Annotated in this window: 97 protein-coding genes, 2 tRNA genes, 1 CRISPR repeat array and 1 riboswitch (1 of these 101 running past the window's edge); of the genes, 48 read left to right on the plus strand and 51 right to left on the minus strand. The window is 50.1% G+C overall.

The features are described 5' to 3' along the window. Positions 1-255 precede the first annotated feature (255 nt). From speA to BUB59_RS03610, 4 genes are all read right to left on the minus strand, one after another. On the minus strand, positions 256-2,157 hold the full coding sequence (speA, locus tag BUB59_RS03600; protein WP_073225719.1) for a biosynthetic arginine decarboxylase: 1,902 nt from the start codon (positions 2,155-2,157) through the stop codon (positions 256-258). A gap of 18 nt (positions 2,158-2,175) precedes the next feature. Continuing rightward, a complete protein-coding gene (locus BUB59_RS03605; RefSeq protein ID WP_073225721.1) occupies positions 2,176-3,450 on the minus strand; it encodes a saccharopine dehydrogenase family protein in 1,275 nt (424 codons plus the stop codon). Positions 3,451-3,699: 249 nt separating this feature from the next. Then, on the minus strand, positions 3,700-3,867 hold the full coding sequence (locus BUB59_RS15320; protein ID WP_159433321.1) for a hypothetical protein: 168 nt from the start codon (positions 3,865-3,867) through the stop codon (positions 3,700-3,702). A gap of 12 nt (positions 3,868-3,879) precedes the next feature. Beyond that, the gene (locus BUB59_RS03610) at positions 3,880-4,086 is read right to left on the minus strand and encodes a hypothetical protein (protein WP_073225723.1); all 207 of its coding nucleotides are present in this window, start codon (positions 4,084-4,086) and stop codon (positions 3,880-3,882) included. Positions 4,087-4,407: 321 nt separating this feature from the next. On the opposite strand from BUB59_RS03610, the gene BUB59_RS03615 reads away from it, so the two are divergent. From BUB59_RS03615 to BUB59_RS03650, 8 genes are all read left to right on the plus strand, one after another. Beyond that, positions 4,408-6,696 (plus strand): CRISPR-associated helicase/endonuclease Cas3, encoded by a 2,289-nt coding sequence (locus BUB59_RS03615; RefSeq protein WP_073226065.1) that lies wholly within the window; start codon positions 4,408-4,410, stop codon positions 6,694-6,696. 34 nt (positions 6,697-6,730) lie between these two features. Beyond that, positions 6,731-7,447, plus strand: coding sequence for a type I-C CRISPR-associated protein Cas5c (gene cas5c, locus BUB59_RS03620; RefSeq protein WP_073225725.1), 717 nt, complete (start codon positions 6,731-6,733; stop codon positions 7,445-7,447). Then, complete coding sequence (cas8c, locus tag BUB59_RS03625; RefSeq protein WP_073225727.1) at positions 7,444-9,204, plus strand: type I-C CRISPR-associated protein Cas8c/Csd1; 1,761 nt, start codon at positions 7,444-7,446, stop codon at positions 9,202-9,204. The genes cas5c and cas8c overlap by 4 nt, the downstream gene beginning before the upstream one ends. Before the next feature lie 12 nt (positions 9,205-9,216). Beyond that, a complete protein-coding gene (gene cas7c, locus BUB59_RS03630; protein WP_073225729.1) occupies positions 9,217-10,086 on the plus strand; it encodes a type I-C CRISPR-associated protein Cas7/Csd2 in 870 nt (289 codons plus the stop codon). Between the two features lie 65 nt (positions 10,087-10,151). Then, entirely contained in the window at positions 10,152-10,811 is a 660-nt protein-coding gene (gene cas4, locus BUB59_RS03635; RefSeq protein ID WP_143160212.1) for a CRISPR-associated protein Cas4, read from the plus strand. Next, the gene (gene cas1c / locus BUB59_RS03640) at positions 10,808-11,842 is read left to right on the plus strand and encodes a type I-C CRISPR-associated endonuclease Cas1c (protein ID WP_073225732.1); all 1,035 of its coding nucleotides are present in this window, start codon (positions 10,808-10,810) and stop codon (positions 11,840-11,842) included. The genes cas4 and cas1c overlap by 4 nt, the downstream gene beginning before the upstream one ends. A 2-nt stretch (positions 11,843-11,844) precedes the next feature. Next, positions 11,845-12,135: a CRISPR-associated endonuclease Cas2 gene (gene cas2 / locus BUB59_RS03645; protein ID WP_073225734.1), complete on the plus strand. Its 291-nt coding sequence runs from the start codon at positions 11,845-11,847 to the stop codon at positions 12,133-12,135. A 179-nt stretch (positions 12,136-12,314) separates the two neighbouring features. Beyond that, positions 12,315-16,023: a CRISPR direct-repeat array (repeat unit 32 nt; unit sequence ATCGCACCCCGCGTGGGTGCGTGAATTGAAAC). A 103-nt stretch (positions 16,024-16,126) separates the two neighbouring features. Further along, the gene (locus tag BUB59_RS03650) at positions 16,127-16,399 is read left to right on the plus strand and encodes a hypothetical protein (RefSeq protein WP_073225735.1); all 273 of its coding nucleotides are present in this window, start codon (positions 16,127-16,129) and stop codon (positions 16,397-16,399) included. A gap of 470 nt (positions 16,400-16,869) precedes the next feature. Here BUB59_RS03650 and BUB59_RS03660 read toward each other — a convergent pair whose 3' ends face one another. Further along, a complete protein-coding gene (locus tag BUB59_RS03660) occupies positions 16,870-18,303 on the minus strand; it encodes a glycogen synthase (protein ID WP_073225739.1) in 1,434 nt (477 codons plus the stop codon). A gap of 140 nt (positions 18,304-18,443) precedes the next feature. On the opposite strand from BUB59_RS03660, the gene BUB59_RS03665 reads away from it, so the two are divergent. Further along, positions 18,444-19,502 (plus strand): hypothetical protein, encoded by a 1,059-nt coding sequence (locus tag BUB59_RS03665; protein WP_073225741.1) that lies wholly within the window; start codon positions 18,444-18,446, stop codon positions 19,500-19,502. Between the two features lie 133 nt (positions 19,503-19,635). Here BUB59_RS03665 and opgC read toward each other — a convergent pair whose 3' ends face one another. Further along, entirely contained in the window at positions 19,636-20,670 is a 1,035-nt protein-coding gene (gene opgC, locus BUB59_RS03670) for an OpgC domain-containing protein (RefSeq protein WP_073225743.1), read from the minus strand. Between the two features lie 12 nt (positions 20,671-20,682). Beyond that, on the minus strand, positions 20,683-21,816 hold the full coding sequence (locus BUB59_RS03675; protein ID WP_073225745.1) for a hypothetical protein: 1,134 nt from the start codon (positions 21,814-21,816) through the stop codon (positions 20,683-20,685). 114 nt (positions 21,817-21,930) lie between these two features. Between BUB59_RS03675 and BUB59_RS03680 the strand changes: the two genes are divergently transcribed. The 4 genes from BUB59_RS03680 to BUB59_RS03695 are packed head-to-tail and all read left to right on the plus strand — an operon-like array spanning position 21,931 to position 26,446. Then, on the plus strand, positions 21,931-22,569 hold the full coding sequence (locus BUB59_RS03680; RefSeq protein WP_234979919.1) for a LolA family protein: 639 nt from the start codon (positions 21,931-21,933) through the stop codon (positions 22,567-22,569). A gap of 8 nt (positions 22,570-22,577) precedes the next feature. Then, positions 22,578-24,197, plus strand: a complete 1,620-nt coding sequence (locus tag BUB59_RS03685) for a hypothetical protein (protein ID WP_073225747.1) — start codon at positions 22,578-22,580, stop codon at positions 24,195-24,197. Continuing rightward, complete coding sequence (locus BUB59_RS03690) at positions 24,197-25,249, plus strand: PorV/PorQ family protein (RefSeq protein WP_234979920.1); 1,053 nt, start codon at positions 24,197-24,199, stop codon at positions 25,247-25,249. The genes BUB59_RS03685 and BUB59_RS03690 overlap by 1 nt, the downstream gene beginning before the upstream one ends. A gap of 9 nt (positions 25,250-25,258) precedes the next feature. Then, positions 25,259-26,446, plus strand: a complete 1,188-nt coding sequence (locus BUB59_RS03695; RefSeq protein ID WP_073225749.1) for a DNA replication/repair protein RecF — start codon at positions 25,259-25,261, stop codon at positions 26,444-26,446. A gap of 249 nt (positions 26,447-26,695) precedes the next feature. Here the strand turns inward: BUB59_RS03695 and mscL are convergent, their stop codons facing one another. After that, a complete protein-coding gene (mscL, locus tag BUB59_RS03700) occupies positions 26,696-27,142 on the minus strand; it encodes a large-conductance mechanosensitive channel protein MscL (protein WP_073225750.1) in 447 nt (148 codons plus the stop codon). Between the two features lie 82 nt (positions 27,143-27,224). Between mscL and BUB59_RS03705 the strand changes: the two genes are divergently transcribed. Further along, entirely contained in the window at positions 27,225-28,094 is an 870-nt protein-coding gene (locus BUB59_RS03705; protein ID WP_073225752.1) for a DMT family transporter, read from the plus strand. Between the two features lie 22 nt (positions 28,095-28,116). Beyond that, positions 28,117-28,665, plus strand: a complete 549-nt coding sequence (gene coaE / locus BUB59_RS03710; protein WP_073225753.1) for a dephospho-CoA kinase — start codon at positions 28,117-28,119, stop codon at positions 28,663-28,665. On the opposite strand, the gene BUB59_RS03715 is transcribed toward coaE, so the two are convergent. Beyond that, a complete protein-coding gene (locus tag BUB59_RS03715) occupies positions 28,662-30,551 on the minus strand; it encodes a glycoside hydrolase family 9 protein (protein ID WP_073225755.1) in 1,890 nt (629 codons plus the stop codon). The two genes, coaE and BUB59_RS03715, sit on opposite strands and share 4 nt — an antisense overlap. Before the next feature lie 173 nt (positions 30,552-30,724). Between BUB59_RS03715 and BUB59_RS15325 the strand changes: the two genes are divergently transcribed. Both BUB59_RS15325 and BUB59_RS03720 read left to right on the plus strand, forming a co-directional pair. Beyond that, positions 30,725-30,895: a hypothetical protein gene (locus BUB59_RS15325; protein ID WP_159433322.1), complete on the plus strand. Its 171-nt coding sequence runs from the start codon at positions 30,725-30,727 to the stop codon at positions 30,893-30,895. A gap of 3 nt (positions 30,896-30,898) precedes the next feature. Further along, entirely contained in the window at positions 30,899-32,407 is a 1,509-nt protein-coding gene (locus tag BUB59_RS03720; RefSeq protein WP_073225757.1) for a Na+/H+ antiporter NhaC family protein, read from the plus strand. A 20-nt stretch (positions 32,408-32,427) separates the two neighbouring features. Here BUB59_RS03720 and BUB59_RS03725 read toward each other — a convergent pair whose 3' ends face one another. Continuing rightward, positions 32,428-33,342: a DMT family transporter gene (locus tag BUB59_RS03725; RefSeq protein WP_073226074.1), complete on the minus strand. Its 915-nt coding sequence runs from the start codon at positions 33,340-33,342 to the stop codon at positions 32,428-32,430. Between the two features lie 333 nt (positions 33,343-33,675). Here BUB59_RS03725 and trpS point away from each other — a divergent pair, with 333 nt between their 5' ends. The 10 genes from trpS (at position 33,676) to BUB59_RS03775 (ending at position 44,497) form a co-directional block, all read left to right on the plus strand. After that, on the plus strand, positions 33,676-34,671 hold the full coding sequence (trpS, locus tag BUB59_RS03730; RefSeq protein ID WP_073226077.1) for a tryptophan--tRNA ligase: 996 nt from the start codon (positions 33,676-33,678) through the stop codon (positions 34,669-34,671). A gap of 190 nt (positions 34,672-34,861) precedes the next feature. Beyond that, positions 34,862-35,803 (plus strand): YfhO family protein, encoded by a 942-nt coding sequence (locus BUB59_RS03735; RefSeq protein ID WP_143160213.1) that lies wholly within the window; start codon positions 34,862-34,864, stop codon positions 35,801-35,803. Positions 35,804-35,823: 20 nt separating this feature from the next. Then, positions 35,824-36,615, plus strand: a complete 792-nt coding sequence (locus BUB59_RS03740) for a hypothetical protein (protein ID WP_073225761.1) — start codon at positions 35,824-35,826, stop codon at positions 36,613-36,615. Between the two features lie 107 nt (positions 36,616-36,722). Then, positions 36,723-37,091, plus strand: coding sequence for a 30S ribosomal protein S6 (rpsF, locus tag BUB59_RS03745; RefSeq protein ID WP_073155629.1), 369 nt, complete (start codon positions 36,723-36,725; stop codon positions 37,089-37,091). Continuing rightward, positions 37,091-37,342 (plus strand): 30S ribosomal protein S18, encoded by a 252-nt coding sequence (rpsR, locus tag BUB59_RS03750; protein WP_073155632.1) that lies wholly within the window; start codon positions 37,091-37,093, stop codon positions 37,340-37,342. Before rpsF ends, rpsR begins: the two co-directional genes overlap by 1 nt. Before the next feature lie 17 nt (positions 37,343-37,359). Further along, a complete protein-coding gene (gene rplI / locus BUB59_RS03755; RefSeq protein ID WP_073225763.1) occupies positions 37,360-37,809 on the plus strand; it encodes a 50S ribosomal protein L9 in 450 nt (149 codons plus the stop codon). Positions 37,810-37,901: 92 nt separating this feature from the next. After that, entirely contained in the window at positions 37,902-39,494 is a 1,593-nt protein-coding gene (locus tag BUB59_RS03760) for a DUF5683 domain-containing protein (RefSeq protein ID WP_073225765.1), read from the plus strand. Next, the gene (locus tag BUB59_RS03765; protein ID WP_073225767.1) at positions 39,494-40,204 is read left to right on the plus strand and encodes a hypothetical protein; all 711 of its coding nucleotides are present in this window, start codon (positions 39,494-39,496) and stop codon (positions 40,202-40,204) included. Before BUB59_RS03760 ends, BUB59_RS03765 begins: the two co-directional genes overlap by 1 nt. 57 nt (positions 40,205-40,261) lie before the next feature. Continuing rightward, positions 40,262-41,425 carry an efflux RND transporter periplasmic adaptor subunit gene (locus tag BUB59_RS03770; protein ID WP_073226080.1) on the plus strand — a complete coding sequence of 388 codons (1,164 nt, stop codon included), beginning with the start codon at positions 40,262-40,264 and terminating at the stop codon, positions 41,423-41,425. A 12-nt stretch (positions 41,426-41,437) separates the two neighbouring features. After that, entirely contained in the window at positions 41,438-44,497 is a 3,060-nt protein-coding gene (locus tag BUB59_RS03775) for an efflux RND transporter permease subunit (RefSeq protein WP_073225768.1), read from the plus strand. A 454-nt stretch (positions 44,498-44,951) separates the two neighbouring features. Here the strand turns inward: BUB59_RS03775 and BUB59_RS03780 are convergent, their stop codons facing one another. Next, entirely contained in the window at positions 44,952-45,233 is a 282-nt protein-coding gene (locus BUB59_RS03780) for an FtsB family cell division protein (protein ID WP_073225770.1), read from the minus strand. A gap of 1 nt (position 45,234) precedes the next feature. Further along, the gene (gene dprA / locus BUB59_RS03785) at positions 45,235-46,233 is read right to left on the minus strand and encodes a DNA-processing protein DprA (protein WP_234979921.1); all 999 of its coding nucleotides are present in this window, start codon (positions 46,231-46,233) and stop codon (positions 45,235-45,237) included. Here dprA and mazG point away from each other — a divergent pair, their 5' ends adjacent. After that, complete coding sequence (gene mazG / locus BUB59_RS03790) at positions 46,234-47,052, plus strand: nucleoside triphosphate pyrophosphohydrolase (RefSeq protein WP_073225772.1); 819 nt, start codon at positions 46,234-46,236, stop codon at positions 47,050-47,052. It begins immediately after the preceding gene. 459 nt (positions 47,053-47,511) lie between these two features. Here mazG and fusA read toward each other — a convergent pair whose 3' ends face one another. From fusA to purU, 11 genes are all read right to left on the minus strand, one after another. Beyond that, a complete protein-coding gene (gene fusA, locus BUB59_RS03795; RefSeq protein WP_073225774.1) occupies positions 47,512-49,641 on the minus strand; it encodes an elongation factor G in 2,130 nt (709 codons plus the stop codon). Positions 49,642-49,720: 79 nt separating this feature from the next. Next, complete coding sequence (locus BUB59_RS03800; RefSeq protein WP_073225775.1) at positions 49,721-51,178, minus strand: hypothetical protein; 1,458 nt, start codon at positions 51,176-51,178, stop codon at positions 49,721-49,723. Next, positions 51,165-51,836, minus strand: a complete 672-nt coding sequence (locus BUB59_RS03805) for an EcsC family protein (protein WP_369806265.1) — start codon at positions 51,834-51,836, stop codon at positions 51,165-51,167. Before BUB59_RS03805 ends, BUB59_RS03800 begins: the two co-directional genes overlap by 14 nt. 29 nt (positions 51,837-51,865) lie before the next feature. Then, entirely contained in the window at positions 51,866-52,201 is a 336-nt protein-coding gene (locus tag BUB59_RS03810) for a hypothetical protein (RefSeq protein WP_073225779.1), read from the minus strand. Next, positions 52,201-52,962 (minus strand): type I methionyl aminopeptidase, encoded by a 762-nt coding sequence (map, locus tag BUB59_RS03815; RefSeq protein WP_073225781.1) that lies wholly within the window; start codon positions 52,960-52,962, stop codon positions 52,201-52,203. Before map ends, BUB59_RS03810 begins: the two co-directional genes overlap by 1 nt. Positions 52,963-53,056: 94 nt before the next feature. Further along, complete coding sequence (locus BUB59_RS03820; RefSeq protein WP_073225783.1) at positions 53,057-54,448, minus strand: DEAD/DEAH box helicase; 1,392 nt, start codon at positions 54,446-54,448, stop codon at positions 53,057-53,059. 47 nt (positions 54,449-54,495) lie between these two features. Next, the gene (locus BUB59_RS03825; protein ID WP_073225784.1) at positions 54,496-55,761 is read right to left on the minus strand and encodes a hypothetical protein; all 1,266 of its coding nucleotides are present in this window, start codon (positions 55,759-55,761) and stop codon (positions 54,496-54,498) included. Then, positions 55,761-56,450 carry a hypothetical protein gene (locus BUB59_RS03830; protein ID WP_073225786.1) on the minus strand — a complete coding sequence of 230 codons (690 nt, stop codon included), beginning with the start codon at positions 56,448-56,450 and terminating at the stop codon, positions 55,761-55,763. The genes BUB59_RS03825 and BUB59_RS03830 overlap by 1 nt, the downstream gene beginning before the upstream one ends. Positions 56,451-56,456: 6 nt before the next feature. Beyond that, entirely contained in the window at positions 56,457-57,128 is a 672-nt protein-coding gene (gene pyrE, locus BUB59_RS03835; protein WP_073225787.1) for an orotate phosphoribosyltransferase, read from the minus strand. Positions 57,129-57,152: 24 nt separating this feature from the next. Next, on the minus strand, positions 57,153-57,632 hold the full coding sequence (locus BUB59_RS03840; protein WP_073225789.1) for a hypothetical protein: 480 nt from the start codon (positions 57,630-57,632) through the stop codon (positions 57,153-57,155). 8 nt (positions 57,633-57,640) lie between these two features. Next, entirely contained in the window at positions 57,641-58,486 is an 846-nt protein-coding gene (purU, locus tag BUB59_RS03845) for a formyltetrahydrofolate deformylase (RefSeq protein WP_073225790.1), read from the minus strand. 174 nt (positions 58,487-58,660) lie between these two features. On the opposite strand from purU, the gene BUB59_RS03850 reads away from it, so the two are divergent. Continuing rightward, positions 58,661-59,782: a fibrobacter succinogenes major paralogous domain-containing protein gene (locus BUB59_RS03850; RefSeq protein ID WP_073225792.1), complete on the plus strand. Its 1,122-nt coding sequence runs from the start codon at positions 58,661-58,663 to the stop codon at positions 59,780-59,782. Here BUB59_RS03850 and BUB59_RS15330 read toward each other — a convergent pair. The 10 genes from BUB59_RS15330 to miaB all read right to left on the minus strand — a co-directional run bounded on the left by BUB59_RS15330 (position 59,779) and on the right by miaB (position 66,948). Continuing rightward, positions 59,779-59,928, minus strand: coding sequence for a hypothetical protein (locus BUB59_RS15330; protein ID WP_159433323.1), 150 nt, complete (start codon positions 59,926-59,928; stop codon positions 59,779-59,781). The genes BUB59_RS03850 and BUB59_RS15330 overlap by 4 nt on opposite strands. A 213-nt stretch (positions 59,929-60,141) precedes the next feature. Continuing rightward, positions 60,142-61,854 carry an arginine--tRNA ligase gene (gene argS / locus BUB59_RS03855; protein WP_073225794.1) on the minus strand — a complete coding sequence of 571 codons (1,713 nt, stop codon included), beginning with the start codon at positions 61,852-61,854 and terminating at the stop codon, positions 60,142-60,144. Next, positions 61,841-62,254, minus strand: coding sequence for a ribosome silencing factor (gene rsfS, locus BUB59_RS03860; RefSeq protein ID WP_073225795.1), 414 nt, complete (start codon positions 62,252-62,254; stop codon positions 61,841-61,843). Before rsfS ends, argS begins: the two co-directional genes overlap by 14 nt. A 1-nt stretch (position 62,255) precedes the next feature. Next, positions 62,256-62,648, minus strand: a complete 393-nt coding sequence (locus BUB59_RS03865) for a LytR C-terminal domain-containing protein (protein WP_073225797.1) — start codon at positions 62,646-62,648, stop codon at positions 62,256-62,258. After that, on the minus strand, positions 62,649-63,242 hold the full coding sequence (locus tag BUB59_RS03870) for a hypothetical protein (protein ID WP_073226086.1): 594 nt from the start codon (positions 63,240-63,242) through the stop codon (positions 62,649-62,651). 87 nt (positions 63,243-63,329) lie between these two features. After that, positions 63,330-63,677 carry an aspartate 1-decarboxylase gene (gene panD / locus BUB59_RS03875; RefSeq protein WP_073225799.1) on the minus strand — a complete coding sequence of 116 codons (348 nt, stop codon included), beginning with the start codon at positions 63,675-63,677 and terminating at the stop codon, positions 63,330-63,332. Between the two features lie 16 nt (positions 63,678-63,693). Next, positions 63,694-64,467, minus strand: coding sequence for a hypothetical protein (locus BUB59_RS03880; protein ID WP_073225801.1), 774 nt, complete (start codon positions 64,465-64,467; stop codon positions 63,694-63,696). A gap of 20 nt (positions 64,468-64,487) precedes the next feature. After that, positions 64,488-64,571 (minus strand) — tRNA-Leu (locus BUB59_RS03885). A 76-nt stretch (positions 64,572-64,647) separates the two neighbouring features. Continuing rightward, positions 64,648-65,568, minus strand: coding sequence for an SPOR domain-containing protein (locus BUB59_RS03890; RefSeq protein ID WP_234979922.1), 921 nt, complete (start codon positions 65,566-65,568; stop codon positions 64,648-64,650). Between the two features lie 54 nt (positions 65,569-65,622). Beyond that, positions 65,623-66,948 carry a tRNA (N6-isopentenyl adenosine(37)-C2)-methylthiotransferase MiaB gene (gene miaB, locus BUB59_RS03895; protein ID WP_073225805.1) on the minus strand — a complete coding sequence of 442 codons (1,326 nt, stop codon included), beginning with the start codon at positions 66,946-66,948 and terminating at the stop codon, positions 65,623-65,625. Between the two features lie 123 nt (positions 66,949-67,071). Between miaB and BUB59_RS03900 the strand changes: the two genes are divergently transcribed. The 3 genes from BUB59_RS03900 to BUB59_RS03910 all read left to right on the plus strand — a co-directional run bounded on the left by BUB59_RS03900 (position 67,072) and on the right by BUB59_RS03910 (position 71,151). Beyond that, complete coding sequence (locus tag BUB59_RS03900; RefSeq protein WP_234979923.1) at positions 67,072-69,726, plus strand: TIGR02171 family lipoprotein; 2,655 nt, start codon at positions 67,072-67,074, stop codon at positions 69,724-69,726. Between the two features lie 91 nt (positions 69,727-69,817). Further along, positions 69,818-70,132, plus strand: coding sequence for a killer suppression protein HigA (locus tag BUB59_RS03905; protein WP_083540166.1), 315 nt, complete (start codon positions 69,818-69,820; stop codon positions 70,130-70,132). An 11-nt stretch (positions 70,133-70,143) separates the two neighbouring features. Further along, positions 70,144-71,151: a HigA family addiction module antitoxin gene (locus BUB59_RS03910; RefSeq protein ID WP_073225811.1), complete on the plus strand. Its 1,008-nt coding sequence runs from the start codon at positions 70,144-70,146 to the stop codon at positions 71,149-71,151. On the opposite strand, the gene BUB59_RS03915 is transcribed toward BUB59_RS03910, so the two are convergent. After that, the gene (locus tag BUB59_RS03915) at positions 71,141-72,049 is read right to left on the minus strand and encodes an HAD family hydrolase (protein WP_073225813.1); all 909 of its coding nucleotides are present in this window, start codon (positions 72,047-72,049) and stop codon (positions 71,141-71,143) included. The genes BUB59_RS03910 and BUB59_RS03915 overlap by 11 nt on opposite strands. Positions 72,050-72,085: 36 nt before the next feature. Between BUB59_RS03915 and BUB59_RS03920 the strand changes: the two genes are divergently transcribed. Together BUB59_RS03920 and BUB59_RS03925 are read left to right on the plus strand one after the other, a co-directional pair. Then, a complete protein-coding gene (locus BUB59_RS03920; protein WP_073225815.1) occupies positions 72,086-72,805 on the plus strand; it encodes a hypothetical protein in 720 nt (239 codons plus the stop codon). 88 nt (positions 72,806-72,893) lie between these two features. Next, positions 72,894-72,967, plus strand: a tRNA-Pro gene (locus BUB59_RS03925). A 189-nt stretch (positions 72,968-73,156) separates the two neighbouring features. Here the strand turns inward: BUB59_RS03925 and BUB59_RS03930 are convergent. Beyond that, positions 73,157-74,866, minus strand: coding sequence for a sensor domain-containing diguanylate cyclase (locus BUB59_RS03930; protein ID WP_234979924.1), 1,710 nt, complete (start codon positions 74,864-74,866; stop codon positions 73,157-73,159). 77 nt (positions 74,867-74,943) lie between these two features. Beyond that, positions 74,944-76,458 (minus strand): extracellular solute-binding protein, encoded by a 1,515-nt coding sequence (locus tag BUB59_RS03935; RefSeq protein ID WP_073225818.1) that lies wholly within the window; start codon positions 76,456-76,458, stop codon positions 74,944-74,946. Positions 76,459-76,733: 275 nt separating this feature from the next. Here BUB59_RS03935 and BUB59_RS03940 point away from each other — a divergent pair, with 275 nt between their 5' ends. Beyond that, the gene (locus BUB59_RS03940; protein WP_073225820.1) at positions 76,734-77,171 is read left to right on the plus strand and encodes a DUF3332 family protein; all 438 of its coding nucleotides are present in this window, start codon (positions 76,734-76,736) and stop codon (positions 77,169-77,171) included. A gap of 404 nt (positions 77,172-77,575) precedes the next feature. Here BUB59_RS03940 and BUB59_RS03945 read toward each other — a convergent pair whose 3' ends face one another. Then, positions 77,576-78,748 carry a sugar transferase gene (locus BUB59_RS03945; RefSeq protein WP_073225822.1) on the minus strand — a complete coding sequence of 391 codons (1,173 nt, stop codon included), beginning with the start codon at positions 78,746-78,748 and terminating at the stop codon, positions 77,576-77,578. A gap of 220 nt (positions 78,749-78,968) precedes the next feature. Between BUB59_RS03945 and BUB59_RS03950 the strand changes: the two genes are divergently transcribed. From BUB59_RS03950 to BUB59_RS03975, 6 genes are all read left to right on the plus strand, one after another. After that, entirely contained in the window at positions 78,969-80,258 is a 1,290-nt protein-coding gene (locus BUB59_RS03950; protein WP_073225825.1) for a homoserine dehydrogenase, read from the plus strand. A gap of 59 nt (positions 80,259-80,317) precedes the next feature. Next, positions 80,318-81,769: a sugar transferase gene (locus BUB59_RS03955; protein ID WP_073225828.1), complete on the plus strand. Its 1,452-nt coding sequence runs from the start codon at positions 80,318-80,320 to the stop codon at positions 81,767-81,769. A 64-nt stretch (positions 81,770-81,833) separates the two neighbouring features. Beyond that, positions 81,834-82,697, plus strand: a complete 864-nt coding sequence (nadC, locus tag BUB59_RS03960; RefSeq protein ID WP_073225831.1) for a carboxylating nicotinate-nucleotide diphosphorylase — start codon at positions 81,834-81,836, stop codon at positions 82,695-82,697. Between the two features lie 23 nt (positions 82,698-82,720). Beyond that, positions 82,721-83,542, plus strand: coding sequence for a type III pantothenate kinase (locus BUB59_RS03965; RefSeq protein WP_073225833.1), 822 nt, complete (start codon positions 82,721-82,723; stop codon positions 83,540-83,542). Positions 83,543-83,742: 200 nt separating this feature from the next. After that, complete coding sequence (locus BUB59_RS03970) at positions 83,743-84,597, plus strand: GGDEF domain-containing protein (RefSeq protein ID WP_234979925.1); 855 nt, start codon at positions 83,743-83,745, stop codon at positions 84,595-84,597. A gap of 33 nt (positions 84,598-84,630) precedes the next feature. Beyond that, positions 84,631-85,563, plus strand: coding sequence for a UDP-glucuronic acid decarboxylase family protein (locus BUB59_RS03975; RefSeq protein WP_073225839.1), 933 nt, complete (start codon positions 84,631-84,633; stop codon positions 85,561-85,563). Positions 85,564-85,603: 40 nt separating this feature from the next. Here BUB59_RS03975 and nth read toward each other — a convergent pair whose 3' ends face one another. The 11 genes from nth to BUB59_RS04025 all read right to left on the minus strand — a co-directional run bounded on the left by nth (position 85,604) and on the right by BUB59_RS04025 (position 99,598). Next, on the minus strand, positions 85,604-86,233 hold the full coding sequence (gene nth, locus BUB59_RS03980; protein ID WP_073225842.1) for an endonuclease III: 630 nt from the start codon (positions 86,231-86,233) through the stop codon (positions 85,604-85,606). Continuing rightward, on the minus strand, positions 86,230-87,015 hold the full coding sequence (gene cysE, locus BUB59_RS03985) for a serine O-acetyltransferase (protein WP_073225845.1): 786 nt from the start codon (positions 87,013-87,015) through the stop codon (positions 86,230-86,232). The genes nth and cysE overlap by 4 nt, the downstream gene beginning before the upstream one ends. Then, positions 87,012-87,512: a hypothetical protein gene (locus BUB59_RS03990; RefSeq protein ID WP_073225847.1), complete on the minus strand. Its 501-nt coding sequence runs from the start codon at positions 87,510-87,512 to the stop codon at positions 87,012-87,014. The genes cysE and BUB59_RS03990 overlap by 4 nt, the downstream gene beginning before the upstream one ends. 24 nt (positions 87,513-87,536) lie before the next feature. Further along, positions 87,537-88,061, minus strand: coding sequence for a hypoxanthine phosphoribosyltransferase (gene hpt / locus BUB59_RS03995; RefSeq protein ID WP_073225850.1), 525 nt, complete (start codon positions 88,059-88,061; stop codon positions 87,537-87,539). Beyond that, the gene (locus tag BUB59_RS04000) at positions 88,062-90,494 is read right to left on the minus strand and encodes a DUF3536 domain-containing protein (RefSeq protein ID WP_073225853.1); all 2,433 of its coding nucleotides are present in this window, start codon (positions 90,492-90,494) and stop codon (positions 88,062-88,064) included. It abuts the gene before it with no gap. Positions 90,495-90,610: 116 nt separating this feature from the next. Further along, positions 90,611-92,509, minus strand: a complete 1,899-nt coding sequence (locus tag BUB59_RS04005; RefSeq protein ID WP_083540157.1) for a glycosyl hydrolase — start codon at positions 92,507-92,509, stop codon at positions 90,611-90,613. 35 nt (positions 92,510-92,544) lie between these two features. Next, positions 92,545-92,829, minus strand: a complete 285-nt coding sequence (locus tag BUB59_RS15575) for a hypothetical protein (RefSeq protein ID WP_234979926.1) — start codon at positions 92,827-92,829, stop codon at positions 92,545-92,547. Between the two features lie 3 nt (positions 92,830-92,832). Beyond that, positions 92,833-94,221, minus strand: a complete 1,389-nt coding sequence (locus tag BUB59_RS04010) for a glycosyl hydrolase (RefSeq protein WP_234979927.1) — start codon at positions 94,219-94,221, stop codon at positions 92,833-92,835. Between the two features lie 158 nt (positions 94,222-94,379). Then, positions 94,380-96,290 (minus strand): cellulase family glycosylhydrolase, encoded by a 1,911-nt coding sequence (locus BUB59_RS04015; RefSeq protein ID WP_073225860.1) that lies wholly within the window; start codon positions 96,288-96,290, stop codon positions 94,380-94,382. A gap of 200 nt (positions 96,291-96,490) precedes the next feature. Beyond that, a complete protein-coding gene (locus tag BUB59_RS04020; RefSeq protein WP_073225864.1) occupies positions 96,491-98,425 on the minus strand; it encodes a glycosyl hydrolase in 1,935 nt (644 codons plus the stop codon). Between the two features lie 192 nt (positions 98,426-98,617). Further along, the gene (locus BUB59_RS04025; protein WP_073225867.1) at positions 98,618-99,598 is read right to left on the minus strand and encodes an aldose 1-epimerase; all 981 of its coding nucleotides are present in this window, start codon (positions 99,596-99,598) and stop codon (positions 98,618-98,620) included. A gap of 138 nt (positions 99,599-99,736) precedes the next feature. Between BUB59_RS04025 and mnmE the strand changes: the two genes are divergently transcribed. Both mnmE and BUB59_RS04035 read left to right on the plus strand, forming a co-directional pair. Continuing rightward, positions 99,737-101,194, plus strand: a complete 1,458-nt coding sequence (mnmE, locus tag BUB59_RS04030; RefSeq protein ID WP_073225870.1) for a tRNA uridine-5-carboxymethylaminomethyl(34) synthesis GTPase MnmE — start codon at positions 99,737-99,739, stop codon at positions 101,192-101,194. Beyond that, positions 101,184-102,065: a GRP family sugar transporter gene (locus BUB59_RS04035; RefSeq protein WP_073225874.1), complete on the plus strand. Its 882-nt coding sequence runs from the start codon at positions 101,184-101,186 to the stop codon at positions 102,063-102,065. Before mnmE ends, BUB59_RS04035 begins: the two co-directional genes overlap by 11 nt. Before the next feature lie 19 nt (positions 102,066-102,084). Here BUB59_RS04035 and BUB59_RS04040 read toward each other — a convergent pair whose 3' ends face one another. Further along, positions 102,085-104,538 (minus strand): M6 family metalloprotease domain-containing protein, encoded by a 2,454-nt coding sequence (locus tag BUB59_RS04040; protein ID WP_073225876.1) that lies wholly within the window; start codon positions 104,536-104,538, stop codon positions 102,085-102,087. A gap of 105 nt (positions 104,539-104,643) precedes the next feature. Further along, positions 104,644-106,767: a glycoside hydrolase family 9 protein gene (locus BUB59_RS04045; protein WP_073225879.1), complete on the minus strand. Its 2,124-nt coding sequence runs from the start codon at positions 106,765-106,767 to the stop codon at positions 104,644-104,646. A gap of 411 nt (positions 106,768-107,178) precedes the next feature. Here BUB59_RS04045 and BUB59_RS04050 point away from each other — a divergent pair, with 411 nt between their 5' ends. Then, positions 107,179-108,120: an aldolase catalytic domain-containing protein gene (locus BUB59_RS04050; RefSeq protein ID WP_073225882.1), complete on the plus strand. Its 942-nt coding sequence runs from the start codon at positions 107,179-107,181 to the stop codon at positions 108,118-108,120. A gap of 727 nt (positions 108,121-108,847) precedes the next feature. On the opposite strand, the gene BUB59_RS04055 is transcribed toward BUB59_RS04050, so the two are convergent. Beyond that, positions 108,848-110,227, minus strand: a complete 1,380-nt coding sequence (locus BUB59_RS04055) for an efflux RND transporter periplasmic adaptor subunit (RefSeq protein ID WP_073225884.1) — start codon at positions 110,225-110,227, stop codon at positions 108,848-108,850. A 179-nt stretch (positions 110,228-110,406) separates the two neighbouring features. Here BUB59_RS04055 and BUB59_RS04060 point away from each other — a divergent pair, with 179 nt between their 5' ends. The 4 genes from BUB59_RS04060 to BUB59_RS04075 form a co-directional block, all read left to right on the plus strand. Continuing rightward, on the plus strand, positions 110,407-111,321 hold the full coding sequence (locus tag BUB59_RS04060) for a cation diffusion facilitator family transporter (RefSeq protein WP_073226089.1): 915 nt from the start codon (positions 110,407-110,409) through the stop codon (positions 111,319-111,321). A 69-nt stretch (positions 111,322-111,390) separates the two neighbouring features. After that, a riboswitch (TPP riboswitch) is annotated at positions 111,391-111,492 on the plus strand. Between the two features lie 30 nt (positions 111,493-111,522). After that, positions 111,523-113,193, plus strand: a complete 1,671-nt coding sequence (gene thiC, locus BUB59_RS04065) for a phosphomethylpyrimidine synthase ThiC (protein ID WP_073226093.1) — start codon at positions 111,523-111,525, stop codon at positions 113,191-113,193. A 99-nt stretch (positions 113,194-113,292) separates the two neighbouring features. Further along, positions 113,293-114,126 (plus strand): aldo/keto reductase family protein, encoded by an 834-nt coding sequence (locus BUB59_RS04070; protein WP_073225887.1) that lies wholly within the window; start codon positions 113,293-113,295, stop codon positions 114,124-114,126. Positions 114,127-114,230: 104 nt separating this feature from the next. Continuing rightward, positions 114,231-115,343, plus strand: partial view of a M16 family metallopeptidase gene (locus BUB59_RS04075; RefSeq protein WP_083540159.1) — the 5' portion only. 495 nt of this gene lie beyond the right edge of the window; the window shows 1,113 of its 1,608 coding nt (coding positions 1-1,113); it begins with the start codon at positions 114,231-114,233; the stop codon falls past the right edge of the window.

Raw genomic sequence — 115,343 nt, forward strand, 5'->3', positions numbered from 1 at the left:
GATGAATGGATGGAAGATAAAGCTTACTTAACCGAGAAGGAGATGGGAAAATCCGCTTTTTGCGCATGAATTTACAGAAAAGGACTTGCCTAATCAGAGCCGTGAAGCAATCGCTTAATGATTTGTTTAATTTCCATCAATTCTAATATAATCCATTTGGACTGAAAATAAAGAAAGTCCCGTCATAAGACGGGACTTTCCATATTCTAAAATGGAATGGCAATCATCATGTCATTCCGAGCGAAGTCGAGGAACCTACTGCTCCAAATAGGTATATCCGTAAAGACCGGAACGGTAGATGTTCAGGAATTCCTTACCTTCCTTCACGGTAATCTTTCCTTCCTTCACGGAACCGGTCACCCAGTTTTCCATGGTCTTCACGAGAGCCTTGTCGCTGAAGTTCACGTAGTCCAGCACGTCTTCCACGGATTCACCGTCGATGACCTTATCGATCTCGTAGCCGCCCTTATTGTCGCAAACAATATGGACTGCGTTGGTGTCGCCGAAGAGGTTGTGCAAGTCACCGAGAATTTCCTGATAGGCACCCACCAGGTAAACTGCGATGTAGTAAGGTTCGTCCTTCTTCAGCTTGTGCAGCGGAAGAGTGCGGCTCACATCGCCACCGCGAACGAACATGCCAATCTTACCATCAGAGTCGCAAGTCACGTCCTGAATGGTAGTTTCAACCGTAGGTTCTTCGTTCAAACGCTGGATAGGCATCACCGGGAAAATCTGGTCAATAGCCCAGCTGTCCGGCAGGCTCTGGAACAAGCTGAAGTTACCGAAGTACTTTTCAGCCAGCAGGCGGGGCAGTTCTTCCAGTTCATAAGGCGGATGGCGCAGGTCGCTTGCAATCTGGTTCACTTCACGAGCGATGCTCCAGAACAGACGTTCAGACATAGCGCGGGTGGGCAGGTCGTAATCGCCTACCTTGAAGCCACTCAGCACGTCGTCGTTCAGCTGCATGGCATCATGCCAGCTTTCCAGCAGGTTCTTGGGGGTAAGACCCTTATAGATGCTGTACAAGTCCTTCAGTGCGTCCGGTGCATCTGCGGCGATTTCATGTTCTTCTTCGTCGAAGAATGCCTGGCCAGCAGTTTCCAGAATGTTGAACACCAGCACGGAGTGATGAGCGGTCAACGCACGGCCGGATTCTGCAATCACGTTGGGGTGAGGCAGATTTGCATCGCGACAGGCTTCGTACAAAGCGTACACAACGTCGTTGGCGTATTCCTGGATAGAGTAGTTTACGGAACTTGCGTTGGAACTGCGGGTTCCATCGTAGTCCACACCAAGGCCACCGCCAACGTCCACAAATTCAAGGCCCATGCCCATCTTGCGAATCTGCACGTAGAACTGAGACACTTCGCGAAGGCCGCTCTTGATGTGGCGAATGTTGGTAATCTGGCTACCCAGGTGGAAATGGATCAGCTTCAGGCAGTCTTCCATTCCTTCTTCCTTGATGTAGTCCAAGGCTTCCAGGAGCTCAGAACTGTTGAGACCGAACTTGCTGTGGTATCCACCGGATTCTTCCCACTTGCCGCTACCGGAGCTAGCCAGCTTAATGCGAACACCAATGTTGGGGCGAATGCCGATTCTGCGAGACAGTTCCACCACCAGGTGGAGCTCGTTCATCTTTTCAACCACGATGAAGATCTTCTTGCCCATCTTCTGTGCAAGGAGAGCCAGTTCGATAAAGTCTTCGTCCTTGTAGCCGTTACAGATAATCAGGGCGTCCGGATTATCCATGTTGGCAAGTACTGCGTGAAGTTCCGGCTTGGAACCTGCTTCCAGACCGATGTTGAACTTCTTGCCATGACGGACCACTTCTTCAAGCACGGCGCGCTGCTGGTTCACCTTGATGGGGAACATGCCGTAGTAAGTGCCTTCGAAGCCATATTCCTTGCGGGCGTTGTTAAAGCATTCGTTCAGCTTTTCAATGCGGCTGTCCAGAATATCCGGAAAACGCAGGAGCATGGGGGTAGAAACGTCGCGGATAGACAGTTCCTGCACCAGGTCGTAAAGGTCAATTTCTGCACCCTTGTCCTTCATGGGAGCGACGGTTGCATGACCCTTGTCGTTGATGTCAAAATAGTTGACGCCCCAACCACGAACGTTGTACAAATCGCGGGAGTCGTCGATACGCCATTTCTTCATTTCGCAAATCCTTGGGGATTAGTCGACCAGGGTCGGGTTAAAGTCTTCCTGCCAAGGCAGGCCGTACTTGTTCAGTGCGTCCATGTAAGGATCCGGATCGAATTCTTCCACAGTATGAACGCCCGGGGTGGTCCACTTGCCGGTAAGCATCATCAATGCACCGCACATTGCCGGAACGCCGGTGGTGTAGGCGATAGCCTGGCTGCCCAATTCCTTGTAGCATTTCTGGTGGTCGCAAACGTTGAACAGGTAGTAAGTCTTGGGCTTGCCATCCTTGGTGCCCTTGAAGATACAACCGATGTTGGTCTTACCCACAGTGCGGGGGCCAAGGCTTGCCGGATCCGGAAGGAGAGCCTTCAGGAACTGGATAGGAACGATTTCCTGACCGTTGAACATGATAGGATCGGTACGCAGCATGCCCACGTCTTCCAGGCAGCGCATGTGGTCCAGATAGCTCTGGCCGAAGGTCATGAAGAAGCGGATGCGCTTTACGCCCGGAATGTTCTTGGCGAGAGATTCAATTTCTTCGTGGTGCAAGAGGTACATGTCCTTCTGGCCCACAGACTTGAAGTTGTATTCGCGCTTGATGCTCATGGCCGGGATTTCAACCCAGTGGCCCTTGCCGTTTTCGTCGGTATCCCAGTAGGAACCCGGAGCGGAAACTTCGCGGAGGTTGATTTCGGGGTTGAAGTTGGTGGCGAACTTGTAGCCGTGATCGCCGCCGTTGCAGTCCAGAATATCGATTTCTTCGATGGTGTCGAACTGGTGCTTCAGAGCGTAGGCGCAGTATGCCTGGGTAACACCCGGATCAAAGCCAGAACCCAACAGAGCGGTAAGGCCCTTTTCTTCAAACTTCTTGGCGTATGCCCACTGCCAGCTGTAATCGAAGTAGGCGCTGAATCCTGCTTCCTTGCAGCGCTTGTCGTAAACCTTGCGCCATTCCGGATCGTCGATGTTTTCCGGTTCGTAGTTGGCGGTATCCATGTAGTTCACGCCGCATTCAAGGCATGCGTCCATGATGGCAAGATCCTGGTAGGGAAGTGCGATGTTCATGACCAAGTCCGGCTGATATTCCTTAATCAGCTTCACCACGTTTTCGGCCTTGTCGGCGTCAACGGCAGCGGTGGTAATCACCGTCTTGGAATTAGGGCGGATCTGTTCGGCCAGCTTTTCGCAGTTTTCGCGGTGGCGACTTGCGATGCAGATTTCAGAGAAAACTTCGCTGACGGTGCAGCACTTCTTGATAGCGACGGTGGCAACGGCACCACAACCGATAATCAGAGCTCTTGCCATTTTTTTGTCTTTCCTTTTTGAAAAAATGAACGGTCAGGGGTGGCGACCCCTGAAAGAAAAAATAAGTAAGAGTAAATATAGAAAGCGGGGAAGGACAGACTCTAGAATGGTTTTGAAAAGTAGAGTGAATTACAATAAATCTTTTGTTCAATAGACGTTTTTGATTAGTGTGCGTTTGTGCATGTTGGGGATGCCTGGAAACAAAAAGGATCCGTCGTTAAGACGGATCCATCAATACTACCTGAAAGACTACTTGGTGACATGTTTCTTGATATTTTCCACACATTCATACAAGTGCCTTGCACGAGCATAATGTTCGCCACCTTCGCCATTTCTAGCCTTTGCCCACTCGCGATCAGCCTGTCTCTGCTTCAATGCGAGTAAACGTTCTTTCCCTGCTTCTGTCATTTGAGACATTCTGAAACTCCATTAGAAGTACTTGCTATTGTCAACCATGTTACGAAGGCGGTCGCTTTCATCCCTTGCTTTTTGTCTTTGGGAATCGGAAAGAGTCCTGCCGTTGTAGGTGCCTGTTCTTGCAGCACGGTCGTAAACCTGCGATCTACGATCTGCTTCTCGCACGCAACCTCTTACAATACCTTCACCAATGCTTTTTGCGATATCAAAGAAACCCATAGTTTATCTCCTTGCTTAGATTTTTGATGACTCTAGTAATCTATGCCCATTTGTATCGAGTATAATTTTTTTTTGAAAAAGTCCTAGTACAATCAGGAATACTAATTTCAACATAAGACTCGTTTTTTGCCTAAGATTTCGCTTGCAAATCGGTCTTGAAAAAATGTTTCCAAAGTAGCAACAATAAAGAAAATCTTTATTGTACAAAAGGTGTGTCCCAGAATGCTCGATGAGAATTCATTAGTAATAATTTGTCGGGAAAAATACAGTTTTTTTGACAATGTCATTAAATGACGTGTGAATGAGGCTATATTACCTATTATGAATCCAATTGCTCACATTCGTCCTTTAGAAGATGGTTCTTTCCTTGAACAGCCCTTATTTGGCCCTAATGGCCATTTAGATGGTGTTGCTGAACTTGCTGAACAGTTTGCCACCTCGTTTGGGGCACAACAATTTGCAAAATTGGCTGGTTTTTGGCATGATTTGGGAAAATACAAGAAAGATTTCCAGAATTATATTCGTCAATCGTCCGGTTATCAAAATGATGTGGCTAATGAAGGCGGTTCCGGAAAAGTGGACCATACTGCCGCAGGGGCAATGTTTGCAGTTGAAAAAAATCCTGTTTGGGGGCAATTACTTTCCTATTTAATTGCAGGGCATCATACTGGCTTGCCAGACTATTTTAAAGATAAAGCGGAAGGTAGTTGCTTACAAGATCGCTTGCAAAACAAAGAACATTTAGAATTAGCAAAGCAGGGGTCTATACCGCCCGAACTTTTGGACTTGGATTTTAGCAATCATCCAGAAAAAGATGTTTGCATAAAGAAAGATAATGGTCAACTAGATGATAAGCAACTTCATTTATGGTTGCGAATGCTTTATTCTTGTTTGGTTGATGCGGATTTCCTTGATACTGAAAGATTCATGTCGCCAGATATGAACGAAAATCGAGGTAATTCATTATCTTTAATTGAATTGCGAAAAAAATACGATGAGTTTATGGCCGAGAAAACTAAAAATTCGGCCAGAACTCCAATTAACGAAATTCGCTCACAAATATTAAGGGATTGCAGAAATTCCGCACAAGAAAAACCGGGCTTCTTTTCTTTGACAGTTCCTACAGGAGGTGGGAAAACATTGGCTTCCATGGGATTTGCCTTGGACCATGCAATTAAATATGGTTTTAGTCGTATAATCGTTGCGATTCCTTTTACCAGTATTATTGAGCAAACTGCCGATGTATTGAGGTCTGTTTTTGGCGAAGATGCGGTCTTGGAACACCATTCCAATTTGGATCCAGAAAAGGAAACTGTAAAATCTAGGCTGGCTACTGAAAATTGGGATGCACCCATAATTGTTACAACTAATGTGCAATTATTCCAGTCTCTGTTCGCTGCAAAATCAAGTTCTTGCAGAAAACTTCATAATATCGTTGGCTCTGTTATAATTCTTGACGAAGCTCAGACTTTGCCTCCGGATTATTTAAAGCCGATTCTCTCTGTAATGGAGGGCTTGGTTGACTACTTTAAAACGTCTATCGTTCTTTGTACTGCTACTCAGCCTGCGTTGGAGGGGCATATTGGAAGTATGCAACGAGGATCTGAAGGGGGATTTGAGGGAATAGAAAAGAATAAAGTTCGAGAGATAATGACAGATGCATCTTTGTCCGAAAAAATGTCTCGAACAAATGTGTCCTATATAGGAACAATTGACGAGTGGTCTAATCTTGCCGAAAAACTAATGACACATGACCAGGTCCTTTGTATCGTTAATACGCGTAAGGACTGTAGAGAGCTACATAGTCTTATGCCTGAAGGAACCATTCATCTTTCGGCATTGATGTGTGGTGAACATAGAAGTAAAGTTATTGCAGATATCAAGAAAAAATTGAAAAATGGAGAATCTGTGAGAGTTGTCAGTACGCAGCTTGTTGAGGCTGGCGTTGATATCGATTTCCCGGTTGTGTATAGGGCAACGGCTGGTTTGGATTCTATTGCTCAGGCTGCTGGACGGTGTAATCGAGAAGGACTGCGCGATAAGGGTGAAGTTTATGTATTTAGCCCTGCGAAGAAAACTCCATTAGGTTTGTTGAGGTATGGTGAGGATTCTTTTAGCGATATGATTGTCTCCACATTTTCGGACAATCGCATTGAATTGCTTCCGGAGCAATTTAGGAAATACTTTGAAAAATTCTTCCATCGAGTCATTTCGTTTGACAAGAACGACATTATGGGGTATCTTGCAAAAGATGCCGCTAGACTCAAGATTCAATTTCGTTCAGCTGCAGAAGAATTCAGTTTAATTGACGATCGAGGTCAAAAAAATATCATCGTTTGGTATTCCGGTAAATACGATAGTAGAAAACTTTTGAATCAAATTGCGGCTTGTGGACCAAGAAGAGATTCAATGAGACGTCTTCAGCGTTTTTCAGTGAATATTCCCGAAAAGTTATGGCTTGAGTATCAAAAGGCAGGCTATATCAGTAAGGTAAAAACGAATAATGGAGAACTTGATATGTGGTGTCAGGCAGTTCCTGAGTTGTATGATGAAAAATTTGGACTTTCCTTGAATGGACCAAAATTTCAGGGTGATGAATTTATTTGTTAAAATGAGTGTATATTGATAAAAAAAGAAGGTTTTAATGGAACATTTTATGAAAGAGTTTTGTTTGGAAGTGTGGGGCGATTATGCTTGTTTTACACGTCCGGAAATGAAGGTTGAACGAGTTAGTTATGATGTGATAACGCCTTCTGCCGCTAGAGCTATTTTTTCCTGCATTTTTTGGAAACCTGCAATTTTATGGCATATTACCAAGATTGAAGTTTTGAATCCTATAGAATGGGTTTCTGTGCGTAGAAATGAATTAGGCGCAGTTGCTTCTCCTAAAACAAAGGAATTATTTATTGAAGAAAATCGCCAGCAAAGGGCCGGACTTTTCTTAAAGAATGTTCGCTATCGAATTTATGCTAAGCAGGAGTTTATTCCTCAAAATAAAAGGCCTCAAACAAGAGCATTGCCGGAGAATCTTGTAGATAAGGACGAGATAGAATTACTTCGCAAGGATGAAAATCCAGGAAAGTACAACGCAATGTTTGAGAGAAGGGCGAAAAAGGGCCAATGCTTTAATCAACCTTACTTTGGGTGTCGAGAATTTTCCTGTCATTTTAGGCTTATTGAAAATATTGACGAAGAAATAAAGAATAAACCCTCTATAAACGAGACTCGCGATTTGGGATTCATGTTGTATGATATGGATTACTCAAATGAAAAGGATATTAAGCCCACTTTCTTTAGAGCAAAAATAGAAAATGGCGTAATAAATGTTCCTGCATGGAAAAGTGAGGAGATTCGTAAATGATTTTACAAGCTCTCTATGATTATTACCAACGCAAAAGTAGCGATCCTGAAAGTGGAATTGCCCCAGAAGGTTTTGAATGGAAAGAAATCCCATTCATTGTTGTGATTGACTACAATGGAAATTTTATTCGACTAGAAGATACTCGGACTATAGAAGGAAAGATAAAAAGAGCTAAGTCATTTTTAGTTCCAGCATCTGTATCTAGATCTGCAGGCATTAAGCCAAATTTTCTTTGGGATAATGCAACCTATACATTAGGGGTTCCGGGAACAAAAAAGGCCGACAAGAAAGCTGCAGCAAAACTTGCTGCTTTTATTGACGTACTTGAAAAATCAACGCTAAAGGATACAAAAGAAATTGTTGCTTTGGTAAAGTTTTTAAAATCTGATCCCATACAAAAGATTTCAGAATTATTGAAGGAAAATGAGGCTTGGCTGGAAGTTCAAGAAGTAGTACCTAATGTTACATTTTCCTTTAATGGTGAATCTGAAAAGGAACCCGTCTGTTCTAGGTTCAATGATGTTATAAAAGATTATCTAAAAGAAACGCCTTCAACAGAAAATGTTGGCACTTGCTTGATAACGGGTGATAATAAACCTTTGGCAAGGCTCCATACACTGATATCGGGCTTTCCTGGGGCGCAATCTGCAGGAGCAGGGATTGTATCTTTTAATAATAAAAGTTTTTGTTCTTACGGAAAAGACCAAAGCTTTAATGCTCCTGTGTCGGAATCCGCGATGTTTGCCTATACCACAGCATTGAAAATGATGTTGGCCAAAGACTCTAAAAATAAATTGCGTATTGGCGAAACTTCCGTTATTTTTTGGTCTGATAAAAAGACCGAGTTCGAGGAAAATTTCCCGTTTTTCTTTGGCTATGAAAAAGATAATCCAGATGCAGATATTCGTGCGGTAAAACAATTGTACGATTCTGTTTATACAGGAGTGTCAGTGCCAAATTCAGATGCAAAATTCTTTGTACTGGGGTTATCTCCTAATGCAGCAAGACTTTCTGTTCGTTTTTGGCACGCAGGGTGCATCAGTGATTTTTCGTCAAAAATCAAACAGCACTTTGATGATCTAGAAATTATTCGAGGTCCTAAAGATGAAGGGAAATATGCACTATTTTGGTTACTGAGTGCAATTTCGCTTGAAGGGAAAACTGATAATTTGCCTCCAATTTTGGTAGGGCGATTAATGGATGCCATTTTTAAAGGTTCTCCTTATCCGGAACTTTTACTAAACCAAACATTATCTAGGATTCGAGCTGATCGGAATATTTCAAGGATTCGAGCTGATCGGAATATTTCAAGGATTCGAGCGGGAATATTAAAGGCTTATTTGAAACGCAAACAAAGAATTTATAACAATGAAGAGAAGGAGATAACAGTGGCTTTAGATACAACAAATACGAATGAAGGTTACCTTTTGGGTCGTCTTTTTGCAGTACTTGAAAAATTGCAGGAAGATGCTCAACCTGGAATCAATACAACCATTAAGGATCGCTATTATGGCGCAGCATCCTCAACGCCGATTACAGTTTTTCCGCAGTTGCTTAAGTTGAAGGTTCATCATTTGGCCAAACTTGACAACCAAGGCCTCAAAGTGAATTTTGAAAAGAGAATTGGTGAGATTATGGAACTGCTACCACCCTCTATGCCATCTCATATGAATTTAGAAGATCAAGCAAAATTTGCAGTTGGTTACTATCATCAACGCCAAGATTTTTTTAAGAAAAAAGAAACTGAAAATAACTAAGAGGAATGAAATATGGAAAAAGAAACTATCAAACATCGCTATGATTTTGTGTTGCTTTTCGATGTGAAAGATGGCAACCCCAATGGAGATCCTGATGCAGGTAATTTGCCTCGCGTAGATGCCGAAACAGGCATGGGACTCGTAACAGACGTTTGCTTGAAGCGAAAGGTTCGCAATTTTGTACAGATTGCAAAGCAAGGCTCTGCAGGTTTCGATATCTTCATTAAAGAAAAGGCTGTATTGAACAACGCAATCGATGCCTCTCATGAAACTGATGCGGTCAAAAATGCCAGTAAAGACAAGAAAACGGATGCTGCACGCCAAGTAATGTGCGATGCATATTATGATATCCGTACATTCGGCGCCGTGTTAAGTACAGGGAAAAATGCGGGGCAGGTTCGTGGCCCTGTTCAAATGACTTTTGGTCGTTCTGTTGATCCAGTGGTTACTTTAGAACATAGTATTACTCGAATGGCGGTAGCCACTGAAAAAGAAGCGGAAAAGCAGAATGGTGACAATAGAACCATGGGCCGAAAGTTTACTGTTCCCTACGGTCTTTATGTTTCCCATGGTTTTGTGTCTGCAAATTTTGCTGCACAAACAGGCTTCACTGACGAAGACTTAACTCTTTTCTGGGAAGCTCTTGAAAAGATGTTCTGGGAAGACCATTCCGCTGCTCGAGGCGAAATGAATGTCCGTGGACTTTATGTCTTTGAACATGAATCTGCATTAGGCAATGCTCCTGCCGATGCTCTTTTTGCAAAAATTAAGATTTCCAAAAAGGATGATTCAGCACCGGCACGTTCCTTCGACGATTATGTGGTAGAAGTTGATGATTCTTCTCTGCCTAATGGTGTTACTTTGACAAAGAAAGTTGGTTAAGCTTGTAAACGGAAGATTAAAGTGGAGAAGGAATTTTCCTTCTCCACTTTTTTATGGAGATGAGTATGCCGTATACCGATGAAGATTGCATCGCCATATCAGGTTTACAACATTTGGCCTTTTGCAAAAGACAATGGGGGCTTATTCATTTAGACCAGGAATGGGCAGAAAATTTCTTAACTGCAGAAGGTCGGGTAATGCACGAACGAGTGGATTCGGGATATCAAGAATTTCGTCGAGGTGTACGTCAGTATTCTGACCTCCATATACGGAATTTAGAGCTTGGATTGTATGGCAGAATGGATGTTCTTGAAGTTGAAAAAACTGACGGTCCGAGTATTGATATTCCGTGGATAAATCTTTCGGGTAATTGGAAATTGAGGCCTGTTGAATTCAAACACGGAAAACCTAAAAATCATGACGCCGACTTAATTCAGTTGTGCGCACAGGCTTTGTGTATTGAAGAAATGACTGGGATTCCTATTACTGAGGGTTCCATTTATTACTGTGAAATTCGACGAAGAACGGAATATTCTTTTTCTGAAGATATCCGAAGTAGAACCATTGAATTAACAAACGAAGCCCATTCTTTGATCAAATCTGGAAAACTTCCGACTGCCGAGAAAAATCATAATTGCAAGTCATGCTCACTTATTGAGTTTTGCCAGCCAAGAGTAAATCAGTCTGCTAGAATGGAAAAATATTATCAGGAGTTATTTGGATGAAACTTGTAAAAAATACACTGTATGTAACTCTTGAGGGGGCTTGGGTTCATAAGGAAGGCGAGGCTGTGACCATTCATAAGGAACATTCTAAAGTAGCTCAATTTCCATTACATCAAATAGGGGAAATTGTGTGTTTTGGTTTTGGTATCGGGGTGTCTCCCAATTTGACAGAACATTGTGCATCAAAAGGAGTAACGATTACTTATGTAGATGGGCGGGGTAAATTCCTGGCACGAATGCAAGGACCTGTTCACGGAAATGTTCTACTTCGTCGCTCTCAATATCGAATTGCTGATAATCCAGAGATGTCTCTGTCAATTGCTAAATGTTGCATTGCAGCAAAGATTCAGAATCAAAGAAATGTGTTGCTAAGACATTTAAGAAATCATCCTAATTGCGATGGCGAAATGGAATTGAAGAGTTCTATTTCTGCAATGGAGCATTCTTTAACTACTGTAAAGAATGTTAGCGAAGCAGGAACCTTACGAGGGATTGAAGGTGATGCTGCGGACCGCTATTTTAGTGTTTTCAATTATTTGATATTGAACAAGGATTCTGAATTCGTTTTTAAATCAAGAAACAGAAGACCTCCAATGGACCGGATAAATGCGATGCTTTCCTATGCATATTCTATTCTCGCTCTTGATATTCGGTCTGCGTTAGAATGTGTCGGGCTTGATCCTTATGTGGGATTTTTACATGTAGATAGGCCGGGAAGGCCTAGTCTAGCACTAGATTTGATGGAGGAATTTAGAGCCCCCATAGCAGATCGACTTGTTCTTAGCTTGGTTAATTTGAAACAGGTTAATTCAAAAGGATTTAAGGTACAGCCTAATGGTGAAGTAGAAATGAATGATGAAACGAGAAAGACTCTTCTTGCTGCATGGCAAAAAAGAAAAACAGAAGAATTATACCATCCATTACTTGAGGAATCTATGCAAACCGGCATGCTGTATGTAGAACAAGCTCGCCTTTTAGCGAAATGTGTTCGTGGTGACATTGAATACTATCCTGCTTATTTATGGAGGTAAAAATGCTAGTACTTGTGACATACGACGTTTCTACGGTAACTGCTGCTGGCAAACGAAGACTTAATCAAGTTGCAAAGGCTTGTAAAGACTTTGGGAATCGTGCACAAAATTCTGTTTTTGAATGCGAAGTTGATCCTGCGCAATGGTGTGTATTAAAAGATCGCTTGCTAAAAATCGTGGATTTGAATCAGGATAGCTTAAGGTTTTACTATCTTGGCAGTAACTGGGAGCGAAAGGTTGAACACCTTGGCGTAAAAGAACCGCCAGATATGCATGATTTATTGGTGATATAAGGCTATCGCTAACCTATAATCCCACTAAAAAGCCTAGAATGTTAGCGATTTTCGAAAACGCGATTTTTGAAAGTATTTTGATAATTTGTATTTTTTGAGTGTTGACCATTATCTTATTTTGGATGGTTAGCGAAAAGACCTTTGGAAGCCTTATAAATACAGGGGTTCTGCCGGTCCCTATCGCACCCCGCGTGGGTGCGTGAATTGAAACATCCAACTGCATCTTGATTGCCTGGGTTTCCTATCGCACCCCGCGTGGGTGCGTGAATTGAAACAAAATCAAGATCATACGTTCCATCTTCAAGGCATCGCACCCCGCGTGGGTGCGTGAATTGAAACGTATAGTTTACAAAACCACCGTCAACGCCGAAATCGCACCCCGCGTGGGTGCGTGAATTGAAACCAATGGACTTGGACAGATTTATTTGCTCAAACATCGCACCCCGCGTGGGTGCGTGAATTGAAACCGTTTCGGGAAGCGAGTCTAGCTGTGATATTGATCGCACCCCGCGTGGGTGCGTGAATTGAAACTGGCCATGAGGCGAATGTACAAGAACCTCGCCTATCGCACCCCGCGTGGGTGCGTGAATTGAAACAAGAATACCAAGGAGGCGGTTTTTGGCTTCTACATCGCACCCCGCGTGGGTGCGTGAATTGAAACGAGAATTGTATGTGGAAGGCGCAACACCCTCGTATCGCACCCCGCGTGGGTGCGTGAATTGAAACACCATCACGAACGAACGGTGCGAGCGTCTTAGATCGCACCCCGCGTGGGTGCGTGAATTGAAACTTTCAAGGATTTCTTCCAGACGGTCCAAGGACATCGCACCCCGCGTGGGTGCGTGAATTGAAACACGAACCCAGTCGCATAGACAGGCGGCTTATGATCGCACCCCGCGTGGGTGCGTGAATTGAAACTACATCCGTCCTTTTGATGCAGACTACGCGATTATCGCACCCCGCGTGGGTGCGTGAATTGAAACAGCATCCTGGTAGCGTTCCTGCTGCTTAATTTATCGCACCCCGCGTGGGTGCGTGAATTGAAACTAAACTGGGCTTCTTTTGCACTTGTTGCTCCAGTATCGCACCCCGCGTGGGTGCGTGAATTGAAACAGAAGGTGAACGGCGAAAAGATTGAATCCTTGACATCGCACCCCGCGTGGGTGCGTGAATTGAAACACAGGATTGTAAGGTGTTTTGCAAGAATGACCATCGCACCCCGCGTGGGTGCGTGAATTGAAACGTATAGTTTACAAAACCACCGTCAACGCCGAAATCGCACCCCGCGTGGGTGCGTGAATTGAAACTTTTCCCAAGCATCGGCTGCTTCGCGGGTAATATCGCACCCCGCGTGGGTGCGTGAATTGAAACGATGTGGCAAGGTCCGCTCGTTCCGCTTCAGCAATCGCACCCCGCGTGGGTGCGTGAATTGAAACCATCGTATTCGCAGTCCGCAGCAGTATCACCAGATCGCACCCCGCGTGGGTGCGTGAATTGAAACAACAAGGTACGGCGTTCGCTCATTGCGCCAACATCGCACCCCGCGTGGGTGCGTGAATTGAAACAAGTATGTTTTTGGAATAAGCAGCATCGTGGTATCGCACCCCGCGTGGGTGCGTGAATTGAAACCGTATTTGGCGACCAATTCCGCAGCATGGAACATCGCACCCCGCGTGGGTGCGTGAATTGAAACCTGCATCTTCTCGGATGCGGCATCCATTTCTTTATCGCACCCCGCGTGGGTGCGTGAATTGAAACCCAGACTCTCGGCGATATTGACCGCAAGTTGTCATCGCACCCCGCGTGGGTGCGTGAATTGAAACAACGACATTTCCCTGAACATCGAAAAGGAGGACATCGCACCCCGCGTGGGTGCGTGAATTGAAACCTGTTGGACCCGCTGAAGGAAACCCAGGCAATCATCGCACCCCGCGTGGGTGCGTGAATTGAAACGTGTCGCCAATCTTCGGGATGAAGGGGTTTACATCGCACCCCGCGTGGGTGCGTGAATTGAAACTAGGAAGCAAATCTTTTACAAACTTCCCAACAATCGCACCCCGCGTGGGTGCGTGAATTGAAACCAGAAACAGAAAAAGTATGACTACCTGCAGAAAATCGCACCCCGCGTGGGTGCGTGAATTGAAACGTAACGGAAAGAACTCATTATACGGCTCCTGCAATCGCACCCCGCGTGGGTGCGTGAATTGAAACTTGACATCTCTAATTCCTTTTTCGTGGCATTCAATCGCACCCCGCGTGGGTGCGTGAATTGAAACTTTGTAAATAATTGTAAACTATTTTTTACAATAATCGCACCCCGCGTGGGTGCGTGAATTGAAACCAACGCCCTGGCGAACGTGTCTACAGCCGACCTATCGCACCCCGCGTGGGTGCGTGAATTGAAACTTTTTGCTGAAGGCAAGGAAAGCGAAGCCAAGATCGCACCCCGCGTGGGTGCGTGAATTGAAACAGTTCGATTAAGGAGGTACCGAGATGGCTGATTATCGCACCCCGCGTGGGTGCGTGAATTGAAACCAAACGAATCCACGCGGCAGAAGACCTTTAAGCATCGCACCCCGCGTGGGTGCGTGAATTGAAACTGTTGAAATCGCGCTCAATGGTACTACCGTTAATCGCACCCCGCGTGGGTGCGTGAATTGAAACATTTCCGTCTCCCTTATGCGTTGAACTGTTCCAATCGCACCCCGCGTGGGTGCGTGAATTGAAACCATACGTTTGAAATACCGCCAGCAATAGATTCATCGCACCCCGCGTGGGTGCGTGAATTGAAACCTTGGATAGCTTGCGGTCGTCCGTGATGGCTCATCGCACCCCGCGTGGGTGCGTGAATTGAAACCCCACCATGAGGGAATTCAAGAAGCCCACCAAATCGCACCCCGCGTGGGTGCGTGAATTGAAACAACATCGTCCGTACTCTTTGTCGGTGCAACATATCGCACCCCGCGTGGGTGCGTGAATTGAAACCAATTTCACAAAACGGCTGTCGTAGTTTTCCTATCGCACCCCGCGTGGGTGCGTGAATTGAAACTACCGTTATTCCCGCAGCTTCGAGCGCGTCAAATCGCACCCCGCGTGGGTGCGTGAATTGAAACTGTCTTTGATGGTTTCGGGGAACGTGAAGCCGCATCGCACCCCGCGTGGGTGCGTGAATTGAAACTGGACGCGATAGCAGAGGCTGAAGCGAAGGCTAAATCGCACCCCGCGTGGGTGCGTGAATTGAAACCTTGCCCCTTGGTGGTTAGCTATTGACGTAAACAATCGCACCCCGCGTGGGTGCGTGAATTGAAACGTATAGTTGAGGTAACGTCAGTAAGAATAGAGATCGCACCCCGCGTGGGTGCGTGAATTGAAACAGAAACAGTTTGATGCAGTCATCAACGAAATGATCGCACCCCGCGTGGGTGCGTGAATTGAAACCCTGAATATACTTTCTTTTTGATCCGGTGTCAATCGCACCCCGCGTGGGTGCGTGAATTGAAACATTTACTTCCATTATACGACCTCCTTCTTGAAATCGCACCCCGCGTGGGTGCGTGAATTGAAACAAGGCATCATTCTCCCAACCAAGCTGACTCCACATCGCACCCCGCGTGGGTGCGTGAATTGAAACATCGAGAAGGCCGGGAAGCCCTACGCCACTTGATCGCACCCCGCGTGGGTGCGTGAATTGAAACATATACCTTAGGTACATTAGAGAGACTCCAAAATCGCCCCCCGCGAGGGTGCGTGAGTTGAAACATGCAGTTCCGTCAGCTATAGAATGGCGATACTATCGCACCCCTCGCGGGTGCGTGAATTGAAACGAAATCCAGCAGGAAATCGACCGTGAAATCCTATCGCACCTCTCGCGGGTGCGTGAGTAAGTAATATTTGTGGTGAACCTTTGAATACAAGTTTAATTTGTAAATAGAACTGTATTAGGTTGTTTTTTCTTGTCTACCGAAAAGTTATATTAGCAGCAAGTTCGATAATGATGTACCCGTTCCTGACGTTAGATGATAATTCAGAAATCGTCCATTCCGAGATGATGAAGGATGGTCGTGTTAAGGTGTACATTGAAAAGCCTGATGAGAAGGACTGCTTCCATCATGCCTCTTGTTACCTGCCCCAATACACATGGGAAGATATATCCGGTTTTTCAGATAGCGAAATAGATCGATACAAAAAGGTGATCGAGTCTACAGCTCATCTTATTCTGGAATTTTCTCAAAAGGGCGGGTTCGATAATGCCAAAAATATTTAGAATCCCTTGATAAACTAAAATTTTTACTATATTACCCCTCACGTTGCAAAACGTACGGGACTGTAGCTCAGTTGGTTAGAGCAGCGGACTCATTGTAATTGTGACACCAGTCCGAAAGGGCTGGTTGCAAACGGGAAGAATTCGGTGAACCCTGACGGGTGGAGACACTACAAGGCAACGCCGAGCCGAGCCAGAGGTACACTTCTGGAAGGTGTAGAGACTAGCGGAGCAGTTTAGCCTGCTTAATGACCGCAATAAGTATCCCGCGCCTAAACTGATCCTTGTGGTTGGCATGGCGAAGACATAGTCCACGGAGGTGCGTAAGCATCACAAACGTAAACCCGCGGGTCCTGGGTTCAAGTCCCAGCGGTCCCAGTGAAAAAAGACAGGTCGTAAGGCCTGTCTTTTTCATATGTAAAGGGAGGGTTTTTCCCCTCCCTCTAGACTCCTTTCCCTTCATTCAGGAAACGTTAGATTCCCAGTTCGCCGAGAATCAGCAAATACTTGGAGACGGTTCTGCACCATTCGTAGTGGAAGCCGCTGTAGGCGTTGACTACGCACTTGTCCCAGTCGGCCACTTCGGTCTTGAACACGTTCTCGGTGTCCTTGGTGCGGCGAAGCATCTGGTCGGGAGCGTTGGCGTCGTCTACCAGGAAGGCGTTTGCTTCGCCGGCAGTTTCCAGACCGTAGTCCGTGAGCATAGTTGCTACACCTACGGTGCGGCCGGTCAGAGGGATGGTTCCCGCTGCCATTGCCTTGAGGATAATGGAAGAGGACGGTTCGCGGAGGTTTGCTGCGAACAGCAGGTCGGAACCAGCCAGCATGTCGCGGAGCACGATGTTGCTGTCGACAGTGTCGTCTTCCAGGTCGTGGATGGCCATGACCGTAGGATACTGGTTGGAAAAATTCTTGTAGTAATCCCAGTCGGGGTCCTTGGAGGAGATGCCCACGATAATGAAGATGTCGAGACGGGCGATGTCGGAAAGGACCGTTGCCAGGGTTTCGGAGGTGTTGCCTGCTTCGGAATCCAGGTGGACGTACATGACGAGCTTCTGGTCAAGGTTCTGACCCAGCTTTTCCTGGAGGGCGTGCTTGGCCCTGCGCTTGGCTTCCTTGATGGGGAGGCAATCCTGGTCGTTGAAGTCCCAGACCTGGTAGCTCACGCCGAACTGTACGCCGATCAGCTTGTCGGCGTTGCGGTTGAGGAAGCCGCTCAGACCACCGGGGAGGTTGGTGTTGAGCATGGCGTCGCGGTAACCGGGAGACGGGAACAGGACCTTGGTTGCATACAGGATGCCGGCCTTCAGAAGGCTGACCTTGCCCCAGAATTCATAACCATCCATGTTGTAGTTTTCGCGGCTAAGACCGATTTTCTCGATCTCGCTGGAAGCTACGTGGAAATCGTAAGTGATGTTATGGATGTTGAAGAAGAACGGAATCTCGCCGGCGTAACCTGCATAGGTGGTTCGGGACAGAGCGCCTACCAAAGCGCCGCCCCATTCGTGGCCCATGATTGCCTGGCACTTGAATTCGGTAGCTTCGGCGTAGGCCAAAGCGGCGGATGCCAGGAACGCAAAGCGCAGGTGGTTGTCGGAATAGGGAATTTCGTCAGGGGGACCGTATACATCCGGTCTGTCGAAAAATTCTTCGTTATAGATGTAAGTGTGGAGGGGGTCCTTGTCGGAAACGTAGATCTCGTAGGACTTGCCCTGGAGCTTTTCTACACCGGTATAGATGCAGTGGTAGCTCTCAAGATCGACCATCAGACTCTTGTAGAGGGGCGAACAGGTCAGTACCTTGACGCCGCTGCTTGCGAAAGCATCGGTCATGCGGTTAACCGCTGTGGCCAGGGGGCTGGTATGTTTCCAGTTACCTGCTTCAGGGCTTACGGCCAGGATGTTCATACCTAAAAAGAGTCTCCAAATAAAAATTTACTTACATCTGTAAGGTTGACATAAATTTATTTATTTATTTTTAAAACGGAATGGCTAAATGATCTTTTTTGAGGACAAACAGCCGAAACTTCTGATAAGGAACTAAAAAAATGAAAAAAATCTTTATTGCCTCCCTGGCTGCAGCCGTTGCTTTCACAATGGTTGGCTGTAAGGGCAAGAACGAGAAGCGCGGCGACGAACATCTTGAAGCAGGTCGCTTTGCTAACGCCATCAAGTCCTACGTGGAAGCAGCCAAGAAGGGCGACGTTTCCGACGAATACTACGACAATTTTGCTAAGGCCCTTATCGGCGGTGCAGAAAAGGAACTGAAGGCTGACATCAATAGCGAAAAGGCAGAAGGTTACTTCGACAAGTTTACTGAAATCGTGGACAAGGTCCAGAATACCGAAGTTGTCCAGTCCTATGTGAACCTGGTTGCTGACCAGGGCAAGAAGCAGTCCGGCGAAGAAGGCGTTGATTTCGCTACCGTCGTGAACGCATTTGCAAAGCTCGACTCCGCAGCATCTCTCGCCAAGCGTCGCGGCCTCTCCGAAGCTAACGTCAAGTCTCTCCGCACCGAAGCTGAAAATGCTTACGTTGCCAAGAACCTCGACGCAGCCAAGTCTGAATCTGACCCTGTGGTTGCTGAATACCAGCTCCTGAAGCTTGCTGAAATCGCTCCGTCCAACGACGCTGTCCAGACCGCTCTGAACAAGAACCGCAAACTCACTCGCGGTTACTTCCTGATCTTCGGCGAACAGATCGGTGAACCGGTCAGCCGCCGCATCGACAAGTGGGGCTACGTCATGGCTATGCCGACCCTCAAGCTCAGCGCAACTTCTCTCTCTGGCGAAATCCAGTTCTGGGCATCTACCGGTAACAACACCGAACTTGACCCGACTCAGATCAAGCTGGTTTCCGCAGACGGCCAGGAAGTCTTTGCAACCACTACTGGTGGCTGGTGCGAAAAGGAAGAACTGGTAGGCCCGAAGAACGACCAGAAGATCGAAAAGAAGAAGAAGAACTTCAAGAAGGGCGAAAAGGGCAAGCTGATGAACGAATTCCAGTGCTCTGCCAACATAGCTTTCTCCTTCCCGAAGAGCTTCACTCCCGACTACATCGAATACAAGGATGAATTCGGTATCGGCCGTAAATTCCTCGGAAAGTAGTTTCTCTGGATAACAGAGCGTACTTGAAAGTGGCTTAAAGATATTTAGGGTCCTCGGCGTTAGCCGGGGACTTTTTGCTTTATGTGTCTTGCTGACGGATGTCAGCATCGGCGGACCCATCTGGACTCAAGGTCTAGTGTTTGGGTTCCCTAAGTTTGGCGATGACCCACAGTAAAATGCAGGTGACTACTGGTGCGATGACGTTCCAGGGGGCACTGTACCTTATGCTGCCTGGGGTAGAGAACCACAGGAGCAGGAACACGATGTGGGAGGAATAAACGTCCAGGCTATGCTTGCCGATAACGTTGGTAAACTTGAAGTCCAGAGCCGCGGGCCACTTCCGGACGATGGCGCCAATAAGCATCATGAACGTGAAGAAGTCTGCGAAGCGCAAGGCTCCCAGATGTTCTCTGCTGGTAAGTGCCTCACCCGGCGTGGGGAGCGGCAATGCCCCGCGGGACCACAGCAGACAGAAGGTGAACGCAAACACCAAAGGCAAGGTCAGCTTGCCTATTACGCGGGTGGAACTCTCGTCGGTGCGTTTCCACCAGGCGGCTACCGCAGCCCCCGTGAAATACACCAGCTGCCAGCTGAAGGGGTCGAACACCCCGTGGTGTGTCCAGCTGGGAAAGATTCCGTTTACGGTATCCCGAATTCCAAATTGCGAGGCGAGCCAAAGCCCTAGGGATGGCAGCCACAGCAGGAATACCTGCCACTTGTTCTTCGCCCTCGTAAAGAAGGGAAACAGGAGGCTTCCTACCAGCATGAGGATGACATACAGCGGCAGAATGTCCATCCATTCCGGAGTGTGGACCAGGCTTAAACTTAAGGGAATCGCTTCCAGCGGGTGGTTGTAGATGGGCTGAAAGAGATAGCGTATTCTAGGGAGCAAAAAGAACCCTAGCGTACCCATCAGGACGAGTGTGGAGAGATGGTAGATCCAGATTCTCAGGGCGCGCTTGCGCATCCAGCTCTGGGTAGGGTCCTTGGCTTGTTTGCTGGTGGCCGCATACATCCCCACAAAACCGGACAAGAAAAAAAAGCCTTCGGCCGCACTGAAGAAGCCGAAGCACTGATAAAGGTATTGGGAAATCGGCTTGCCAAAATGATCCAGGGTCATCTGCAGGAGCAAAAGGCCCCGGATGGAATCTAGCGCGCGGATTCTCACGAGTATTTAAGGTTAGAAGCTAGCCTTTACGCTCATACCCAGAGCGAAGTTCTTGTCAACAAAGGGACCGTAGTCGTCTTCGTTGAAGTTGTAGCCGAACCAGAACACAGCTTCGGTCTTCATGGTGGGGTACAGGTAGAAGTTCATGCCCAGGTAGTGATAGTCGTCGTTGTGAACTTCGGTATCATGGTCATGATATTCGTAGGCGACACCCATGGTGAACTTCTTGTGCAGATTGAAGCTGGGTTCGATAGCGAACAGCATCTGGTCTTCGGTGAAGAGCTGGGGATCGGTATCGTAGTCAGAATCGGTAATGGCGTAGAAGAAGGTGGCGCCCAGGTTAAACACACCGTAGTTCATGCTGGGTTCCAGCAAGAAGGAGTGAACACCGTTGCCCTTGTACGGGTGGAGGCCCCACACGGCGTAGATGCCGTAGTTGAACATTTCGAAGCTCTTGGAGTAGTCTACTTCCAGACCCAGCACGTAGGTATAAGTACGAGCGGCGTTGGAACCGAAGAACCAGTCCACGCTGGGGGTCAGGATCAAGTGCTCGTCCGGACGGTTCAGCATGGGCAGGGAGTAAGTGGCATACATTGCCAGAGTAGAGTCGTTATCTTCGGAAGCACCCATGTAGAACTTACCGCTACCGTACTTTTCGTTGCCGAATTCAGCACCGAAACCGCGGAGAGATTCGTCGCGGACAATGACTGCATTCTTGGACGGATCGCGCCAGAAGTAGTAGTTGAAGGTACCTGCGTTATAGGTCATGTCACCGAAAATCAAGGTCACGTCGTGAGAAACGTCCCAACGGAGCTGTGCACCGTCGAAGTTGAAACCGGTGTAGCGGTTGTCGCTGTCGCTAATGGCTGCGGAATGTGCGAAACCATGACGGATTTCGGAAGCTTCCAGATCACCGTTTGCGTTTACAAAGCTGCTGTGGGTGTTGGCGTTCACGACTACATGGATGTTTTCGTCGAGATTTGCCTGCAGGGACAGGTCAATGTCCTGATTGGCTGCGTTCAGCGGGCTAAAGTCTTTATCAAAATAGCTACCATAGTCCAGGTTTACGTCACCGTGGACTTCGATGTCGGCAGCGAAGGTAAAACCTGCAGCAGTCAGTGCCAGGGGCAAAAGCAGTTTGCGCATAATTATTCCAGTGGTTTAAAAATTTCTTGCGATAAAATAGAAATATCTGAAAAAAAAGACCAAACCTAATGCGGAAAAGTCCTTGTCTTTGGTACTTTTGTAAATTTGGGGAATATGAAGATGCTCAGATTGCTCCCGTATTTTCTGTTTGTGCTGGCCGTTTTTGCCCAGTCCGCTTTTGCCTTGTCCGCTGACGAGGCCATGAAGAAATCTCAGGCTTGGTTCAAGTCCGGCAAGGCTTGGAATCTTGATTTCAGGGTCCAGGTGTTTTATGCGGATTCTCCGGACATTGCTTCCGAACAGGGGAGCCTGCTGGTTGCCGAAGGGGACAAGTTCAAGTTGGATATGGCTGGCATTCGTTTCTATAGCGATGGCGAATCCCTGTGGCAGCATAATGTGGAACAGAAGCAGGTGCTGATCAAGGCTGTGGAAGACTTGTCCAGCCAGCTTCATCCTTCTGAACTTCTCTTTAAGTATCTGAACTGCAAGGCCACTTCCATGACTACAGGCTCCTTCGGGGGCAAGACTCTCTGGGTGTTGAAGCTGGATCCTTCCAAGTATGCAGGGCAGTTCAGCCAGATGGAAGTGTGGCTTTCCCAGAAGGACTTTTCCCCGGTACGCCTGTTTACGGTGGATCCTGCAGGGAACAGCTCCTGGTATAATATCGTGAATTTGAAAGTGTTGAAGACCTTCTCCAATGACGATTTCAAGTACAAGTCCCAGAAGGACGTTGACGAAATCGACATGCGCTAGGAATCCTTATGAAGAAAAGTCTCCTTAAGAAAGTAGTCTGCAGTGTTGCTGTTTGCGCGGGCTTGTCCTCTGCGGCGGAAACCTTGTTCAGTAACTACGCCCTGAATGTCAACGAAACTGGTTCTACGGGTTCCTTGTGGGTGTTTTCCCGCGGGGACACTTATAGCGGTGCGACCCTGCTGGAGCTGACTGTCGGTTCTACGGGGAACGCCCAGGTGGTAAAAAGCACCCAGGTGCAGGTCAGCGATTCCGTGACTGCGGTACAGGATGGAATTTTTAGCGACGTGCTGGCCGAACACCGCCGTACGCCTGCGGTTTATGCAGGTAAGCTGGGTTATGTTCTCCCCATGTTCAAGATGGACGATGACGAACGCTATCGCCAACCGGGTGGCTTCCTCTCCATTCGCGGGGCCAGTGAAGACGATGTGTACGAAATGCCCATCGATGTTCCTGCCGCATTGGAAGATCTGGACTCCGCCATGTATACTGCTGTAGGCGGCTTTGCCTACGATTCATCTGCAAAACAACTGTGGATGGCCCGCGGTGCCGCTGGCATTCGCCTGCATGATTTCTCCAGCAGCAAGGCGAAGACTGCGGATTATGTCCTTAATGAAACTACATCCACCATGGATTCCCTGAAGTCCAAGTACAAGTGGAGCGAAAAGGAAAACCCGTTTATTTTTGATGTGAAGCGTCATCCCGAGACGGGCGATCTCTGGCTTGCAACAAGCAAGGGCGTGTGGACCTACGGTAAGGACGGTTCCGTGAAGAAGGCTTCTGCGACCTTGAACGATTCTGCCCGAGTGACTGGAATCTGGATGGGTGGCGAACCCTTGCAGATTATTGCGGAAACTTCCGTGAAGGGGAAGGAATCTAGCTTGCGTGGGACCCTCTATCGTATGTATGACGGGGAGAAGGATTTCAGTAAGGTGGCATTCCTGGATACCGCTGGAAATTCCCAGAAGAAAGACGTGTATGACGATGGCGACTTTACGGTAAGCGGTGTTGCCTTTATCGGTAACGTGGCCTATGTGGCCGTGGGCACTTCCGGTGCTTCTGTCAGCGGTTACTTTAAGCTGGAAAAGAATGGCGTTCGTGCCTGGGATATGAATGATGACGGAAAGAACCAGTGGCTTTATGGTTACGAAACTGGCGCTACGGATAGAGACGTTGTGATCACGTCTATTTGTTCTTTTCCCTTGGAAAAAAATAGAACTGGCTTAGCCATCTCTACGTATGGTAATGGCATTTCCGTTTCTGCGGATTCCGGTGCAACCTGGACTACAGTCTTGAACCGTCATAAGCTGGGGGGTAACCTTGGTTCTGTTCGTATGGTTCCTTCTGTGATTACCGCCGGCGACCAGGCTCTGGTCTCTTATAAGGTGGGTAAGGATTCCAAGATTACCATCGATGTGTTCAGCTACGACATGAGAAAGATTCGCACGATTGTCAAGAGTGCCCATCGCGATGCAGATGCTTCTCGCAGTACCAATCCTAAGGAAGACTTCTGGGATGGTTATGACGAATATGGAAGGCCTTGTACCATGGGCGTTTACTACGTCCGCGTAAAGGATAATCACGGCCATATTGGCTGGGGTAAGGTCATGACTTTGGGAGGGCATAAGTAATGATGAATTACGAGTTGCGAATGACGAAGGTCTTGCTGACGTTTGCTCTGTTGTTGGTTTGTGCGGTGCCGGTTTTTGCAAAACAGAAGGCTACTTTGGGTAGTTTCGATGGTTTTGTGGAACGTATGGCTGCGGGTACTCGCGAATTGGGTCGTGGTAATACCGGCTCTGCAGATACGGCTTCTATGCCGGCTGCCTACTGGAACCCGGCAATCCTTGGCTTTAGGGAAAATTTCTCCTATACCTTGAATGCTGAAAAGCGCGATCTGGATCGTGCTGGTGGCTCTCTGGGTATTGAATCCAAGGTGGGGAAGCGTATGGGCGTGGGCTTTGCCATGCTTTATCGTGGTGACCTTGCTTTTGACGTGATTGATGATGACGACCAGACCATGGGAACGGCATCTCCCTACTTTACCATGATGTATCTGGGCTTTGCCTATCGTGCTACCCGTCGCGATGCATTCGGCTTGTCTCTTTCCATGAGTTATGACAATCTGGATATTGCTGAATATTTCGACGGCGTGGAACTGGTAGATGATTATCGCAGTCCCGTAACCTTGAATTTGAGCTGGCTCAGACAGTGGAATGAAAAGTGGTCCTCTTCTGTAGTCATCCGTAACATCAGCTTTGGTGAAAATCTTTCTGCCAAGTGGTCCAAGAATACCAGCACTGATAACTCCGTGGCAAGTACGGATGGCGTTCGTCCCAAGGTCCTGCAGATTGGTTTGGGTTATCGCACTCGCATTATGGGCAAGCCTGTTTATGCCTGGATGGAAGCCATTGACTATCAGGTGGCGGATACCTTGCTGGCATTTGATCCGGATCTTCACGTATGGACTGGACGTGTGGGCTTTGAAAGTGAACTGATTCCTAACGGTACATTGCGCGTGGGTATGGACGACTTGAACTTCACCGTAGGTGCTGGCTACAAGTTTGAAATTCGCATCGGCAAGAAGAAGTACCCGTTTGATGTGAACTACGCCTTGATTTATGAATCCGAGGCTGGTCTCTGGACGCCTCTTAGCTTTGGCCTTCGCGGGAACATTCCCTAACGTAGTTTCGTGATCGAAAGCATTTTCATAGATGGCCTCCGCAGTTTAACCGGGTTCGAGAAACAATTCGGTCCCGGTATTACCGTGGTGTATGGTCCTAACGGTTGCGGGAAAACGTCCCTGCTGGAAGGGATCTACCTGCTGTCTCAGGGCTTTTCTTTCCGTGCGAAAGACCTGAAGGAACTGATTCGATGGAATACCAACGAACTGATTCTGCGAGGGACTTTTACCGATGGAGATCGCCAGAGGAATCGCGCCATCAGGGTGCATCGTCGCGGCAATGACGTTCGTGAAAATGGGGAAAACCTGAAGTCCCCTACAGGCTTTTTCGGGAACTGTCCCGCGGTGATTATGCAGCCGTCGGATATCGAACTTTTGAGGGGGGCGCCTGAAGTGCGCCGCCACTGGCTGGATGAGATTCTTTGCTTCCGTTCTCCTGCCAATGCTTCTGTATTGAGACGCTATAAGCGGGTGCTTCAGCAGCGTAACCAGTGGCTCCGTCAGTACAAGAAAGAGGGTTCTGCCGTAGGTGGGGAGGAACTGTTCAAAGTTTTGACCATACAGCTGGTAGAACAGGGCGCCAAACTGTGGGCCGCCCGCTTAAATTTATCTCAGGAAATTTCCCCCATTATTACCAGCTATTACCGTAAGTTGTCTGGAGGTGTGGATGAAATTACCTGCGCCTACAAGAGCTCTATTCTGAAAGAATTGGACGCTATGGACGGTGCGGAATTTCTGGATGACGAAGGCTTGGAGGTCGCTGCCGCAGGGAATATGGCTGCCGATGTGACTGGGGATTATTCCGCAGAAAACGTGGTGGATGAAGAAAGCCTTCGGGTGGCATTCCAGAGAAAGCTGGATGGCCTTGAATTCGTGGAGAAAATGCAGGGCATGACCATGTCCGGGCCTCATAAGGATGATTTAGCCCTGTGTATCGGAGGCTACGAGATGCGCTCCGTAGGTTCTCAGGGGCAGTGCCGTTCCGCTGCGGTGGCCATGAGGTTTGCTGCAGTGGATGTTGCTACCCGCTATGTGGAAAAACCTATTTTGCTGCTGGATGATATCTTCGCCGAGCTGGACGTGAATCGTCGTGACGCCGTTGCCACTCTCATCCGCGAAAAGCAATGTCAGGTGGTAATCGCTACCCCGCAGAAAGAAGACCTGCCCTTTACAGCAGACGATACTATTGAGATGTAGGGGATTCCATCCCCTAGACCCCTGGTTGAAAATACTGCGGCTTCACAAGTGCGGAGCACTTGTTTACCTTGTCTTTTCAACTGAGGGACTGATGTCCCTCAGACACCCTTAACATGATGATGTTTCAATCTGGTAGCCAGAGGGTTGACATATGGTGTTATAGGGGGCGCGCTGCCCTTTAACGAATAAAAAAATCCGTGGCCTTGATGACCACGGACTCTTTAAACTTTGCTCAGTTTAATCCGGAGATTACTTTTTGAGAAGGTCGCGGATTTCGGTGAGGAGCTTTTCTTCTGCGGACGGTTCAGGAGGAGCCGGCGGTGCAGGAGGTTCAGCAGGCTTTTCTTCAGCCTTCTTCATGTTCTGGAGAGCGCCCAGGAACTTCTTCATGACGATGAAGACCACAATGGCCACGATGAGGAAGTCAACGATGCCGCCGATGAAGTTACCATACGGAACGGTCACGCCACCGATTTCAGTGGTGAGTGCCTTGAGGCCTTCGCCAGCATCCTTGCCACCGGCCATAGCGATAACGCCAGTAACGCACGGCATCACGATGTCGTTCACGAAAGAGGTTACGATCTTACCGAATGCACCACCGATGATAACACCGATAGCCATGTCGACGATATTGCCCTTAAATGCGAAGGCCTTGAATTCTTCGAGAAGGGAAGTTGCTTTACCTTTGATACCCATGTGGGGCTCCTTATGTTGAGATTGGCTTAAAAATAGTTTAAACCTTGGGGTTTGCAAGTGGGATTTCTAAATTGTGTGCGCTATGTCATGGTTAATTCTTGCCCTTGCTTCCGCCTTCTTTCTAGGCTGTTATGATTTGGCGAAGAAAAAGTCTGTGCAGGGGAATGCGGTTCGCCCCGTTTTGTTCCTCTGCAGTGCTTTTTACGCCCTTTTGATGCTCCCCGTATTGTTGACGGGCCATTGCGAAAGTCTGCCTCTCCAGAGTCACATTTACCTGATTGGTAAGGCTGCCATCGTGGGCGGTAGCTGGATTTTGACTTACAATGCCCTGGCTCACTTGCCCTTGTCCATTGCGACGACTATCCGCGCTTTGGCGCCTGTGTTCACCATCTTTATTGCGGTGACCTTCATGGGGGAACGTCCCTTTGCCTTGCAGTGGGCCGGCGTTGCCGTGTGTATTTGCAGCTACATCTGCCTAAGTATGGCGGGCCGCAAGGAAATGGGTCACTTTTTCAGCAATGGCTGGGTGATTTGCATGGTGCTGGGGACCATTCTTGCCTCCTGTAGTGGGGTGTATGACAAGTTTATTTTGCAGCGTATGAATTTTGAACCCCTGACGGTTCAGGTCTGGTTTGCCATTTACATGACTTTGTGGCAGTTTGCTGTCTGTGCCATTACCTGGTTCCCTAAACGGAAAACTACCACTCCGTTCCAGTTCCGCTGGAGTTTTGTGCTGGTCGCGGTTTTGTTGCTGGTTGCGGACCGCTGCTATTTCCTGTCCGTCAGCGACAAGGATGCTCTCATTTCACTGGTAACGGTGTTCCGACGTTCTAGCGTGCTGATCAGCTTTGTTGCAGGATTGCTATTCTTTAAGGAACGTAAGAGCCCGCTGAAGTGGGTTGCACTCTTTGGCATTATTACAGGCCTTTGCATGATTGCCTTAGGCAAATAAGGGCGAAGGCTCCGGAGTTTGAATGATTGGAATTACGGGACAGATTGGTGCTGGAAAGTCCTATGTGGGACACCTCCTGCGAAAGCGGGGGATTCGCGTCATTGACGCGGATCTGGCGGTCCACCAGCTGTATCGTGACAATCAGGAATTGCGAGAAGCGGTGGCTCGAGAGTTTGGGCCTGATTCCTTGACGGCGTCCGGAGTGAACCGTAAATTTTTTGCGGATCTGATCTTTAGGGATGCAAGCGCCAGAGTGAAACTGGAAAATCTGGTTTATCCAGTCCTGACGGAGTACGTCCTGACAGAAGCGCCTGACTTTGTGGAAGCCGCCCTATTTGAAAATGTCCCGAGGATGGTGGAACGTCTGGACGAAATCTGGGTGGTGACTGCCCCCGCGGAAATCCGCCTGCAGCGTCTCATGGAAAACCGCAACTTCTCTCAGGAAGACGCACTTCGCCGCATGTCCCTTCAAAAAGAAAAGGACGCCGAGAATTTCTGGCGTCAACTTTTCCCGGGAAAGACCCTCAGGTTTATTTCTAATGCAGGTGATGTTCCTCCGGAACTTCCCTAGTGAATTTGCTTGCCGTTTACGTTCAAGTAGCTCTTCACGCCGTTCTTGGTAAATTCTAGCTGAACCTTATTGCCACGTACAATCAAGCGCTTGTTGTCTGCAGGAGCGACACGCAGTGCGCGCTTTGCCACAATGGGAGTAAGTTCGTAGTTTACCACAGGTTTTTCCGTAATGTCGTAAGAAGTGCTGGTGGCCGCAATTGCCTGGATGCTATTGATGGCGTAGGCAAAGGGGGCATTCCAGTTGATAGCTACTTCATTAGTTGCATAGCTGCAGGAGTTGTCGTAGTAGGAACGTGCCACAGCATCGGGATTGTTGTAGGCTTTTGCACAGTCGGTAGCACTTGCGTTAGCACCGCCTGCTACCATGCCGGGAACCGGAGCCTCAATGCTGTCGGACTGGCTGGGACGATGATGGGGATTCATGGTGGGGTTCACGCCATAGCCTGTGAGATAGGACTTGTCAATGGGATTGCGACCCAGAATGTAGTCCACAATGCTGTTTGCTGCGTTCAGGTACTTTTCTTCCTTGGTGAGAATGTAGGCGTGGAGAAGGATCACAGCCTTGTTGGAAGCAACGCCGTTGGAACCCCAGTAGAAATCGCCCTTGTCCAATGCAACACCGTAGCCGTTGTTTTCCAGGGTGGCGATGAACTTGTTGGCGCTGTTGATAACGAGAGTCTTTGCGGAATCCACTTGGTTTGCGTCGAAAATATCCGGATTGGTTGCGATGTTGTATACGCCCAGCATGTAGCTGTCCTGCCAACTGGGAATACGGACATTTGCGGTACGGATGGTGGTTTTCTTTAGCAGGGCTTCAAATTTCGGGTCCTTGCTTACGCGGTAGATTTCGGTCTGTGCCCAGAAGCGGGTGGTTGCTGGCCTGGAGCCTGTGTAGGAGCCGGTGCTTACATCGGAGGGCTGTTCGTAAACTTCGCCAGAATGGTCGTCTGCCCACATATAGGCTCGCTGGGCGGCGTCGATGCACTTCTGGGAGAATTCCGGATCGTAGGGCTGGTAGATCTCGGAGGCCAGAGCCATCACTGCGGCGAAGTTCAGGGTGGCTTCTTCTGCCTTGCCGATGACGTAGCGCTGAGTGGAGGATGCCTTCAGTGGGGTAACGGTGCCCACGAACTTCAGGGTGGTGAGCTTGTGGAAAACGCCACCGTCAGAATCCTGCATGGTCAGCATCCAGTCCAGATTCCACTTGATTTCGTCAAGAAGGTCGGGAATTTCGTTTTTGCTTTCGGGAATGTTTAGGGAAGTCTTCTTGAAGTATTCCTTGTTGTGCTGGTATAGCTGGAGAAGTGTATAGGTGGTAATGCCGGAGTTTACGATGTACTTGCCGTAGTCACCTGCGTCGTACCAGCCCTTGGGACTTGCAATCTTGGGTTCTACCATACGGTCGTGACCGGTGGATTTGTGGTATGCCACAGCCGTATCCGGGTGTCCCGCTTCGCGAGCCCACTGGCCTGCAAATTCTTCGGTCAGTTCCATGGAGGCTCGCTGGTAATAGAAGAACTTCAGGGATGCCTTTGCGGCTCCTTCCAGAGCGTCATCTGCAATATGGATAGGATGGCCAATCTTTTCGTCACCGACGTAAGCCTGGTAAGTGCCGGCGGTTTTCAGTTCAGAAAAATCAACCAGAGAGGCTGCGGTGTCACCTGCGGGAATCCAGGTTTCTGCCTTGGGTGCAGTAACCGTAAGAGCCACCGTGCCGGATTCATCCTTAAACAAAATGTCCTTGCCTTCCACGTCAACAACAGCCATCTGCTTTTGACCGTTGGTGAGGAAGCCGACTTGATTCTGGTAAGCGGTTGCCGCATACAGGGAAGTTGCGAAACCGGAGGCAATCATGGCGCCAGCGATGAACGTTGTGATTTTCATAAACCCATCCTTGTGATTTTGTTTTTATCAAAATTATTTTTCGGCAGTTGAAATAGGATAGGGTCGGTGTGTACAAAATGTTTTCCGCAGGAACCATTTTGTATACGTCTGTGTCCGAAGTTTTTTATTAGATTATTGATGAGGAATTTTTTTTCGGTTTTCAGGAGGTTGAAATGACTGAAAAGAAGATGAACAATGTGAGAGCGGTGATGGCTCTCAACGACTTGAAAGTGTACGCAAGTTCTCATTCCCTGGATGCCTTGGATTATGCCATTGCCGTTCTTGAAAAGCTGGAAGAAGAAGGCATCAAGCAGCCTCTAGTCAGCTTGGAAAAGGAGAAGTAGTTCATGGACCAGTGGATTTTTGCGACGGGAACTTTCTGGGCTTTGGTGCCTCCCATTGTAGCGATTGCCCTTGCCCTCATTACCAAGGAAGTTTATTCCTCCCTCTTTGCGGGTGTGGTCATTGGGGCCTTCTTTATTTGCCACGGTAGCTTTGGCAGTTTCCTGGATGCCATTTTCAAGGATGGCGTCATCGCCAAGGTTTCTGACCCGTGGAATGTAGGCATTCTAGTGTTTCTTGTAATCCTCGGGACTATGGTTGCTCTCATGAATCGCGTGGGCGGTTCCGCGGCTTTTGGCGAGTGGGCCAAGAAGCGTATCAAGACAAAGACGGGCGCCCAGATTGCGACCATCTGCTTGGGCATCATGATTTTTATCGATGACTACTTTAACTGCCTTACGGTGGGTAGCGTCATGCGCCCCATTACGGACAAGTATAAGGTGAGTCATGAAAAGCTGGCTTACCTGATTGACTCTACTGCAGCGCCTGTTTGCATTATTGCTCCCATCAGTTCCTGGGCCGCAGCGGTTTCCGGATTTGTGGAAGGGGAGGATGGCCTTGGACTTTTTGTGAAGGCCATACCCTTCAATTTCTACGCCCTGTTTACCTTGCTGGCTATTTTCCTGGTGGTGTTCTGGAAGATTGATTTTGGCCCCATGAAAAATTATGAAACTGCTGAGGAAATCATCCAGGCAAAGATGGACGAAGCCCATATTCCCGAAGGTCGCGGTAAGGTCATCGACCTGGTTCTGCCCATTATCCTCTTGATCGTGTTCTGCACCATTGGCATGATTTATACTGGTGGTTTCTTTGCCAGCGGTGCTGACGCCAAGGGCTTTGTAGACGCATTTGCAAATAGCAATGCTTCCGTAGGTCTTGTGATTGGATCTTTCGCCGCATTATTATTGACGCTTGTACTTTATGTGTCCCGCGGGGTCCTTCGTTTTGGCAAGTGCATGGAATGTCTTCCTGCAGGTTTCAAGGCCATGGTGCCCGCTATCCTCATTCTTTCCCTGGCCTGGACTCTGAAGGGCGTTACCGATACCCTCGGGGCAAAAGAATTCGTGGCTGGTGTTGTTAGCGGGGGCGCCGCAAGCTTCATGAACTTCATGCCGGCTATTATCTTCGTGATTGCCGCCTTCCTGGCTTTTGCAACGGGAACTTCCTGGGGAACCTTCGGGATTCTTATCCCCATTGTGGTGGCTGCTTTTAGCGGTGTGGATTACAACCTCATGATTATTTCCATCTCTGCCTGTATGGCAGGTGCCGTTTGCGGTGACCACTGCTCTCCCATTTCGGACACTACCATTATGGCGAGCGCTGGCGCACAATGTGAACATGTGAACCATGTCAATACCCAGCTGCCTTACGTACTTTATGTCGCAAGCATTTCCTTCGTGACGTATATTATCGCAGGCTTTAGCCGTAGTGCGGTTCTCTCCCTGCTGGTAGGTGCCGCACTGACCGCAGGTGGTCTTTTCTTCCTCAAGAAGAAGATGGCCAAGAAGGCTTAACTTGCCTGGCTTAAGGCGGGTTATTTCTTTCCCAGCTTAATCTGGGAGAGGATTACCGCAATGAACATCAGGACGCAGCCCACGCCTTCCTGGAAACTCAGGCGCTCGTTTAATACGGCCCAACCGCCCAGGACAGCAAATACAGATTCAAGGCTCATGAGTAGGGATGCTACCGTGGGCCTTATCTTATTTTGGGCCACAATCTGCAGGGTGAATGCCACCCCGCTGGAAAGTACTGCGGCGTACAGCAGAGGAATCCATGCGTTCCAGTGAGTGTAGATTTCAACGGCGTTCATTAGCCCCGCAGTAGATAACTTCAAGTCCACAAAGAGCATGGGGATGGAACTGACCACGCAGGCTACCAGGCACTGGATGGCCGAAAGTCGGACGTTGTCCACCTCCTGGCAGAAACGATCTGTGATCAAAATCTGGATGGCGAAACTCAGGGCGCACAACAACAGCACTCCATCGGCCGCTTGAATGGAAAATCCATCCTTGATGCAAAGCAGGTACAGGCCCGCCAGTGTCAAGAGAACGCAGAACCAGATTTTTCCCGTAATCTTTTTCCCTAGGAAAACGCTGAGGACCGGCACTAGAATAATGTAACAGGTGGTGAGGAATCCGGATTTTCCGGCGGAGCACCCCAGAAAAAGTCCTAATTGCTGGAAATTGGTTCCAAAACCCAGAGCTAGGCCGCAAAAAATACCTGCTTTCCAGAGATTCTTCGTTTGGAGGACGTTTTGGGGCTTTTTCGGGCTTTTTCCTGCAAAATCGAGGATTTTCGCCAGTCCGAACAGCAAAAATGTGGCTAAAAAGTTCCTGACAAAGGTGAAAACGAAGGGCCCCGCGCTATTGCCTTCGGCTTGTGCCACGAAGGTGGTTCCCCAGATAAAGGCTGCCAAAACCAATAAAAGGCTGTATCCGATGTTTGCCATAACGGCCCGTATATATAGAAAAATCAGGAAAAACATGACCAATATCACATTCTCAACACTTCTCAACGCAAAGATGCGTTTTACTTCTTACAATGGTACTCTGGCGGTGTAAGCAAGGTATTTTAATGAAAAATGGTTGAAACCCTCAATGAGGAAGGAAGCTAAAATGAAATCTCACGAAGTATTCATTGTAAAGCAGATCGTTGCATTCCTGGCTGTTGCCGTGGTTCTCGGTTTCCTTTACGGCTAGTAATCATCCATAAACTTCATTACGAGAGAGAAAGGTCGGCGCGGCTCTATGCCGTGTCGGCTTTTTTTATTAAATTTGGCACCATGAAAAAGATTTCTCTTACCGGTATCAAGCCGACGGGCACCCCCCACCTCGGCAACTATGTGGGCGCAATCCGCCCGGCTCTCGAACTTGCAAAGACCTACGATGCAGTTTACTTCATTGCTGACTATCATGCATTGACCACCGTGCAGAACGGCGCCGAAATGCGTTCCAACATCTATAAGGTGGCTGCAACTTGGCTGGCTCTGGGCCTGAACCCGGAAGAAACCCTGTTCTACAAGCAGAGCGACATTCCCGAAATCTTTGAATTGAGCTGGGCTCTCAGCTGCTTTACCCCCAAGGGCTTCATGAACCGCGCCCACGCCTACAAGGACAAGGTTGCAAAGAACGAAGCCGCCGGCGAAGACGTTGACGCCAACGTGAACATGGGTCTTTACTGCTATCCCTGCTTGATGGATGCCGACATTTTGATGTTCAACGCAGACATCGTCCCCGTGGGTAAGGACCAGAAGCAGCATGTGGAATTTGCCCGCGATATCGCCATCAAGTTCAACAAGCATTTTGGCCAGGACGTGTTCACCGTTCCTGAACCGGTTTTCCAGGAATCCACCGGCGTGATCCCGGGCTTGGATGGCCGCAAGATGAGTAAGTCTTACGACAACTACATTGACATCTTCCTGGATTCCAAGGCTCTCAAGAAGCGCCTGGGCAAGATCGTGACCAACTCCCAGGGCATCGAAGAACCCAAGGATCCGGATACATGCAACGTGTTCAAGCTGTACAAGCTTTTCGCAACTCCCGAACAGTGCGACGCACTGGCTGCCCGCTACCGTGCAGGTGGCCTGGGTTGGGGCCACGCCAAGCAGGAACTGCAGAACGTTCTTGAAGAACACCTGGGCGCCGCCCGCGACAAGTACTTCGACCTTCTGGCCCACACCGAAGAAATCGACAAGATTCTCGCCTACGGTAAGGAAAAGGCCAGAGTCAAGTCCAAGGCCATGATGGAAAAGGTCCGCGAACTGTTGGGTACTTATTAATACCGTTCGTTCAGTACGTTGAGAGAAGAACCTCCTGTTCTTCACTCACTCTCGCCTCCGCTGTCGATTAATATCGGCGGCTTCGGCTCACGGTGAATGTTTTAATGTACTTTTCAGAAGCCCCCGGCACACCGCCGAGGGCTTTTGTGTATATTGATGAAAATGATGGTTGAATATGTGTAATTATTTCTTGGCATTATTTGAAGGTGACGGCGGAATCATGTTTCTGTTGTCTAGTTTAATTGTTTCACTTCCGTGGCTGCTGGGCTATCTGTTTTCTGCACTTCATTCAAAAGGTCTTAAAAAGCCGCTTTGGTTGACATTGTGGATTTTAACGGCTGTGGTTGTGTTGATTATAGCGGGAATCGCGGTGCTTATATCCATTGTTGGCGGACTTCATCCTGGTGGATCTAACGCGACGAATGGATGTGTGTTGGCGATTGTATTTTTGGCTGTTTACCTGCTTTGCTCTTTGCTTGGACGAAAATTTATCCCGAGTAAAAAGAACCATTGGCTGCTGATTATTCTTTTATTTCTTGGCGTTGATTTTGGTATTAGGTACTCCTTGTGGCTTCTCAATGCTGTACCATATGGAGAAATTAATGAAAGTGCGTTGACTCAACAAACTTTGGAATACGGTGCCGGTTTTGATTATGAAATAGCGATTACGTCTAAAGTAGACGGATCTTGTGGAGCCCGCCTTTTACGAATTCGAGTGAAGGGTGATTCAGCTTACTATCAGGTGATTCATGATGAGGGTCGATTTGGACTCTATGTATATGCTGGTGGATGGATGAATAAAATAGATAGAATGCGCGGGGCTAACGATTCAAACCTTTGGATTCTATTAGACTCTCATAAAACTTCTGCCGTAAAAAAGTTGAAAAAGCGTATGGCTTCATATGAGCAAGAAAAAACTTTGATGATGACTTGGGCTGAATATTGTAAAGCCTTTATGCTCGATGATTTTCAAGAGGGGAATCGAAAAACTTTAGTTTTTTGTAATACTGAAAAAGTGCATGTTTATGATGCTTTTTCCATTGAAAAATTAGCAGAAGGACTTTGGCCAACTGATGCTACTAATGAGAATCAGAGAGCCGATGGAAAGAGAACCTGTAACGACGATGATTAATTGTTATAATTATCCTTGAAATGAAGTGGATCCTGTTTGTATTGCTATTTGCGCTGAGCGCGTTCGCTGCGGAGGTGGTGGATAGTTCTAAGGCACAGCCTAATATTCCTCTCCCTAGGCAGACTGCCTATACGGGCAAGGGTCTTTCCGTGGGCATTGGTGCTGGCGCATACAAGCCTACGGAAGATTGTGATTGTGTGGGCAACTGGCAGGGACAGCTAGAGTATTTTTATACGCCAAATATTACTGCGGGTATTGACGTTCGCTTTCTGGGTGGAAATTTGGACTCCGACGTAATGATCATGTATCAGCGCTATCGCATAAACCTTCGTGTCCATAAGGCCTTTGAATCACTGGACTTGTACCTCGAGCCGATTTTTGGTCTGGAAAATACGGACATTTCCGAGTTTAGGGAACAGGTTAAGGCTCATAAGAGCAGTATACGCCAGGATGGTTGGTTTACTCCCATGTTCCCTGTGGATACTACGGACGCGGACTCCGCTCGTGGGGAATGTGAAAAAATGTTCTCCCTGGATGGTTTTTCCCTGGGTATTGGTGCTGGAGCTGGTTATCGCCTTACAGAATTGTGGGGACTTACTGGCAGCGTGCTCCTGGAGTACAATTTTTCCCGTGCAATCCAGCTGACCTTGACCCCTGGTGTGGCCCTGGATTTACAGCGAATTTGGCCCTGGGCAAAGAAAAATCTCCGTTCTACCTGGCTTTCCCTAGAGTTTGGAACCCAGCGATTTTTCAATCGTGGGGTGGAAGAATGGGCTGCTTTTGGCTTCCTAGGCTTCCAGATTGGCGTATAGCCTTTGACAAACACCCCTCTTTTACTATATTTGGGTCACCGATTTTAATCGGAACCCTCCCGGGGCCAATGTTGGTAACCTGGGCGAAAGACCAAAGGGATCTCACTATGAGACAGTATGAAACTATGGTGATCATCGACGCTATGATCTCTGACGACGCCATCAAGGCTGAAATCGAGACCATCGCCGCTGCAATCACTAAGGGCGGCGAAATTGTTCGTCGTGACGATTGGGGCAAGCGCAAGCTCGCTTATTCTATCAACAAGCGCCAGCACGGCTTCTATGTGATCTTCTACTACAAGGCAGAAGTTGCAACTGTTGCCGCTATGGAAGCAGCTCTCAAGCTGAATGAAAACGTTCTCCGTTGGATGACCCTCGCTGATTATCCGATGTCCGAAATCGTTTACAACGCAGACATGGCTCAGTCTACCGAAGAAATCGTTCCGGTTGACGCAGAAGAAGGGGAGGCTGAATAATGGCTTTTGAAGATAAGAAGCAGGCAACCCGTATCCGTCGCAAGAAGACTTGCTGGTTCACCGAAAACAATGTTCAGTTCATTGACTATAAGGACGAAAAGACTCTTCGTCGCTTCATCTCTGAACGTGGCAAGATCATTCCTCGCCGTATTTCTGGCACCTCTGCTAAGTACCAGCGTATGCTGAACGAAGCAATCAAGCGTGCACGTCAGATGGCTATCCTTCCGTTTGTCTCTGACAGCATGCGCTAATAAGGAGGAACTAGACTATGGAAATTATTCTTAAGGCTAATGTACCTCACCTCGGTAAGATGCTCGACGTTGTGAAGGTTAAGAATGGTTATGCAAATAACTACCTCTTCCCTCGCAAGCTCGCAGTACGTGCTACCAAGGAAGCAATCGCTGAAATCGAAAACAACCGCGCTGCCGTTGAAGCTGCCTTCCAGAAGGAACTGGCTGCTGCAGGTGACGTAGCTGCTAAGCTTTCTCAGATTTCTGTGAACATGGAACGCCGCGTTGTTGAAGGCGAACGTCTGTACGGTTCTGTATCCGCATCCGACATCGCTGAAGCAATCACCAAGCAGGGTGTTAAGATCACTCGCGCTCAGGTTGAACTGGCTGAACCCATCAAGCAGGTTGGCGTCTACACCGTGACCATCAAGGTCTTCGGCGACGTTGAAGCTCAGGTCAAGGTTTGGGTTACTAAGGAACAGGCATAAGCCGACTCTTTTAGCTAACTAAAAGCTTTGGAACCGCTCCCTTTCGGGGGAGCGGTTCATTTTTTATAGGGCTATTTTTCTATTTTTAGGGTATGCGCAAGTTTACGTTTATTAATGCGATGGCCCTCGTGGCTGGTTTGTTTGTGTCCAATTCCTTCGCTCAACCGAGGGATCTTTTTGCTGAGTTTGAAGCGGAAGAAACCGCAGCTGAACAGGCTAAGGCTGATTCCGTGAAGGCTGCCGAAGCAAAGGCCGCCGCCGAGAAGAAAGCTGCCGAAGAAAAGGCCGCTGCAGAAAAAGCGGAAGCGGAACGTCTAGCAGCTGAAAAGAAGGCCGCAGAGGAAAAGAAGTTGGCTGAAGAAAAGGCCGCTGCGGATAAGAAGGCTGCCGAAGAAAAGGCTGCCGCAGAGCAGAAGGCTGAAGAAAAGCGTCAGGAAGAAATGTACAGGGCTGCCGCAGAAGAAAAGCGCCGCAATATGGAAATGGCTGCCCAGCAGGCTCAGGCCGCTGCTGCTGATAGTGCAAAGAGCGTGGATGATCCTGCCGCCGTTGCTTCTGAAAACAAGTACGGCAACATGGAAGAAGCCTATAATGCTGCCATGCAGGAATACGCTGAAAAGGCTCGCATCCAAGAAGACCTGGATGCTATCGCCCGTGACTCTGCCGCTGTGGCTCAGATGATTGCTGACTCTGTGGCTGCCGCAGAAAAGGCAAAGGCAGACTCCATCGCGGCTGCAACTTCCAGTAGTTCTGTGGCAGTTGCCTCTAGCAGTTCCATGAGCCGTCGTGACCTTCTTGGCCCGGTTAAGGTGTCCAAGGTGAATGGTATTGACGAAATGAAGGGCCGTTACAAGAGCCCGCGTAAGGCTTTGTTCATGTCCCTCGTCATTCCTGGCTCTGGTCAGATGTACGTGGGCGGTTCCAATTTCACTTATGCCCGCGGTGGCGTTTACCTGGCGTTGGAAGCTGCCCTCTGGAGCGGTTGGTATTACTTCTCTGTCTACAAGTACAACGACCAGATGAAGAAGTACAAGAAATTCGCCAAGAATCATTATTCTATCGGCCGTTACGAAAGCAAGATGCGTGACCTGTACCATCAGGACGCAGTGAACTATGCCGACGAATTCCGTAGCCGCTACTTGGGTACTCGAGAGACCTTCTGCGATGGCATTTATGATAAGGCAAATGAACGCGGTTGCTACAGCAAGGATAAACTGTATGCCAATGACGATCAGTTTAAGGATGACTTTGTGAGAAATCCTGTGAGCCTGGGAGACGAAATGGATAACGTCAAGTTCGACGACGCCTCCGCTGTTTATCAGTTGCTCTCTGACAATGCTTACGTGCTGGGTTGGGATGACGTCACCGATGAAACCGTTGCCACTAACCTGGGCCTGAAAGATCCTAATTCCGCAACGGAAGTGCTGGGCTCTTCCGATAACATGAAGAAGTATCGTTCTCTCCGTAGCAAGGCCAACGACTATGCAGACATGCAGGCTTGGTTCTTTGGCGGTTTGATTCTGAACCACATTGTCTCTGCTGTGGACGCTGCTCTTTCCGCAAGCTCTTTCAACAAGACCTTGTATCAGGAAGACCTGTCCTGGTATGACCATCTTCATTTTGACAGCGGCATTCAGCTGTTCAATGGCTTTGGCGTAAACGTTCAGGCTAGCTGGGGATTTTAATGAAGATTCTTTGCGTCCTGTTGCTTGCCGCCGCAACCGCCTTTTCCCAGGTGGTGATTTCCGTTGACGAAACGGTGAGCAAGAACCGCGATAAGAGCCTGGCTCTTGCCGTTGGCGCATCTGCCTTGCTTCCCGGTATGGGTGAGCTGTACCTAGGTGAAAAGAACCTTGTGCGTCCTTTCGTCTGGACGGATGTTGCTCTTTGGGTGACCACTTTTGGTTCCTACTTTATTGGCGAACGCTATATTACGTCTGCCCATGACTACGCTGTTCGACATGCTGGCCTCACCACCAATAGCAAGAAAACTTCCATGCTGAACAAGGTGGGGGACTATCGTAGTCGTGGCGGTGTTGCTGGGCAGAATTCCTCTCCGGATATGGATGAGGATTACAACCAGGCCATGATCCGTTCCGGCAAGAAGATCGATGAAGAACTTGATGCCAGTATTCAGTGGGACTGGGGTAGTTCCGATAATCCCGAGACTACAGAACATATGGAAGAGTACAAGAGTCGCTTGCGTCATTATCGCGTGAGCCGCATCGTATTCCAGGCAAGCGCAGGTGCACTTGTGCTGAACCGCGTAATCTCCATGTTGGATGCCGTTCGAATTTATCGCAAGACTTCTTCTAGAGCTTTTTCCGAAAGAATTCAGTTTGTTCCTGAGTTCTATGGGGATGGCAGTGGCGTCTTGATGAACGTGAAATTCTAGAGGGTAAGGATCAATTTCACGCAACAGAAACATTTTTTAAGCATCTAAATGAGTGATATGAAAACCATTAAAGAAAAAAGATTTTTGTCCCTTTTAGTTGCTGTAGCGGTGTCCGTTGCGATGGTTGCCTGCGGTGGTGATGATGCCCCCGGAGCAAAGGTCCCGGCCTTTAAGGCTCCTTCCAGTAAGGATGCCCCGAAGGGTGCAAGCGCTGGTAAGGGTGGACCTGGCGGTCCCAGTGGTCGAGGCAATAAAACATATGCTGTAGAAGGCTATATCGCCAAAATCCACGAGGCAAATCAAAGTTTTCAGACCATGGCAACTCTCGACGCCATGAATAGCGTAGAACTGACTGCTGCTGCTAGCGGCCGTCTGGTGAAGCTTTTCGCTAAGGATGGCGCCAACGTTCAGAAGGGAGCTCTCCTGGCAAAGATTGACGATTCTGAACTGAGGGCTCAGCTGAAACAGGCTGAATCCAGCCAGCAGCTTGCAAAGCAGAAGATGGAACGTACTCAGGGGCTGGTAGAAAAGAATGCTGCCACCCAGACGGATCTGGAAGCTGCCGATGCTAATTTAAAGTCTGCGGATGCAAGCGTGGAACTGATCAAGGCCCAGATTGCAAAGACCGAAGTTCGCGCTCCCTTTAGCGGAAAACTGGGCTTTGTCAATGTTTCTGTAGGCGCCTGGATGACTACAGGTACTTCCATTGCAACGCTAAGTGAAGTGAAAAAATTGAAGGCCAAGTTTGCTTTACCGCAGCGCTATGCGTCTAATCTTAAGATTGGCGATATGATCGACCTGCGTGATGAAGAACGCGGCATTAACAAAGCTGGTAAGGTTAAGGCTTTGGATGCAACCATGTCTGAAAGCAGCCGTACTCGCCAGATTATGGTGGAAGTGGATAATTCCAAGGGCGAACTGATTGCGGGTAGCTATGCTAAGGTTAGCGTCAATCTTTCTACGGGTCTTACTCAGGCTATTCCTGTTCCTGCAGAAGCTTTGACTTTGGATAAGGACGGCGCCTTCGTCTATGTAGTTCGCGATGGCAAGGCTGTGCAGACTTACGTACAGACTGGCCTCCGTACGCCCATTGCAGTGGACGTTCATTCCGGCCTTACGGAAGGCGACACGGTGGTGACCTCTGGCCTCATCAGCATGCGTAATGGCGCTGGTGTTCGCATTAAAGAAATTCGCAACAATACAGATTACGAGATTGAATAAGGAAGGTGGACTATGAGTGTAGCAAACCTTTCTGTACGCCGTCCAGTATTGATGACGGTGATGGCTCTTGTCATCATCTTGCTGGGTGCCTTTGGCGCAAGCAACCTGGGTGTCCGCGAATATCCTAACGTAGATTCTCCCATTATTCAGGTCCGTACTTCCTACTCCGGCGCAAATGCTGCGGTGGTGGAAGCGGAAGTGACTGAAGTTCTGGAAGCGTCCATCAACAGCGCTTCTGGTATTAAGGCGCTGACTTCTACTAGCTCTGATGGCTACTCCTACATTAGCGTTGAATTCGAGACAGGCACGGACCTTGAGGCGGCTGCCAACGATATCCGTGACCGCGTGAGCCGTGTTCGCCGTAAGCTGCCCGATGATGTGGACGAGCCTACGGTTTACAAGAACGACTCCGACAACGACCCCATTATTATTGCAAGCTTGATTAGCGAAACCCATGACGCCATGGAAGTTTCCGAAATCGCCCGCAACCAGGTGAAGGAACGTCTGCAGACAATTCCTGGCGTTTCCGAAGTGAACCTGTGGGGCGAAAAGCAGCCTACGGTACGTTTGTGGATTGATCCCATCCGTATGCAGGCTCTTGGCGTTTCTGGAAGCGAGATGAGTGCCGCCCTGAAGAAGGGAAACCTGGAATTGCCCGCAGGCTCTATCGAAGGTAGCGAAAGTACGCTTTCTATCCGTACTTTGGGCCGCGTCATTGACCCCAAGGAATTCGGAAACATTGTGGTGAAGACTGCTGCGGACGGCACCGTGATTCATGTGTCTGACGTAGCCAAGATTCATTACGAACCTAAGGATCCACGCACGGGCTTTAAGCGTAACGGCAAGAACACGGTAGCTATTGCTTTGATGGCTCAGCCCGGCAGTAACCATGTGGAAATCGCCGACGAATACTACAAGCGTGTGGCGGACATTCGCCGCAACTTGCCCGAAGGCGTGGAACTGCTGGAAGGCCGCGATACTTCCATCAACATCCGCGCATCCATCAAGGAAGTGGTGGAGACCATCTTTATCGCGTTCCTCCTGGTTATTGGAATTATCTTTGCGTTCCTCCGTCAGGGCCGTACCACCATTATCCCTATGGTGGTTGTGCCGGTGGCTGTAATTGGTAGCTTCTTTGTGCTTTACCTTTGCGGTTTCAGTATTAACGTTTTGACATTGCTTGCAATGGTGCTGGCTATCGGCCTTGTGGTGGATGATGCCATTGTGATTGTGGAAAACATTTACGACAAGATTGAAAAGGGCATGACTCCCAAGCAGGCTGCAATCGCCGGCACCAACGAAATCTTCTTTGCGGTCATAGCGACCTCTGTGGTGTTGATGGCGGTGTTCGTTCCTGTGCTTGCCATGGGCGGTACCACGGGTCTTCTTTTCCGCGAATTCGTTGCGGTGATGATCGGTACGGTTTTCCTTTCTACCCTGTGCGCACTGACTCTTTCTCCCATGCTTTGTTCTAAATTCCTGAAGCATCAGAAGAAGGGCCGTTTCTACACTTGGACAGAACCTTTCTTTGATGGTCTGAATCGCGGTTATGCGTTCTTGCTGGGTGGGTTCCTGAAGTTGCGCTGGTTACTGTTCCCCATTGTGGCTGGTCTTTTGTTTGCGGCCTACTTCTGCTTCAACAACATGAGTAGCGAAATGGCTCCTACGGAAGACTCCGGCGCAATCATGGTGAACGTCAGTATGCCCGAAGGTGTTTCCCTCACTCGTACACGCCGTATGGCCGAGGCCTTCGTTGAAGAAGCTTCCGCATTGATGGATACTAGCGAATATAAGGAAATTCAGTCGGGTGCCCGCAGCGCAGGTTCTTCCATGATTCGAATTTCATTAAGTGACGACAAGGAAAAACGTCGCCCTCAGAGTGAAATTGCTCGCGCCATCCAGGTGCTGGGTAGCGAATATCCGGATTTGCGTGTGATGGTGTTTGAACCTCAGAGCATTAGTACACAGCGCGGTGGCTTGCCGGTTCAGTTTGTGCTGCAGGCGGGTTCCATTGAAACCTTGCGCACCTTGGTTCCTAAGTTTATGGAAGAGGCCGGCAAGAGTCCTGTGTTCAGCGTGGTGAATACAAATTTGCGCTTTACCAAGCCGGAACTCCACATTGAAATTCTCCGAGACAAGGCTGCGGAAGAAGGCGTGTCTGTGAATGATATTGCCCAGGCTATCCAGCTTTCCATCAGTGATCAGACTTATGGTGAATTCTACAAGGATGGCCGCCAGTACGATATTCTCGGTGCTGTTGGTTACCAGTACCGCGCTACGCCTCAGAGCTTGTCTTTGCTGACGGTGAAGAACAGCAAGGGTGAATCTGTAAGTGTGGACAACTTCATTACCTACAAGGAACAGTCTGCATCGCCGTCGCTACCGCGATACAACCGCTTTAGCGCTGCGACAATTCAGGCGGGTTTGGTTCCCGGAAAGACTATTGGCGATGGCGTGGAAGAAATGCGCCGCATTGCCCACAATGTGCTGAAGGATTACCCGAATGTGAGCACCGCTTTGAGCGGATCCTCCAAGGAATTCGAGGAAAGTTCCTCCGGCCTGTACATTGTGTTCTTGCTGGCCTTGGCCCTTGTGTTCCTGGTGCTGGCGGGTCAGTTTGAAAGCTTCCGCGCTCCCTTGGTAATCTTCTTTACGGTTCCGCTGGCATTGGCAGGCGCTCTGGCTTGTTTATTCCTTACGGGTCAGACCTTGAACATCTTCAGTGAAATCGCCTTGATTCTTTTGATTGCGTTGGTGACGAAGAACGGCATCTTGATTGTGGAATTTGCAAATCAGATTGCGGCTGCTACGGGATGTTCCAAGCTTGAAGCGGCTAGGCAAGCTGCAGAACGCCGCTTCCGCCCAATCCTCATGACCAGCCTTTCTACGGTGTTGGGCGCTGTGCCCCTGATCCTCACGGGCACCCCTAGCCGCATCGCAATGGGTGTGGCCATTGCCGGCGGCCTTACGTTCGCCACCTTCATGACACTCTTTATCGTGCCTGCAGCTTACAGCTACTTCGCAGGGAAAGTGGAGAAAACTGGACATACCGACGCCAGCAAGATGGCTTGATGTTCTGGCCTGCTATCGCTCCGGGCTGGTTGTGTTTTGTCTGCTGCGATTCCGGACAGGGTGTTCGTCGCTCCTCCGCTCAGCCCCAAAGGGGCTTCACCCGGCAGAGCCGGAGTCGTCGCTCGTAAACACCCTATCCTCCATCTCCGCAGACGTGTGTTGGTTCCCGATGGAACGTATTGTAGTTTCAGGATGTTTCGTTTCGGGACGCTTCGGGATAGTTCCTGCGGCCATCCCGAGATTTAGGGAATGGAGGGAAGGACAAAAGAAATGCCGCGCAACGAACGCGACAAAACGACTGACCCGATGTTTTATAGGAAACGACCCTCGACGCGGTAGTGGAGGGGAGTGACGTTGGGATCAACCGACTCCGCGGAGCGGGTGACTGGAGCGCAGCGTAAGGAGCGGAGGGCGAGACCAATGCCACCCCCGGAACGAAAGCGGAGTACTCAAGCTACTTGACGAATTGGAAGACCCGTTCCCCTTTGCGGCTCATTCCGTACTTGACTCTTAGTTGTTCCTCGATATACAGCGAATCGTTTCTTAATCTCTGGATGGTGAGATTGCGTTCGTCGATGATCTTCTGGAGGGAATCGATGGTGGTCTGGTAGCTGGTGATTTCGCGGGTGAGTCTGCGCTGCTGCGTGATGCTATTCTTCCCGAATACTAGAGAGAAGACTACCACGATGGTAGCCAGCGTCAGTACCAGAAGAGGAATGAAGAAACGCTTGCTCAATCTAATTGCTCCCACTGAAATAGAATTGATAATTGTCCCGAGTTTCGACTAGACCTGCGATCTCGAGCTCTGTTAATATAGCTAAAATATTGCCAGCCTTAAAGTTACAATCTTTCTGAATTTCCGAAAAAGTCTTCCGGAATCCCTGGAACTGCTTAAAAAGCTGGATTGCCTCCTGAGATAGGTCGCATCCCACCTGGGAGAGGCCAGAAAGGCTTGCTGTAGCCTCTGCAGCGCATTTCCCGTTCAAGGACTGCACCTTGGGTATTCCTGCCGCCAGAGGCAGGCTCTCGGGCCTGAAAATGGGTGTGGCCTTCCCTTGGTCCAGGTAAAGGTTGGGCCCGCTGGCGGCCTCGCTATCGAAGTCTCCCGGAACGGCCAGAAGTAGCTTCCCCTCCTGGAGGCAATAGTCGGCGGTAATCAGGGCGCCGCCCTTGGTCTTGCTCTGGACAAGGACGATGGCCCGACTCATTCCGCTGATGATGCGGTTTCTTGCAGGGAAGGTCCCGCGATAGCTGGGAAAGTCCCCCGGGTATTCTGTAACGATGGCGCCACCCGATTCCACAATGCGTTGGGCCAGTACCCGCCTGTCGCCGGTGAGGGGCGTCTCTAGGCCTTGGGCGATGACCGCTACTGTAGGGATTCCCGCATCGAGGGCGGCCTCGTGACAGTAGCTGTCGATACCCTGAGCCAGCCCGGAGATGACAATCGCCTTTGTCCCCATGAGGGAATTCACCAGCCGGCGGCATAACTCCTTGGCGGAATTGCTGGGGCGTCTTGTTCCTACCATGCCCACCCCGAAGGAATCTGCAGGCGGTAACGTTCCCCTGTAATACAACTGCTTGGGCCTGAGCTTGGATTCCCGAAGTAGCAAGGGAAATTCCTCATCCCGAATTTCGTGAATGTCTGAACCCGCTCTTTCATTGATCACGGGCGGAACAATCCTGCTGGGTTCAAAATCAAAAAAAATCTGGGTCATACTCTTTCTATCTTGTGCCATATGAAATACACCTTTGACGATCTTGTGAAAATCATGGCCACTCTCCGCTCGGAAAATGGCTGCCCCTGGGACCGCAAGCAGACGCATCAGTCTTTGTTGCCTTACTTGGTGGAAGAATCCCACGAGTATATCGATGCCGCCCAGGCTGGCGACAAGGTCCATATGGCCGAGGAACTGGGGGATGTTCTCTTCCAGGTGGTTTTCCACTCTCAGGTTGCAAAGGACAACGGAGACTTCTGCATCGACGATGTGGTGCAGGGTATCTGTGAGAAAATGATCCGCCGTCACCCTCACGTTTTTGGCGATGCTAAGGTGGACGACGCAAGCGAGGTCACCCGACGTTGGGAACGTATTAAGGCCGCGGAAAAGAATAATCAGGATATGGCGGGGAAGTCCGCTATGGACAAAGTAAGCAAGAGCATGCCCACGCTGGCCCGTGCCCAGGAAATACAACGCCGTGCAGCAAAGGTTGGCTTTGACTGGATTGAGGCGGAACCTGTGTTCAATAAGGCCGTGGAAGAATTTAGTGAATTCCGTTCCGAAATGCAAGCGGCGACTTCGGAAAATCCAAACGTGGACCGTATGGAAGACGAGTTCGGCGATATTTTGTTCAGCCTGGTGAACGTGGCCCGTCATTGCGGGTTCAATGCGGCCCTTGCTCTGGAACGAGCCAACAGTAAATTCGAGAAACGTTTCCGCGTGGTAGAACAGCTGGCCCGTGACGAAGGCAAGGAAATGAAGGAAGAAACTCCGGAACGTCTTCAGGAACTGTGGCGAGAAGCTAAGTCCCGAACAAAGTCGTCCAGTTCCAAGGTCTAGAATTCCTTAGAACATTGTGGCATAATCCATTTTAGAATGTTTTTCCTGGGAGTGGCGTTTTGAATAAAAAGTCTTCCCGGGGAATGAACGTGGTGTATATTATCAATGTGCTTCCAACCTATTCTGGTTTTCGAGACGGGATGCCGGCCTCTAACCGCGGAGTAGATTAGGTAGGAAGCACACTTGTTCTCTTCTAATTCCACTGAACCCTGCGGGCTCGCCTCGCAGGGTTCTTTTTATATGGGGAGGCGTCGGTAAAATGCCTTCTCTGTGTTGTGCGAAATCCAAATAAAGAAGTCCCGCGAAATATCGCGGGACTTTTCTACTTGAATAAGAATGATGTTCAGTGATGGTTTCCCTGTGAGCAAAACAAAAACCTCGGTGTTAACCGAGGTCTTTGTTTTAGCGAGAGCGTGGGCTTACGAGAGGTTTTATCCTGCCTTAGCCCATGCGGTCGTGTTAAGCTCTTGCGCCAGCCTTGTCGCCGTACTTCTTGATGAGTTCTTCCTGGATGTTGCGCGGCACCGGAGAGTACTTTGCAAATTCCATGGTGAATTCAGCCTTACCCTGAGTCATAGAACGCAGGTCAGTTGCGTAACCGAACATTTCGGACAGCGGAACTTCAGCGGTGATGGTGGTCATGCCCAGTTCTTCGTTAGTACCAACGATGGTACCACGACGCTGAGAAACGTTACCAACAACGGAACCCTGGAATTCGGTCGGGGTCTGGATTTCAACCTTCATGATCGGTTCGAGGATCTGAGCGCCAGCCTTAGCGAAAGCTTCGCGGAAAGCCATACGAGCAGCAACCTGGAAGGCCATATCGGAAGAGTCAACGGGGTGGAAAGCACCATCCTGAACGTCCATTTCGATACCCACAACCGGGAAGCCGATCAAGGAACCAGCCTGCATGCAGCTCTGGAAGCCCTTATCGCAGGACGGGATGTATTCCTTAGGAATACGGCCGCCAACGACGGAGTTAACGAAGTTGTAAACCTTTTCGGAGTCGCCTTCAACAGCCATCGGACGCATTTCGCCGACAACCTTAGCGTACTGACCGCTACCACCGGTCTGCTTCTTATGAGTGTAGTCGAACTTGGAAGAACGAGTGATGGTTTCGCGGTATGCAACCTGCGGAGCACCAGTCTGAACGTCAACCTTGTATTCACGACGCATACGTTCGATGTAAACGTCCAGGTGAAGTTCGCCCATACCCTTGATGATGGTTTCGCCAGATTCCTTGTTCACTTCGACCTGGAAAGTCGGGTCTTCCTTAGTGAAGCGGTTCAGAGCCTTGGACATGTTGTCCAGGTCGTCACGGTTCTTAGCTTCGATCACCAATTCGATAACCGGGTTAGGAACGTGCATGGAGGTCATGTTGTAGTTGTTCTTGCCATCGGTAAAGGTAGTACCGGATGCGCAGTCAATACCGAACAGAGCAACGATGTCGCCTGCACCAGCTTCGGTGATATCCACCATTTCGTCAGCGTGCATACGAACGAGACGGCCAACGGAAACCTTCTTGCCAGTGGAGATGTTGGTGATCATGTCACCCTTCTTGATCACACCCTGGTATACGCGGATGTAGGTCAGCTGACCGTAGCGGTCGTTCACCAGCTTAAATGCGTAGGAGACCATGGGAGCGTTGTCTTCGGACTTCAGAACAACTTCTGCTTCTTCGTTGTTCAGGTCGAGAGCCTTGTTTTCAACTTCGGTCGGGTTCGGGAGGTAGTCCACAACACCGTCCAGGAGCTTCTGGATACCGATGTTCTTATGAGCGGAGCCCATGAACACGGGGGTCACGTCGAGGCTAATGCAAGCTTCGCGGATGGTCTTCTTGATGAGAGCCTTGTCGATTTCGTCAACGCCGTACTTGCCTTCCATAGCAAGTTCCATGATTTCGTCGTTGTAGTCAGCGCAGCAGTCAACCAGCTTTTCGCGGTATTCCTGAGCCTGGTCAGCCAGTTCAGCAGGAATTTCGGTTTCGCGCATGTCGTCGCCGTTGTCGCCTTCGAAGTAGTAAGCCTTCATTTCAACCAGGTCAACCACACCCTTCAGCTGGTCTTCCAGACCGATAGGAATCTGCATGACGCAGGGCTTGTGGTTCAGCTTTTCCTGGAGCATCACTGCAACGCGGAGCGGATTTGCACCGGAACGGTCGCACTTGTTGACAAACACAACACGAGGCACATGGTAGCGCTTCATCTGGCGGTCAACGGTAATAGACTGAGACTGAACGCCTTCCACGCCAGTAAGAACGAGGATAGCACCGTCAAGCACACGGAGAGAACGTTCAACTTCGATAGTGAAGTCCACGTGCCCCGGGGTATCGATGATGTTAATGGTGTCGGCTTCGCCAGACTTAGTGTGGGTCCAGCTTGCGAAGGTAGCAGCAGACTGAATGGTGATGCCGCGTTCGCGTTCGAGTTCCATGGAGTCCATCGTGGCACCCACACCGTCCTTACCACGAACTTCGTGGATAGCGTGAATACGCTTGGTGTAGTAGAGGATACGTTCGGTAAGAGTGGTCTTACCGGAGTCAATGTGGGCAGAAATACCAATATTTCTGTGAGTAGTAATGTTTTTCATTTTTTTTTCCACAAATGGAGTTGATGTTTATTTGAGTTGCGCCCAAAGATAGAAAATAATTCTGGGAACTTAAAGCCCCCTAGTGCTTTTTGATGGCCAAACGGGTGCAGATCAGGGCCAAAATGCCCAAAACGAGCCAAATTAGGTAACTATGGTGATCCATGAAGGCTCCATAGTTCATAAAGTAGCGCTGTGCTATCCAGTTGTTAAAATCCCAATTTTGAAGTTTTTCGGGCAATTCAGGGGTGTTGATGGGGAAAAAGAAGTGGGAAAGCAGCAACTGGAGGGCTACAAGAATTGCAACGGCCCTTTTCTCAAGATTCATCTGGTCCAGCACTTTGCCCAGGGGCAAAAGCAGGATGGGCATGAAACTGGTCATGTGGCGGCTTTCGCTATCCAGGGAGAAACCTAATATAATAAGGAGTAAAATCAGGTGTCCCAGGGACTGGCGAGAGAATGCCCGACAGAATTCCTTGAACTTCAGGATAATGAGGCAGGGTAGTATCCCGTAGTACACCACCAGTCCCGCCAGGGGAATCAGGGGATACTTGATGGGCCTGAACAGAATCTGCAGGCTGAAAATGATGGGGTTGGATACTAGTTCGTCGTTGGACAGGTGCTTCAGCAGCAATCTGGAAATCAATGCGATACCAAGAATCAGGACGAATCTCTTCCAGGGGAACTTCTTGATGAATTCCTTGGGATGGACCCAGATGTCCCAGGGGATTGCCCTGAGCGCAATGACCAGCACTCCCGTGAATACAACCAGGGACAATGCGGTTACTACTGGGGAGGGGGTGATATCCGGATTGATATGCAGAAGAATACCCAGCCAGTGCTGATTGCCCGTAATTAAAAATACCCCGGTGATACCAAGAATCACTAGCGCATAGAGACCTGCGGTGGCAGGAGCAAAGGCTTTCTTGACCAGGTTGGGGATTGCGGGAACGGACCCTTCGGCTTTTTTATGGAACAGGGTGAGAATGAAAATCTGCTCGGCAACAAGGGGCCAGGTGATGATGCCTAGGGAGCCTACGCCAATGGCCGCCTTGTGGAATCCTTTCAAGTATAACAGGTAGGAACCCATGGCGATACTGAGGGCAAAGGCGTCTGTCTGATAAAGTTCGTAACCGCAGTTTTTCAGGAAAAAGTGATTCAGGAAAAAGCAGGCGAAAAGAACGATGCAGGTGGATTCTTTCCAGCGGAGGTGACGAGCCATTTGGCAGAACAGGAAAATCAGCAGAAGCAGGTTGGCGTAATGCAGTCCAATCATGGCATGCATTAGGTTCTGATGGGTGGCCTCGATCCCCAAGGTTCCAAAAGCGAGATTGATCAGGAAAAAGGGAAAGATTCGCTGGATGCGAAAGTTATCGTAACCCTTGTTCAGGATATCCGAGGTAAAGTTTTCTGCGACGGTCCTGTAGAATTCGCCGTCAAAGCCCGCCCCGTCATTCATGGGGATTTTTTCGCCAACGATACTGATGGAGAAAAGCCCCAGAAGGAGGAAAAGTAAAATCGCGAAACTACTTTTCTTCATTAGTCGGGCTGGGTTCTACGATTTCTGCTTCCGTTACGGTGGGCTGGTCAGACAGAGCCTTGAAATAGGAGTCTGCTGTCTTACCCACTTCCGTAGTATCGTAGTACGTGTAGGCTCCGTTACCCAGTGCGCCAATAGCGGGGATGGCACGGAGGGCTGCACGTCCGATGAACTTGGTGGAAATCTTCAGGCCGATTTTCTGGACAATCTTCTGGAGGGCGGTGAGGGATAGCTTTTGCACCACTAGGCGGCTGCCGGTACGAACCACAACGTCTCGCATGAGGGAGGCTGCGCTATGGCGGAACAGGCACCAGACCATGGCTTCGCGGCTCAACAGGCCGATCTTACCATAGGTGGCTGCAATATCTGCGACCAACTGCGCCTGGATTCGCCACACGGCAACAATGTCCGGAATGGAGGTAAGTACGCCGGTAAGACCTGCGGGAACAGAAAGAGTGGCACTGACTGCGGATGCCTTCAGGGACGCCTGGGTAATAAGCTTTCTAACCTTGGCGGCCTGCTCGTCGGACTTTTCGTACAGCGATTCCGGAATGTCGGTAATGACATCCAGGAGAATGTTGGTGATCTTGTCCTTCAGCTTTTCGGCAGTTTCTTTCTTGTTTTCCTTTTTATCCATACGGGACCTCAAAAAAAGCATGCTCTTGTGAACATGCTCTATAATATATATTAAAACAGGATTTTAGCAATGCCGCCCGCAAGGCCAGGAACGTTGTACCGTAGGGTTCTGTCTCCCAGCCAGTAGTCTAGAGCCTCGTTGATCCAGATTCTCTCGCAGGTGATTTTCCGAATCACGAGATCCGTTCCGGACTGTGCGTCGTCCAGGTAGTAGAACCCGCGAAAAGAGATGGGGGCGATTTCGCCGTGCAGGAGAACGGAGGCATCGATAATACCTTGTTCAGAGTCGATGGAAATGGTCTGGACGTCACCGAACCGGCGGACCAGTTCGTGATTCCGTACAAATTTCTCGACAGCCTTGTCGCGGAGATTACTAAGTAGAGACATTAGCGGGGCAGGGTCAGAATTTCAATTCCATCCTTGGTGCGAACCATGGTGTGTTCCCACTGTGCGCTCAAGGAACCATCGCGAGTAACTGCGGTCCAACCGTCGGACAGGGTCTTGGTACCCGGACGGCCTGCGTTCAGCATGGGCTCGATGGTGAATACGTTACCCACTTCGATGAAGGAGGGATATTCGTTGTTACGGAAGTGGAACACCAGGGGATCTTCGTGGAAGCCACGACCGATGCCATGACCGCAGTAGTCCTGCACCACGCTGAAGCCGTGTTCGTCGGCGATGTCCTGGATGGCGTTACCGATGTCGTACCAGCGGGCACCCTGTTCACCTGCGGCGCGGATGCCTTCTTCCATAGCGAACTTGGCGGTGTCCACCAGTTCCTGAGCCAGCTTGCTGACCTTGCCAACGCAGAACATGGCGGAGGTATCGCCGTGGTAGCCCTGGAGGATGGTGGTAATGTCGATGTTCACGATGTCTCCATCCTTCAGGATGGTGTTTGCGCTGGGAATGCCATGGCACACCACTTCATTGATGCTGATGCATGCGTAGCGGGGATAGCCGTGGTAACCCTTACAGGCGGAGATGCCCTTGTGCTGGCGGGTGTAGTCACCGATGAATTCATCGATTTCCAGGGTGGAAACGCCGGGCTTGCACATTTCGCCTGCGCGAATCAGGGTTTCTGCAGCCAGAGCACCTGCATCGCGGATCAGTTCAATTTCTTTTGCGGATTTAACTTTAATCTTAGCCATAATATACCTTTAGGGGTTAGGGGATATTTCAGCAAGTTTTTCCTGCAAATCTCTATACCCTAATCTCTAGTCTCTAGTCTCTAGTCTCTAGTTTCTACTTCTTCCACACGTATCTGTCCAGCAGGTAGGCGAGGAGCATCTGGTCGTCCTGACTTCCGTTTGCCAGTTCCTTTGCCAGGGGGATGAAGTGACTGATGCGTTCCTTGGCCTTCTGGCCGCCGAAGTGCTTGCTCACTTCCTGGAGCTTTGCCTTGGTGCGTTCAGCAACCTTCTTGGCGATGGCTTCGTTGGTCAGAGGTTCCTGCTTGATGAAGTTGATGCCGAAGTCGGAGGCAGTCTTCTTGATTTCAATTTCTTCCACCGGAGTAATGAGAGAAATACATACGCCGCTACGGCCTGCACGGGCGGTACGTCCGCTACGATGTACGTATACTTCGTGGTCATCGGGATGGTCGTAAACAATCACATGGGTGACGTGATCCACGTCGATACCGCGGGCTGCCACGTCCGTACAAATCAGGATGCGCAGCTTCTTATCGCGGAAGGCGTTGAGGGTCTTTTCGCGAAGGCTCTGGGAGACATCGCCAGAGAGGGCGCCAACGTTAAAGCCGTATCCGGACAGAACCTGTTCCAGATAGCTGACATCGCACTTCTTGTTACAGAAAATCATGCAGCTTTCGGGATTTTCGTATTCCAGAACCTTGATGGTCATGGAGTCCTTGTCCATCACGTCGCAGGAATACCAGCGGTGTTCCAGGTTGTTTGCAATCACCTTGTCGTAGGACAGGGAAAGGAATTCTGCAGACGGACGCTGGAATTCGCGGGCCAGGCTCTTGACGGTCTGGGGAATGGTGGCACTGAACATGGTGCAGGCCAGCTGCTTGGGAAGATACTTGCGGATCTTCTGCATGTCGGGATAGAATCCCATGGAAAGCATTTCGTCGGCTTCGTCCAGAATCAGGTCACGAACGTCCAAAAAGTCCACGTTGCCGCGCTGCACATGGTCCATCAAACGACCCGGGGTGGCGACGATAATGTGAACGCCTTCCTTAAGAGCCTTCAGCTGGGGTTCGTAGGAAACGCCGCCGAAGATGGCGACAGACTTAATGCCGGTGCCGGCGGAAAGTTTCTGCACTTCGTCCTGCACCTGGATAGCCAATTCGCGGGTGGGCACCAGGATCAATGCCTGGGGGAACACATGGTCACGGACAATCACCTGCAGGAGGGGCAGCACGTAAGCGCCGGTCTTTCCGGAACCGGTCTTGGACTGGACCAGCATATCGCGGGCTGCCAGCATGTAGGGCATGGTCTTGCGCTGGACAGGCATCAGGTCAGTCCAGCCGTGGCTTGCCAGGATAGCCTTCTGTTCTTCCGGCAGCATGTCAAAAGTGTAGTCGGGGAGCTTGTGCTCGGGTTCGATAATATTAATCGGAGTCAAAAACGGATTAACTTTTTCTTCTTTTACAACTTCTTGATTTTCACTCATAGTGGGCGCAAATCTAGAAAAATCGCAAAAACACCGCCGGCTGTGATTTATAAACTCCAGTGGTATTCAAGACCAAAACTGATAAACCAGTCAATGGTGGACGCCCCGATTGTGGTCGGTTCCGCGGCTGCATCCGGCGTGGGGTCCGAATAGACGTTCTTTCCGCGGCTGGACATCCCTGTGCGTGCACTTACTGCGTAATGGTCCAGAAAGACGAACTGGGATCCGAAACCTAGGAGGGCTCCCTTATACACATCTTCAAAGCGGATTCGGGAACTGTATGCCTTGGAAGGTTTCTTGACGTCGTCCTTCAGCTCGATATCTTCCACATAGAAACTGTATTGGAACCCGAGGAAACCGAAGAGATGGATGTCCAACCACTTGAAGGGATCGTAGGTCTTGGAGAACATGACGTTTAGGCCTACTTCGTGCTGGTAAAAGTCCCAGTGGTCCAGTTCCTTATAGATGGTGTCCTTGCTGTCTGTTTTAACCTTATGGCTGGAATAGCGATAGAAAATTTCGCCGCCGATGAAGCCGTACCAGATGCCTCCTGCATACAAAGTAAATAACGGGGTGGAATCATCTATAAAATTCCAGAGGCTGACGGAATCCTTCGTGATACGATAGTTGCGGACTTGGCTCTTGACGTGGCTTGAGTACCAATCATCTGGAGTGAGGGGGAATTGTGCCTGGGCATAACCTGCGGAGACGCCTGCCCAAGCCCTAAAGTTGGGAACTTCCTTGAAGTACTCATCCGGCTCGGCGGCTTGCTTTAAACGTTCTTCCTTGCTGAGGCGGCGCTTGGTCTGACGATCAAAGAAGGTGTCTGCAATATCATCCCCCAGGGCGACTTTGTCGGAGGTCTTACGGACGGTGCCTGCGGCCTTGGGCGTGTTTGCGGTTTCGTCAAAGATGGCGATCTGAAGGAAGCTGCCCTTGTCTGCGATAAACAGGACGATGCGATCTTCCAGAGTCTGGATTTTTGCGGACATGGCTGGATGCCTTGCCTTTAAGTAGCTTGCGTCCAGGGTGGGATCCATATTGGCGCTGAGCCAGTTGGCGTAACGGACTGCAATGGAATCACGTTCCCATTCACCAAAGACACGACACTTGGGAATACCGATGCCAGAATTGGAACGACGTAGGGACAGACAGAATTCCTTGATGTCTAGGGCCGGTTCCGGATCCGGAGTCCAGATCAGAATGTCTGCGTCACTCCACAAGGTCCATTTGGAATCAAAGTAGATATCGCCTGCAAATGCGCTTGCAACAAAGAACATGACTAGGGTTAGGGCAAAGAGAATCTTCTTCATTACTTTGCTCCTGTGTACATGTTGGTGCGGATTTGCTGGACAATCTTGCGGATGAGGGCGCGCATGTCATCCATAGTCAACACCTTTACGGGATGTTGAATTTCATCGATGGCGCTGAACAGCGGACGCTGCTTCTCGTTATCCCACAACGTATAGGAAACGATGGCGGTAATATTGTCCACCAGTTTCTTGACTTGGGCTTCGTTATGGATGAGGTCGTAGTCAAAGAAATCCTCGCGCTTCAGGTCCGTGCCGATAATGACTTCGTGGATCAACAAAATCACAGGCGGAACATTTCCTGCGGAGTCCTTTACGACGACGCCTTGTTCAGGAAGTTTTCCTTTCAGGAAAATACGTTCGTCGATTTTCTGACTTTCTTCCGGGAACTTGGAAATGGCGCTATCCGGCAGGACGTCCAGCTTGTTGTAGCCGCCTCTCAGTTCGTCCAGCATAAACTGGGCGCAGAAGGCGGTCATCTTCAGCTGGATGCTGTCGTTGGGGATTTCTAGACGATTGGCAAACCATGCGGTGCGGGTCAGCACAAAGGCGGATTGAACTCCACCGACGGCTAACTCTCCGTAGGGTGCCTTGTGGTAAGCGGGATGGCTCTTACTCCAATGATAAGACTGGCTGCACCCCATAAGAGCGCAGACCAAGACAAATATCAGTGAAGCGAGCGACGAACGCATTCTTAATTACTTAGCACCCCACTGTTCACGATAGGCGTACACCTTTTCGAGAATGCCTTCGGGAGCGTTGATGGCCTTGCGGTTTTCTTCCTTTTCCAGGAAGGCGATGATGTCGTTGATGTTCACGATGGAGTGAGCTTCAATGCCATATTCTTCCTGAACGGTCTGGAGGGCGGACTTACCGTTGTCCAGCTTTTCCTTGCGGTCCACAGAAATCAGGAGGCCGATTACGTTGGCGTTTTCGATATTCTTGAGGATCTGCAGGGTTTCGTTGACGGAAGTACCGGCAGTAATCACGTCTTCGATGATCACCACGTTGGTCTTTTCGGCATACTTGTAACCTACCAGGGAACCGCCTTCGCCGTGGTCCTTCACTTCCTTACGATTGTAGGTGAAGGTCAGGTTCTTGGCGTACACGTCGGAAAGCTTCATGGCGGTAGCGGCGCACAGGGGAATGCCCTTGTATGCAGGACCGTAGAGGTTGGTTGCCTTGCCGTCGAAATGTTCGACGAAGGCTGCGGCGTAGAACTCGGCCAGCTTGGAAAGAGATGCGCCAGTACGGAATTCTCCAGTATTGATGAAGTACGGAGTGTTACGGCCGCTCTTGGTCACGAAGTCGCCAAACTTCAGGGCGCCGGATTCTACGAGAAAATGAACAAATGCGTCAGTCTTAGTCATGTTTGCCTCAGACGGAAAAAAGGTTTAGCCTTCTGCTCCAACGAGCATGGCAAGGATGTTTGCGAAAACGTGGGAATTTTCAGATGCGAACTGGATGGCTACCAGGGCGATGAACACCACGATGCAAAGTGCGATATAGATCTTGAAGGATTTCTTGAATCCCTTGATCTTCAGCTTGAAAATCAACCAGATGACCACGCTGAAGATGGCGCTCAGGACCCAGGCGGCCATGCCGGCAAGAGTGACTCCCGGAATCATGTTGATGGCGTAGGTCAGAGCAATACCCGGTGCGAAATAGAAGGCTACACACAGTACGCACAGCAGGGCGAATCCAACATAGTGGGCAAAGCCGCGTTCGGTCTGAACGATGACCTGGGGTTCTTCTTGCTTGGCCGGTTCTTCCTGCTTGGCAGGTTCCACAGGTTCTGCTACGGGGGCGTTCACGATGTCCAGTTCGGAAACTGGGGCTTCGTTTTCATTCTGATTCAGATTTTCTTCGGACATTTTTACTCCTAGAGAATAAACGTACGACCGGCAACCACGAAGACGCGGTGTTCCAGCCAGAGCTTCAGTGCCTGGGACAGGGTTCGCTTTTCAATATCCTTACCCAGTTCCACCAGTTCATCAATACTTGCGGTTTCAGGAACTCGCTGGATATCCTGGGCAATGATGGGTCCCTGGTCCAGATCTTCGGTAGCGAAGTGTGCGGTTGCACCGATAATCTTCACACCCTTGTTCCATGCCTGGTGGTAGGGCTTTGCGCCCTTGAATGCCGGAAGGAAGCCGTGGTGGATGTTGATCACGCGGTATTTAAATTCTTCAGTGAAGGATGCAGAGAGAATCTGCATGTAGCGGGCCAGAACCACGGTATCGGTCTTGGTTTCTTCAATAATTTCGCGGAAGCGGTTTTCCGGAATGTTCTTGTCCGGATTAGACGGCACGTAATAGAAAGGCACGCCGAAGTTACCGCCGATGGGGCCCAGGTCCGGATGGTTACCCACGATGCAGCTGAATTCGCAGGGCAGGTCGCCGTCACGCTTCTTCAGGAGCAGATCGTAGAGGCAGTGGTCCGTCTTGGAAACGAAAATTGCAACACGTTCGGTCTTGGAGGTGTCAAACAGCTTCCAGTTCAGCTGGAGGTGACCTTCCAGAGTCTGCAGGTGCTTGCGAACTTCTTCGATGTTTTCGGGTTCTGCTTCAAAAACTGCACGGAGGAAGAATGTTTCAATGTCTTTGGCGGTATGTTGCTGCAAGTCGACGATGTTGGCGCCTGCCTTGGCGAGGACTTGAGTGGTACCGGCAATAAGGCCCTTTTGGTCAGGGCAATGAATCTGCAAAATGTAACGTGTAATAGCCATGCCTCAAAGTTAAAAAATCCGTTGTAGAAAGAACTACGCAAAAAGGCGGAAATATGGCTATTCTGAGGCATTTTTTATTATGAAATCTTTTTTACGCTTGTTTGCAAAAAGGGACTTTCAAGTAAGAAGAAAAAAAGCTAATTTTGCCTCATCCTTTAACAGAAGAAGAAAATAATGAATTTCAAATCTGCTTTAGTTGCTGTGGCTGGCTTGGTTGCCGTTGCCGCATTTGCTGCTCCCCCCAAGACCTGGGATGCAATTTACAATGCCGAAGGTGAAGGTGACTATGCCGCCGGTAAGATCGATGGAAACATCCGTTTCGGTAAGTATACCCATTACAAGGAAGTTCAGCCTGTATCCTTCCGTGTGAACGACGGTCAGTTCCAGTTTTCTGTTGCCGGTAACATGACTGTGCCCGCCCAGAAGATCGAAAAGGAACATTTCTACGATGTTTGTAATGATACCAAGGAAGCTTGGATTTCCTACTTCAACAAACCTCGTAACTTCAAGTCCGGTAAGGGTGAAGAATCCTTGATCGTGAACATTGCCGGTGTGGATTTGGCTTGCGGTAACGATCTGTATGCCATTGCCGATATCAAGCTGAAGTTTGATAACGAAAAGGCTCACGAAGCATGGACCAACGAAATCTACGGTCGTGAAAAGTATCGTCGTGAAAAGGTGGTGGAATTCCGCCGCGCCGAACAGGAACACCGCTCTGATCTTCGCGAAAAGTCCGGCTTCTTTACCGACCCTCGTGATGGCCAGTCCTATCGTACTATCAAGGTGGAAGGCCGTGAATGGTTCGCCCAGAATGTGAACTACGAAGTGGAAGGCCATTCCTGGTGCTACGAAGACAAGGACTCTTACTGCGCACGTAGTGGCCGTCTTTATGACTTGGAAGGTGCCCGCAAGGCTTGCCCCGAAGGTTGGCATCTGCCCCGTGACCGCGAATGGATGGACATGATTACGGGTCTTACCCACTGCTACGAAGGTGTGGACAAGTGCGAAGCCTTTGCTAAGAAGATGAAGGCTACTACTGGTTGGCATGGTGGTGGCGGTACCGATGAATACGGCTTCTCCGTGTTCTCCTCCGGCTATCGTAAGATTATCGGTAAGTCTACCGTCCGCTACGAAGACATGGGTGAATACGCTGGTTTCTGGAGTGGTCAGAATGGCCGCAACGAAACCATCTGGCTCTGGTCCATGGGCCGCATGAGCGATCAGATGGTCCGTCAGCTGGTTCCTGGCAATGCCAAGGTAAACGGCTACTCCGTCCGCTGTATCAACGGAAATTAATTAGTCTTCGACTTGGCTTTTTTCTTGCAGGATGTTTCATCTTGCGGGGAGGAGGCCCAGCTCGGAGTTGCGAAATGTCCGTAAGCGAGCGTCGCGAGAATGTTCACATTCTCATGACCGAGCGCAGGACATACTATGCGAAGCATGAAGGCCGTCCCTCCTCCATCTGGCGCAAGCGCCAACTTTTCGGTTCAGCCATACCCATGCAAGCATGGGTGCGGCGTTCACCTTTCGAAGTTGTGGCCGACGCGCAAGCAGGACGAGAACATTATTTCAGGATATAAACGCTTTTGAAAAAAAAGAACCGCGATTGTGTCGCGGTTCTTTTTGAATTGTTAGGGGCGGAGCCCCTTGCGTCATTACATCTGACGGATCGGGAAGAGTCCCAACAGGTCAAGCACGTTTTCCAGGACGATCTGAGTGGACTGCACCAGGAACAAGCGAGACTTTTCTTCGGCAGAACCGAGAACGCGGTCTTCGTGGATGAACTTGTGGGCTGCTTCTGCGATTTCCAGGGCGTACTGTGCGAGAACGCTGGGTTCGTCAGCTGCGACGGCGCCGAGAATCTTGTCTGCCTTCTTGGAAAGAAGGTTGATCAAACTGTAGGCGGCATCATCTGCCAGCTGGTCGTAGTTCACGTCCGTAACGGGAACGGTGTATCCGGCCTTACGCATAATACTGCAGAGGCGAACATGTGCGTTCTGGACGTAAGGACCTGTGTCGCCTTCAAAACTCATGACTGCATCCCAGTCAAAGCGGACGTCCTTCACGCGGCTGTTCTTCAGGTCATTGAAGGTAAGGGCTGAAATACCGATCTGACGGGCAATCAGTTCCTTGTTTTCCAGTTCCGGATTCTTTGCGTCGATGAATTCAAGAATCTTCTTCTGGGCGGCTTCAATCACGTCGCGCAAAAGGCTTGCGGTACCTGTACGGGTCTTGCCCTTTTCCCACTTGCCGTCCACCAGCTGGAGAATCACGCCAAAGGGAATGTGGTACATGTTGGTGTACCATTCGCGGCCCATCTTCTTAAGAACATGGAACACCTGCTTGAAATGGAGTGCCTGGCCCAGGTCAACAACGTACAGACACTTGTCGAAGTTGTATTCCTTCATGCGGTAGTCGGCTGCAGCCAAGTCGCGGGTTGCGTACAAAGTAGAACCGTCACTCTTGCGGATCAGGCAGGGGTTCAGGTCGAATTCATCCAGCATGACCACGTCCAGATCCTGGCTCTTGATCATCAGGTTCTTTTCGCGCAGTTCATCCAGGATGGCGGGAATCTTGTCTTCAAAGAAGGATTCGCCGGTATAGTGGTCAAAGCCGACGCCCATCATGTCATAGATGCGCATCAGTTCCTTGAGGGTCGCTGCCTTAAAGGCGGACCACAGGGTGCGGTAGAATTCATCGCCCTGTTCCAGCTTGGTAAAGGCGGCGCGGGCTTCATCTTCCAGACCCGGTTCTTCCTTACAGGCCTTGGAGAAGGCTGCGTAAAGAATGTTCAGTTCCTTGACGGTGAGGGAATCCAGGGTTGCCTGGTCCGTGGGGCGCTTTTCGCGGAGGTACATGACGATGAGCTTACCGAAAGCGGTACCCCAGTCACCCAGGTGGTTGATACGTTCAACCTTGTAGCCTGCAGCCTTGTAAATGCGAGAAAGGCTGTTACCGATCATGGTAGAGCGCAGGTGGTGGAAAGCCAGTTCCTTACCGATGTTGGGGGAACTGAAGTCAATGCACACGACCTTGCCGTTGGATTCCTGATGACCGTAGGTGAGGCCCTTGGAGGCAATACCTTCCAGAGTGGACTTTGCCAGGAAGTTACGGTCGATAAAGAAGTTCAGGTAGCCGTTAACAGCTTCCACCTTGGAAAGACCGGCGGGAAGCTTTACCTGGGCAGCCAATTCTTCGGCGATAATCTTCGGGGCCTTGCGAAGAGTCTTTGCAAGGGAGAAGCAGGGAATAGTAAAGTTGCCGTGGGTAGTATCAGGCGGCACAGAGATAAGCTTGAGAGCTGCATCGGCGGTAAAGCTGCCGGTAGCTTCCAGTGCGCTTGCAATTTCTTGCTCAAACGAGTTCATTGTCGTCTCCAGACTTCTTGGTGGCTTCGCGGACGAAGTCTTCTTCATTCAGTTCTTCAATCTTGCCGTCAGCATACAGACGGTCCAAAGAAATTTCTGCACGCTTTTCTTCTTCGAACAGGTGAACCATCAGGTCCATGCCTGCATCGAACACTGCCCAGCGAACGCCTTCCTTGTATTCCACGCCCAAGGTGGGAACCTTGTTGGCCTTGAATTCCTTGTGGAGTTCGTTAAGGATAGCCTGCATCTGGGCTTCGCTTTCGCAAGTGGCGACCAGGAAGTAGTCGGTCACGTCCTTGATTCCGCGAAGGTCGATGAGTTGCACGTCCTGAGCGCGCAGTTCAAAAAGAATGCTTGCGCCCAACTGGATGGATTCCGGCAGGTCATTTCTAGTTGTCATTTTATTTTCCCTCTTCGGGTTCGATGATTTGTTTAAAGTCTTTTCCAATGTATACGGCTGCGTCTACCACAGCATGGTCGCTCAACACCACCAGAACGTTCTTCGTCTTAAGGGTCTTTGCAAGTGCTTGCGCACCTTCCCATTCGGGGTTTCTAAGAACGATGATGGTTTCCTCGTAATTCTGCAGCACATCGTTTCGGGAACTGACCACGTCGAATCCGTTCTCTCTCAGGAAGGTTCGCATGGTGGAAGCGGCACCTTGAATACCGCAGCTGTTTAAGAGTTCCACGTCGCCCTTGTAGGTACGGACAATCTGAGGCTTGGGGGCTTCTTCCCGAACCTCTTCACATCCCAACAGCAGGGCGCAGAATACTAGGCAAGCAATAAGTCGCATCTATCTGCAAAAGATAGAATATCTATAGGGATTGCAGTAGAGTGCGGACGGCCCGTAGGCTTTTACAGCGTCCCGTTCATTCACGAACATCAGGCGCAGATAGGTATTTTCGCTAGGTTTATACTCCAGAGCCACGTCGGGAAGGACAAATCCTACACGCCCCTGTCGCACATCCTCCTTGGCAACGGGGACATCCGAGCGGAAGTTGGCGTAAAGCGGCATCCATAACCCTAGATCTGCGTACAGATGCAGGTTGGGCGTAAACTCGTAATCCACATGAGCCATGTAGCTCTGGTGGGCAAATGTGCCAAAGCTGCCGCCTACGAAACTCAACGAATAGGTATAACCCACCTTTAGGGCGTCGTCGAATGAGGGGCCCTTGCGCACAAGACGGCTAGGCGGAAAGTTCTCCCGATTCCAGGGTGTTCCATCCTGAACGGCAACGTAAACCGTATCGCGGATCGTGTCCAGGGCTGCTTCTGTTGACGCTTCTTCCTTAACGTCTTTCGGTTTTACGGGCAAAACCTGCTGGGCATGGACTAGCCCCGCAGTTATGCAAGCGCACGTAATAAAGAAAAACGTAGAGAATTTCATGCTCCGAATATAGCAAAAGCGAGTCCGGGACTCGCTTTCCAAACGTTGAATCATGTCTGGGACTTTCGTCTAAAATCGCTTGGGTTCTTAGACGATTTCGTTCTTTTCGTTAACGTGAACGACGGTAGGCTGCCAGGTCTTTGCTTCTTCAGGAGACATGGTTGCGTATGCCACAATAATCACTAGGTCGCCGGGCTGTACCAGTCGGGCGGCAGCGCCATTCAGGCAAATCATGCCGGACTTTGCAGGACCTTCAATCACGTAAGTATCCAGACGGGAACCGTTGTTCACGTCTAGAACGCCAACCTTTTCGTAGGGAAGGAGGCCTGCGGCATCCATCAGATCGCGGGCAATAGTGATAGAACCCTGATAATTCAGGTTTGCATCAGTTACCGTCGCGCGGTGAATCTTACATTTGAGGAGTTCAAGCTGCATGATTTCTTAAACTAAGTTAGAACTTAATGTTAAGGAATCCTGCAACGCCCATACCAGCACTCTGCTGTGCCGGAGTCGGGATGATGCCGTAGCTAAAGCGGTTTGCATCAGGATTGCTGTCCCACTGAGTGCTGAAGAATGCGTCAGCAAAGGACCAGACATGAGCGCCTGCAACGAAGAGCAGGCCGTACCACCAGGCAGAATTCTTTTCTGCTGCCAGATAGATAGTAGCGCCGATGGAAACAACTTCCAGAGCGTCCATCCAGATAGCCTTCATGGACTGATCGGTCTTCCACTGATAGAGGGAAGGAACCAGAAGGGAAAGGTAAGCATAACCCTGGTTACCTGCGCGATTACGATAGGAACGGTCGATGTCTGCATCTTCCATACCGCCGGTGCGCTGGTTGAGCCATTCTTCTTCGGAAACACCCAGCTTTTCCCAGGGATGCTGCATGTATTCGGAAGGACGAACGCCCATTTCAACGAGCTGGGTCAACTTGTCGCGAGAAATACCTTCTTCCTTGGCCTGCTGGAATTCCCACTGGGAAAGACCAATTTCTTCGTAATTGAAGCCGGCCCATTCGTCATTTGCTGCAGTTGCAGTACCGACGGTCTTTTCTTCGGAAGGTTCAGAAGATTCAGAAACATCTTCTGCGTATTCGGTTGTTTCGCTGGATTCGGTGGTGCCGTAATCGTAAGATTCAGAGGAAGACTCTTCGTCGTCAAACTGTGCAAAAGCGAGAGTACCGCAAAGAAGCACTGCGCTGACTGTCTTACACCAATTTAACATTTACGACCTCATCCTTTTAGTGCCGGGGGAGGGAATCGAACCCTCACACTCTCACGAGTATCGGATTTTGAGTCCGACGCGTCTACCAATTTCACCACCCCGGCAGGGTTGAACTAAATATAGAACACTTTATAATTTTTTTGGAGGGCGAGATCCGAAAAAATGGCTTTTTTCTGTAAATTATTTCTTAAGAAGTGGCTGAAATTCCACATTTAGGGGCTGAAGTGCCTTTTCTCCGAAGGCATTTGCTTCTTCCCTGGTGGAAAAATGACCGGTTTGTACCAGATAGAGGGTTCTTTCCCCACGGGGCATCTCTACGATGGTGCTGGAAATCTTCTGTTTCTTAAGGTTTGTGACCAAGAGGTTGGCGTTTTCACGTACTCCAAAGGCTCCAAGCTGTAAAATCCAGTATTCTTCTGCCGGTTTGGCGGCTTCAGGAGCGGCAGAAGCCGGTACTGCGGGGGCAGAAACGGTTGCGGCGACTGGAGTGGCTGGTGTTGCAGGGGCTGCGACGGGTTCTGCGGGTTTTGTTTCTACAGGCTTTGCTTCTACGGGAGCAGGTTTCACTTCTGCGGGCTTCACTTCGGCCTGCTTTACTTCTGCAGGTTTAGTTTCAGCGGGCTTGGGAGCTTCTGCAGCAGGATGCTTCAGGCTTTCGCAGCGTTCGGAGAGCTCGTCGGACTTGGTTCTGGAAAGGACTGCAGAACAGACCTTCTGGAGCACCAGGCTCTGGTTGGGTCTGGATGTTTCAATAGCGTGAATCAGTTCTTCGGCTGCGCGATCGTACTTGCCCAGGTACAGCATGAACTGAGCTCGGGTCATGACCAGGTCGGCGTAGTTTTCGTGCTGAGGGCTGGTTACGTTAATAAGACTGTCCAGTCGGGTTCCTGCTTTCTTGAAGGATTTGGCGTCGCCTACCTGAGACAAGGCGAGCACTCCCCACAGGTTACAACTCACTTGCGTTTCCTTGGGCTGGCTGGGACAAACCTTTTCGTAGGCGGCCGCGGCTTCTTTCCAGTTGCCGCCGACATATGCCTTCTGGGCATCAGCCAAGGTAACGGGAGCGGTCGTCTGGGCGAAAGCCCCTACTGCAATAGTCAAAACAGATAAAATAACAGAGAATTTCATGGTTAACTTTTAACTGTTCATTGTTAATTATTCATTGACCAGTGTTCCGCGCAAGGTCCAGCCGCGGATGTCGTCAATTTTTACCTTCACGTAATCGCCGGGCTTGATGATGCGACCTTCGGGCTTGAAGATTACCTTCTTGAAGTTGTCGGTCTTGCCCATGAGCTCGCCAGCGTCGCGGCTGGAGCTGCCTTCTACCAGCAAGGTTTCGGTACGGCCCAGCATAAGTTCGTTGCGCTTCTTGGTAATGGAGTTCTGTAATTCCACCAAGCGACTGTGGCGTGCGGACTTTTCTTCTTCCGTCAGGGTTTCCGTTTCCTTGTAGGATTCGGTTCCCTTACGGGGACTGTAGATAAACATGTAGGCGCTGTCGAACTGGCAGGCCTCAAATGCCTTCATGGTATCTTCAAAGTCTGCGTCGGTTTCACCAACAAAACCGCAGATTACGTCCGTAGAAATGCCGTACAGCGGGTCCTTGCTGCGAAGCTGCTCGATGACGCTCATGTACTGTTCCATGTTGTGCTGGCGACGCATCTTCTTCAGCATAGCGTCGCTTCCGCTCTGGATAGGAATGTGGGCGTAATGACAAACCTTGGGATTGTTCAGCAGAACGTCGATGAGCTCGTTGGTATAGTGCCTGGGGTGAGGGCTGGTAAAGCGAATGCGTTCAATGCCGCCAATCTCAGACACGCGTGTGAGCAGATCTGCAAAATTGTTGTCGCCGTTCTTGTAGGCGTTCACCGTCTGACCCAGCAGCATTACTTCCGTAATGCCCTTGTCTGCAGCCTTCTGGACTTCGGCCAGAACGTCGTTCATGTCGCGGTACTTTTCAGGGCCACGCAGGTAAGGCACGATGCAGTAGCTGCAGCGCTTGTTGCATCCACGCTGGATGGTAACGAAGGTACTAAAGTCGTGCTTCACCTTGGCGTAATCGCCCACGTAGTTCTGGGAAATATCTTCGTCCAGGAACATGCGGTGATGGGTCTTGTGCAGCGGGCTTTCGGGGCCTGCCAACAGCAACTCGGGAATATTCTTGTACTGGTCCGGGCCTACCACGTAGTTCACGACCTTCAGTCGCTTCAGAATTTCCGGACCGCGGTTCTTGGCCATGCAGCCGCAAACAACCACCTTCAAGTCAGGATTGGCTTTTTTCAGCTTGCGGTACTTGCTGATGTTGGCGAAGGCGGTGTCTTCAGCCTTCTCGCGAACGGAGCAGGTGTTGACGATAATGAAATCGGCTTCCTGGATGTCACCGGTTTCCATGCAGCCTTCCATGTCCAGCTTCTGGGCAATGAGGGCCGAGTCGTATTCGTTCATCTGGCAGCCGTAAGTGGCCAAGTAATATTTTTTCATAGCGGGTGCAAAGATAGAAAAACAAAAATGTAAAAGTTTGTTATCTTTGACGCCGAGGTTAGTTTTTTTATGGCGAAGCGTTTGAAGTTCTTGTATCCTTTTTTGACGTGGGTAGGGTGCCTAATGATGGCTACCGCCTGCGACAGTGGTTCTGATGCTACTGTCTCAGGTTCTCCCGTTGATATTGAGGATAGCGCCATTGAGGGAATGCTTCGTGTTCATTCTGCAGGTGGATTCGCCATGCTGGGGACCGACAAGAAGGCTAAGGCCATGGAACGTCCCCAAATGCGGGTGAAATTTGACTATGATTATTCTATAGGACGTTCTGAGGTTACCTGCGGTGAGTTTTTAGAACTTCAGAAGGATCGTCATTTCGATTTGAAATGTGAAAATGATTCTCTTCCCGTTGCCGATGTAACTTATTATGATGCAGTTCTTTTTGCGAATGCCAAAAGCAAGAGCCTGAAAAAGGACACCGCCTATACATACTCGTCAGCCTCCTTTGACAATGAAGGTCGCTGCACGAATCTGGAAGGCTTTGTTTATCATCCGGAAGTAGAGGGTGTTCGCCTGCCTACAGAAGCGGAATGGACCCTGGTGGCAAACAAGGTCTGGGATCCTATAAATAGCTGGAATGCGGAAAATTCCGATTACAAGGTCCATCAGGTTTGCTCTATGGATTTGGGCTCCGACGGCATTTGTGATATGGCGGGCAACGTCATGGAATGGGTGAATGACTGGCTGGGCAATTTTGCAGATACTACCATTATCAATTATGCGGGTGCTCCCGATGGAGGCAACCTTAGGCAACGTGTCCTGAAGGGGGGCAGCTATCGCGATGCTGCAAAGGACATGAAACTTTATAGCCGTGGTGATGTCTATACGGTAACCTCTGAAACCCATAAGGAATATATCGGCTTCCGTCTGGCTTACGGCGCCATTCCCGATGCTCAATGGATGGACAATCGTGGGGATGCGTCTTCTAGCAGAGTGATCCCTCTGGCAAGTCCTCTTGCGATTCGTAACATGACGGGAACGTACCAGGCTAAAATCGTCTTCCGTAATGAGGAAACGGGAAACCTGGACGTGGTTGATTTTTCCTCTGGGGTGGCTTCCGTTTTTGAAATTCGCGATACCCTCGCTGTGTACCATCCGGTTATTTCTCCCGATGGAAAGAAGGTGGCGTTTAGTACGGGAACGGAAGGCGTTTCTGGAACATCGTCTCTTTATGTCCGCAACTTGAATTCCACGGGATCAAACCTGGTAAAGCTGGATGTTCCCTCTGCGGCGATTCCCCGTTGGATGGTTTACATGGGGGATACCTCCATCGTGTACGTTACCGATGCAGGAAACAATGAGGATACCCAAGCTTTTTTGAAACAGTCCACCTGGCGAGTTCGCTTTAAGGATGGAAAATTTGGAACGCCTTATAAAATACTTGATGGAGCTTATCACAGCGGGGTCGATGTCCTTGGGTCCTTTGGTATATCGGGTGCAAGAAAACTCCGTGCCCATGTTTCTGGAATCGATACCGTTTGGTTCAATGGGGATCAGGCCTGTAATGCATCTCTTTCTAAGGATGGTTCCAAGAAAACTCTATTCCTGGATTTTGGAAGCAAAAAGCGAGACGGCTATGAAGGCGAATCCTACGGTGTTCACGAACGCATCCTGATGGTGGATAGCTTGGGCAATCTTGTGGATGAATATCCTTCTCCGGAAAATTATGCCTTTGACCATACGGAATGGGTTTCGGATCATCTAGTGATTGCTAGCCTCACTGCAAATAATGGCGCCCACGAAAAAATCGTAATGGTCAACACCCAGGATTCTTCCGTGACTGAACTTGTGGAAGGAAATGAACTTTGGCATCCTGATTTCTGGTTTAAAAGCCAGGGGGATTCGGATGATGAATTGCTGGACTTCGATAGCGCGGGCGTCTACTATTCCGCTGGCATTCCGTTCTCTGGTCTGGATTTGAGAGTCAAGATGGAAGACTTCTGGACGAATAAGGACGAAGCTACTGTGGTCGCTCTTGGAAGCTCCAGAGTGATGTTTGGCCTGAATGAGAAGGCTTTTGAATCTGGAGTCCTTGTGAACATGGGGTACTCTTCCGGTGATTTCTCCGGAATGAATTTCCTCTTTAGAAACTACGTTCTGAACCATACTGATGCGAAGTTTGTTGTGGTGGAATTTTCTCCGGATTTCATGATTACGGATGATAACACCAGCTGGAATTTAATTTATCTGAGATCTCCTGGATTTCTGTATGATCAACACCATAATTTCTGGCCTGATGGGGTAAGTAATGCGTTCGTGACTGCGGTGAAGGATTCCTACAAACCGACAGACTCCTTGTCCTTACCCTACACCTACGATGAAATTCTATTGCCTACCGAAGGATGGGGCAGTCCTTTGATTTACCGTGATTCCAATGAAGTGGAGAAAACCTATAAGGAAAGCATTCTCGCCAATTTGGAAACCCTTCGTAATATGTGTAAACTGGCTAAGGAAAGGGATATTCGTCTTATCGCCCTCATTCCACCCCTAAATCCAAAGTACAGAGAAACGGGGGCTTTCGGTCTTTATGGAATCAGTAGGTCTTCTGCATTGGCCTTGATCGACTCTGTTAAGCAAATGGATCTTGTCTTGATGGATGAAAACAAGATGGGATACCATGACTACGGTAGCAACATGGCTTACAATACGGACCACCTTTCCAAAAATGGTGCAGCCCAGCTCACCCGTCGCCTAGATTCCCTGATCCGTACATTAAAGTAGCTTTAAACAATTTCTGAAAAAATTACAAACCTCTTGCGTTTCTAAAAAATCTTATGTATATTTAAGAAAAATTAGTAACGTGGAGGGTTTCTTGAAAATTTTGTTTGCCGATAGAGAATTGGAATTGTGTGCAACCAGCAAGTCTGTGGCGTTGAAAACCATGGGTAAGGTAAGGGCGAATCTATACCTTAAAAGAATTAGAACGATGATGTCTGTTGATAACTTTGAACAGTTGAAATGCTATTCAGGCAACTTTCATGAATTGGTTGGAAATCGCAAGGGTCAATGGGCCTGCAATTTGGATCAACCTTATCGTTTGGTTTCAAAAGGTGCAGAACCAAATGAAACGGTTCTTTGGAAAAATGTATCTGAGGCTACTGTTCTTGAAATTGTGGATTACCATTAGGGAGGCGTTTTATGACTGAGGAAAAAGAATTGGAAATTTGGGGTGTTGTTTCCCCTGGTGATATCCTTGAGGAAAAGCTTGAAGAAATGGGGATGGATGTCAATGAATTCGCTCAACGAATAGGATACACGCCCAAAACGGTAAATGAACTTCTTAAGGGAAAGTGTCGTGTTACAACGGAAGTCGCTTTGAATCTTGAGTACGTAACGGAAATTCCTGCTAGTAATTGGCTGAATATGCAGCGGTATTACGAAGAAGATCTTATGCGAAAAAAGATGCGTGAGTCCCTCAACAGCAAGCCTTTGTGGCGTAAGGATTTTCCGTTGCCGGAACTTGCTCCCCGCAACTGGATCAATGACCTTGATAACAAGGAAGATAACGTCTCTCCCATATTGCGATTCTTTAAGGTTTCATCACCGAAGGCTTGGATGGATTATTATCTCAGTGCCGACCTTAAGGTTGCGTTTCGAATTTCCCTTGCGGAGGCGCAGGATCCGTATGCAGCTTCGGTATGGCTTCGTCGCGGTGAAATTCTTGCGGAGGCGATTCCTATGGAAAAGCAGAACGACAAGAAGATTCGTTCTGCACTCAAGAAAGCGTTGCCGCAATTTATTGAGTTGGCGAAAAAGTATGGCGATCAATCTACCCAAGGTGCACCTGGCGAAATTGACGAAGGTATGCAGAAACTTCACGAGTTTGGCCTGACTTTAGGCGTGAAAATTCTCTATGTCCAGAATTTCAAGAGCGCGCCTATTCACGGCATGGCCCGCTGGTACCGCGATATTCCCATTATCCAGATTCATGACCGCTTCGAAGACCGTAGGGCTTTCTGGTACACTTTCTTCCATGAGTTGTCCCACATTATTCTTCACGGGAAAAAGGACATCTTCATCAAGAATGTGTATCACGGCAACAAGAATCCGCAAAAAGAAGAAGAGGCGGACCTCTTCGCGCAAAAATGCATGGTGGATGCCGGCCTTGAAATGGATGCAAAACTGCGAAAGTTTGTCAGCGTGTAAGCAAATCCTTGATATGCCCGATGGTGTATTTGGGTTCCAAGGGTAGCAGATTTTCGGGGCGGCCGAAACCTTCTAGGCAGATGATGCTGTCGATGCCTGCGTTCTTGGCGGCCATGACGTCGGGAGTGTCGTCGCCAATCATGACAGCTTTTTCGGGGGCTACGCCCAGTTTTTCCAAAATCGCGTAAATGCCGCCGGGGCCGGGCTTGCGTTCCGGTGTGGTATCACCGCAAAGGTACGTGACGATTTTGTTTACGCGGTGCTCACTCGGAATAACAGCGGCAGAGTTGTCCGTACAAACCGAGTCGTATTCGCCTGCGGCGTCCCCGCTGTTAATTAACCCGAACTTTTTCAGGATTTTCTTTGCCGGTGCCACAGGCTTGTTAGTGAGCATGGCGGCGATTTTCTTGCCTTCGCCGCGGCTTTCGCTGCCACAAATCCAGTCGATGAATTCCAGTACCCCTGCGTAAGGTTCTGTTTCGATGGTGCAGTGGTCCCAGTAGTATGCGGAGTAAACTTTCAGAACTTCGTCGATTTTTGCTTCGTCGAAGCCTGCTCTACCTAAAATCGCGTCGACAGCTTCCTTGTCGCGGACATCCAGATGGTCTGCGTCGCTCTTGCTTGCATCTGGCTCACCGGCGGTCTTGCCTGCGCTGAACATTATGCCCGAGGCCACGGACCTTTTAATCAAATTTCTTGACCCGTTCCCGATGCAGCTGCGCACGTTCTCTTTTGAAATTTCAGGAATGCCGAAATGCCTTAACGCAAAATTCACAGCCGGGGCCAAATCCCCCAGGCTATTGAACATGGTCCCGTCCAAGTCAAAAATGAACAGTTCCTTGGTGGCGATCAAATCCTGGATCTTTTCGCTAGACGTTGTTTCGACAATGTTTTTCATGGACCGCAAAGATAGAAAAATTGTATATTTCGTCCCATGAAAAAGACTTTGACTGCATTTGCATTTATGGCTGCCACGGCAGCTTTCGCTATTGAACCGGTGGTATTCACTCCTGCTGTTTATCAGGTGGGCGAAGTGAACCAAGGTGACGTTAAGCATATTACACTGAAGGGTGCCAACGTTTCCGGCAAGGATATCAAGCTGGAAACGGTAATGTGTCAGGGCACGGGCTGCTCTAACTTTAAGTACCCCGCAGTTGTTGCAAACAAGAATGGAATGACCATCGAATTCGATATGGATTTTTCCGACAAGGAAGGTCCTGTAAGTTCCACCGTGGTTCTGGTGGGTGAAGATGGTAAGACTTATACCACCGCTTTTGAAAGTGTGGTGAAGGCACCCTTCTTCTTTAGCGATAAGATGTTTGACACCGGCTATTATACTCCTGGTGAATCTCGTGATTGGACGTTCTATGTCTGGGAAACCGACAAGAAGGCTCGTCCGGATCTGACCCTCGCAGAAGAAGCTATCAAGGACTTCTCCATCAAGACCAAGAACGTAAAGGTGAAGGTGGACCAGAACGGTAAGGTATCCGAAGGTGGCAAGATTCCCGCCCTCAAGATTACTCTGAAGACCAAGGGCCTCTCTCGCGAAGGCTGGGAACTGAAACAGCAGAGCATTCGCAAGATTGTAAGCTTCAAGAGCAAAAAATATCCCCAGGCAACCCCTGAAGTCTTGATTATTGGTTTCTGGAAGTAAAATCTGGAAAAAAATCAAGTTTTTTTGCGGTTTCGCCTTGCAAAAAATGGAATATTAACTAACTTTGGTCTACTCTTAAACGAGACCTCGGGATGTAGCTCAGCCTGGTAGAGCGCTTGAATGGGGTTCAAGAGGTCGCTGATTCGAATTCAGTCATCCCGATAAAAAGACTCGCAACGCAAGTTGCGAGTTTTTTTATATGCAGAGGGCGGGGCTGTTCCCCGCCCTCTGGACTCCCACCCCAGCTAGCTATTCGCTTCGCTCTTAGCTAGGAGTACTCGGGATGGACTCCCACCCCAGCTAACGATGCGCTTTGCTTATCGTTAGCGGTTCTCGGGATGTTTCTAGGGTTTATGCTTCGGGTTGGTTTTTATCGGCGCTTTTTTGAAGTTCGGCCAGCTCGATGGCGGCTGCTTCATAGTCGGCGTCTGTAACCCATTCGGGTTGCCATACAACCACTTGGTTACGTCCGGATTCCTTACCTTGATAGAGGGCCTTGTCTGCCATCTGGATACTGCGGTCTGCGCCCAGTCGATGGTCAAAGCGGGAAACACCCAAGGTAATGGTGATATTGATGGTATAATCGCCGTAATGGACTGTCATCATCTCGATCTTGCGGCGGAAGCGTTCTGCGACGATTGCTGCACCTTCCAGATCTGTTTCCGGGAGCAAGGTCAGGAATTCTTCACCACCATAGCGGGCGAATACATCATACTTGCGTAGTAAACCCCGAACGGTCTGTGCGACGGCCTTCAAAATCTCGTCACCGCAGGCATGGCCGTAGGTGTCATTAATAGCCTTGAAGTGGTCAATATCAATGAAGATGAAGCAGAATGGTTTGTTGGAACGCTGGGTTCTTCCAATTTCGTTCGCGATGGTCTCGTTCATTTCGCGACGGTTAGGCAGTCCTGTCAGTTCGTCTGTCTTGGAAATCATGTCCAGTCGACGGTTTGCTTCTTCCAATTCCTTGGTTCTTTCCTTGACTTCCTGTTCCAGCATATCACGATGGGAATTCAGTTCTTCAATCTGGCGCCTGATGGTTTCGTGCATCTGGTTGAAGGTTGCTGCCAGTCGGCCGATTTCGTCGTTACGCTTTCCCACCTTAATTTCTGCAATATCTAGTTCACCGTTAGTGATTCTGCTAATGTGATAGATTAAAGTGTTTAGGGGACGGCCCAGCAGTCGGTACATCCAGATGGCCATAATGGCGATGACTATCATGAATACAATCATGATGACAAGGCTGATTTGCTTGGTTGTAGCGGCCTGTGCGTCAATGTCGCTCTTGGGCTGGAAAAGGAACAATCCTAAGTCGTAATCCGGATTATACTCAAAATTGACCAGGTACTGTTTACCTGTGTAAGACGTGATGAATTCCGGCTTAGGAACGCTATAGGTCTTAATGTTTGGAATATTTATGCCGAGCTCGGAAATCTTGTGAGGCTTGGCGACCCACTTGTTTAAATCAGGATGGTACAGAATTTCGCCGTTGCCATTTACTGCTACCAGGATTTCGTGCTGGGAAGGCGTTGTAGATTCCAGTTTCTTCCAGATACGGCTTGCCGAGAAAACTGCAATTAGGTTTCCGTCACCGCCTTGAGCGCGGTTTGCAATATTGATACCTACGATGCGCTTGGGATAGGGGTCGGAATGATCTCTATACCAGGGGAAATTGTAGGCGTTGTGCGGCGTCAGTCGGGTAAAGTCCACTGGGTAGGTGTTTTCATTTTCCATTCCTACCATGGAGTTGTTGCAAATGAAGTTATTTGCCTTGTCGTAGACAGTTACCAGTTCGGACTTGTTGAACAAGTCTGATACGGAATAACTCTTTAAGTAGTTGGCGACGACAATGGGATCCATGCTCTGGATTTCAGAGGTTCGGGCAAGGAGCTTCAGGCGCTTGCCGAACTGGACCATTTCGTCATTAGCAAACAAAGCCTTTTGGGCAAGGAGATTTTTGCCATTGGAGAAAGCCCTCTCCACAATCTGGGTCATCTGCTTCTGTGTATAGATATACACGCCACAGAGGACTGCCAGCGTCATGGAAACCGTCAAAATCAAGATGCACTTTAGAATAATGCTTCTTGAAAATTTTACGCTATGGGATTCCTTCATAAGTTACCGTACAGACGTATAGTTTACTTCTTGCGCTTTCTTGCGAAGTTGATCAAGAAGCTCAGGATAACAATCGCGATAAAGACAAAGGGTGCTTTTTTCAGATTGTCTTCGACGACAGCCTTCTTGATATCGTTTTCGTCAATGGAGACGTTGCGGTTGATGTCCTTCTTTTCGGCGCTCCAGATTTCCTTGAATTCAGCCAGAGTCATGACGTCTGTGGCTTGATAGTTCAACCTTCTGTCGATTTCATGAGAGTACTGGGAGAACATTTCGTAAAGTTTGTCTACGGAGTAGAGGGACGGAATTTCCATGTGGTCCCAAACATTACTGAACATGTTCACCAGGAGCTGTTCCAGTTCACCCCATTCAGGGATGGATACGTAGGCGCGTCCGGTTTCCAGGGATTTTACAAGTTCCTTGTAGTCTTCGTCTTCAGACCAGGCTTCCAGCACCTTTTTGGAGGAAGGGAGTAGGCCAATCTGTTTTGTATAGGCGTCCAGGTTTTCGTCTTCGATCAGGAACAGAAGCAAATCCTTGGCTTCCGAGCGTTTGCAGCTAGAGGGAATGGCCAGGTTGCTTCCTCCGATAAAACTTACGGAACCGGTAGAACCGCGGGGGAAGGGGAGGACCATTACACTATCTTGACCCAGACGAGCTTCGGCGAGACCGCCCATGGCACCATCAAAGCGGGTCTGCATGACCACGTCAGTGGTGTTGACAATAAACGCTAACTCACCGTTGTTGAATCGCTGTGTTACCTGGGAAGTGTTCAACTGAAGAAAATCGGTTGATACCAGGCTGTCCAGGATGAACTTCAGGTAAGATTCGATTCCCTTCAAGGTGTTCTTACTCAGGATGTTGGAATGCCACTTTCCGGTGGAATCCTTTTCCAGGAAGGAACCTCCATTGCTCCAAACCCACGGGGCGAAGTTGTGGAGAATGTTCCAGTCGCTCTTGCCGGGGAAGGCGTATGCGTGAACCTTCAATCCGTCGTCCAGAGATTCATCGCTTGCGTTAATCTTTTTCAGAGCCTCTCTGAAACCTTCGTAAGTGGAAACGGATTCCTTAGTAAGGCCGTTCTTCTTGAAGATTCGCTTGTTTGCCAACAGCGGTCGTACGTCAATGAACCAGGGTACGGAATAGATTACCGTATCAGCATCAATATGGGTGGTGTTCCAGCTGACAGGGACAAATCGTTCGGGTTGAATATCCTTGAGCCATCCGTTTAAAGGCTTGATTTCCTTGCGGGATGCGAAATAGGGAATCCAGGTGGTGCCCAGCTGAAGCACATCGGGTGCGTCCAGCTTGCCATCCAAAGCTTGGGAAATTCTGCTCCAGGCCACACCCCAGTCCAACACTTCGACTTTGGTGGGGATTCCGGTTCTTTTTGTAAAAATCTCAAGACGCTGTTCCAGCTTTTCCTGCGGGGATGCCCCATTGGGCATAATCCATACGGTAAGCGGCTTAGGGGCTGCCAATGCAGCTGTGGCTGCAATGACGGCTGCTAGAGTCGTCTTTTTTAACAGATTAAACATAAAACTCCTTGATAGACTCTGCTAAATTACAATAAAAAAAGAAAAAACGTCATGAAATTAGTCAAAACAGGGCTTTTTTGGACCTTTTTTAAATGATTTTTATTCAATTGTGCACCATGTTCTCCCGTGAGATAAATCACGAAAAGCCTTCTGTTTTGGTCGGTTTTTGTGGGGTTTCGTAAAAAAGTTATGCATCAACTAGATTTTTCTTGCATTTTAGTTATATTTCCCCACGTCGTTAAGAAACGATAAACCTACCCTTAAGGAGTATCAAAATGAAAAAAGGTATCATTACCCTTCTCTGCGCCGGCATGGTTGTCCTGACCGGTTGCTATGGCAAGAACGCATGCTTCGAAAAGCTGCACCAGTGGAACGGCACCCTTGGTAACAAGTGGCTCAACTCCATCGTTCACTTCTTCCTGATGATCTTCGGTGTATATCCGATCTGCCTCGGCCTCATCGACGGTCTCGTTCTGAACACTGTTGAATTCTGGACTGGCTCCAATCCTCTCGCTGCTGGCGACTCCTACTTCGAAAAGGACGCTCAGGGCAACACCATCGCAGCTGTCAAGAATGCTGACGGTTCCATGACCGCAGAACTGACCACCGCTGCTGGCGAAAAGGCTGTCATCACTCTCCAGCGCGACGAAAACGTTGTCCGCGCTCTCGACGTTGAAGGCAACCTCGTTGCTCAGTACGAAATCGCTAAGTAATATTTGATTACTTACAAGATCTTGTAAAAGTGCCCCTGGCTTTAAGCCAGGGGTTCTTTTTTTATCCCCGCAAAACAAGTGCGTTCAGTACTTTTGAACAAACTTCCAATCCCGCTCTGTGTTCCCGAGCAGAGCATCTGCCTGTCATACGAAACCACCATCGACCGTGGCCGATGAGATATCCCCACGTTTGGGAAAGGAACCAGACGCCTCTTTCAAGTACGCTCTGTTCTCCCGAGCAGAGCATCGGCCTGTCGTATAGACTGCTCCATAGGATGTGGCCAACACCATATCCACACGTTTGGGAAAGGAAGGCCAGAAGCCTCTTTCAAGTACGCTCTGTTTTCTTGAATTAGTGTTGGCCTGTCGTATGGACTGCTCCATAGGATGTGGCCAACACGATATTAATACGCGCCTTCGCCCTTGAACACGACCTTAAAGGTCTTGAGAATCAGCTTGAAGTCGTCGCCCAGCTTGCCGTCACGACGGATGTAGTCGTTGTCCAAACGCATCTGACCTTCAAAGCTAATGTTACTGCGGCCACTGACCTGCCAGATACAGGTAAGACCGGGGGTCACAGACAGGCGCATGCGGTGCCACGGTTCATATTCCGCCACTTCGGATGGAATAGGAGGACGAGGACCTACAATGGACATGTCGCCCTTGATGACGTTGAAGAACTGGGGCAGTTCGTCCAGACTGAACTTACGCAGCACATGTCCGAACGGATAAATACGAGGGTCGTTCTTCATCTTGAAGGTCTTACCGCCCGTTTCGTTCTGAGCCATCAAAGCTTTCTTGCGTTCTTCGGCATCTGCGTACATACTGCGGAACTTGTACATGGTGAACAGCTTGCCATTGCGTCCCACACGAATCTGCTTAAAGATGATGGGGCCCTTGGGGTCGCTAATCTTCACTGCCAATGCGCAGAACAAAAGCAGGGGGGAGCAAAGGATTACGGCAACGCTTGTGCAGACCACGTCCACGATACGCTTGATCACATGGCGATAGCGAATCTTGTGAGGATGCTGCCAGATGTGGTCCAAGTTCAGACGCTGGAGACTGAAGAAGCTTCCGTTAGTGCTGTTGAATTCGTCCAGCTTGTCCTGCTGTTCCAGGGCGTCCTTTTCGGTGAGGCCGCTGTAGATGTAGGCCTGGAAAATGGGACGCTTGGGCTTGATTCGCAGGGACTGGATGAGACCTGCGTCGTTCAGCTTGTGGAGCATTTCCTTGCGGATGGCTTCAAGTTTGGACAGGTCGGAATTCAGGAGGATGATGCCGATACCGCTACCATCGTCCAGATATCCAAGTACGTCGATGAAACGCAGGTGGGAGAACATGGTCAGAAGACTGATTCGCCATGTCTTGCTAACGGTTTCGTCGTTACTGGCCCAGCCGAAGATATCGTACTGGTGGGAATAAATCTTGATGAACAGGAATGGCTTGCGGGTGCGGTTGGCTCGCAAAAATTCCTCGTTGAGCCTCGCCCTGAAAAGGCGGGCCGGATAGACAATATTCTTAAGCTTCTGCTCGTTGAGCAGGTTGTCGATAGCCGGATTTGAACTCACTTGTTCCATGTTCCCAAATTTAGAATAATGATGGTTTACAAATGGGGTGGATCCATAAAAAATGTGTCCTTTTTTAGTGATGTGAAATGTGTTTCTGCTCATTTTTTATAAAACACGTCCGGATTTCTGTTTTGTGCTGTAGAGAGGCGTTCTTTTGGGGCGGAACAAAAAGTACTAGCCTATTATTTTCTATGTTTTTTCCGTAAAAATTTTAATATGGAGACGCTATATGTTGCGTATTGGTCTTATTGGTACAGGTACCGTCGGTGGCGGTGTTATTCAGATTCTTGAACAGAAGATTGCCGAATACAAGGAAAAGCTCGGTGTTGAACTGGAACTCTCCTGCATTTGCGCAAAGTCTGATGAAGAAGTGGCTCCCTTCAAGGCTAAGGGTTACAAGACTTCCACTAACGCAGACGAAATGATTGCTTCTAACGATATCGACGTTCTGGTGGAACTTGCTGGTGGCTACAATATGCCTCGCAAGTGGATCCTGGCTGCTCTCGAAAGTGGCAAGCATGTGGTGACTGCAAACAAGGCTCTGTTGGCTAAGTATGGCCACGAAATCTTCCCCCTGGCTGCAAAGAAGGGCCTGCATGTCCTGTTCGAAGCTGCAGTGGGCGGTGGCATTCCTATTATCCGCAGTCTTCAGGAAGGTCTCCTGGGTTCTACCGTTGAAAACCTCAGCTGCATCATTAACGGTACCTGTAACTACATCCTGTCCCGTATGGCTGAAGAAGGCCTGGATTTCGATGTGGTTCTGAAGGACGCCCAGCGCCTCGGCTTTGCTGAAGCTGATCCCACCTTCGATATTGAAGGTATCGACTCCGCACACAAGACTGCACTTCTGGCTTCTCTCTGCAGTGGCCATCGCGTAGACTTCGAAAAGATTCATGTGACCGGTATTTCCAAGATTACCGCTCAGGATATTGCAATTGCCAAGGAACTTGGCTGCTGCATCAAGCTCTTGGGTATCTACCGTCGTGAAGGCGAACGTGTGGATGCTCGTGTCCATCCTTGCCTGGTTCCTCTGGAACATCAGCTGTCCAGCGTGAACCGCGTGCTGAACGCTGTTTACCTGCAGTGCGACAACCTGGGCGAAACTCTCCAGACTGGTGCTGGTGCTGGCCGTCTGCCCACCGCTTCCGCTGTTGTGGCTGACCTGGTATCCCTGGCTCGCTCCACTGATACTGGTTCTCGTAAGGCTCTGCCCCTGGGCTGGTTCAACGTTGAAAATTCTGCTACCCTGGTTCCTATTTCCGAAACCAGCGCTCGCTACTACCTCCGCTTCACCTCTCGTGATGCTTGCGGCGTTCTGGCAAAGATCACCAAGATCCTGGCAGACAATGGTATTTCCATCGAAACCATTATCCAGAAGAACGTAAAGGATCCGGGTAAGGTTTCCGTGGTGGTTATTACTGAAAATACCTTGGATAGCAAGGCTCAGAAGGCTGTGGATGCCATCGACGCCCTTGCTGAAATCGTTGAAAAGAGCCAGGTCATCCGTTTCTTGGCTTAATGAAATCCGGGTCGGGGTTTTGCCCGACCCATTTTTGAATTAATCGTATTGGTGTCGTTATGATTCGAGCTACCACATTGGAAAGAATACTCGTAATCCTGTCGGATTTCGTAATCTTGTCCATTTGCTTTGGCTTGGCGTTTTGGGTGCAGTTCCATAGTGGCTGGATTGTAGATAAGTACGATCCCAGCAAGATGTTCGTGGATTATTACCACATGGGACTTGTCCTGAATGTGGCCTGGCTTGTGCTGTTTACCTGCGCAGGTCTCTACCGCTCCTGGCTGTTGCAGTCTAGAACCCACCAGATCCTGCGAGTCATTCGTGCGGTGGTGATTGGTATTGTCCTGATTATTCTTTGCCTGTTCGGCGCTGAATTTATCGGGAAGGTCATGTCCAACGAACCGCTGAGTAGCGGCTACCTGTACGGATCCCGTTTCCCCTGGATTTTCATTTACGGTGGATTCGCATTGACTTTGGTGGCCGTTTTCCGCATGATCATTTACGGTTGCCTTCGCAGTCTTCTCCGTCATGGCTACGGTGCCAATAACATTCTGGTCCTTGGTGCTACGGATGCCGGTAAGAAAATTGCGGAAGATCTTGCCCGGACCCCCGAGCGAGGTCAGCGTGTCATTGGCTTTGTGGATGAACGTTACCAGGTGATGGACAAGGAATTTGCCGGTGTACCCGTGCTGGGTAAGTACTCTGACTTGCCTACCTTGATTAAGAAGCTTAAGGTCACCGGAATTATTATTGCCCATGACAGTACCTCTCCTCAGGAAATCATGCGAATCCTGGTGTGGATCTGCGAATGTCCTCTCCATATTTATTTGACTCCTGAACTTTATCCTGTGGTGAATGGCCAGTTCAAGGCTAACCTGGTGTACGGCTTTGAATTGCAGGAATTGTTGCCCTTTACCATGCCTCCTTGGCAAGTTCGAGTCAAGCGTGTTATTGACATTTTGTTTGGCGCCTTCCTGGGCATTTGCTCTCTGCCTGTTTGCTTGTTGACTGCAATTGCGATTAAGCTGGATGATCACGGTCCTGTTTTCTATTCTCAGGAACGTATCGGCCTGTATGGGAAACCGTTCTACGTGTACAAGTTCCGCACCATGCGTACGGATGCGGAAAAGTTCGGCGCCCAGTGGGCTACCAAGAATGACCCGCGAATCACTCGCATTGGTCGTTTCCTGCGTAAGACTCGTATTGATGAACTTCCCCAGATTCTTTGTGTGCTGAAGGGCGACATGAGCATGGTGGGCCCCCGCCCGGAACGTGCCGTGTTTATCGGTAAGCTTCGCGAACAGATTCCTTTCTACATTAGCCGTCTTAAAATGAAGCCGGGTCTTACGGGCTGGGCTCAGGTGTGCCATCATTACGATACCAGCACCGAAGACGTGAAGATCAAGCTTCAGTATGATATGTACTACTACGAGAACATGAGCCTCTTGTTGGATTTCCAGATTCTCGTTCGTACTGTTTATGTTGTTTTAACAGGAAAAGGCGCGCAATGAGTAATGAGCCCGGTTGAGGCTCGTAACTCATCACTCATAACTCATCACTAACCGAAGGTTATATATGTACGGTGATAATTCTACTCCGGTATTTCCTACAGAAGATGCTTTGACCATGATCCGCTTGGCTTTGGCCGAAGACGTTCGCACGGGCGACGTGACTAGCATGTGGACCATTCCTGCTGACCAGAAACAGCATGCACGTTTGATTGCCAAGGAAGATGGCGTTGTGGCTGGTCTTCCCTTTATTGAACTGGTCTTCAAGGAAATGAAGGCTAATGCCACCGTGACCCTCCATAAGAAGGATGGGGACGTGGTAAAGAAGGGTGACCTGATTGCCGAACTGGATGGCACTACTCATGAACTTCTGACCGGTGAACGTACCTTGCTGAACTTCATCCAGCAGCTCTCTGGCGTGGCTACCGTGGCCCACACATTCCAGGAAGCATTGAAGGGCGGAAAGACCAAGGTTCTGGATACCCGCAAGACTATTCCTGGTTTCCGTACTTTGCAGAAGTATGCTGTTCGCGTAGGCGGCGGCTCCAACCATCGCATGGGTCTCTTTGACATGGTGCTGGTGAAGGACAACCACATTGCTGCTGCAGGTGGCGTGCTGGAAGCTCTGGCTGTTGTGAAGAAGAACAACACCCAGAACCTGATGGTTGAAATGGAAGTGGAAACTTTCGACCAGCTCCGCGCACTTTTGAACAAGGGCGTGGACGTGATTATGTTGGACAACATGAGTAACGAAACCATGGCCGAAGCTCTTAAGATCATTAAGGAAAGTGGCGACAAGTGCCTGGTGGAAGGTTCCGGCAACATGACTCTGGAACGTGCCAAGGAAATTGCAACTCTCGGTCTGGACTTTATTTCCGTGGGAGCTCTCACTCACAGTGTGAAGGCTCTGGACATTTCCATGAGAATCTAGGCGCTCTGCGCAATTTGATGACGATGCAAGATTCTGTAACATTAGTTGTTGACGTTGGTAATACCCATACGGTGCTTGGTATCTTTAAGGGTACCAAGGTGGTGGATTACTGGCGCTTGACGACCCGCAAGGAAACCACCTCTGACGAAGTGATGAACAAGGTGGGTGGCCTTCTTGGTTTTTCCAAGATTAAAACGGAAGAAATTACCCATGTGGGTCTTTCTACGGTGGTGCCTGCTTTGGAACGCCCCTGGATCAAGGCTCTGGATTCTCTGCTGAAAAAGCGCGTGCAGGTGGTGAATTCCAAGAATTGCATGGGCTTGCAGATTAACTATTTGAACCCGTCTATGGCGGGTGCGGATCGTTTGTGTAACGTTCTTGCCATGCGTGAGGCGGGTTTCAAGAATGCGATTATCGTGGATATGGGGACTGCCACCACATTTGACGTCATGAAGGATGGCGCCTTTGCGGGTGGCGTGATTATTCCCGGTATTAACGCAAGCTTGGACGCCTTGACGGAGAAGGCAGCCCGACTGCTTCCGGTGACCATCGAATGGCCCGACGCAGTTGTTGCGGACAACACGGATGACGCCATTCGTGCAGGTCTTCTGTATGGTTTTCTTGCTCAGCTGGAATTCCTGATTGGAAAAATAAAGAAGGAAATTGGCTGCGACGATATGCCGGTTTATGCGACCGGCGGATGGGGAAAAACGATCGCTCGAAGAACATCTCTGATTGACAAGTATGATCCATTCCTGACGCTGCGAGGAATTCGCCTAGTGGCCCTGAACGGGGACGCGACGAATATCAATAGCGAGGAATCGCGAGACACCGAGGAAGAATAAGTTTTCTCAAGTAAGAAGGAGAAATATAGGTGCAGAAAAATCTTTTAAGGAATCTGTCGGAACATAGGACCGTAATCTTTCTGATGATGTGTCTTTGTGTTCATGTATTCAATATCTTTTTCTTCGGGAAAATAGGGCTGTTCCCTCTTGCGGTTCTTAATGGCGTCAGTTCTTGCCTGTATGTAATTTTCATCCTGTTCATGAGGAAAAGCGAAAATCTCAGGATTTCCTTCGCCTACTTCGAAATTATCATTTTCTCAGCTCTTAGTGAATTGACTTCTGGTGGTCACTTTGGTTACTTGAACTTTGTCATCGGAATGGTGGCTGTCATATTCTTCCTACTCCCCTCCGAAAATAGGAAGAAATATGTGTACCAGTTTATTGGGGCTATCTGCGCGGTGGCCATTAGTCAGATCTCCATTTACAATTTTTCGTTCCATCCGGAGTTGATGGATACGGTTCTTGAATACAAGTCTCTTGTAAATAGCATCAATCTCGTTATTACTCTGTTTACCCTTTTCTACCTGTCTAATCTTTATCTGGTTGAACTTCGTACTACTAGGGAAAAGCTGGACTACACCAGCAATCACGACATGCTGACAGGCCTTTACAATCGTCGTTTCTTTGAAGGCATCATGAAGCGTAGCAAGGAAGAAAAGGAACGTTCCTTCTCCGTGGCCATGCTGGACGTGGATGACTTCAAGAAGATTAACGACACCTACGGACACGAAACGGGTGACAGGGTCCTGTCTGCCGTCAGTAAGTGTATTGAATCCTGTCTGCCGTCCAATGCAGTGGCGGTCCGCTGGGGTGGTGAAGAATTCGTGCTTTACTTGCCCCAGGTGGATAATGCCCATGCTTTGGATGTTCTGGGAAATTTCCGTGCCAAGCTTTCAGAACAGGCAATCTACCATAAGGAGACGAGAGTTTCTATTACGGTGACCATCGGCCTTTGCACTGGTGACGATATCACGGAATATGAGGAATATATCCGCCAGGCCGACGAAAAGCTGTACTGGGGCAAGAAGCACGGCAAGAACCAGATTGTGAAATAAACTATATTATGCCCAATATCATTGGAGCATAATATGCGTTGTTTAGTTACTGGTGGTGCGGGGTTTTTAGGAAGTCATCTTTGTGAACGTCTCCTGAATGATGGTCATGAAGTCATCTGTCTGGATAACTACTTCACGGGCCGTATGGCTAACGTGGCTCACCTCCGTGACAACAAGAGCTTTGAACTGATCCGTCACGATGTAACGGAACCGATTCTTCTGGAAGTGGATCGCATTTTCAACCTGGCTTGTCCTGCAAGTCCTGTGCATTACCAGTTCAATCCGGTGAAGACCATCAAGACCAGCGTCATGGGCGCCATCAATATGTTGGGCATGGCCAAGCGCGTGAAGGCTCGCATTCTCCAGGCTAGTACCAGCGAGGTTTACGGCGATCCTGCAATTCACCCGCAGACTGAAGACTACTGGGGAAACGTGAATCCCATCGGAATCCGTAGCTGCTACGACGAAGGAAAGCGCGTGGCTGAAACTCTGTTTATGGATTACCATCGCCAGAACAAGGTGGACATCCGCATCGTCCGTATTTTCAATACTTACGGCCCTCGCATGTTGCCTAACGATGGCCGCGTGGTCTCTAACTTTATCGTGCAGGCTTTGAAGGGCGAAGACATTACCATCTATGGCGATGGCTCCCAGACTCGCAGCTTCTGTTATGTGGACGACCTGATTGAAGGCTTTGTTCGCATGATGAACCAGGACAAGATTATTGGCCCTGTGAACATCGGCAATCCCGGCGAATTTACCATGCTGGAACTTGCAAAGGAAGTACTGGACTTGACCGGCTCCAAGAGCAAGATTATTTATCAGCCCCTGCCCGGTGACGACCCCAAGATGCGTAAGCCCAATATCGATTTGGCGAAGAGCGCCTTGGGCTGGGAACCTACCATTCCTTTGCGCAAGGGTCTTGAAAAGACCATCTGCTACTTTGATGAGTTGCTGAAGGGATAATAAGCTAGAGTTTATAAATAAAGCGGGCAGAAATGCTCGCTTATTTTGTTTTGCAACCGATGACGCTACAGATGGGGCATTGGTCCACCTTATGTCCCATGGCCTTGCAGTAGGTGCGGCCAAACAGAATGATCTGGAGATGTTTTAATTCCCAGGTTTCGGGCGGAAAAGATTTTTTCAAGTCGGCTTCCGTACGTTCTACGGTGCTTCCATCGGAAAGTCCCCAGCGGGCTGCCAGACGGTGGATGTGTGTATCCACAGGGAAGGCGGGAACTTTGAAGGCGTGAATCATCATGACGCTTGCTGTCTTGTGCCCAACGCCGGGCAACGCCTCCAGATCTTCGAAAGTGCGGGGAACTTCACCGCCGTACTTTTCCACCAGGATCTGGGACAGCTTGAAAATGTTTTTGCTTTTATTCTGGTAGAGACCGCATGTCTTGATATATTCGGCGATGCCTTCAACGCCTAGCTTTACCATCTTGGCGGGAGTGTCTGCTACCTTATAGAGTTCTGCGGTTACAAGATTGACGCGGGCATCTGTACATTGGGCGCTAAGGACGACTGCCACAAGGAGCGTGTACGGATCGCGGTAATCCAGAGGAATAGGCGGGTCGGGGAACAACTCGTCTAACTTCTGGTTGATGAACGCGATTTTTTCTTTCTTGGTCATGCGTCGCGGGTGAAGTCCTGCTCCATGTTGAAGCTGGGCATTTCATCGTGAGGACGTCCTACCTGAACTGCGGGTACACCTGCGTAAGTCGTATGGCTAGGAACGTCCGTAACGACGACGGCGCCTGCGCCGATCTTGGCACCATCACCAATGTGAATGTTGCCAAGAAGCTGGGCGTGCGCGCCCAGCATTACGCCGTTACCCACCTTCGGGTGACGATCGCCAACTTCATTACCGGTGCCGCCCAAAGTAACACCGTGCAGGAAGGAAACGTTGTTCCCTACAGTAGCGGTTTCGCCAATGACAATGTTGGTGGCATGGTCTACCAGGATGCCGTAACCGATGGTGGCTGCGGGATGGATGTCCATACCGAACTTGCGACTAATGATGCTCTGTAACATCTTGGCGGGGAAGGTGCGGTCTTCGCTCCACAGGATGTGTGCTGCACGGAATGCCTGAAGTCCCTGGAAACCCTTAAAGAACAAAAGCGGTTCCAGATAGCTGGTACAGGCGGGGTCACGGAGAACCGTTGCGTGCAAGTCCTTGGCTGCACTCATCAGAAGCTCCGGGTACTTCTCGTACAAATTACCGAACATCTTTTCCAGCTCGGCTCTATCAATGACTTCCCCAGCCAGCTGGCAGGAGAGGGTTACGCCAAGCATTTCAGCAAAACTCTTACGACATAGAATCTGCTCGTTCAGCATCAGCACAGAAAGAGGTTCTTTCTGTACAAGAACTTCAGCTTCTTCACGGATGGATTTTTCTATGTCGAGAATATTCATTTCTTTTCCTTAACAGGTTCTTCTTCTTCCAGGGTGGGAATCACCTTGTTTTCCTGGCAGAGATTTTCTTCACGAATCTTGAAGGAGAAGTCCACCAGGTTGTTTTCGAACATCTTCTGGTAGGGCTTCTTTTTCTGTACGCCCTCCAGGGCGCAGGTGCAGTAGTTAATGCGCTGGACCAGTTCCGTCTGGTTACGGGGAGCCTTCTGGCCTGCGAACACGCATTCATGCATGATGGCGTATTCCATGGCGCGGTCGTAACGGTACTTGCACTTGTTGGGAAGGTCCGGCTGGGCGGCAATCTTTTCGATGGTGCCCAAAGCGGGAATGTCGTTCATCAACTTGCAGGTAACGTAACCTCCGATGAAGAAGAATAAACCACCAGCAAGTATGATGAGGGCGCGCTTGCCACGTCCAATCTTGTTGAAGCTACGGCCCACGGCCTCGAAGGTTTGGGTCGCGTGGAACTTGACTTCATCTAAATCGTTATTTGCCATATCTTTCAACCAAGCAAATGAGGGTTAGACTTCTTCCAAAGTCCAGACTTCGGGTAAGGTTCTGTAGTCTTCGTCAAAATCCAGTCCGTAGCCCACTACGAATTCGTTTGCAATTTCAAAGCCAACGTAATCGGCGTGGAAATCTACGGAACGGCGTTCTTCCTTGTTCATGAGAACGCAGGTACGAATGTCTGTGGCACCAGCTTCCTTCAACATGGAAACCAGGGTGCTCATGGTACGACCTGTATCCAGGATGTCGTCCACGATCAAGACCCGCTTGCCCTTGAGGTCCAACTTTTCAAGGCCAGTCACTTTCAGCTTGCCGCTAGATTCCATGCCGGAACCATAGCTGGAAGCCTTGATGAAGGCGATGCGATGCTTGAAGTTTGCCATGGCACGGCACAAGTCCGTGGTAAACATGAAGGCGCCAGTGAGGGCGGACAGGATTACGTCAAACTCAAAAGTGGAGTTGATTTCCGTAGCCAGATCCTTGACGCGAGTCTGGATCTGCTTTGCGGAAATCATGGGCTTTGCGGACATCTTGTACATTTAGACCTCGTAGTTGAGCCAGCTGAACATGGGCTTCAGTGCGGCAAGCTTGCCATCCGGATTCTTCTTGTATTCCTTGAAGAAGGGGAATACCTTGTTTTCCAGACTTGTCTTGTCGATGCCCAGGTGGAGCCAGTCTGCGACGGTAATGAGACCGGTAATATGGTTCACGGACTTCTTGTCCAGCTTGTTGGAAACGGAGTCAATCAGTTCTACAAGCTTTGCGTAGAACATACGGCCCGTGCCGCCGAAGGAGAAGTGAGTGTTCAGTGCGCTTGCTTCGTCCACCAGGTCCTTGATTTCGTCGAAGACCTTCTTGTTGTCTTCTTCCATATAGGACAGGGCCAGATGGTGTATCTTGGAGTTGATTTCCAGAGACAAAATCTTACGCATGGTATCCGGCAGGGTATGGTCGGGGTCGGCCAGACTGTCGATGGACAGACCATGGGACAGAGCGAAACTACTGTAGGATTCGGTCAGACCAGTGAGATACTTGCGGGTGGAAATCTGGTTGATACGCTTCAGGGAATCGCTCATGAGGTTACGCATACGAACCACGTAGGAAGTGGGGTACAGTTCCTGCAGCTCGTTGGTGCTCATGTTGGGATCGTCGGCGAACTTCAGACCGTTCTGTTCGTTTTCGCCATCGGCGACGACTAGATTGATACGACCCAGCTGGTCGGTAATAGCAAGTACGGTAGAAACACGGGAGTCGCCCACCAGCTTGTCGTTGAACTCGGCGCGGACCAGAGTCTGGCGGCGGCGGGAAGCGATCTTGGTTGCGGTAATGCGAGCGTCCTTGTTGTCGTAACCGTCTTCCAGACCCAGGTGGAAGATGGCTGCACGTTCTGCCATTTCCTTTACGACCACAGGAACCTGTTCCTCGGCGTAGCGGGTAAAGACTTCGGCGCCGTTCCACTTGTGTTCGTTACTGGTAGCACGAGCAAGAATGCTGATGAATTCGTTACGGATGTGGTGACCGTAGGGCAGGAAGCGTTCCAGCAGTTCCATGGCACGCAGGGCATAACGCATGTTCTGCACCGGTTCCAGACCTTCAATATCGTTGAAGAACCAGCCGCAGCTAGTGAAACTAAACAGGCAGAACTTCTGGATTTCCAACAGACGGATCGCGCGGGCGCGCTGAGCTTCGTCAGAAGGATTCTTGATGGTGGCCTTCAGGAAGGCGTCCACGCGGGACTTGTCTTCGGGAGCTACCAGGGTCTGAACATAGTTGTTACGTGCATCCCAGGGGTTCACATCGGAAATCTTTTCGAACTCACGGACGAATACGTCATCAGCAAGTTCCTTCAGGTGGTTAAAGGCATCGCGGAGAGGTCCACGCCACTTCTGGTTCCAATCGGGGCCGCCGCCAGTGCAGCAACCGCAATCGCGATACCAGCGGCCAACGCCATGAGCACAGCTCCAGGCGCAACCTTCGCCGTAGAAGTTCTTCAGGAGAACTTCATTTTCGGGCGGGAACTTTTCCAGGAACCAACCGTAGTTCACCGGTTCCATGTTGTTTTCCGGTGCGTAGTGGTTGTACAGCCAGGCGGCGCACATGTCGCCAAAGGGCTCATGGTGACCGTAGGATTCACCGTCGGTACCAATGCTTACCAGCTGGGGTTCTTCACGGTTTTCGTCCCAGGCGCTCTTGATCTTGTTGCCGAAGGTGCCTGCGTCACGGAGCAGGTGTTCAAAGCCAACGGCAGAAGAAAGCCAGGGGTTGTAGAAGAATACGTCCAGATAGCCATCGCATACCAGGTTGCCTTCCTTATCGCGGGGGTAGATGCGGTAGGGACGAGTGGTGTCAATATCGGTATTGCTGCAACCGGTCCATTCGCCTTCCTTGGGGGTTCCATCTGCTGCCAAAGCGCGGAAGGAATCTGCCTGAGTGGGGGAGAGAATGGTGAACTTGATGCCTGCCTTAATGAGGGCAACTACCGTTTCGAAATTGATGGCAGTTTCGGCAAGCCACATGGCTTCGGGCATACGACCGAAATGGAATTTAAAGTCCTGAATGCCCCATTCAATCTGAGTCTTCTTGTCCTGTTCGGAAGCAAGAGGCATAATGATGTGGTTGTACACCTGGGCGATGGCGTTGCCGTGGCCGAGGCGTTCAATGCTACGCTTGTCGGCTTCCTGAATACGCTTGTAGGTATCGGGAGTGTTGGTACGGATCCAGCCCATGAGAGTGGGACCCATGTTGAAACTCATGAAATCGTAGTTGTTGACGATATCTACGATGCGGCCGTTGGGGGAAAGAATACGGCTTGCGGAGTTAGGGCTATAGCACTGGCTTGCAATGCGGTCGTTCCAGTCGTGGAACGGACGGGCGCTGGGCTGGTTTTCAATGACACCGGTCCAGGGGTTTTCACGAGGCGGCTGATAGAAGTGGCCGTGAATTGTAAAATACAGAGGATGTTTTTTAGTCATAACTACACCAAATGTTTTTTTGAAAGATAGAAAATGACGAAAAAAGCGCGGGTTTGAACCCGCGCCAATGTAAACAAAAACCTTACGTTTTAGGGAACTTAAAGCTCCATGGAAGGCTATTTCAGCTTGATGACTCTTGCCGTGCTGCCTGCGTCAAAGGAGGCCCTGACCACATAGCTTCCGGAAGCGAATGCCTGAAGGTCAAAACGGTAATTTCCGGCGGTCAAATTGCCTTGGGCAAGGCTTGCGATTTGATGTCCGTTCATGTCGAACAGGGCGATAGAACCGCGGCCAGCCTGGGGAATATTCAGGGAAAGGCTCTTGCCACTTGCCGTGATTGTTACGTTGTTTGCAATTCCTGCGAATCTCTGCTTGAGGGTTTCGCCCGGGGCTACCACAGAACCTTCGGTGGAGGGGTCTGCCTTTACGTTGTCCCAGCCAGGCATATTGTCCAAAGCGATAATGCGTTCGTCGTCCAGGTTGCGCTTCCACATATCGTTTGTGGTCTTGTCCAAGAAGTTTCCGTTCCAGGTCTGGCTCCAAGTCATCCAGTAGCTCCAATAGGACTTGTCTTCGGCAACGCTGTCGATGTCGGGAATGGCGCCGTTTTCGCTGAGGGCGATCATCTTGTCGGAACCCACTTCGCTAATGATCTTGTTCCAGTAATTGCTTGCAGAATTGTGGTCGTTCAGCGGGTCGTAAATGTCCACTGCTACGATATCCACATATTCGGCTCCCGGATACCAGGCACCATTGAGGGCGGAATAGTCATAGCCGAACTTAGGATCCGTATTGATGTTCCAGACCCAAATCAGGTTCTTGTTACCGTTGACGTTTACCATGCGGTTAAACATCAAACGCCACAGCTGAACGTAACATTCCGGCTCCGCAACGCCCCACCAGAACCAGCCACCGCTTGCTTCGTGAAGGGGGCGCCAAAGTACGGCAACGCCCTGTTCTTCCAGGCCCTTCAAGTGTGCGGAAATCTTATCGATGTCGCTTACGATATCCTTGTATTCCTTGGAGGTTTCATCGATTTCCAGGCACTTGTCATCCTTGAAGGCCTTGGTGTAGTTGAAACAGGAATTGTTGGCGGAACTGCCTTCCACGCCTTCGGTACAGCCGGCGTTCTTGAAGCCGTTTTCCTTGGTGTAGAATACGGTATCCTGACCCACCTTCCAGTGCCATGTAAAGGTAGGAATGCCGCCCATATCCCAAAGTTCCTTGGCCATGAGGACGTGGTTGTCGGTATATCCGCGGAACCAGCCTTCATCGCTGTGGCCGCCTGCGGCAAACAGGAAGTCAAAGCCGCCAACTGCGGGATAGTGGCCGGAACGCTTGTAGAATTCTGCAATGTCCGTCTGGCCCTTCCATTTGTCTTCGCCATTCAGGAACTTGCAGGAGTCTGCAGGAGTACATTCTTCGGCGGAAAGCAACTTCATGTTGCCGTAATCGTAGTTGAAATTCTGGTCGCTGATCATCATGCCGCTGATGGTCTTCTTCATGAAATTATCACGAAGGAAAGTCTTTACCTTCATGGCGCTGACGGTCGCATTGGGTGTGACGGGCAGGGCGCTGATCTTGAATTCCGGATCCGGATGACGACCTACGGAAATGTAGTCCACGCCGATGGCCCCGTTGCCCACGGTGATGGTGTTGGTGCCCGTCTTCATCTTGGCGGAAGCGGTTACCACATAGGCGGAATCGCAGTTGCGGGGCGTTGTCAGCAGGGAGCCCACTTCCACGTCGTTCACCAGAATTTTGGAAGTAGTCCAGTCGTATTGCTTGATCAAAACCTGAGTTTCAATATCGTAAATGGCGGTTTCGTCCACGGTAACCGTAAAGGTCATGGCGGCGCCCACCTTCACATACTTTCCGGCGGAGTATCCTTCGGCGGCCTGGATGCTTGCTGCGTCCACACCGGCCTGGTCTTCTGCTTCGTACTTAGTTGCTTCTGCGGCGGATGCTGCAGCGGCAATGCCCATCAGGGCGGCTAATGTTATTTTCAATCCCATAAACAACCTTTGTTTTATACCAAAAAATTTTTGCGTTATTTCACGATGAACATTCTATTCTGCATAGAAGTTCCCTTCTTCACTTGCTTGCCGTTTAGGTCGAAGACGCTTGTATTCTTCTTGTTCTTCAAAACACTGGCGCCTGAATTCTGCGGAGTGGAAATACGGTCTACAATGATGTTTTCGTCGATTTCGTACTTGTCCCAGCCTGGCATGTCTTCCAGAGTGATGATATAATCGTTGTTCATCACGGTCTTCCAGGTTTCCGCCGTGTTGTCGTTAGCCCAGCTTTCCATGGCGTAGTCACCGTACCAAGGCATGAATCAGCTCCAGTTGGCTCCATCGGCCTTCATTTCGTCGGGGAAGGGAACGGAACCGTTTTCGCTGAGGGCGATAATTTTCTTGCCACCGTAGATGTTCTTGACGGTTTCAAAACTGCCTACCAAGCTGGAGTGATTTGCTTCGCGGGGGTAGTAGTAATAGTCGCGTCCCACCACGTCCACGTATTCATCGCCAGGATACCAGTTGATGGCGTCCTTGGCTTCGTCGGTGGTCCAGACCCAGATCAGGTTGTGGACGCCCTTGGTGTTGACGAAAAGATCGAACATGAGGCGGTACAGGGCTACGCAGGCTTCTGCACCATCGGTACCCCACCAGAACCACTTGCCTGCTGCTTCGTGGAGCGGGCGCCACAGCAGGGCCACGCCCTCCTTTTGCAAGGTCAGGAGGCTGTCGGCAATCATTTCCATATCGCGGACAATGGCCTTGTATTCATCGGATTCCGTCTTCCACTTCTTGGTGGTCAGATCGTAGGCCTTGGTAATGCTGAAGGTGGTGAAGGGCGTGTTTCCGCTGGATTCGGTGTAGAAGGCTTCCACTTCCCACATGGGATCTTTCCAGTGCCAGTTAAACTGCGGGATGCCGCCTTGATTCCAGACGTACTTTGCCATTTCCAGACTTGCGTGAGTGTAGCCCTGATGCCACATGCCGTCGGAGCCACTGCCGGTAGCGTGCAAGAAGTCGAAACCCACCAGCACCACGTTCTTGCCGGAGGCTTCCGCAATATACTTCAGTTCCGTCTGGGTTTCGTAAGTCTGGGGAGTGTACATGCCGTCATTTGCGAAGGGGTTCTGCGTCATGACGCCGCTAATGGTGCGTTTCCCGAAGTTTTTCAGCAAGAAGTTATACAGCTTCTGTGCGCCTTCGGTAGGCTCGGGGGTAACAGGCGTTCCGCGAATGCTGAAGGGCGTGGCCTCGTATTCCGTCAGTTCAATATAATCCAGGTTGACCCAGCCCCAGGATTTCACGATGCCGATGGTGTTTTCGCCTTTGGTCAGCTTGATTTTTCCCGCACCCTTGATGGTGGAAAATTCGTCGTTCATGCCGAAGGAAATCTGACCCGAGGAAACTCCGTTGATGGTCAAATTCTGGATCTTGTCGGTACCACCCGTAGGCAGCATGTAGTTGGCCCACAGGGTGTAATAACCGGTTTCGGGAACGGTCACCTTAAATTCCAGATTACCTTCCTTCATGGCCACGTAGGCCCCACCGGAAGCGGTTGCACTTTCTGTAACCACTACGCTGTGGTCGTCCGCTAAAACGGCATCTTCTGCTTCAAGACGAATAGCCGCTGCGTTAGCTACGGTAGCTGCAGTGGCACAAATCAAACCTGCGAGGGAGACTCCTCGACTAGCGTTATTCAAACATCCCATAAACGCTCCTTTTTTCGCCCTAAATTTATATTCATCCAACCTTTTCTCAAAATGGAATCCTGTTTCATTTGGTAAAAATGTTGAATCATTCTCATCATGGAAAAGGCCGCAGATTCCTCTGCGGCCCATAAGCTTGAATTTTGAAAATCAGCCGGAAATTAACGGTTGATAATCTGTGTGGCGGAAATTCCTACGCCCTTCACGCGGACAATGTACTGACCCTTGGAAAGTTCAGACATGTCGAAGGCGTGGGTGCCTGCGTTCAGGATGCCGTGGAACAGGGTTGCCACGCGCTTGCCGTTCATGCCGAACACTTCTACGCTTACGTCCCCTGCTGTTGCGGAGGTGAACATGATGCTGTTGCCAACCACGTTCATCTTGGAGGCTGCGACCGCTCCTGTTGCGCGGATTGCTGCAGGATCTGCAGCGGCGTTACCGCCCATGACGTAGTTTTCGTTATACACGATCTTGATTTCGGGAATCTGTTCTTCAGTGTTGCCGTAACCGCGGCTAAAGGCGTCATACCTATCTTCGTTGAAGTTGAACAGAACCTTGTCGCCAGCAGCGAAATCGTCATAGACGACTGTGCCAGTGTAGCCTGCGGCATAGTTGGCGATCACGACAGACAGAGTCTTGTTGCGGTCAGCCAGATCGGAAATATCGATGGAGCAGGTGACCTTTTCGCCGGCGGGAACTTCGCAGCTACCATCCGTTTCGGTCCACTTCCAGGAATCGGTCAGCTTGAGAATCAAGTAAAGATCTGCGGGAGCGTCGCCATTGTTCTTGGCGGTCCAGGTAAAGGTGGTTGCGCCGGAAAGGTCCCAGCCGCCCTTGTTCTGGTATTCGATCTGGGCGTTGTCATCACCGTAGGTCACGGCCATCTTGCCGTCGCCACCTTCAGTAGAAATTGCTACGTCTTTAATCTTGATGGAGGCTTCTGCAGTTGCTGCCAGCTTGGTCATGGCATCAAGTGCGGGGTCGATGGTGTAGCTATAACCGCCGAAATTGCTTTCGGTCTTGTCGCCGATGTACTGCCATGCCAATGCACCTGCGTAGCCGCTTTCGTAAGCGAACTTATAGGCCTGTTCCGTAGAAACGTCGGTCTTTGCCGCCATGCTGGTGGTGCGTGTGCCGTCAGCCAAGGTCCAGCCGCTGGCCGGGAATTCGCCGATAATCATGGGCTTGGCGTCGTACTTGTACTTTACCTGCATTTCTGCAGCAGTATTCACGAAGGGAGATACGGCGTCGTTCTGGTAGTAGGGATAGTAATGGGTCTGGAAGAAGTCCAGAGTACCGTTGGCTTCGCCACCGGCTGCCACCAGGTTGGCGTCATTCCACCATTCCTGATACTGGATATTCACGCTACCGGTAGAAACCAGCAGTTCCGGGTTGGTAGTATGGATGGCTGCTGCCACCTTGTTGGTAAATTTCTGGAGGGTAGCCTTGTCCAGCTTCTTGGTGGTCCAGCCCACGCTGGTCATGCCTTCAGGTTCGTTAAACACTTCCCAAGTCATGAGGGCGTTATGATTGCCTACGCCCTTTACCACGGGAACAAGGACGTTGTTGATGAATGCGGTTGTACCTTCGTCGGTAAACAAATTCTGGTTGGCGGTAAAGTCCAACTTTTCGCCATCGTAAATGCCCCACTGGTTGGGTTCCATCAGGTTGTGGCTGAACAAGCACATGGAAACCATAACGCCGTATTCTTCGGCAATGTCCAGAGCCTTCTTCATATTGGCCAAGGTGCTTGCCTTCAGACCCGTAACTAGATGGGTGGTGGGGTCGATTGCCGGGCTCTGGCTCATGTTATTGAAAAGCCACCAGCGAATGGCGTTACCGCCTGCGGCGCGGGTGCCTTCCACGGCCTTACGCCATGCATTTTCGTCCAAGGGGGATTCGCCTACGTCGGAATTGTAGTCGGCCCAGGCCAGGTTGGTGCCGGAGAAGAAAATCTTCTTGCCGTTGTACATCAAGTCGGTGCCGCTTACTGTCAGGCCCGGCGCTGCAAATACTGCAGTTGCGGAGCCGAAAAGAGTAGCGATAAGGGCTGCTTTGGCGAATTTATTCATAGAACATCTCCATATTTTTTTACAGCGTTAAATCTATACAAAAGAATGGAGAAAGGGCGTAAAGAAAGGTTATCGTAAACTTTATTGTGAATTTAATCAACTGGATCCAGGCGCTAGTAACGGAAAAACGCGAAAAAATGCAAAAAAAACGCCGCGGATGAACTCCGCGGCGCACACATCCCAAACACGAGATTCTGTAATTACTTGATCTTTACGACCTGAGAGGCGTTCATGCCAGCGCCCTTCACGCTGACGATGTACTGACCCTTAGACAGGTCGGACATATCGAAGGCGTGAGTACCGGCGGCGAGAGCGCCACGGTAGAGGGTTGCCACGCGCTTGCCGGTCATGCTGAAGACGTCGACATTGACGTTACCAGCGGAAGCGGCAGTGAACATAATGCTCTGACCCTGAACCTTGAGGCCTGCTGCCTTGGCGGCTGCCATGGTGTTAATGGCGGTGGTGGTTCCGCTTCCGATGATTTCAGCCTTTACGAGGTTGCCTTCTTCAATGGAAATCTTTGCTTTCTTGTTGAAGTCGTTAATCACAACGCCTGCATCAGTCTTGACATCGTCAAAGAACAGAGTTCCAGACCAACCTGCACCAAAGAATTCGATGTAGAACTTGCTGATGTTCTTCATGAAGTTGGTGTAATCGTCACCTTCCAGAATTTCCTGATCCTTAGCGGTGGTGCTCAGATCAATTTCGCAGGTGGTTTCTTCGCCAGCATTAATCCAGCAGCCATCGGGCTGAGCCCAAGCCCAATCCGGAGCGCCAGTCAGGAAGGCGATGGTGAACCACACGCCGGCATCGTTGTTGGAATTGTCCACTTCCAGAGTGATTTTCTTTGCGCTGGAAAGGTCAATCTTGCCGGACTTAATCACGATATTGCCTCTGGCAGTATCGGCAGCAGTTGCGTTGGCGGTAACCATAAGGTAGCCGTTGGTAGCGGTATCTGCAGGGAAGTTGATGGTATGGTCTACAGCGGTATCCAAATCAGCAAGGGCATAGCCAACTTCGCAAGCGGCTGCCGGAGCGTTACTGATGGTGTAGTTGTCCCAGCCCGGCATGTCTTCGAGAGCATAGACGCAAGGAGACTTCAGGTTTGCCTCCCAGACGGTATTCTTGGTCTTGCTGACAAAGTTACCGCTCCAGGTTTCGTACCAAGGCATGTTCCAGGACCAAACTGCTCCGTCGGCATGCATCAGGGATGCGTCAGGAATAGGACCGTTTTCGGAAAGAGCAAGAATCTTGTTGGCGTGGAGAGCTACCATGTCCTTGTAAGCGGTAGCATTGCTCTGGTAGTCGTAGGAACTGTTGTAAATGTCTACGGAGAATACATCGTAGTAGGCTTCACCCGGATCCCAGGTGGCGTCGGTGAAAATGGACCTTTCGGCGTTCCAGACCCAAACCAGGTTATTTACGCCGTTGACCTTCACCATACGGTCGTAAACAAGGCGGTAGAGAGCTGCGTATTCAGCACCCTTATGCATGGTTTCGGTAGCGCTCCACCAGAACCAGGCTCCACCAGATTCGTGGAGGGGACGGAAGATGGCTGCAACGCCCTTTTCCTGCAAAGTCTTGAAGAGTGCGGAAATTTCGTCGATGTCTTCTACAATCTGCTTGTAGGTTTCGGAGGTTTCGTCCCATTCCGTGGTGCCTGCCTTAAAACCGGCAGAATAATCGAAGGTGGTGTATTCCTTAGCATTGCCCTTCTTGTTGTAGAAGGCGTCGATGGTGTGGCTGGGGTCTTTCCAGTGCCAGGAGAATGCGGGAATGCCGCCGTTCTTCCACAAGTCGGCTGCTGCATCCAGAGCGTTCTGGGTATAGGACTTGTACCAGCTGTCGTCTGCCTTGATGCCATTGGCGAACAGGAAGTCAAAACCGACCAGGGCAGGGTACTTGCCTGCTGCTTCATAAACGGCCTGTAAGTCAGGGAGTTCCTTGACGACGCTACCGTCGAGATCGCCGGTTTGAACACCGGAAACGGTGTGGGTACCGAAATTGGTTGCCAGGAAGTTGTACAACTTCTGGGCGCTTTCAGTTGCATTTGCATTGCCGATGCTGTAGCTGACTGCTGCCTGAGAGGCTGCAGCTGCAAGGCCGAATGCTAAAAGCGTTTTCTTGAAATCCATATACACCTCATACAATTGTTTTGGTTCGCTGCCTAAAACTATACTCATCCATATAATGGAGGCGCGATTTCTTTCCCACCGGTTGTAATTGTGTTGAAAAAAACTCAACGAGCAAAAAAACGAAAAAATGGCGTTTTCATTAAGAAAACGCCATTCCAACCAAGGAGTGTTGAAAAAAGATTACGTTTTTGCCTACTTTTCGGAGACCGTAAAGCCGAACTGGAAGGTTCTGGACTGTCCTGCCGGAATCACAATCAGGCCACGGTGATGATTTAGGGCGTCCGGCTCGGAAGTCATGGGTTCGATGGCGATGCTCATACGGTCAGGAGGAGTGTACATCTGGATAGCGTTGTACTGTTCCACGCCGGCGCGCTGCCAGATATCCAGAGTCTTGGACGCACTTTCCAGAATCACATGGGCGTTACTGGTCAAATCCTGGGTGTCAGTGACGCGGACCTTGGAAAATTCATCGTTCAGGCAGAAACAGTCGTTAATGAACATGTCGCCAATCTTGTTGCCTGCCACAAAGCGGGTGTCGTCCTTGAAACTGCCGGTGGGAAGGTCCGCCTGGTCCAGGAGGGCGAGCTTTGTTTCCGGAATTCTCATGGTGAGTCCGTCGATCTTTTCGCCCAGCATAAAGTAGGGGTGCCAACCTTCGGAATAGGGCATGTCCTTCGTGCCCAGGTTTTCCACCTTGGACTGGATCATGACAGATTCACCGTTGAAGGTAATCATGTTGGTGGCGCGATAGGGGAAAGGGAAGCCTGTGTAAGCGCCCGGCCAGTCGCAGGTAAATATGGCTGTGCAGCTGTCGCTATCGCTTTCGAAACTCTGGAATTTCCATTCCTTGTTCTGGAGGAAACCGTGGAGGGCGTGAGGAGCCCAGCTCACATTGTTTTCCAACTGGTAGGTGTTGCCGCCCCAGGTAAACTTGGCGTAGGCGGTACGGCCCGGGAACGGGGTCAGTCGGCAGCCCGCATTGGTATCAGGGGCAATCTTTGCAATGTCGTCGCCCTGGCGGTAGCCCATCAGGAGGTCGCTGCCATTGACGCGCCAGGCGTTCAGGCCGCAACCGTAGCCGCTAAGAACTTCGAATTCAGCACCATCATCGCGCTGCAGGACGTAGCATTCGAGGGTGCCAAGGGGGCGGGAGATAATCTTGAACTGACTCATAGTGGGGTAAAATTAGTTTATGAAGGTGAAATTTCACATCATATTTTGATCGGATAGTAAAAATGTATCACGAAAAACAATAAAAGAGGAATAGTGAAAGTTTTTTGTAATAAATGTTACTTCTATCTTTTACATCATATGGATAAGCAGACGATTGTAGCACCGATGACCCCAAACGGAGTGAGTGCCGTTGCGGCTATTCGCGTCAGTGGCCCCCAGGTAAAAAACGTGGTGCATGCCCTCTTTGGCGAAAAGGCCCAGGCCGGTCTTAAATCCCACATGGCAAAACTGGGTACGGCAAGGTGGCCCGCTGATGTGGCGGGTGGGTGCCGCGATGTTCAATTGTCAGGCGGGTGCCGCGCCGGGGCTGTGATTGATAGCCTGCTTTACTTGTATTTTGAAGGTCCCAATTCCTACACTGGCGAAGATGTGCTGGAACTGTACCCCCACGGAAACCCCCTGATTGTGCGAGACCTGCTCCAGGCTTGCCGCATGGTGGATGGCGTCCGATTGGCGGAGCCGGGGGAATACACCCGTCGAGCATTTTTGAACGGGAAGATGGACCTGACTCAGGCCGAGTCCGTTGCCGACGTGATTCACAGCGCAAACCGTTCCGAGTTGGAAAACGCTCACCGCTTGCTGGGCGGTGCCTTGTCCCGCAAGGTGAGTGCGTTAACCGCCCAGGTGAAGGATATTTCCGCACGAATGGAACTGGATGTGGATTTTGCCGAAGAAGAGGCGGATCCGGATTACGCTGGATGGGAAACGCGCTTTGTGGCTATCCGCCAGTCGGTTCAGGATATTCTGGATAGTTTCCGCGGGAAGGCCGAAGTAGGCCGCCTCCCTCTGGTTGTGCTCTATGGCGCTCCCAACGCAGGCAAGTCCAGCCTGGTGAATGCCCTTCTGGGCGAAGACCGCATTCTCGTCAGTGACATCGCAGGTACTACCCGCGACTTCGTGGAAGTCCGTCTGTTCTTAGACGGTGGCGAAATCCGTCTGGTGGATACCGCAGGCTTAGCTGCCCGCGCCGCCGACGCTCTGGACGCACTCAGTATGGAAAAGAGCCGCCAGATTCTAGCAGAAGCCGACATGAAAATCCTGCTGGTGGACAGCTCCAACTGTCATCCTGAGCGTAGCGCCTCTGACGCGGAGTCGAAAGCCTGCCCTGAGCTTGCCGAAAGGAATCTTGGTGCAATGCCGGATCTTGTCCTCTACACAAAGCAGGACCTTGCCCCCGCATGTCATCCTGAGCGCAGCGCCTTAGGCGCGGAGTCGAAGGATCTAGCTGCACTTGCCATTTCATCAAAAACAGGCGCAGGTCTCGCGGAACTCAAGTCCACCCTCAATGCCCGCCTTTTCAAGAATCGCGAAAACTCCGAAGATCTCTGGATCACAAGCGAACGTGAGAAGGTGTGCCTGGAAGAAGCTCTGGCTGGCATCGACCGCGTGCTCCATCAGCTGCGCTCCAATCCCGCAGTAGAACTGCTGGCTTTTGAAATGCAAATCGTTCGCCGCGCTCTCCAGAGCATCACCGGCGAAATCTCATCCGAAGACGTTTTACAATCCATCTTTGCGGGGTTCTGCATTGGGAAATAGCTATCTCGGCGCGTTACTCGCCATCGTCATTTTCGGCTCCTACATGGTGCCCTTAAAGAAGTGGTCCTCCTACTCTTCCTGGTCTTTCTTGTCCATGATGACAACGGGGGCTCTCCTTTGCTCTCTAGTCATAGCCTTCGTGACGGGAACTTTCAATATGAATCCCATGGGCCTGTTGTGCGGCGCCCTGTGGGTAGCTGGTGGTGCCTTCTGCTTCTGGGCGGTTCAGGCCGAAGCGGACTTGGCCGGTGCTGGTGTTCGTGCTATGGGCGTGAGTATTCTGGCCTCCTTCCTGTCGGGCGTTTTGCTGTTTGGCGAACCGTCTAACTATGCACTTTCCATTCCGGCAATCGTCTGCTTTCTGGTTGGCCTCTCCCGATTGACGCCTTCCACCGGCGGTTCCGTGTTTAAGAACTGGCGTTCCTTCCTGGGTGGCTTCGTTTTCGGTACATACCTGATTCCCTTTAAGATTGCGACGGCTCATGGCCTGCAGCTGACGGATGTGGAATTCATGTGTTCCTTGTCCATCGGCATTTTCATTACGAGCCAAATTCTGGTGGGCATCCTGATGCTCAAACGCAAGAAATCCTTTGGATTCCCGGTGCTGCCTAGCCTTGTGTGCGCAGGTGCGGGTGCCCTTTGGACCATCGGTATGCACGGCTGCTTCTGGGCCATTGCTCCAATTGCTGCTGGCGGTACCTTGGGCTATGCCGTGGGCTATCCTCTCACTCAGTTGAACCTGCTGGTAAACCTGAGCTGGGGCGTGTTCGTCTTTGGAGAATACAAAACCGCCAAGGAACGAATCAAGCTGCTTTTGGCGACCTTCATCATCCTTGCCGGTGCGGTTCTACTGACCCTGTCTAAGGGTTAGTTTTTGAAATTTTCTCTGATTATTTCACTGAGATTTTTCTCTGGCTCATCACCTTGCCGCCTTCGGTGAGGCGCACTACCAGAACTTTTCCAGCAAAGGGTGCTAAGTCAAGACTGTAGCTTTCTCCCGTAAATTGAATGGTTTGAATCTTATTGCCCAGCAGGTCAAATAAGGCTACGGACTTGACCGCCTGACCATATGCCGCAATATGCAAGGTCTTGTGTTCCAAATTCATCTGGGTGCGTCCCTTGTGTTCTGCTTTCACAGCCAAAGTCCCTTCGCTGGATTTTGCAGTAATCTGTGTCTTGAAAATCACCTGCTTCCCGTTGAAGGTCAAGGCCTGGGCGATGCTGTATGTTCCCGGGGTAATTCCGTCGGGGTAATTCCCGATGGTAGCTGTCATGTTGTCCAAATTTAAGTTGGAATAGAGGGCGGCGCCTGCTCCCCAGCTGATAACGTTACCTTGTTCATCAAACCAGTGACCCGGTTCCTCTGCGGTAGATGGCGTGTTGTCAAGAATACCTGCACTTGTAACCGCGCTGTAAGTTAATTCGCCACTCTGGTACAGGGAACTTGCGTTTGCCGCAGAAATTCCAAGGGCTGTTGCAACGCTGCTTAAGTCAAGGCTAACGGATTCGTAAGAATCGCTGATGGTCAGCTCTGTGCTCAGGTTGATCGTCTGGGTCACCAGTTGCATGGAACTGGAGCTAGACTTCACGACAGAGCTGGAGGATTTTGCACTGCTGGAACTTGCTGCCACGCTACTGCTAGACTTCGCGACGGAACTAGAAGATTTCGCAACAGAACTAGATGACTTCGCGCTAGAGCTAGAAGAAACCGCGCTGTTGCAGTCTCCAACGCTTACGCCACTCTGGGTTGCAAAGCACACTTTGTTGTTCTTTTCCGTAATGCTGTAAAGCTGGATACCTTGGCTCTTGCCCGCCCAGGAAGTGAACGGCCCATAGCTTGTCACATTCTGGGAACCGGGGAACGGATCGTCCATAAAGTGGGTTGTTTCAAAGCCATCGTAGTAGCCGGTTACCCTCAGGTTTCCTGCTTCCACCACGTCAATTCTCTGATGGGTCTTGTCGTCATTCAGGGCGTCTCCATCCCATGCTTCTTGATCGTAATCGATGTGCCAAATCAGCATGCCGTGATTGGGAAGTGCGGCATCCCATTTGGTCTTCTGGCGGTTTTCCAAAACCCACCATTCGTCATTATCGCCGCTGACGGGAATCTTGTAGGCCATGTTAGTTGTGTTCAGCGGAGTGATGGTTGTAACTGCCGAAGACGATGTCAGCGAGGTGTAGTTCATCCATCCCATAAAGGCTCGTTCAAAACCGCTATAGCTGGGAGGTGTCAAACCGCCATTGGCGTACATGCCGGTGGCCATCACGTCCCAATAGTGGGCACCGGGAGATTGGTAACTGCTATTGGTAAAGTCGGAGTAACAGTCATCGGCACGTACGCAGTAGTGGTCCATCAAGCCCATGGTGTGGCTGAATTCATGAACGAACACGGGGAAGTAACTTTGGTCGCTAATAATGAAATAGCTGTTGAATTTCTTGCCGTTACCTGCGTCCTGAGTGCCTGCATTATTCCATTGCAATTCGTACTGGAATCCGCCCAGCTCTTGCCCGTTGTTGACTTCTCCCGCATAAAGGAAACCGGTGGCGTCAATGTTACCGTCCCCATCGGAATCGTAGCTGGAAGCGTTGAAGTTGGGATACTTGGATTTAAGAGCGCTGATGGCTGCGGCTACCAGCTGGTCTTCGTTCCCGATGTAGCTGCTTAGGGAGTTGTTTACGGTTACGTAGAACAGGTCGAAACTAGGCTTGAACGCTCCGCTGGACTGGTCGTTGAAATAATCGCGGACAGACCCGGTATGGCCTCCGGCGGTGTAGTTATCCTGATTCAGGACTTTATACAATGTGGTGGAATCGATACTTGCCTGACTGCCGGAACCCGCCACAAGAATTACGGGGAACTTAATGTTTCCCTGGGTGTGGACTTTTGCGTTGGGCAGGTAGCGAACCGCCGGCACGCCGCTATCGCTAGAGTTGCTCGACTCGCTGGAGGTTGCAGAGGGTACCCAGTTGGGACGCTTGTTTCGTTCCTTGCGTTTGAAACGGTCCGGATGTTTTTTCTGGTGGGAGTCCAGTACTTTACTCTTGTCCAGCTTTTTCAAAAAAGCCTTGTCGGCTGCGCTGCGGGCATCCGCATTTTTTGCCTTGATATTGGATCGTTCCCCATTGCTATTGACGTAATAGTAAACGCCATTAGAGTCCTGTTCCAGCAAGTAACCATCGATGGTTCTTGTAAAATGGTAATGTTCGTCACCCAGCTTTTGCAGCGTCACCGAATCGCCATCGTTGTCGATGGTTTTGGGTGTAGGGTTGAACGGAGCGGCTTCTGCTCCGGCGAAAAGACCGAAGGAAAGTACGCTTCCTAAAAACACATGAATTTTTTTCATACACCAATCCTTTTTATAATCCAAGATGGAATATATGGCGGTATATGAGAAATGTTCCCTCGGGGAGGGAACATTCCGTGCTAGAACTGTGTAAAAGGTGATTTTTTACTTCACTGCAATCTTCTTGCTGACTTCGCCAACCTTCACCATGTACACGCCGCTCTTCAATCCGGCCAGGTTCATGGTGGCGCGACCTGCTACAACAGGCTGGCTCATGACCATGCGACCGCTCAAGTCTATCAGCGTTGCAGTTCCGTTTTTATCCTTGTTCAAGACGCTTATGTTTAAGGTGCGACCGCTTAGAGACAACTTGAATTGTTGTGCAATTTGCCTGTTGATGGATGTGGGCATTCGTTTGTTGAAGGCTTCGGTTACTTCATCGTAACGTGCGGTTAATGCCATCAGGTACCAGGTGGAGTGGGGGAGCCATTGCTCGATCCAGCGCCAGTTATTCCAAGGTTCTTCGGATTTGCCGATGGCGGCTACGTCGTCCCAGACAATTCCGCTTCCATCTTCCTTGAGGCCGCTAATGCCGTTGGCGATGCCGCCTTCCAAGGTGGCGTCATAGTCTGAAGAACCGTTGTACTTGTCGGGGTTCTTAAGGCCTTTTCCGTACATCATGCAAACGCCATAAGGATTTTTACCCAGAATCCAGTCTAGCTGATCGGTGGCGTACTTGTTGATAGCCTCGCTGTCCGCTCCGTTTCTGCCTAAAATCTTTGCTGCGTAGATTACAGCGGCGGAAAGACTTGCGATTCGGGCGTCTTCGCCCTGCCACCAGTACTTACTTTCGTTGTCGTGAGGGATAAAGAAGGTGTTCTTGATGGCGCCTTGGGTCTTTGCAGCCTGGCGGGCGTAGCCGAAGGGATTATCCACTTCGGTGGTTATGGAAACGAGCCAGTTCAAGTGTGCACTTATTGCGTCTCCAACCTGGTAAAGGAGCTCGTTCATGGGATCGCAGTCGCAGTCGGGACGAACCCAAACAGGTATTTTGTCGATAAATTCGTCCGAGGATATGTCTTGCTTGCTTTCGATTTCCGCAAAACGGCTTAAAGCAACAAGCGGGAGACCTGCGTCACTGGCATGCCAGAAGGGGCGAGTTTCGTCATCGTCGCTCCAGAAATAGCCCTTTTCGCTCATACGTTTGCTTAGGTGTCGTGCGCGCTTGCGGGCTTCAGTCAAGTAGGCCTTGTCTTCTGTGGCGGCGTACAGTTCCGTTGCGGCAAGCAATGCGGTGTAATCGTCGATGATGTTTTCCTTGCCGTCATCACAGTATTCGCAAGAGCCGTCCATGGACTGTTTGCCTTGCAGATGTTCAAAGCCCTTGATTGCGGCAGCCAAGTATTGTTCGCTGGTGTAGTCGCCGTTCTTCTTCAAGGTCGATGCGCGGGCGAGAGCTGCAATGGCCATGCCACCGCCTTCACGGAAAGCGGTCTTGTAGTCTGCACTCTTTACGCCGTCGCTTCCGCTAAAGGCGCAGAGGAAACGATCGCCTTGTCCCCAGTTGTCGAAGACGGTCATGTAGAAGAACCCATCTTCGTCCTGCATGCGAACCAGGAAGTCTGCGCCGTAAATAGCTTCGTCAATTGCGGTAACCGTTGAGGGGTTGGCTGCCAAGGTCTTCGGCATTTTTTCTGCAGCAAAGGCCAGGGCCCACACAGTTAAAGGAATCTGCTGTGGGTTCAGGTAGTTGGCGTAGGAAAGGTGACTCAGGTATTTGCTCACGTCGCCGCTGGCGTCATACCATCCGCCGTGTACGTCTCGTGTTACGCCGCTGCTACCGTAAACGGAAACCTTCTGGTCCCAGCCCACGATGGGATCCTTGTCGGCGCGGTCCTTGTAGAAATAATCCATCACGGACTTCAGGGTGTTGGCGGCCAAGGCGTTTTCGGCGATGACAATCTTCTCCAGAGAGGAACCGTCGGAAAGCTTGATGGTGTATGTTCCGGGGGTGGTCACTCCGGAAAAGTCTGCGGTGTAAAATACATCGCTTCCGCTGATCCAGTTGTCGGGATTTGTTCCCTTGCTCAATTTGCCGGAGTAGACTGCAGATCCGTCTAATTCTACGGTGAAGTCTGCTCCGTCGAGCCCCGCTGCAGCTTTGACCACTACGGATTTTGGCTGGGAAGCGTCGTAACCCACCTGGTTATGGTAAAATGTGGCAGCGTTGGCAGAGCCGATGGTTGCTAGTGCTGCAAAAGTGCTAAGTGTAAAAATCTTTGTCCTCATGGTCCTAAATTTAATTTTATAGGATAAGCGTGGGTTGGCTTGCAATTTATTTGTTGTATACAACAGGAACAGGAATTTTAATTACATACGCAAAATTTGCGTTAAATAAAAGGTGGTTCCGGCGATGCGTTCCGCCTGTATGAAAGAAAAACGTCCAAAAGGGAGTGCTTATCGCAAAATTTTGGATTATTAATTCCTTAAATATCAAGGAAAAACAAGTAAAAATGTATTATCTACGCATAAAATGCGTTTATTGTGTGAATATTTTTATTCGTCACAGGCTTTCCCCTTGTGCGTACCTTTTTTTTAATCTACCTTTGCCCTCATAGAAAAAAGATGCGTTCGCAAGACCTTAGAAGAATGCCTTGCCCGCATCCCTAAACCCTAACCCCTAGCCCCTAGGCCCTAGTTATGTACTACGAAAGCATTAAGGTTCTCGACTGCACCATCCGCGATGGCGGTCTCGTCAACAAGCACGATTTCTCTCTGGAATTCGTCCGTCGTCTTTACACCCTCCTGTCTGCCGCTGGCGTTGACTACATGGAAATGGGTTACAAGAACTCTCCGGAACTGTTCGACCCCAAGGAATACGGCCCGTGGAAGTTCTGCGATGACGATCTCCTGTGGAAGGTGAAGGACGGTATCGATTCCAAGATGAAGATGGCTGTGATGGCTGACGTGGGTCGTGTGAACATGGACGCTGTGAAGCCCGCTTCTGAAAGCCCGTACCAGATGTTCCGCGTCGCTTCTTACGTGAAGAACATCGATAAGGGTATCGAAATGGTGAACGCTTTCAACCAGATGGGTTACGAAACCACCCTGAACATCATGGCTGTTAGCCGTGACCGCGGTCCGGAACTGGACGAAGCTCTCCATCAGGTCAACGAAGAATGCAAGGCCGACGTCTTGTACCTGGTTGACTCCTTCGGCGCCTTCTACCAGGAAGACATCGATAAGGAAATGGCTCGCTACCGCGGCATCGTAAAGAACAAGCGCTTCGGTTTCCACGGCCACAACAACCAGCAGCTGGCTTTCTCCAACACCATCCAGGCTATCATCAACCACGTTGATTTCCTTGACGGTTCCGTGTCCGGCATGGGCCGTGGCGCAGGCAACTGCACCACCGAACTCCTCCTGGGCTTCCTGAAGAACCCCAAGTACGATCTGCGCCCGGTTCTGGACGCTTACCAGGAACTGTTCTTGCCTCTCCAGGCCAAGTACGAATGGGGCTACATCATTCCTCAGATGATCACCGGTATGCTGAACCGTCACCCGCAGGACGCTATCGCCGTCCGTAAGACCGAAGAAAAGGACGAATACCGCAAGTTCTATAATCATATGATGAACGACTAACAAGGTTTGCAAGAGGACAAGCTTGCTTGTCCTCTTTGGCAAACCGTTAGTCAAGCGCTCGTGATTGAAAATCGCGAGCGCCACGATTAGGAGGCGAGTGGCGCACCACGACTAGCAATCCCGAGTGTAGCGGCCAACCCGATATCGCCCGAGACTTCCTAACGAAAAATCCCGAGTCCAGCCTTATGCTGACTCGGGTTTTTTGCATAAATCCCAAAATCGTAGTACGAAACCCCCGTTTTATCGTTTTTTGCACTACTTTTTTGTCTCTCAAATCAATTTGACTAGTGCAAATATCAAACAAATCGCAGATTCATCCTAGTGTAAACGGTGATCTTGGCCGATGTCTTTAAAAATCCTAGTGCAAAAAACGGATTTCCTGCAAATTCGTACTAGTGTTGCGCATAGGCACTGGCTTGACACTAGTGCAAGTTTACCCCATCAGCCAAATTCGCACTAGACATTTGCCATTTTGCCCCCGCAAATCCTATCCTTCAAACCTCGTCCTTCAAAAAAAGGCCACCGCCGTAGCGATGGTCTTCGTCTCTCTCTCAATTGGTCGCGAGCGGCGCTCGCCTTATTTCTTTTGGCCCTCTACGAGGGCTAAAGAGATGGCTCGGCAATGCGAATATAAATATTCGCGCTGCGCTCGCCTTATTTTGGCCCTCTACGAGGGCTAAAGGGTCGGCTCGGCAATGCGAATATAAATATTCGCGCTGCGCTCGCCTTATTTCTTTTTTTTGTTTTTTCCCGGAGGGCCGGGCATAAAGGGGCTGCTTGCCTTTTCCTTTTCGACCTTGGCTTCGGTTTCCACTTCCTGGCCAACTACCACGGTGTCGCCTACGCTTAGACCCTTAAGGATTTCAACGTTCACGCCGTCGTTAATGCCGACTTCGACTGGGCGGGGGGCGGCCTTTCCGTTGATGCTGATCCATACGTGGTTGCCCTTCAGCTGAGGAGGCTTGCGGTTCTTCTTGCCGCTCTTGCCTCCGCCAAATCCACCCTTGCCCGGAGGGCCACCTGCTCCCGGACCACCAGCCATTCCCGGTGGGGGAGGTGCGTCGCCACCGTCCATTCCCGGCGGCGGGGGCGGCATTTCGCCTTCCTTGAATCCCGGAGGAGGAGTGAATCCTTCTGGCATGGGCGGGCGAGGCATGTCCTTCGGGTCCATCATGGGGGTGCTTTCGTCGGGAGTAAACTTCAATGCCTTTACCGGAACAGAGATGGCGTCCACCACTTCCTTGGTAACGATAGTGCAGGTGGCTGTCATGCCGGGGAGCAACTTCTGGTCCGGATTGTCGGCGGTAATTACCACCGTATAAGTCACCACGTTAGAAGTTGTAGTGGGGTTCAGTCGAACTTCCTGGACCTTGCCGCTGAACTTGTCGTTCTGGAAGGCGTCCACTGTAAATTCCACTCGCTGGCCGGCCTTTACCTGACCGATGTCGGCTTCGTCCACGTCGGCCATGACCTTCATCTGGCTTAAATCCTTTGCGATAATAAAGAGGGTCGGGGTGCTCATGGAGGCGGCCACAGTCTGGCCCACATCCACGGCGCGTTTCAGGACAACTCCGTTAATAGGGCTCTTGATGGTGGCGTAGCTCAAGTTCAAACGGGCCTGGGCCACTTCGTTCTTGCGCTGTTCCACGGTGAACTTGGCTGCGTTCATGCTGTATTCTGCAGATTCCAGATCCACGGCGCTGGCGCTATTGCTTTCGGCCAGCTTCTTGGTGCGATTGTAGGATGATTCCTTGTACTTGAAGTCGTTTTCGGCGGACTTGTAGGCGATTTCGGCCTGGGTCAAAGTGGCCTGCAGCTTGGACTTGTCCAGTTCCGCAATGACCTGGCCTTTCTTGACCTTGGAATTGAAGTCCACGTAAATCTTGCTGATGTCGCCAGAAACCTGGGTGCCAACTTCCACCTGGTCCACAGGCTCCAGGGAACCGGTTGCGGAAATGGAGGTAGTAATGGTTGCCTTGGTAACGGCGGCGGTGGTTAGGGTGGCCACCTTTGCTTCTGTTCCCTTGTCAAGAACGAATGTCTTGACCCCGTAGCCAATACCAGCCAGAACGGCGAGAACAATGATAAATTTCAGTAATTTCTTCATATTGTTTGGCAAAATTTAGAAAGTCTTGGTTTGTTTACGTCTAATTAGATGCCTTAGGGGGCTAATTCGTTGCAGTAGCTTTAGCAAACTTTGTTTGCCGAATCTAAAGGATGTTGCTCTGCCATTACTCGTTTGACTTAGCCAAGCCTTTGTTTGAATTTGTTTCTAGATTTTCTGCTATGACTCGCATCGCAAAGCAAGATGATAGCGCCGAAGTGCGGCACGTAACCTGGGTTGGCCTGGGTTGGAACGTGGCTCTTTCCGTAGGGAAATTCCTGGCGGGTTTCTTTGGCGGCTCTCAGGCCTTGATTGCCGATGCCATTCACAGTGCGTCCGACTTCCTTACGGATATTGCTGTGATTGCAGGTTCCAAGCTGTGGAACTGCCCTCCCGATGAAAATCACCCTTATGGTCATCGCCGTTTCGAGACCCTTATTTCTGTAGGAATTGGCGTTGCGGTTTGCGCTGTTGGCGTGGGGCTAGGTTATGATGCCATCCAGACTTTGCGATTGGGGGAGGATGGCGCCTCTCACCCGGAATGGATTGCCGCCGCCATGGCCGCCCTGTCCATTATCATCAAGGAAGGTTTGTTCCGCTATACTCGCAAGGCGGGCAAGAATATCCGCAGTCAAGCTCTGGAAGCTAACGCCTGGCACCATCGTAGCGACGCCTATAGTTCCATCCCCGTGTTGATTGCGGTGGGCATCGGCATTCTTTTCCCGGAGCTGTGGTTTGCGGACTCCGTTGGCGCTATCATTGTGGCTTGCTTCATTCTGCATTCCGGATATGAAATCGCCTGGCCTGGAATCCATCAGGTGGCCGATATTGGCGCTCCCGAAGAAATCGCGGCGAAGTTAAAAACTCTGGCTCTTGAAACTCCCGGGGTCATTAGCATTCATGGGTTCCGCACCCGCTTCGTAGGCAGTGACCTTCATGTAGACTTGCATATTGTGGTGCCTGCCGACATGACCCTCCTGGCAGCCCATGACCTTTCCGAAGAAGTGGAACGCCGCATCCTTGAAGCGGGCGAAAACGTGGTAGACGCCATGGTCCATGTGGACCCCTACGATCCCAAGAAAGCCGGTGAGGCGTAATCACTCCACACCGCATAATTCATATCTCATAATTCGTACCTCATAACTCGAATTACTATATTTATCCGCGAAATAACTTAGGGGTGCTGCGAGTCGAGTGGCCGTGGCTGAGAAAATACCCTTTGAACTTGTGCCAGTAATTTGGCCAAAGGAAAAGTGAGGTCTTTAGTGGAATCCAATAATTCCCTCTTGAAGCCGTTTATGAACTCCCGGAAGATTTATGTGCCGGGTAAGATTTTCTCCGATATCAAAGTTGGCATGCGTGAAATTCAGACCGAAGATCCGCTGACTCCTTTTGTGCCGGTGTATGATACCAGTGGCCCGTACAGCGATGAGAATGCAACCATCGACGTGACCAAGGGTATTGAACGTTTCCGCGAAAGCTGGATTCAGGAACGTGGCGACGCCGAACAGCTGGACGATATGACTTCCGCTTACGGTCGTGCCCGTCGTGAAAATCACGAACTGGACCACCTGCGTTTTAATGCGGTGCATCATCCCATGCGCGCTAAGAGCGGCCACAAGCTGACCCAGCTGGATTATGCACGAGCTGGTGTGATTACCAAGGAAATGGAATACGTCGCCATCCGCGAAAACCAGAAGCTGGATGAACTGGGCGTGAAGGGTACTCCTGTCACCGCAGAATTCGTCCGCGATGAAATTCTGGCAGGTCGCGCCATCATTCCGGGTAACATCAACCACCCCGAATGCGAACCCATGATCATTGGTACCAACTTCCTCACCAAGATCAACAGTAACATCGGTAACTCCGCCATCACCTCCTCTATTGAAGAAGAAGTGGAAAAGATGGCCTGGTCCGTGCGCTGGGGTGCAGATACCGTCATGGATCTTTCCACCGGTAAGCACATTCACGAAACCCGCGAATGGATTATCCGTAACAGCCCCGTGCCTATCGGAACAGTGCCTATTTACCAGGCTCTGGAAAAGGTCAACGGCAAGGCTGAAGAACTGACTTGGGAACTTTACCGCGATACTTTGATTGAACAGGCTGAACAGGGCGTGGACTACTTTACCATTCACGCAGGCTTGTTGATGGAGCACATCCCCATGTGCGCCAAGCGTACTACCGGCATTGTGAGCCGCGGCGGTTCCATTCTTGCACTGTGGCAGATGAAGCATCACCAGCAGAACTTCCTGTACACTCACTTCCGTGAAATCTGCGAAATTCTCGCTCAGTACGACGTTGCTGTTTCTCTGGGTGACGGCCTTCGCCCGGGTTCCTTGGCCGACGCCAATGACGAAGCCCAGTTCGGCGAATTGGATACTCTTGGCGAACTGACCAAGATTGCTTGGGAATACGGCGTTCAGGTGATTATCGAAGGTCCGGGTCACGTGCCCATGCACAAGATTCAGGACAATATGGCTCGTCAGTTGGAAAAGTGCCACGGCGCTCCCTTCTACACTCTGGGACCTCTCACCACCGATATCGCCCCCGGTTACGACCACATTACTTCTGCGATTGGCGCTGCCCAGATTGGCTGGTACGGTACTGCCATGCTTTGTTACGTGACCCCCAAGGAACACTTGGGCTTGCCGGACCGCGATGACGTTCGTGCCGGCGTGGTGACTTACAAGCTGGCTGCTCACGCTGCCGACTTGGCCAAGGGCCATTACGGTGCAGAATTCCGCGACGACGCTTTGAGCCGCGCTCGTTTCGACTTCCGTTGGAACGACCAGTTCGCATTGTCCCTGGATCCGGAAAAGGCTATGGAATTCCACGACAAGACTTTGCCTGGTAACCAGGCCAAGTCCAGCCATTTCTGCTCCATGTGCGGTCCCAACTTCTGCAGCATGCGTATCTCCAAGGCTATCCGCAACTTCGTGGATACCGGCGACATCGGTGATGTGTAAAGTTGTCATCCCCGACTTGATTGGGGATCTGGCAGTTTCTATTTGCGCATAAAGCGTTAATGATATATATTACCTCGTAGGTTTAACCTGCGAGGTTTTATGATTTTAGACGAAACTTTTAAGCTGGCAAATGGCGCACGTATTCCAAAGGTGGCTCTGGGTACATGGCAGACTCCCGATGATGTAGTTGCGGAGGCTGTTGTTGCGGCCATCGACGCAGGTTATAAACATATTGACACCGCTGCCGTCTACGGTAACGAACGTGGGGTAGGCGATGGCCTTTCCCGCGCCCTCCAGAAAACAGGGATCCACCGCGAGAGTATTTTCGTTACCACCAAGATTCCCGCAGAAGTCAAGAGCTACAAGGGCGCAGAACAAAGCATCCAGGATAGTTTTGAACGTCTGGCCACACCTCACATCGACATGATGCTCATTCACTGGCCTAAACCGTGGGCCGAAATGAAGGATCCTAACGCTCCCAGCTATAATGCCGAAAATCTCGAGGTCTGGCGCGCTATGGAAGCCGCACATGATTGGGGCAAGATCCGCTGTCTGGGCGTTTCCAACTTCAGTATCGACGACATCAAGAACATTCAGGACAATTGCCGCGTCCAGCCGGTAGTGAACCAAATACGCGTCCACATCGGGCATGTTCCCTTTGAACTCATCGAATTTTGCCGCATCAACAATATACGTGTGGAGGCTTATTCTCCCAATGCAACGGGCCGCCTTTCCCAAGTCCCCGCAGTTTGTGAAATGGCAAAAAAGTATGGTGTTTCCGTTCCCCAGCTGGCCAACCGCTTCTGCCTCCAGCTAAATCTGGTAACGCTGCCAAAATCCACTCACGCCGAACGCATCATCGAGAATGGCAACCTGGATTTTGAAATCACCGCCGAGGATATGGAACAGCTCCTGCAAATGCCGGAGATCTAATCCCTCGTCATTCCCGGCTTCCTCCTACGTCATTCCCGGCTTCCTCCTACGTCATTCCCGGCTTGACCGGGAATCTCGCATTATCTTTTTTCTATCTTCAAGATATGAAGTTTTCTCGCAAAGTTTTATTGCCGGTGATGGCAGCCCTCTCCATGGCGCTGCCTTCTTCCGTATTTGCCGATGTGAACCTTCCCGTCCATAGGGAAGTTCTGGATAACGGCCTTACCGTCCTGTTGCATCCTAACAAGCAGGCTCCTACCGTAAGCTGCCGCCTGTTCTACGTGACCGGTTCCGTACACGAAGTTCCGGGAAAATCTGGCCTCGCTCACCTGCTGGAACATGAACTGTTCAAGGGAACCAAGAAGGTGGGCATCCAGGATAGTGTTGCTGACGTCCGTTTCATGGCTCAACAGGATAGCCTCCAGGCTCTCATCCGCCCGGCGAAACTTTCTGGCGATACTGCCACCGTGCGTAAACTTACCGCGGAACACGATTCCATCGTCAATGAACATCGCAAGATATTCGTGAAGGATGAACTGTGGGGCGCCTATCAGGCTGCCGGCGGTACGGGCCTCAACGCCTTTACAACCGACCTCATGACCGCATACATCGTGACGCTTCCCAAGAACAAGATCGAGATGTTCATGTGGTTGGAAGCAGACCGTATGCAGAACGCAGTGCTCCGCGAATTCTATTCCGAACGTGACGTGGTCCGCGAAGAACGCCGTATGCGTTACGACGACAAACCCACGGGCCGTTACTACGAAACCTTGAACTCCATGATTTACGAGGCTTTCCCTTACCGCGTGCCTACCATCGGCTGGCCCAGCGATATTGCAAACCTGACTCGTGAAATGGCCGACGAACATTACCGCAAGTACTACAAGCCCCGCAATGCCATTCTCGTTCTGGCAGGCGACCTGGATACCACATCCACCATGGAGATGGTCAAGAAGTACTTCGCCAATATTCCTGCTGGGGAAGCTTTCCCCCCGCTGACCATCCGCGACCCTGAACAGGCTGGTGAAAAACGCCTGACGGTGAAGCGCCCCGATGCCCCGAACATGTATAATCTAGTGTTCAAAACACCCGAAGTAGGTGACGACATCCTGTATGCTCTGGACATTGCCGAAGGTGTGCTGAATGGCCGTAGCGGTAAACTGTACAAGCGTCTGGTGGAACAGGAAAAACTGGCTGTAGGTGTAAGCGCAAGCAAT

The sequence above is a fragment of the Fibrobacter sp. UWEL genome (assembly GCF_900142535.1).
In the GTDB taxonomy this organism is placed as follows: domain Bacteria; phylum Fibrobacterota; class Fibrobacteria; order Fibrobacterales; family Fibrobacteraceae; genus Fibrobacter.

Coding starts and splice junctions, on each gene's coding strand:
- BUB59_RS03830 (WP_073225786.1), bottom strand. CDS start 56,450: ATGCGTTCGTCGCTCGCTTCACTGATATTTGTCTTGGTCTGCGCTCTT.
- mscL (WP_073225750.1), bottom strand. CDS start 27,142: ATGGGTATCAAAGGTAAAGCAACTTCCCTTCTCGAAGAATTCAAGGCC.
- BUB59_RS15575 (WP_234979926.1), bottom strand. CDS start 92,829: ATGCCTTGGTACGGTGACTACGCCATGGAAAGCTGGGCTAACGACAAC.
- BUB59_RS04025 (WP_073225867.1), bottom strand. CDS start 99,598: ATGAGTCAGTTCAAGATTATCTCCCGCCCCCTTGGCACCCTCGAATGC.
- BUB59_RS03725 (WP_073226074.1), bottom strand. CDS start 33,342: ATGGCAAACATCGGATACAGCCTTTTATTGGTTTTGGCAGCCTTTATC.
- BUB59_RS03675 (WP_073225745.1), bottom strand. CDS start 21,816: ATGCGCAAACTGCTTTTGCCCCTGGCACTGACTGCTGCAGGTTTTACC.
- BUB59_RS03800 (WP_073225775.1), bottom strand. CDS start 51,178: ATGAAGAAAAGTAGTTTCGCGATTTTACTTTTCCTCCTTCTGGGGCTT.
- BUB59_RS03880 (WP_073225801.1), bottom strand. CDS start 64,467: ATGTTAAATTGGTGTAAGACAGTCAGCGCAGTGCTTCTTTGCGGTACT.
- pyrE (WP_073225787.1), bottom strand. CDS start 57,128: ATGACTAAGACTGACGCATTTGTTCATTTTCTCGTAGAATCCGGCGCC.
- BUB59_RS03965 (WP_073225833.1), top strand. CDS start 82,721: ATGCAAGATTCTGTAACATTAGTTGTTGACGTTGGTAATACCCATACG.
- hpt (WP_073225850.1), bottom strand. CDS start 88,061: ATGTACAAGATGTCCGCAAAGCCCATGATTTCCGCAAAGCAGATCCAG.
- BUB59_RS04015 (WP_073225860.1), bottom strand. CDS start 96,290: ATGAATAAATTCGCCAAAGCAGCCCTTATCGCTACTCTTTTCGGCTCC.
- BUB59_RS03690 (WP_234979920.1), top strand. CDS start 24,197: ATGATGAATTACGAGTTGCGAATGACGAAGGTCTTGCTGACGTTTGCT.
- BUB59_RS03715 (WP_073225755.1), bottom strand. CDS start 30,551: ATGAAAATCACAACGTTCATCGCTGGCGCCATGATTGCCTCCGGTTTC.
- trpS (WP_073226077.1), top strand. CDS start 33,676: ATGAAAAAGATTTCTCTTACCGGTATCAAGCCGACGGGCACCCCCCAC.
- BUB59_RS04045 (WP_073225879.1), bottom strand. CDS start 106,767: ATGAGGACAAAGATTTTTACACTTAGCACTTTTGCAGCACTAGCAACC.
- BUB59_RS03955 (WP_073225828.1), top strand. CDS start 80,318: ATGATTCGAGCTACCACATTGGAAAGAATACTCGTAATCCTGTCGGAT.
- BUB59_RS15325 (WP_159433322.1), top strand. CDS start 30,725: ATGACTGAAAAGAAGATGAACAATGTGAGAGCGGTGATGGCTCTCAAC.
- BUB59_RS03820 (WP_073225783.1), bottom strand. CDS start 54,448: ATGAGTGAAAATCAAGAAGTTGTAAAAGAAGAAAAAGTTAATCCGTTT.
- mnmE (WP_073225870.1), top strand. CDS start 99,737: ATGGATAAGCAGACGATTGTAGCACCGATGACCCCAAACGGAGTGAGT.
- rpsR (WP_073155632.1), top strand. CDS start 37,091: ATGGCTTTTGAAGATAAGAAGCAGGCAACCCGTATCCGTCGCAAGAAG.
- rsfS (WP_073225795.1), bottom strand. CDS start 62,254: ATGACAACTAGAAATGACCTGCCGGAATCCATCCAGTTGGGCGCAAGC.
- BUB59_RS03825 (WP_073225784.1), bottom strand. CDS start 55,761: ATGAAGAAGATTCTCTTTGCCCTAACCCTAGTCATGTTCTTTGTTGCA.
- BUB59_RS03945 (WP_073225822.1), bottom strand. CDS start 78,748: ATGGAACAAGTGAGTTCAAATCCGGCTATCGACAACCTGCTCAACGAG.
- BUB59_RS04040 (WP_073225876.1), bottom strand. CDS start 104,538: ATGAAAAAAATTCATGTGTTTTTAGGAAGCGTACTTTCCTTCGGTCTT.
- rplI (WP_073225763.1), top strand. CDS start 37,360: ATGGAAATTATTCTTAAGGCTAATGTACCTCACCTCGGTAAGATGCTC.
- BUB59_RS03765 (WP_073225767.1), top strand. CDS start 39,494: ATGAAGATTCTTTGCGTCCTGTTGCTTGCCGCCGCAACCGCCTTTTCC.
- BUB59_RS03900 (WP_234979923.1), top strand. CDS start 67,072: ATGATGGCTACCGCCTGCGACAGTGGTTCTGATGCTACTGTCTCAGGT.
- cysE (WP_073225845.1), bottom strand. CDS start 87,015: ATGAATATTCTCGACATAGAAAAATCCATCCGTGAAGAAGCTGAAGTT.
- BUB59_RS03770 (WP_073226080.1), top strand. CDS start 40,262: ATGAAAACCATTAAAGAAAAAAGATTTTTGTCCCTTTTAGTTGCTGTA.
- nth (WP_073225842.1), bottom strand. CDS start 86,233: ATGACCAAGAAAGAAAAAATCGCGTTCATCAACCAGAAGTTAGACGAG.
- BUB59_RS03685 (WP_073225747.1), top strand. CDS start 22,578: ATGAAGAAAAGTCTCCTTAAGAAAGTAGTCTGCAGTGTTGCTGTTTGC.
- purU (WP_073225790.1), bottom strand. CDS start 58,486: ATGGCTATTACACGTTACATTTTGCAGATTCATTGCCCTGACCAAAAG.
- BUB59_RS04055 (WP_073225884.1), bottom strand. CDS start 110,227: ATGAAGAAATTACTGAAATTTATCATTGTTCTCGCCGTTCTGGCTGGT.
- mazG (WP_073225772.1), top strand. CDS start 46,234: ATGAAATACACCTTTGACGATCTTGTGAAAATCATGGCCACTCTCCGC.
- cas7c (WP_073225729.1), top strand. CDS start 9,217: ATGGAAAAAGAAACTATCAAACATCGCTATGATTTTGTGTTGCTTTTC.
- BUB59_RS03870 (WP_073226086.1), bottom strand. CDS start 63,242: ATGAAATTCTCTACGTTTTTCTTTATTACGTGCGCTTGCATAACTGCG.
- BUB59_RS03740 (WP_073225761.1), top strand. CDS start 35,824: ATGAAGTGGATCCTGTTTGTATTGCTATTTGCGCTGAGCGCGTTCGCT.
- BUB59_RS15320 (WP_159433321.1), bottom strand. CDS start 3,867: ATGTCTCAAATGACAGAAGCAGGGAAAGAACGTTTACTCGCATTGAAG.
- BUB59_RS04010 (WP_234979927.1), bottom strand. CDS start 94,221: ATGGGATGTTTGAATAACGCTAGTCGAGGAGTCTCCCTCGCAGGTTTG.
- BUB59_RS03760 (WP_073225765.1), top strand. CDS start 37,902: ATGCGCAAGTTTACGTTTATTAATGCGATGGCCCTCGTGGCTGGTTTG.
- map (WP_073225781.1), bottom strand. CDS start 52,962: ATGGCTAAGATTAAAGTTAAATCCGCAAAAGAAATTGAACTGATCCGC.
- BUB59_RS03915 (WP_073225813.1), bottom strand. CDS start 72,049: ATGAAAAACATTGTCGAAACAACGTCTAGCGAAAAGATCCAGGATTTG.
- BUB59_RS03970 (WP_234979925.1), top strand. CDS start 83,743: ATGAGGAAAAGCGAAAATCTCAGGATTTCCTTCGCCTACTTCGAAATT.
- cas1c (WP_073225732.1), top strand. CDS start 10,808: ATGAAACTTGTAAAAAATACACTGTATGTAACTCTTGAGGGGGCTTGG.
- BUB59_RS03920 (WP_073225815.1), top strand. CDS start 72,086: ATGAAAAAGACTTTGACTGCATTTGCATTTATGGCTGCCACGGCAGCT.
- argS (WP_073225794.1), bottom strand. CDS start 61,854: ATGAACTCGTTTGAGCAAGAAATTGCAAGCGCACTGGAAGCTACCGGC.
- BUB59_RS03975 (WP_073225839.1), top strand. CDS start 84,631: ATGCGTTGTTTAGTTACTGGTGGTGCGGGGTTTTTAGGAAGTCATCTT.
- thiC (WP_073226093.1), top strand. CDS start 111,523: ATGAACTCCCGGAAGATTTATGTGCCGGGTAAGATTTTCTCCGATATC.
- BUB59_RS03950 (WP_073225825.1), top strand. CDS start 78,969: ATGTTGCGTATTGGTCTTATTGGTACAGGTACCGTCGGTGGCGGTGTT.
- BUB59_RS15330 (WP_159433323.1), bottom strand. CDS start 59,928: ATGCTTCGCATAGTATGTCCTGCGCTCGGTCATGAGAATGTGAACATT.
- cas2 (WP_073225734.1), top strand. CDS start 11,845: ATGCTAGTACTTGTGACATACGACGTTTCTACGGTAACTGCTGCTGGC.
- coaE (WP_073225753.1), top strand. CDS start 28,117: ATGATTGGAATTACGGGACAGATTGGTGCTGGAAAGTCCTATGTGGGA.
- BUB59_RS03840 (WP_073225789.1), bottom strand. CDS start 57,632: ATGTCCGAAGAAAATCTGAATCAGAATGAAAACGAAGCCCCAGTTTCC.
- BUB59_RS03810 (WP_073225779.1), bottom strand. CDS start 52,201: ATGTCTCTACTTAGTAATCTCCGCGACAAGGCTGTCGAGAAATTTGTA.
- cas4 (WP_143160212.1), top strand. CDS start 10,152: ATGCCGTATACCGATGAAGATTGCATCGCCATATCAGGTTTACAACAT.
- panD (WP_073225799.1), bottom strand. CDS start 63,677: ATGCAGCTTGAACTCCTCAAATGTAAGATTCACCGCGCGACGGTAACT.
- BUB59_RS04000 (WP_073225853.1), bottom strand. CDS start 90,494: ATGACTAAAAAACATCCTCTGTATTTTACAATTCACGGCCACTTCTAT.
- BUB59_RS03605 (WP_073225721.1), bottom strand. CDS start 3,450: ATGGCAAGAGCTCTGATTATCGGTTGTGGTGCCGTTGCCACCGTCGCT.
- BUB59_RS03850 (WP_073225792.1), top strand. CDS start 58,661: ATGAATTTCAAATCTGCTTTAGTTGCTGTGGCTGGCTTGGTTGCCGTT.
- BUB59_RS03775 (WP_073225768.1), top strand. CDS start 41,438: ATGAGTGTAGCAAACCTTTCTGTACGCCGTCCAGTATTGATGACGGTG.
- rpsF (WP_073155629.1), top strand. CDS start 36,723: ATGAGACAGTATGAAACTATGGTGATCATCGACGCTATGATCTCTGAC.
- BUB59_RS03610 (WP_073225723.1), bottom strand. CDS start 4,086: ATGGGTTTCTTTGATATCGCAAAAAGCATTGGTGAAGGTATTGTAAGA.
- BUB59_RS03990 (WP_073225847.1), bottom strand. CDS start 87,512: ATGGCAAATAACGATTTAGATGAAGTCAAGTTCCACGCGACCCAAACC.
- nadC (WP_073225831.1), top strand. CDS start 81,834: ATGTACGGTGATAATTCTACTCCGGTATTTCCTACAGAAGATGCTTTG.
- BUB59_RS03940 (WP_073225820.1), top strand. CDS start 76,734: ATGAAAAAAGGTATCATTACCCTTCTCTGCGCCGGCATGGTTGTCCTG.
- BUB59_RS03660 (WP_073225739.1), bottom strand. CDS start 18,303: ATGAACATCCTGGCCGTAAGCCCTGAAGCAGGTAACTGGAAACATACC.
- BUB59_RS03935 (WP_073225818.1), bottom strand. CDS start 76,458: ATGTTTAATCTGTTAAAAAAGACGACTCTAGCAGCCGTCATTGCAGCC.
- cas5c (WP_073225725.1), top strand. CDS start 6,731: ATGGAACATTTTATGAAAGAGTTTTGTTTGGAAGTGTGGGGCGATTAT.
- dprA (WP_234979921.1), bottom strand. CDS start 46,233: ATGGCACAAGATAGAAAGAGTATGACCCAGATTTTTTTTGATTTTGAA.
- BUB59_RS03720 (WP_073225757.1), top strand. CDS start 30,899: ATGGACCAGTGGATTTTTGCGACGGGAACTTTCTGGGCTTTGGTGCCT.
- BUB59_RS04070 (WP_073225887.1), top strand. CDS start 113,293: ATGATTTTAGACGAAACTTTTAAGCTGGCAAATGGCGCACGTATTCCA.
- fusA (WP_073225774.1), bottom strand. CDS start 49,641: ATGAAAAACATTACTACTCACAGAAATATTGGTATTTCTGCCCACATT.
- BUB59_RS03680 (WP_234979919.1), top strand. CDS start 21,931: ATGAAGATGCTCAGATTGCTCCCGTATTTTCTGTTTGTGCTGGCCGTT.
- BUB59_RS03615 (WP_073226065.1), top strand. CDS start 4,408: ATGAATCCAATTGCTCACATTCGTCCTTTAGAAGATGGTTCTTTCCTT.
- BUB59_RS03665 (WP_073225741.1), top strand. CDS start 18,444: ATGAAAAAAATCTTTATTGCCTCCCTGGCTGCAGCCGTTGCTTTCACA.
- BUB59_RS04020 (WP_073225864.1), bottom strand. CDS start 98,425: ATGGATTTCAAGAAAACGCTTTTAGCATTCGGCCTTGCAGCTGCAGCC.
- BUB59_RS03910 (WP_073225811.1), top strand. CDS start 70,144: ATGACTGAGGAAAAAGAATTGGAAATTTGGGGTGTTGTTTCCCCTGGT.
- BUB59_RS04005 (WP_083540157.1), bottom strand. CDS start 92,509: ATGGGATTGAAAATAACATTAGCCGCCCTGATGGGCATTGCCGCTGCA.
- BUB59_RS03705 (WP_073225752.1), top strand. CDS start 27,225: ATGTCATGGTTAATTCTTGCCCTTGCTTCCGCCTTCTTTCTAGGCTGT.
- BUB59_RS03865 (WP_073225797.1), bottom strand. CDS start 62,648: ATGCGACTTATTGCTTGCCTAGTATTCTGCGCCCTGCTGTTGGGATGT.
- cas8c (WP_073225727.1), top strand. CDS start 7,444: ATGATTTTACAAGCTCTCTATGATTATTACCAACGCAAAAGTAGCGAT.
- BUB59_RS04050 (WP_073225882.1), top strand. CDS start 107,179: ATGTACTACGAAAGCATTAAGGTTCTCGACTGCACCATCCGCGATGGC.
- BUB59_RS03650 (WP_073225735.1), top strand. CDS start 16,127: ATGATGTACCCGTTCCTGACGTTAGATGATAATTCAGAAATCGTCCAT.
- miaB (WP_073225805.1), bottom strand. CDS start 66,948: ATGAAAAAATATTACTTGGCCACTTACGGCTGCCAGATGAACGAATAC.
- BUB59_RS04060 (WP_073226089.1), top strand. CDS start 110,407: ATGACTCGCATCGCAAAGCAAGATGATAGCGCCGAAGTGCGGCACGTA.
- speA (WP_073225719.1), bottom strand. CDS start 2,157: ATGAAGAAATGGCGTATCGACGACTCCCGCGATTTGTACAACGTTCGT.
- BUB59_RS03805 (WP_369806265.1), bottom strand. CDS start 51,836: ATGCTTTTTTTGAGGTCCCGTATGGATAAAAAGGAAAACAAGAAAGAA.